This is a genomic window from Pseudoalteromonas sp. SR41-8 (assembly GCF_014163915.1).
Classification (GTDB): Bacteria; Pseudomonadota; Gammaproteobacteria; order Enterobacterales; family Alteromonadaceae; genus Pseudoalteromonas; species Pseudoalteromonas rhizosphaerae.
This window is the reverse complement of the sequence record NZ_JACJEE010000004.1, coordinates 1-115,343: the sequence shown is the minus strand read 5'-3', so window position 1 is coordinate 115,343 and position 115,343 is coordinate 1. Positions and strand designations below refer to the sequence as shown.

General features: G+C 40.9%; 101 protein-coding genes and 1 tRNA gene (1 of these 102 running past the window's edge). 54 read left to right on the top strand and 48 right to left on the bottom strand.

The features are described 5' to 3' along the window. Together H5162_RS04575 and H5162_RS04570 are read left to right on the top strand one after the other, a co-directional pair. A protein-coding gene (locus H5162_RS04575) for a hypothetical protein (RefSeq protein WP_145235315.1) crosses the window boundary here: on the top strand, positions 1-68 show its 3' portion. It extends 1,297 nt beyond the left edge of the window; 68 of the gene's 1,365 nt are visible here — the last part of the coding sequence; its start codon lies off the left edge, out of view; its stop codon occupies positions 66-68. 106 nt (positions 69-174) lie between these two features. Further along, positions 175-2,826: a DUF2339 domain-containing protein gene (locus tag H5162_RS04570; RefSeq protein ID WP_182759690.1), complete on the top strand. Its 2,652-nt coding sequence runs from the start codon at positions 175-177 to the stop codon at positions 2,824-2,826. Positions 2,827-2,951: 125 nt separating this feature from the next. Here H5162_RS04570 and H5162_RS04565 read toward each other — a convergent pair whose 3' ends face one another. Then, positions 2,952-6,392, bottom strand: coding sequence for a PAS-domain containing protein (locus H5162_RS04565; RefSeq protein WP_182758184.1), 3,441 nt, complete (start codon positions 6,390-6,392; stop codon positions 2,952-2,954). Between the two features lie 388 nt (positions 6,393-6,780). On the opposite strand from H5162_RS04565, the gene H5162_RS04560 reads away from it, so the two are divergent. The 5 genes from H5162_RS04560 (at position 6,781) to H5162_RS04540 (ending at position 11,859) form a co-directional block, all read left to right on the top strand. Continuing rightward, the gene (locus H5162_RS04560; RefSeq protein WP_145235321.1) at positions 6,781-7,044 is read left to right on the top strand and encodes a DUF4212 domain-containing protein; all 264 of its coding nucleotides are present in this window, start codon (positions 6,781-6,783) and stop codon (positions 7,042-7,044) included. A 10-nt stretch (positions 7,045-7,054) separates the two neighbouring features. Beyond that, on the top strand, positions 7,055-8,779 hold the full coding sequence (locus tag H5162_RS04555) for a sodium:solute symporter family protein (protein ID WP_145235323.1): 1,725 nt from the start codon (positions 7,055-7,057) through the stop codon (positions 8,777-8,779). A 119-nt stretch (positions 8,780-8,898) separates the two neighbouring features. Then, positions 8,899-10,737, top strand: coding sequence for a DUF294 nucleotidyltransferase-like domain-containing protein (locus tag H5162_RS04550; RefSeq protein WP_145235325.1), 1,839 nt, complete (start codon positions 8,899-8,901; stop codon positions 10,735-10,737). A gap of 35 nt (positions 10,738-10,772) precedes the next feature. Next, positions 10,773-11,396, top strand: coding sequence for a 3'-5' exonuclease (locus H5162_RS04545; protein WP_145235327.1), 624 nt, complete (start codon positions 10,773-10,775; stop codon positions 11,394-11,396). A 202-nt stretch (positions 11,397-11,598) separates the two neighbouring features. Next, the gene (locus tag H5162_RS04540; RefSeq protein ID WP_145235329.1) at positions 11,599-11,859 is read left to right on the top strand and encodes a hypothetical protein; all 261 of its coding nucleotides are present in this window, start codon (positions 11,599-11,601) and stop codon (positions 11,857-11,859) included. Between the two features lie 48 nt (positions 11,860-11,907). On the opposite strand, the gene H5162_RS04535 is transcribed toward H5162_RS04540, so the two are convergent. From H5162_RS04535 to H5162_RS04495, 9 genes are all read right to left on the bottom strand, one after another. Continuing rightward, the gene (locus H5162_RS04535) at positions 11,908-12,399 is read right to left on the bottom strand and encodes a PaaI family thioesterase (RefSeq protein WP_145235331.1); all 492 of its coding nucleotides are present in this window, start codon (positions 12,397-12,399) and stop codon (positions 11,908-11,910) included. A gap of 23 nt (positions 12,400-12,422) precedes the next feature. Then, positions 12,423-13,670, bottom strand: coding sequence for a phenylacetate--CoA ligase family protein (locus H5162_RS04530; protein ID WP_182777800.1), 1,248 nt, complete (start codon positions 13,668-13,670; stop codon positions 12,423-12,425). Between the two features lie 45 nt (positions 13,671-13,715). Then, entirely contained in the window at positions 13,716-14,537 is an 822-nt protein-coding gene (locus H5162_RS04525; RefSeq protein WP_145235336.1) for an ABC transporter ATP-binding protein, read from the bottom strand. An 82-nt stretch (positions 14,538-14,619) separates the two neighbouring features. Further along, on the bottom strand, positions 14,620-15,870 hold the full coding sequence (locus H5162_RS04520; RefSeq protein WP_182735822.1) for an ABC transporter substrate-binding protein: 1,251 nt from the start codon (positions 15,868-15,870) through the stop codon (positions 14,620-14,622). 96 nt (positions 15,871-15,966) lie between these two features. Continuing rightward, positions 15,967-17,040, bottom strand: coding sequence for a branched-chain amino acid ABC transporter permease (locus tag H5162_RS04515; protein ID WP_149982122.1), 1,074 nt, complete (start codon positions 17,038-17,040; stop codon positions 15,967-15,969). Positions 17,041-17,108: 68 nt separating this feature from the next. Beyond that, positions 17,109-18,002, bottom strand: coding sequence for a branched-chain amino acid ABC transporter permease (locus H5162_RS04510; RefSeq protein WP_145235342.1), 894 nt, complete (start codon positions 18,000-18,002; stop codon positions 17,109-17,111). Next, the gene (locus H5162_RS04505) at positions 17,999-19,960 is read right to left on the bottom strand and encodes a long-chain fatty acid--CoA ligase (RefSeq protein WP_145235344.1); all 1,962 of its coding nucleotides are present in this window, start codon (positions 19,958-19,960) and stop codon (positions 17,999-18,001) included. Before H5162_RS04505 ends, H5162_RS04510 begins: the two co-directional genes overlap by 4 nt. Further along, the gene (locus H5162_RS04500) at positions 19,960-20,766 is read right to left on the bottom strand and encodes an ABC transporter ATP-binding protein (protein ID WP_182717177.1); all 807 of its coding nucleotides are present in this window, start codon (positions 20,764-20,766) and stop codon (positions 19,960-19,962) included. The genes H5162_RS04505 and H5162_RS04500 overlap by 1 nt, the downstream gene beginning before the upstream one ends. 140 nt (positions 20,767-20,906) lie before the next feature. Then, positions 20,907-21,947: a DcaP family trimeric outer membrane transporter gene (locus H5162_RS04495; RefSeq protein WP_182777798.1), complete on the bottom strand. Its 1,041-nt coding sequence runs from the start codon at positions 21,945-21,947 to the stop codon at positions 20,907-20,909. A gap of 181 nt (positions 21,948-22,128) precedes the next feature. On the opposite strand from H5162_RS04495, the gene H5162_RS04490 reads away from it, so the two are divergent. Then, complete coding sequence (locus H5162_RS04490; RefSeq protein WP_182735821.1) at positions 22,129-25,668, top strand: PAS-domain containing protein; 3,540 nt, start codon at positions 22,129-22,131, stop codon at positions 25,666-25,668. On the opposite strand, the gene H5162_RS04485 is transcribed toward H5162_RS04490, so the two are convergent. Further along, on the bottom strand, positions 25,665-26,327 hold the full coding sequence (locus H5162_RS04485; protein ID WP_145235355.1) for a response regulator transcription factor: 663 nt from the start codon (positions 26,325-26,327) through the stop codon (positions 25,665-25,667). The two genes, H5162_RS04490 and H5162_RS04485, sit on opposite strands and share 4 nt — an antisense overlap. A 492-nt stretch (positions 26,328-26,819) precedes the next feature. On the opposite strand from H5162_RS04485, the gene epd reads away from it, so the two are divergent. From epd to H5162_RS04455, 6 genes are all read left to right on the top strand, one after another. Continuing rightward, a complete protein-coding gene (gene epd, locus H5162_RS04480) occupies positions 26,820-27,836 on the top strand; it encodes an erythrose-4-phosphate dehydrogenase (protein WP_145235357.1) in 1,017 nt (338 codons plus the stop codon). Between the two features lie 69 nt (positions 27,837-27,905). After that, complete coding sequence (locus tag H5162_RS04475) at positions 27,906-29,081, top strand: phosphoglycerate kinase (RefSeq protein ID WP_145235359.1); 1,176 nt, start codon at positions 27,906-27,908, stop codon at positions 29,079-29,081. Positions 29,082-29,311: 230 nt separating this feature from the next. Continuing rightward, entirely contained in the window at positions 29,312-30,376 is a 1,065-nt protein-coding gene (gene fba / locus H5162_RS04470; protein WP_145235361.1) for a class II fructose-bisphosphate aldolase, read from the top strand. A gap of 625 nt (positions 30,377-31,001) precedes the next feature. After that, entirely contained in the window at positions 31,002-31,691 is a 690-nt protein-coding gene (gene phoB / locus H5162_RS04465) for a phosphate regulon transcriptional regulator PhoB (protein ID WP_145235364.1), read from the top strand. Positions 31,692-31,762: 71 nt separating this feature from the next. Continuing rightward, entirely contained in the window at positions 31,763-33,070 is a 1,308-nt protein-coding gene (phoR, locus tag H5162_RS04460) for a phosphate regulon sensor histidine kinase PhoR (protein ID WP_149982118.1), read from the top strand. A 112-nt stretch (positions 33,071-33,182) separates the two neighbouring features. Beyond that, a complete protein-coding gene (locus H5162_RS04455) occupies positions 33,183-34,151 on the top strand; it encodes a PstS family phosphate ABC transporter substrate-binding protein (RefSeq protein WP_182777796.1) in 969 nt (322 codons plus the stop codon). Between the two features lie 77 nt (positions 34,152-34,228). On the opposite strand, the gene mdoH is transcribed toward H5162_RS04455, so the two are convergent. The 10 genes from mdoH to sfsA form a co-directional block, all read right to left on the bottom strand. Then, positions 34,229-36,190: a glucans biosynthesis glucosyltransferase MdoH gene (gene mdoH, locus H5162_RS04450; RefSeq protein ID WP_182777794.1), complete on the bottom strand. Its 1,962-nt coding sequence runs from the start codon at positions 36,188-36,190 to the stop codon at positions 34,229-34,231. Next, the gene (locus H5162_RS04445) at positions 36,162-37,826 is read right to left on the bottom strand and encodes a glucan biosynthesis protein (protein ID WP_257325401.1); all 1,665 of its coding nucleotides are present in this window, start codon (positions 37,824-37,826) and stop codon (positions 36,162-36,164) included. The genes mdoH and H5162_RS04445 overlap by 29 nt, the downstream gene beginning before the upstream one ends. A gap of 336 nt (positions 37,827-38,162) precedes the next feature. Further along, on the bottom strand, positions 38,163-38,402 hold the full coding sequence (locus H5162_RS04440; RefSeq protein ID WP_145235371.1) for a hypothetical protein: 240 nt from the start codon (positions 38,400-38,402) through the stop codon (positions 38,163-38,165). Between the two features lie 17 nt (positions 38,403-38,419). Then, complete coding sequence (gene panC, locus H5162_RS04435) at positions 38,420-39,271, bottom strand: pantoate--beta-alanine ligase (RefSeq protein ID WP_145235373.1); 852 nt, start codon at positions 39,269-39,271, stop codon at positions 38,420-38,422. Continuing rightward, positions 39,271-40,065: a 3-methyl-2-oxobutanoate hydroxymethyltransferase gene (gene panB / locus H5162_RS04430; protein ID WP_145235375.1), complete on the bottom strand. Its 795-nt coding sequence runs from the start codon at positions 40,063-40,065 to the stop codon at positions 39,271-39,273. The genes panC and panB overlap by 1 nt, the downstream gene beginning before the upstream one ends. Before the next feature lie 31 nt (positions 40,066-40,096). After that, positions 40,097-40,582 (bottom strand): 2-amino-4-hydroxy-6-hydroxymethyldihydropteridine diphosphokinase, encoded by a 486-nt coding sequence (folK, locus tag H5162_RS04425; protein ID WP_145235378.1) that lies wholly within the window; start codon positions 40,580-40,582, stop codon positions 40,097-40,099. A gap of 2 nt (positions 40,583-40,584) precedes the next feature. Then, positions 40,585-41,943 carry a polynucleotide adenylyltransferase PcnB gene (gene pcnB, locus H5162_RS04420; protein ID WP_246175570.1) on the bottom strand — a complete coding sequence of 453 codons (1,359 nt, stop codon included), beginning with the start codon at positions 41,941-41,943 and terminating at the stop codon, positions 40,585-40,587. A gap of 391 nt (positions 41,944-42,334) precedes the next feature. Continuing rightward, positions 42,335-43,279 carry a tRNA glutamyl-Q(34) synthetase GluQRS gene (gluQRS, locus tag H5162_RS04415; RefSeq protein WP_182759697.1) on the bottom strand — a complete coding sequence of 315 codons (945 nt, stop codon included), beginning with the start codon at positions 43,277-43,279 and terminating at the stop codon, positions 42,335-42,337. A gap of 17 nt (positions 43,280-43,296) precedes the next feature. Beyond that, the gene (gene dksA / locus H5162_RS04410) at positions 43,297-43,740 is read right to left on the bottom strand and encodes an RNA polymerase-binding protein DksA (protein WP_145235383.1); all 444 of its coding nucleotides are present in this window, start codon (positions 43,738-43,740) and stop codon (positions 43,297-43,299) included. A 225-nt stretch (positions 43,741-43,965) separates the two neighbouring features. Then, the gene (gene sfsA, locus H5162_RS04405; RefSeq protein ID WP_182717171.1) at positions 43,966-44,682 is read right to left on the bottom strand and encodes a DNA/RNA nuclease SfsA; all 717 of its coding nucleotides are present in this window, start codon (positions 44,680-44,682) and stop codon (positions 43,966-43,968) included. Between the two features lie 90 nt (positions 44,683-44,772). Between sfsA and pepB the strand changes: the two genes are divergently transcribed. Continuing rightward, positions 44,773-46,068: an aminopeptidase PepB gene (gene pepB / locus H5162_RS04400; RefSeq protein WP_145235388.1), complete on the top strand. Its 1,296-nt coding sequence runs from the start codon at positions 44,773-44,775 to the stop codon at positions 46,066-46,068. Between the two features lie 234 nt (positions 46,069-46,302). After that, positions 46,303-46,869, top strand: coding sequence for a phosphoribosyltransferase (locus H5162_RS04395; protein WP_145235390.1), 567 nt, complete (start codon positions 46,303-46,305; stop codon positions 46,867-46,869). A 263-nt stretch (positions 46,870-47,132) separates the two neighbouring features. On the opposite strand, the gene H5162_RS04390 is transcribed toward H5162_RS04395, so the two are convergent. After that, a complete protein-coding gene (locus H5162_RS04390) occupies positions 47,133-47,789 on the bottom strand; it encodes a Crp/Fnr family transcriptional regulator (RefSeq protein ID WP_145235393.1) in 657 nt (218 codons plus the stop codon). Positions 47,790-48,057: 268 nt separating this feature from the next. Here H5162_RS04390 and H5162_RS04385 point away from each other — a divergent pair, with 268 nt between their 5' ends. After that, positions 48,058-48,285, top strand: coding sequence for a YgjV family protein (locus H5162_RS04385; protein ID WP_145235395.1), 228 nt, complete (start codon positions 48,058-48,060; stop codon positions 48,283-48,285). 9 nt (positions 48,286-48,294) lie between these two features. Here H5162_RS04385 and H5162_RS04380 read toward each other — a convergent pair whose 3' ends face one another. From H5162_RS04380 to H5162_RS04360, 5 genes are all read right to left on the bottom strand, one after another. Beyond that, positions 48,295-49,959 carry an amidohydrolase gene (locus H5162_RS04380; protein WP_182731800.1) on the bottom strand — a complete coding sequence of 555 codons (1,665 nt, stop codon included), beginning with the start codon at positions 49,957-49,959 and terminating at the stop codon, positions 48,295-48,297. A 120-nt stretch (positions 49,960-50,079) separates the two neighbouring features. Then, a complete protein-coding gene (locus H5162_RS04375; RefSeq protein WP_182777792.1) occupies positions 50,080-50,316 on the bottom strand; it encodes an EF-hand domain-containing protein in 237 nt (78 codons plus the stop codon). A gap of 12 nt (positions 50,317-50,328) precedes the next feature. Then, positions 50,329-50,565 carry an EF-hand domain-containing protein gene (locus H5162_RS04370; protein ID WP_149982106.1) on the bottom strand — a complete coding sequence of 79 codons (237 nt, stop codon included), beginning with the start codon at positions 50,563-50,565 and terminating at the stop codon, positions 50,329-50,331. A 110-nt stretch (positions 50,566-50,675) separates the two neighbouring features. Further along, on the bottom strand, positions 50,676-50,903 hold the full coding sequence (locus H5162_RS04365; RefSeq protein ID WP_145235404.1) for a hypothetical protein: 228 nt from the start codon (positions 50,901-50,903) through the stop codon (positions 50,676-50,678). Between the two features lie 22 nt (positions 50,904-50,925). Continuing rightward, positions 50,926-51,153, bottom strand: a complete 228-nt coding sequence (locus tag H5162_RS04360; RefSeq protein ID WP_145235406.1) for an EF-hand domain-containing protein — start codon at positions 51,151-51,153, stop codon at positions 50,926-50,928. A 315-nt stretch (positions 51,154-51,468) separates the two neighbouring features. On the opposite strand from H5162_RS04360, the gene H5162_RS04355 reads away from it, so the two are divergent. From H5162_RS04355 to H5162_RS04340, 4 genes are read left to right on the top strand one after another with little or no spacing between them, the layout of a single operon-like run. Then, positions 51,469-52,938 carry a HAMP domain-containing sensor histidine kinase gene (locus H5162_RS04355; protein ID WP_182777835.1) on the top strand — a complete coding sequence of 490 codons (1,470 nt, stop codon included), beginning with the start codon at positions 51,469-51,471 and terminating at the stop codon, positions 52,936-52,938. Between the two features lies 1 nt (position 52,939). After that, a complete protein-coding gene (locus H5162_RS04350) occupies positions 52,940-53,482 on the top strand; it encodes a hypothetical protein (RefSeq protein WP_145235408.1) in 543 nt (180 codons plus the stop codon). A gap of 2 nt (positions 53,483-53,484) precedes the next feature. After that, the gene (locus H5162_RS04345) at positions 53,485-54,834 is read left to right on the top strand and encodes a sigma 54-interacting transcriptional regulator (protein ID WP_145235410.1); all 1,350 of its coding nucleotides are present in this window, start codon (positions 53,485-53,487) and stop codon (positions 54,832-54,834) included. 8 nt (positions 54,835-54,842) lie between these two features. Next, a complete protein-coding gene (locus H5162_RS04340) occupies positions 54,843-55,343 on the top strand; it encodes a DUF1543 domain-containing protein (RefSeq protein WP_145235413.1) in 501 nt (166 codons plus the stop codon). 28 nt (positions 55,344-55,371) lie between these two features. On the opposite strand, the gene H5162_RS04335 is transcribed toward H5162_RS04340, so the two are convergent. The 4 genes from H5162_RS04335 to pdsR form a co-directional block, all read right to left on the bottom strand. Beyond that, positions 55,372-55,605, bottom strand: coding sequence for a hypothetical protein (locus H5162_RS04335; RefSeq protein ID WP_145235415.1), 234 nt, complete (start codon positions 55,603-55,605; stop codon positions 55,372-55,374). A 50-nt stretch (positions 55,606-55,655) separates the two neighbouring features. Next, positions 55,656-55,814, bottom strand: coding sequence for a hypothetical protein (locus H5162_RS04330; RefSeq protein ID WP_179959192.1), 159 nt, complete (start codon positions 55,812-55,814; stop codon positions 55,656-55,658). A 102-nt stretch (positions 55,815-55,916) separates the two neighbouring features. Then, complete coding sequence (gene pdsS / locus H5162_RS04325) at positions 55,917-58,049, bottom strand: proteobacterial dedicated sortase system histidine kinase (protein ID WP_182731796.1); 2,133 nt, start codon at positions 58,047-58,049, stop codon at positions 55,917-55,919. Then, positions 58,049-58,738 (bottom strand): proteobacterial dedicated sortase system response regulator, encoded by a 690-nt coding sequence (gene pdsR, locus H5162_RS04320; RefSeq protein ID WP_145235419.1) that lies wholly within the window; start codon positions 58,736-58,738, stop codon positions 58,049-58,051. Before pdsR ends, pdsS begins: the two co-directional genes overlap by 1 nt. Positions 58,739-58,962: 224 nt before the next feature. Between pdsR and pdsO the strand changes: the two genes are divergently transcribed. Genes pdsO through H5162_RS04305 form a run of 3 tightly spaced genes read left to right on the top strand, consistent with a single transcriptional unit; the run spans position 58,963 to position 62,354 of the window. After that, entirely contained in the window at positions 58,963-59,700 is a 738-nt protein-coding gene (pdsO, locus tag H5162_RS04315) for a sortase-associated OmpA-like protein PdsO (protein ID WP_145235421.1), read from the top strand. Positions 59,701-59,739: 39 nt separating this feature from the next. Beyond that, a complete protein-coding gene (locus tag H5162_RS04310; RefSeq protein ID WP_182777790.1) occupies positions 59,740-61,761 on the top strand; it encodes a marine proteobacterial sortase target protein in 2,022 nt (673 codons plus the stop codon). After that, complete coding sequence (locus H5162_RS04305; protein ID WP_182777788.1) at positions 61,758-62,354, top strand: class GN sortase; 597 nt, start codon at positions 61,758-61,760, stop codon at positions 62,352-62,354. Before H5162_RS04310 ends, H5162_RS04305 begins: the two co-directional genes overlap by 4 nt. On the opposite strand, the gene H5162_RS04300 is transcribed toward H5162_RS04305, so the two are convergent. Next, positions 62,246-63,208, bottom strand: coding sequence for a DMT family transporter (locus tag H5162_RS04300; protein WP_182777786.1), 963 nt, complete (start codon positions 63,206-63,208; stop codon positions 62,246-62,248). The genes H5162_RS04305 and H5162_RS04300 overlap by 109 nt on opposite strands. Before the next feature lie 129 nt (positions 63,209-63,337). Between H5162_RS04300 and proB the strand changes: the two genes are divergently transcribed. The 4 genes from proB (at position 63,338) to gltX (ending at position 67,473) form a co-directional block, all read left to right on the top strand. Next, positions 63,338-64,441, top strand: a complete 1,104-nt coding sequence (gene proB, locus H5162_RS04295) for a glutamate 5-kinase (protein ID WP_145235430.1) — start codon at positions 63,338-63,340, stop codon at positions 64,439-64,441. A gap of 69 nt (positions 64,442-64,510) precedes the next feature. Further along, complete coding sequence (locus H5162_RS04290) at positions 64,511-65,485, top strand: GGDEF domain-containing protein (RefSeq protein ID WP_182777783.1); 975 nt, start codon at positions 64,511-64,513, stop codon at positions 65,483-65,485. Between the two features lie 68 nt (positions 65,486-65,553). After that, positions 65,554-65,913, top strand: coding sequence for a glutathione S-transferase N-terminal domain-containing protein (locus H5162_RS04285; protein WP_145235432.1), 360 nt, complete (start codon positions 65,554-65,556; stop codon positions 65,911-65,913). A gap of 75 nt (positions 65,914-65,988) precedes the next feature. After that, complete coding sequence (gene gltX / locus H5162_RS04280) at positions 65,989-67,473, top strand: glutamate--tRNA ligase (RefSeq protein ID WP_182717159.1); 1,485 nt, start codon at positions 65,989-65,991, stop codon at positions 67,471-67,473. A gap of 253 nt (positions 67,474-67,726) precedes the next feature. Here the strand turns inward: gltX and H5162_RS04275 are convergent, their stop codons facing one another. The 7 genes from H5162_RS04275 to lptD all read right to left on the bottom strand — a co-directional run bounded on the left by H5162_RS04275 (position 67,727) and on the right by lptD (position 76,648). Next, positions 67,727-69,742, bottom strand: a complete 2,016-nt coding sequence (locus tag H5162_RS04275; protein ID WP_182734710.1) for a methyl-accepting chemotaxis protein — start codon at positions 69,740-69,742, stop codon at positions 67,727-67,729. Between the two features lie 133 nt (positions 69,743-69,875). After that, positions 69,876-70,691 carry a symmetrical bis(5'-nucleosyl)-tetraphosphatase gene (locus tag H5162_RS04270; protein ID WP_145235439.1) on the bottom strand — a complete coding sequence of 272 codons (816 nt, stop codon included), beginning with the start codon at positions 70,689-70,691 and terminating at the stop codon, positions 69,876-69,878. A 203-nt stretch (positions 70,692-70,894) separates the two neighbouring features. Continuing rightward, the gene (gene apaG, locus H5162_RS04265; RefSeq protein WP_145235442.1) at positions 70,895-71,284 is read right to left on the bottom strand and encodes a Co2+/Mg2+ efflux protein ApaG; all 390 of its coding nucleotides are present in this window, start codon (positions 71,282-71,284) and stop codon (positions 70,895-70,897) included. Beyond that, positions 71,268-72,077 carry a 16S rRNA (adenine(1518)-N(6)/adenine(1519)-N(6))-dimethyltransferase RsmA gene (gene rsmA, locus H5162_RS04260; RefSeq protein WP_145235444.1) on the bottom strand — a complete coding sequence of 270 codons (810 nt, stop codon included), beginning with the start codon at positions 72,075-72,077 and terminating at the stop codon, positions 71,268-71,270. The genes apaG and rsmA overlap by 17 nt, the downstream gene beginning before the upstream one ends. Continuing rightward, entirely contained in the window at positions 72,074-73,066 is a 993-nt protein-coding gene (gene pdxA / locus H5162_RS04255) for a 4-hydroxythreonine-4-phosphate dehydrogenase PdxA (RefSeq protein ID WP_145235446.1), read from the bottom strand. Before pdxA ends, rsmA begins: the two co-directional genes overlap by 4 nt. Positions 73,067-73,069: 3 nt before the next feature. Continuing rightward, positions 73,070-74,365 (bottom strand): peptidylprolyl isomerase SurA, encoded by a 1,296-nt coding sequence (gene surA / locus H5162_RS04250; RefSeq protein WP_145235448.1) that lies wholly within the window; start codon positions 74,363-74,365, stop codon positions 73,070-73,072. A gap of 36 nt (positions 74,366-74,401) precedes the next feature. Next, a complete protein-coding gene (gene lptD / locus H5162_RS04245; protein ID WP_145235450.1) occupies positions 74,402-76,648 on the bottom strand; it encodes an LPS assembly protein LptD in 2,247 nt (748 codons plus the stop codon). Between the two features lie 103 nt (positions 76,649-76,751). Here lptD and H5162_RS04240 point away from each other — a divergent pair, with 103 nt between their 5' ends. The 3 genes from H5162_RS04240 to djlA are packed head-to-tail and all read left to right on the top strand — an operon-like array spanning position 76,752 to position 79,327. Beyond that, positions 76,752-77,756, top strand: a complete 1,005-nt coding sequence (locus H5162_RS04240; protein WP_145235452.1) for an aminoglycoside phosphotransferase family protein — start codon at positions 76,752-76,754, stop codon at positions 77,754-77,756. Beyond that, positions 77,756-78,427: an N-acetylmuramate alpha-1-phosphate uridylyltransferase MurU gene (gene murU / locus H5162_RS04235; RefSeq protein ID WP_145235454.1), complete on the top strand. Its 672-nt coding sequence runs from the start codon at positions 77,756-77,758 to the stop codon at positions 78,425-78,427. Before H5162_RS04240 ends, murU begins: the two co-directional genes overlap by 1 nt. A gap of 27 nt (positions 78,428-78,454) precedes the next feature. Then, a complete protein-coding gene (djlA, locus tag H5162_RS04230; RefSeq protein ID WP_149982088.1) occupies positions 78,455-79,327 on the top strand; it encodes a co-chaperone DjlA in 873 nt (290 codons plus the stop codon). Here djlA and H5162_RS04225 read toward each other — a convergent pair. Both H5162_RS04225 and rluA read right to left on the bottom strand, forming a co-directional pair. Continuing rightward, entirely contained in the window at positions 79,310-80,239 is a 930-nt protein-coding gene (locus H5162_RS04225; protein ID WP_182777781.1) for a DUF3530 family protein, read from the bottom strand. The two genes, djlA and H5162_RS04225, sit on opposite strands and share 18 nt — an antisense overlap. A gap of 76 nt (positions 80,240-80,315) precedes the next feature. Beyond that, positions 80,316-80,969: a bifunctional tRNA pseudouridine(32) synthase/23S rRNA pseudouridine(746) synthase RluA gene (rluA, locus tag H5162_RS04220; protein ID WP_145235460.1), complete on the bottom strand. Its 654-nt coding sequence runs from the start codon at positions 80,967-80,969 to the stop codon at positions 80,316-80,318. Positions 80,970-81,894: 925 nt separating this feature from the next. Between rluA and H5162_RS04215 the strand changes: the two genes are divergently transcribed. From H5162_RS04215 to H5162_RS04200, 4 genes are all read left to right on the top strand, one after another. After that, positions 81,895-82,899, top strand: a complete 1,005-nt coding sequence (locus H5162_RS04215; protein ID WP_145235462.1) for a Fe(3+) ABC transporter substrate-binding protein — start codon at positions 81,895-81,897, stop codon at positions 82,897-82,899. Then, positions 82,899-84,530, top strand: coding sequence for an iron ABC transporter permease (locus H5162_RS04210; RefSeq protein ID WP_182777779.1), 1,632 nt, complete (start codon positions 82,899-82,901; stop codon positions 84,528-84,530). The genes H5162_RS04215 and H5162_RS04210 overlap by 1 nt, the downstream gene beginning before the upstream one ends. Continuing rightward, positions 84,530-85,579, top strand: a complete 1,050-nt coding sequence (locus H5162_RS04205) for an ABC transporter ATP-binding protein (protein WP_145235466.1) — start codon at positions 84,530-84,532, stop codon at positions 85,577-85,579. The genes H5162_RS04210 and H5162_RS04205 overlap by 1 nt, the downstream gene beginning before the upstream one ends. 64 nt (positions 85,580-85,643) lie before the next feature. Then, positions 85,644-86,543: a Dyp-type peroxidase gene (locus H5162_RS04200; protein WP_182731784.1), complete on the top strand. Its 900-nt coding sequence runs from the start codon at positions 85,644-85,646 to the stop codon at positions 86,541-86,543. 19 nt (positions 86,544-86,562) lie between these two features. On the opposite strand, the gene argR is transcribed toward H5162_RS04200, so the two are convergent. Continuing rightward, a complete protein-coding gene (gene argR / locus H5162_RS04195; protein ID WP_145235470.1) occupies positions 86,563-87,030 on the bottom strand; it encodes a transcriptional regulator ArgR in 468 nt (155 codons plus the stop codon). Between the two features lie 224 nt (positions 87,031-87,254). On the opposite strand from argR, the gene mdh reads away from it, so the two are divergent. Then, positions 87,255-88,190 carry a malate dehydrogenase gene (gene mdh, locus H5162_RS04190; RefSeq protein WP_145235472.1) on the top strand — a complete coding sequence of 312 codons (936 nt, stop codon included), beginning with the start codon at positions 87,255-87,257 and terminating at the stop codon, positions 88,188-88,190. A gap of 80 nt (positions 88,191-88,270) precedes the next feature. Here mdh and ispB read toward each other — a convergent pair whose 3' ends face one another. Beyond that, positions 88,271-89,242 carry an octaprenyl diphosphate synthase gene (gene ispB / locus H5162_RS04185; protein ID WP_182777778.1) on the bottom strand — a complete coding sequence of 324 codons (972 nt, stop codon included), beginning with the start codon at positions 89,240-89,242 and terminating at the stop codon, positions 88,271-88,273. Positions 89,243-89,664: 422 nt separating this feature from the next. Here ispB and rplU point away from each other — a divergent pair, with 422 nt between their 5' ends. The 7 genes from rplU (at position 89,665) to H5162_RS04150 (ending at position 94,752) form a co-directional block, all read left to right on the top strand. Next, complete coding sequence (rplU, locus tag H5162_RS04180; protein WP_006794538.1) at positions 89,665-89,976, top strand: 50S ribosomal protein L21; 312 nt, start codon at positions 89,665-89,667, stop codon at positions 89,974-89,976. Positions 89,977-89,992: 16 nt separating this feature from the next. After that, complete coding sequence (rpmA, locus tag H5162_RS04175) at positions 89,993-90,250, top strand: 50S ribosomal protein L27 (protein WP_064665557.1); 258 nt, start codon at positions 89,993-89,995, stop codon at positions 90,248-90,250. Positions 90,251-90,391: 141 nt separating this feature from the next. Next, the gene (cgtA, locus tag H5162_RS04170; RefSeq protein WP_145235477.1) at positions 90,392-91,546 is read left to right on the top strand and encodes an Obg family GTPase CgtA; all 1,155 of its coding nucleotides are present in this window, start codon (positions 90,392-90,394) and stop codon (positions 91,544-91,546) included. Between the two features lie 85 nt (positions 91,547-91,631). Then, on the top strand, positions 91,632-92,111 hold the full coding sequence (folA, locus tag H5162_RS04165; protein WP_220493515.1) for a type 3 dihydrofolate reductase: 480 nt from the start codon (positions 91,632-91,634) through the stop codon (positions 92,109-92,111). 79 nt (positions 92,112-92,190) lie between these two features. Continuing rightward, positions 92,191-92,568: a DUF3718 domain-containing protein gene (locus tag H5162_RS04160; protein ID WP_145235479.1), complete on the top strand. Its 378-nt coding sequence runs from the start codon at positions 92,191-92,193 to the stop codon at positions 92,566-92,568. Positions 92,569-92,705: 137 nt separating this feature from the next. Beyond that, complete coding sequence (locus H5162_RS04155; RefSeq protein WP_145235481.1) at positions 92,706-93,407, top strand: DUF3581 domain-containing protein; 702 nt, start codon at positions 92,706-92,708, stop codon at positions 93,405-93,407. Between the two features lie 97 nt (positions 93,408-93,504). Further along, positions 93,505-94,752, top strand: coding sequence for a DEAD/DEAH box helicase (locus H5162_RS04150; protein ID WP_182777773.1), 1,248 nt, complete (start codon positions 93,505-93,507; stop codon positions 94,750-94,752). Between the two features lie 112 nt (positions 94,753-94,864). Here the strand turns inward: H5162_RS04150 and H5162_RS04145 are convergent, their stop codons facing one another. Then, positions 94,865-95,821, bottom strand: a complete 957-nt coding sequence (locus tag H5162_RS04145) for a methylenetetrahydrofolate reductase (RefSeq protein ID WP_145235486.1) — start codon at positions 95,819-95,821, stop codon at positions 94,865-94,867. Positions 95,822-96,068: 247 nt separating this feature from the next. Here H5162_RS04145 and H5162_RS04140 point away from each other — a divergent pair, with 247 nt between their 5' ends. Beyond that, positions 96,069-98,954: a pitrilysin family protein gene (locus H5162_RS04140; protein WP_145235488.1), complete on the top strand. Its 2,886-nt coding sequence runs from the start codon at positions 96,069-96,071 to the stop codon at positions 98,952-98,954. A 164-nt stretch (positions 98,955-99,118) separates the two neighbouring features. Here H5162_RS04140 and H5162_RS04135 read toward each other — a convergent pair whose 3' ends face one another. Next, positions 99,119-99,439 carry a helix-turn-helix domain-containing protein gene (locus H5162_RS04135; RefSeq protein ID WP_016708636.1) on the bottom strand — a complete coding sequence of 107 codons (321 nt, stop codon included), beginning with the start codon at positions 99,437-99,439 and terminating at the stop codon, positions 99,119-99,121. Positions 99,440-99,441: 2 nt separating this feature from the next. Beyond that, positions 99,442-99,834, bottom strand: coding sequence for a hypothetical protein (locus tag H5162_RS04130; protein ID WP_182717228.1), 393 nt, complete (start codon positions 99,832-99,834; stop codon positions 99,442-99,444). Between the two features lie 338 nt (positions 99,835-100,172). On the opposite strand from H5162_RS04130, the gene cysE reads away from it, so the two are divergent. Both cysE and H5162_RS04120 read left to right on the top strand, forming a co-directional pair. Continuing rightward, positions 100,173-100,991, top strand: coding sequence for a serine O-acetyltransferase (gene cysE, locus H5162_RS04125; RefSeq protein WP_145235490.1), 819 nt, complete (start codon positions 100,173-100,175; stop codon positions 100,989-100,991). 25 nt (positions 100,992-101,016) lie between these two features. Continuing rightward, the gene (locus tag H5162_RS04120) at positions 101,017-101,688 is read left to right on the top strand and encodes a hypothetical protein (RefSeq protein WP_182734706.1); all 672 of its coding nucleotides are present in this window, start codon (positions 101,017-101,019) and stop codon (positions 101,686-101,688) included. Between the two features lie 6 nt (positions 101,689-101,694). On the opposite strand, the gene xseA is transcribed toward H5162_RS04120, so the two are convergent. Next, positions 101,695-103,029 (bottom strand): exodeoxyribonuclease VII large subunit, encoded by a 1,335-nt coding sequence (xseA, locus tag H5162_RS04115; protein ID WP_182777771.1) that lies wholly within the window; start codon positions 103,027-103,029, stop codon positions 101,695-101,697. 135 nt (positions 103,030-103,164) lie between these two features. Here xseA and guaB point away from each other — a divergent pair, with 135 nt between their 5' ends. The 6 genes from guaB to rimI all read left to right on the top strand — a co-directional run bounded on the left by guaB (position 103,165) and on the right by rimI (position 108,729). Next, entirely contained in the window at positions 103,165-104,634 is a 1,470-nt protein-coding gene (gene guaB / locus H5162_RS04110) for an IMP dehydrogenase (RefSeq protein ID WP_149982073.1), read from the top strand. Positions 104,635-104,737: 103 nt separating this feature from the next. Continuing rightward, on the top strand, positions 104,738-106,315 hold the full coding sequence (guaA, locus tag H5162_RS04105) for a glutamine-hydrolyzing GMP synthase (RefSeq protein ID WP_145235498.1): 1,578 nt from the start codon (positions 104,738-104,740) through the stop codon (positions 106,313-106,315). Between the two features lie 329 nt (positions 106,316-106,644). Next, entirely contained in the window at positions 106,645-107,352 is a 708-nt protein-coding gene (locus H5162_RS04100) for an MATE family efflux transporter (RefSeq protein ID WP_259398173.1), read from the top strand. Between the two features lie 478 nt (positions 107,353-107,830). Continuing rightward, positions 107,831-107,907 (top strand) — tRNA-Trp (locus H5162_RS04095). 65 nt (positions 107,908-107,972) lie between these two features. Next, positions 107,973-108,281, top strand: coding sequence for a hypothetical protein (locus H5162_RS04090; protein WP_182739808.1), 309 nt, complete (start codon positions 107,973-107,975; stop codon positions 108,279-108,281). Beyond that, positions 108,268-108,729, top strand: a complete 462-nt coding sequence (rimI, locus tag H5162_RS04085) for a ribosomal protein S18-alanine N-acetyltransferase (protein ID WP_182777769.1) — start codon at positions 108,268-108,270, stop codon at positions 108,727-108,729. The genes H5162_RS04090 and rimI overlap by 14 nt, the downstream gene beginning before the upstream one ends. On the opposite strand, the gene H5162_RS04080 is transcribed toward rimI, so the two are convergent. Further along, on the bottom strand, positions 108,715-111,396 hold the full coding sequence (locus H5162_RS04080; RefSeq protein WP_182739807.1) for a hybrid sensor histidine kinase/response regulator: 2,682 nt from the start codon (positions 111,394-111,396) through the stop codon (positions 108,715-108,717). The genes rimI and H5162_RS04080 overlap by 15 nt on opposite strands. A 262-nt stretch (positions 111,397-111,658) precedes the next feature. On the opposite strand from H5162_RS04080, the gene prfC reads away from it, so the two are divergent. Both prfC and argS read left to right on the top strand, forming a co-directional pair. After that, positions 111,659-113,242, top strand: a complete 1,584-nt coding sequence (gene prfC, locus H5162_RS04075; RefSeq protein WP_145235504.1) for a peptide chain release factor 3 — start codon at positions 111,659-111,661, stop codon at positions 113,240-113,242. A 55-nt stretch (positions 113,243-113,297) separates the two neighbouring features. Beyond that, on the top strand, positions 113,298-115,040 hold the full coding sequence (gene argS, locus H5162_RS04070; RefSeq protein WP_182731774.1) for an arginine--tRNA ligase: 1,743 nt from the start codon (positions 113,298-113,300) through the stop codon (positions 115,038-115,040). The last annotated feature ends 303 nt before the right edge of the window (positions 115,041-115,343 follow it).

The window sequence follows — 115,343 nt, the reverse complement described above, 5'->3', positions numbered from 1 at the left end:
ATGATGAAACAACCAGCACTGGCTATAAAATGACGCTAGAGCGAACGGTTACTGATTCGGTAGAGTAATCTTACTTTAATTTCAGCCTCGTAATAGCGAGGCTGAGATTTTTGGGTATATTTTCAATACACTTTACGTTATAAGGGAATATTAAAAGCAGTCAAGGATTGAAAAATGGACGATGTTTTAGGGCTCATAGTCATTTTATCGTTAGTTGTAGTCGCAGGCTCTATTGCCGGTTTTATTGCTTTAACGCAAATAAGTACGTTAAAGCAAGATATTGCGATGTTAAAAAAACAACTGCGTGGAGTCATGGTAGACAATACCGGGCAGCATCAAGTGTCGCTAGACATTGCTGCTAATATAACTGAGCCGCAAGTAGATCATCCGTTTACGCTAGAACAATCATCCCAAGCTGAGGCAACTTTACATCAGCAACCATCGGTAAAAAAATACGTAAACACCGCACCGAGTATAATAACAACTTCTCGCCCGAAACAAGCTTCTCCCTCAGTTATTGATATTTTCTTTAGTAAATTAAAAACACAGTTCCAAGAAAATTGGATGACCTGGATTGGCGGCGTCGCGCTGGCCTTTGGTGGTATATTTTTAGCAAAATACAGTCTTGATGCCGGCTTATTATCACCAAGCTTACGACTCACCTTAGGGGGCTTATTTGGTGTCGCATTAATTGCCGGTGCCGAGTATTTACATAGAAAAGGTATTGTCTTCGAAGGCTTTAATAATTACGTGCCTGCAGCACTTGCAGGTGGCGGGTTTATTAGCTGCTTTGCATTAACGTTATTAGCTTATTCAAGCTATGCCATGTTAAGCCCAACCGTGGCGTTTGTGATGCTGGCAGTAATTGCACTGGCCGCAAGCTCTATGGCGCTGAGTTTAGGGCCTTTATTGGCCGTGCTTGGCATAGTTGGCGCTTACAGCGTGCCGATTTGGGTTAATACTGGCAGTGGTAATTTAGCTGCTTTACTGATGTACATTGGCTTTATCACTTTTGCTGCGGTATTAGTGGCGCAAAAGGTAAAACGTAATTGGCTGTGGTATTTACTATGGGCTGGGCATATTGGCTGGTATTGGGTGGCACTGAGTGTAATCAATACGCAGCAATATTGGATTGTTGGTGGTTTTGCACTGCTCTCTATTATTGGTTTAATTGCCATAGCTCGATTAGGTTTAACTTTGCGTTTATTAGAATATCGCCCACATAGTTTACAGCGATTATTAAAATTACAGCCGGATCATCCGTTATTGTTAGCGATAGTAATTCCTTTATTGCTGGCGATAATGACAGAGGCGGTGAGCTTACAATGGCAAATAGTGATGGTGTGTTTAATCGTCATGCTGTTATTTTTAGTGCTGCAAAATAGTCGTTGGGATCTTTGGCAAGGTGTGGCGTTAGTGGTTGCGATGTTATTAGTCTTTAGCCAACAACGTTATAGTGTCGATAGCAATGATCATTTGTTTGTATTTAGGGAAATGTATGGCGTAGGGTTATTACTTGCGGTTGGGCTTTGTCTATACGGGCTTTATTTTGGCGCGCGTTACTATAAACGTTTAACGTTTCATTTAGTGGCTGCGTTTAGTGTGTTTACCTTGATTGCAACGCTCTATACCATAATACCCGAGCAAGGCTTAGGCGTTGCGTATCCGCTATGGACTGTATTTTTGCTAGTTACGAGTGGTGTATTAATTAAACGCGCACAAACAGCTCACACTCAATGGCAGCAGTTTAGTTATTGGGTTGGCGCTAATGCTAATATAACTCTTTGTTTAACTATGTTATTAGCCGATAGCGGGTTAACCCTCGCACTGGCTGCTCAAGTGTTGGTTATTAGCTATCTGGTGAAACGCCATGATGTGCCTATGCCGCATTGGCCTATTAAAGTGCTGGTGGCTGTGGTGCTGGCAAGGCTAACCTTTGCACCGTGGACGGCACATTATTTTGATCTAACCATATTTTCAATGCATTGGAGCGCAATTGTGTATCCATCAGCGGTTGGGTTATTTTGGTTTGCCGCAAAACAGTGGCAACAAACAGATATGAAAATTTGGCTCGAAGGGGCTGCATTACATTGCTTAGCATTATTTATCACCACCGAGACCAGCTATCAACTAGTCGGGCATTATCCACAGCTTACTTCTTTAAGCTTTTATGAGCAGGTATTACTCAGTTGTAATTGGTTAGCACTTGGCTGCGTTTATTTGCATCGGTCACGCAGCGCAGGGCAACTGGGTAAACTTTATCGCATTGCAGGGCTTGCACTTGCGGGACTCGCTGGCTTGTTGTTGATAAGTACAGCATTATATGAAAATCCACTATTTATACGCCTTTACGTTGGTGAAATGCCATTATTTAATTGGCTGTTATTAACCTGGCTCGTACCAAGTATTCTTACACTGTGGTTGGCTAAATTAGTTAAACCACTTAATGCTAAGTTTAGTCAAATAGTTCTGGGTGCATCAGGCTTATTAGCAGTGTTAGCTATCAACACATTGATCCGCCAATATTGGCAAGGCGGGTTCATTTATCTTGATAAAGCGACCAGTGACGCCGAGCTATACAGCTATTCGATCATTTGGTTATTACTTGGCGCGTTGGTGGTCATTACCGGGCATTTAAAACAACAGTTGCTACTACAAAAAGTCGGCTTAGGCATTCTCGGCGCGGTTATCGTGAAGGTATTCTTAATTGATATGGCAAGCCTGACGGGCTTGCTCAAAGCTGTATCATTTATTGGTTTAGGCCTGTCGCTCGTTGGCCTAAGCTGGCTGTTTCAAAAGCTCAGGAGTAAAGCACCAGCGGGGTAATTTAACTCAAGCAGTACACCCAATAAGATTGTTGGGTGTACTTAGTTATGTTGTTTAACGCCAATCTGTTCTAACCTTTTGCCTAGCACCTAGCACCTAGCACCTAGCACCTAGCACCTTTCCCTTCACGTACTATGGTTTAGCAGTGCTTTTAATTTCCCTGGCTTGATTGGTTTAGACAAGTAATGAATATCAGCGGCTTTAGTCGCTTGTTTTAGCTCTACGTCGCGTACTGCGGTGATTAAAATTGCCGGTACGTTGGTTTGCCAAATTTCCCGCAGGGCTTTAATTAATGTAATACCATCGTGTTCATGGCCTAACTGATAATCCATTAATATCACATCCGGTGCGCTGTGTTCATTTGCGTATGCGAGTACGCCTTCAACTTGATCAAACAACTGATAATTAGCTTGCCACTTTTGTAATAAACTGGCCATGGCGTTTAGGTTTTCAGGGTCGTCATCAACGGCAACGATATTCATTGCAGAGCGCTCTTCAAACAAGCTATTGGTAACGTGTTTTTGCTGAACAAATTGGCTTTCGCCATAAGGGACTTCAATACTAAAGCAGCTACCTCTTTGCGGGGTTGAGCGCACATCTAAGCGAATCGACAGTAAATCTACCATACGCTTTACTACGCTAAGGCCAAGGCCAACGCCTTTATTGTCAGAGGCCTCTACGCGGTAGAAGTCGTTAAATATTTTTGCTTGCTCTACCTCGCTAATGCCAGGGCCGGTGTCCCACACTTCAATGCGCAGGTGATGTTTGCGTTTACGACACGCTACTAATACTTTGCCCGTATTGGTGTATTTAACTGCATTTGATACTAAGTTCTGCACAATTCGCCGTAGATAGGTGATATCACTGTGGACAATATGCTGTCCGCTGCGCACTGTGAGCTTGAGGCCTTTTTCGCTTGTTAAAATGGCGTATTCATTACGCAGTGGTGCGAGGATATCATCAATACTAAAGTGGCGAGGGGTGGGGGTCATCGCACCTTGTTCAAGTTTGGCAATTTCTAATAGGGCTGACATTAAATGCACTGTTGAATCGAGGCTGGCACCGAGCTTTTCGAAGTTATTGATATTATTATCAGCGAGGGATTTTTCATCTATCGCAGCAAGGTATAAGCGGGCGGCGTTGAGCGGTTGCAAAATATCGTGACTTGCTAAAGCTAAAAAGCGGGTTTTACTGTCATTGGCTTGCTCTGCTTCTCGTTTTGCTAAAGTGAGTGCTTGCTCTGTTTGTACGCGGCTTTCTATTTGTGCTTCGAGATCTTTATTGATAGTTCGAATTTCTTGGGTACGCGCTTCAATACGATTTTCCAAATCCATATTCACTTCTTCAAGTGCATTTTGTGTGGCAATGTGAGTGGTAATATCTGAAAAGCTAGTAACAAAGCCGCCATCAGGCAGTGGGTTACCGGTCATTTCGTACACTAGGCCGTTACGACGGTGACGGATAAAGTGATGCGAACTACCATTTTTTAAATGTTGTACGCGCTTTTCTACTTGGCGTTCTATTTCACCAGGGCCACATTCGCCGCGCTCCGCATTGTAACGAATAATTTGCTCAATCGGTTGACCTACTTCTAAAAATCCTTCGGGGTAATTAAACATCTCTGCGTAGCGCTTATTCCACGCAACAAGATTAAGCTCTTTATCAACAACTGAAATACCATGACTGAGATTCTCTAAAGAGGTGAACAACAGGTTTTGGTTAAACTGTAGTGCTTGCGTTGTTTCATCAAAAAAGTTAACCACTTCTTCAAATGCCATTCGCTTGCCCGACGCTACAGTGTGGATCAAAGCTTGCGCTGAAGAGGCGCCTAATACACCGGTCAAGGCGCGTTCGCAGTAAGCTATAAACTCAGGATCGGGGTGAGTGTTATTTTCTCCTAGTTGGTGAGTCAGTGAAAAATGCGTCAATACTTGTTGGCTACGCTGGACTCCTAAAAAGGTTTGTAACAGTACTTTAAAATCGTATACCGTGGCTTTCACGTTTTTGTTTAAACGTCTTGCAAGTACTGCTTGCTCCTTGGGATTAACGAATGCTGCTGCTTGAATTTTATCAATTAACCGCTCATCAGCTCCCAGTGAAAAACTAATATAACAGCCAATATTGGCAAATAAAGCGATCAGTGTGCCGCGGGTAATAAGGGTTTGTTGTAGTTCGGTGTCAAGTGTATTACCTGCATCTAAAATAGGTAACATTAGAAATAATATCCAACAAATCAACCCCGCTAATAAACCAGCATAAACACCGTAGGCATGGCCTTTGCGCCAGTATAGGCCGCCCACAATGGCGGGTAATAATTGCGTTACCAAAGAAAATGCAACTAACCCCATGCTGGCTAGTGCTTTGCCATGACCAAACCATTGCTGATAAAAATACGATAAGATCAAAATACCGGCGATGGTAAAACGCCTTACCAGTAATATTTGTGGCTTATAACTGCTGGTGATCAGGTTGCGTTTGAATTTACGTCGCAGCATTAGCGGTAATACCACATCGTTTGAGATCATGGTACTCAGGGTCAAAGTGGCAACCACAATCATCGCAGTCGCTGCGGATATTCCGCCAATAAATACAAAGGTGGTAAGTAATACATTGTCATTCATTAATGGCAGCGCCAATACAAAACTATCAGGGGAGAAGCTATTGCCGATCTGTGGATGAATAGCTGCGGTGGCTATTGGTAAAATCATTGCTGCCGTCAGTAGTAAATAAAGTGGAAATGCCCAACGAGCGGTAAATAGGTGACGTTTGTCTTGGTTATCAACCACTGTAACGTGAAATTGTCTTGGCAAACAGATGATTGCAGCAGCGGCCATCAGTGATTGACCAATAAAGTTAAAGCTTAAAAAGTTAAAGTTATTCCAATGTTGCCATAAAGATTCTTTTATTTGTTCTTCATTAGCACTGGGTAAATTATACAAGGTGTACACTGCCAAAGCCGCTACTGCTACTAATGCCAGTAGTTTGATCATTGATTCAAATGCGACTGCCAACATTAATCCTGAACGGTATTCGGTTACATCAACTTTACGGGTGCCAAAAAATATTGCGAACATAGCCATGATCAGGGTGGCAGAAAGCGCGACCATTGATCCCGATATTTTATTGTCACTTTGCAGTAGTAAGAAGCTATTGCTCAGTGCTTTTAATTGCAAGGCGATATAAGGAATGGTTGCTAGTAGCGCAATCATAGTCACCATAATGGCAGTGGTTTGACGTTTGCCATAACGGGCAGAGATAAAATCGGCAATGGTGGTGATATTTTGTTTTTTACTCACCAGTACCAGTTTGCGCAAAAATCCTTGTCCGAAAAAAAACAATAGTGCAGGGCCAAGTAGAATGGGTAAATAGCTCCAACTACTGGTAGCCGCAGTACCAACAGAGCCGTAATAAGTCCACGAAGTACAGTAAATACCCAGCGAAAAGGAGTAAACAAAAGGGTGATGGCTAATTCGTTTTGCCAGCGGTGTGGTTTTATCGCCCCAGTTTGCTAGCCAAAACAATATGCCAATGTACGCTAAAGCGACAAAAATTAGTGCAGCAGTCATGTTTTTATTCAATTTTTATTATGTTATTGCACACCATACCAGAAGTTTTCACTATTTTGAGCTGTCAATTTTTGTGAGTATTCTTAAAATAAACATATTTATTTGATATATATAAGGAATTTAATGTTTTGTTGATATATTAGACTAATGTCGCAAGTGTGCAATATAGCTTAGGTGAATAGTTAAAATCACCGAGTGGAAATACTTAACATTATGATAAAAAACGCTTTTTACTTTTTTGTAACAAGCGCCGCATTGCAGTTTACGTAAACGTTAATCTGTTGTTACGACTATGGTCTCAATTCAATATTGTTCAGGCATTGCTAAGTTTATAACCGAGAATAAATCGAACACATCACTTTTTACAGATGTTAAAGAGGAAATAAAAATGGCTTTTAAAGATGAAGAACAAGCAAAAGCTTATTGGGCGGAAAACATTTCACTGCTGTTTAAATTATTAGCAGTTTGGTTTGTCGTGTCGTTTGGCTTTGGCATAATACTGGTTGATGTACTTAATGAAGTGCGTTTTTTTGGGTTTAAACTTGGCTTCTGGTTCTCCCAGCAAGGCGCGATTTACACCTTTGTTGCTTTGATTTTTGTGTACGTTTTCAAAATGAATACGTTAGATAAAAAATACGGCGTAGACGAATAGGAGCTAAGCAATGGATGTTCAAACACTCACGTTTATAATTGTCGGGTTGAGCTTCGCGCTTTATATCGGCATTGCAATTTGGGCCCGAGCTGGTTCAACAAAAGAGTTTTATGTAGCAGGTGGTGGGGTTCCGCCTCTGGCTAATGGTATGGCAACAGCCGCAGACTGGATGAGTGCAGCGTCATTTATTTCAATGGCGGGTATCATCTCTTTTGCAGGGTATGATGGCGGCGTTTACTTAATGGGGTGGACAGGTGGCTATGTACTACTTGCTATGTGTTTAGCACCTTACTTACGTAAATTCGGCAAGTTTACTGTGCCAGATTTTATCGGCGACCGTTACTATTCACGCACCGCGCGTTTAGTGGCAATCTTATGTGCCATCTTCATTTGTTTTACATACATTGCAGGGCAAATGCGCGGTGTAGGGGTTGTATTCTCACGTTTCTTAGAAGTTGAAATTGAAACTGGCGTTTACATTGGTATGGTTATCGTATTCTTTTATGCGGTACTCGGTGGTATGAAGGGCATTACTTATACCCAAGTTGCACAGTACTGTGTACTGGTATTTGCTTACCTTGTTCCTGCCATCTTTATCTCTATGATGATGACGGGTCACTTCTTCCCACAAACAGGCTTTGGCGCGACATTAATTGGCAGCGATGGTGTATACGTACTTGATAAACTGGACGGTTTAAGTGCTGAACTTGGCTTTGCACAATACACTGAAGGCTCTAAGAGCATGATTGATGTGTTTGCTATTACTGGTGCCTTAATGGTGGGTACTGCCGGTCTTCCTCATGTAATTGTACGCTTTTTCACTGTACCTCGCGTTAAAGATACGCGTATTTCAGCGGCATGGACTTTAGTATTCATTGCGATAGTTTACACAACCGCGCCAGCCGTTGCGGCATTTGCCCGCGTAAACATGATTGATACCATAAATGGTAAAGACGGAAGTGGTACTGAATACGCTGAAGCACCAGTATGGGTAAAAAATTGGGAAAGAACGGGCTTAATCACTTTTAATGATAAAAATGGTGATGGCAAAATGTTCTACACAGCAGGTAAGATCAGTGATCCAAATAGCGCTAACGAAGTTAACGTTGACCGCGACATCATGGTACTTGCTAACCCTGAAATTGCTAACTTACCAGCATGGGTCGTGGCACTTGTGGCCGCCGGTGGTATTGCTGCTGCATTATCAACAACCGCAGGCTTATTATTAGTTATTTCGACTTCGGTATCGCATGATTTGCTTAAGCGGACCTTAAAACCAGACATTAGCGATAAACAAGAGTTACTCGCAGCGAGGTTGGCAGCCATGGTTGCGATTGTTATCTCCGCTTACTTTGGTATTAATCCGCCTGGATTCGTGGCGTCGGTAGTGGCATTTGCATTCGGCTTGGCCGCAGCAAGTTTCTTCCCGGCGATCATTATGGGTATCTTCTCTAAGAAGATGAATAAAGAAGGTGCGGTTCTAGGTATGGTTACAGGTATTACCTTTACTGCAGCATATATCATCTTCTTCAAGTTTATCAGCCCAGAACTAAATAGCCCTGAGCATTGGTTCTTAGGTATTTCACCGGAAGGTATTGGTTTAGTAGGTATGATTATTAATTTCTCAGTTGCAGCAATCGTACTTAAATTTACTGCCGATACACCGCTTGAAATTCAAGAAATGGTTGAAAGCATTCGTAATCCTAAAGGTTCTAGTGAAGCTCACGCTCACTAATAACGCTGATACTCTATTAATTAATATTGATAGATCCAAAAGCCCGACTTAAGTCGGGCTTTTTATTTACCGTTGATAGCAGTACAGTGATTGTACGATTGTTTTTTGCGAGTAGACAAATGAATAATGAGCAACAGGAAGTAGCCCAGTTTGTGCTAGCACAAACTCCTTTTAGTCACCTTAATAGCAGTGCTACGGATTATTTTGTAAAGCACCTAGATGTTATTTATCTGACTCGTGAAAACCAAACACAATGGCTGCAATCAGAATCACCTAAACTGTTTTTAATTCGTTCTGGTTTGTATGACTTAGTGGATGCTAAAGGTGATGTGATCACACGGTTAGCGCAAGGAGAGTATTTTGGTTTTCCTTCGTTATTAACCGGAGAAGCAATTCAAAATCATTTAGCAGTGCAAAAAGAGGGCATTGTTTATATGCTCAACCAAGATGCTTTCGACTACTTGCGCCGTGAATATAAAACGTTTGAGCAGTATTTTGTGCGCGCGCATGCAAATCGGCTGCTTTCTTCACATTATAAAAGCCAAAACGATAGTTGGTCTGAACGTAAAATATCTGAACTGATGTCACGTAAAGCGGTCACATTATCGCCCGATGCAAGTATTCGTCAAGCAGCTAAAAAAATGAAAGAGCACGGCGTGTCTTCGATTATGGTGACAGAATTTGAACGCTTAGTTGGTGTGGTTACAGATCGCGATTTACGTAACCGAGTATTGGCAGATGAAATCGATCCCAAACAAGCGGTTAGCATTATCATGAGTGTCAAACCCAAGTTTATTTTTGAAAATAACCGTGTTTTTTCAGCTCTGCATTTAATGCTCAAACATAACATTCATCATTTACCAGTGTTGGATGAACACCATAAAGCGTTGGGTATGATCACCAGCACAGACTTATTACGTCAGCAAAAGAGCGACCCCGTACAATTGATTGGCCGTATTTATAAAGCTCGCAGTGTCGCCGATTTAAAGCGTTATGCGGCAGAAGTACCAGAATTACTGCGTAGTTTTTCTCATAATATTGATGATATATCTTTAATAGGTAAATTACTCAGTGGCTTAACTGATGCGTTAACCTCACGACTAATATATTTATTCCAAGAAGATAACGGTGCCGCTCCTACTAGCTTTAGTTTTATTTGTTTTGGCTCTCAAGCGCGTGAAGAGCAAACCTTACATTCTGATCAAGATAACGGCTTATTACTACCTGATGACTTAAGCGAGCAACATCAAGATTACTATCGCCGCATGGGGGAGTTTGTTTGCGAACAGTTGGTTGAGTGCGGTATTAAACGCTGCCCAGGTAATATTATGGCAAGCAGCGAATTATGCAGAATGAGTATATCGGATTGGTGTGAGCGCTTTTTTAACTGGATCAAAAGCCCGACACCTGAAGCAATGCTCAACTGTAAAATATTTTTTGATTTACGTTTTATTGAAGGCTCAACGGCACTTTACACTGCATTTTGTGAGCAACTAACCCGAATTTCTCGCAACGAATTATTTTACGCCGCAATGGCAACGGATATTAAATCGAATTCTGTGCCGATAGGGTTATTTAATCAATTCAAGTTAGAAAAAGATGCTAAGCAACATAGATACATTGATTTGAAAAAGCGTGGTGTGGTTATCATCAATGACATTGTGCGCTTGTATGCGTTAAAAGCAGGGATCCGCAGAGCGAACACCCAAGAGCGCTTAGATGCATTGCTGAAACACTCATTGTTAAGTAATCACGATGTATATAATTTGAAAGACTGCTGGCGATTTTTAACTCAATTACGTTTACGTACACAAATAAATGAAGAAGGACTACCGAGTAACTGTATTAATCCAGATAAGTTAAACTCGCTAGAGCGCCATCAATTAAAAGAAGCGTTTTATTTACTCAAGCTCGCACAACAAGCTGCGGCATTTAAGTTTGCTCGTGGAAGTTTATAAATATGTGTTTTGCTATGAATAAGGTGACAAGCTAAGTGGTTAAACGTTGGTTGAGTCGTTATTTAGCACGTAAGCGATTACTTGCTCAAAACGCACTAGTACAGCGCTATATAGTGATTGATTTAGAGTTGACTGGACTGGATCCAAAACTGCATGAAATCGTCTCGATTGCGTGGGTGTTGATAGAAAAGCAATGCATTAAATTGAGCCAAGCTCAGCACGCCATAAATAAAGAAGTGCTGCGCCTTGAGCAAAGTCCTGTTTATCATGGAATTGCCCAGCAAGATGTCGCTAATGGAAAAAGCTTAGCGGCTATTTTAGCTAAGCTAAGCGCTCATTTTTCGGATGCTATTTTGGTGTTTCATAATGCTACTTTAGATTGGGGATTTTTAAAGCAGGCATTTCAAGCACATAATATTGATGTGCAGCCTTTATTGATTATTGATACTTTTCAGATTGAAAAAAAGCGCCTGCACCAACAAGGCCATGAAATAGGCTTAGACGATTTAACTCTCAGTGCCTGCAGGGCGCGGTATGAGCTACCTCATTATGGTTGCCATCATGCACTTACCGATGCCATGGCTACCGCTGAATTACTGTTAGCACAATGCCATCAAATTAGCCGTGGCAATGAACTAAAGTTGGCTGAGTTGGTTTAAACCTAACGCTGATTAATTACACTCTACCGTTCTCATTATTATTAATATATATCCTAGCTGAACAACTGTTTTAATTGTTAACTATATCGCGCCGTAAGTATTAATTTTTATTCTTAAAAACAGGCTTTTATCGTAATCTTTTTAGGTACTTTATTTGCTATTGTAGAGCACTAACATTTACTTTCTCGTTTGGTTTTTATCTATGAAAAATAATTTACTGCCATCTTTAGCTGGCGTTTTAGTGAGCTTGTTCGCCGTATGGTGGTTACATGGGTTTTTATTGGTTGACCGCTGTTTAGATAGTGGTGGGGCTATTAATCATAAAACAAACTTATGCGTGGGCGCAAACGAGCAAATAATAGAACTTGCTACACCGTCAGGTATGTTAGTTATTTATGGTGTGGTGATTATGGCTTTGTCGCTATCAGTCAGTGTACTGCTGAAAAAGCTAGGTAAGCGCTAAGTTTTGAATTGAAGAGCGAACACGGCAGTTCGCTCTTAACTTTGAATGCTAACTGATAAAGCTCGCTGGCATTTTCACAGCAATTACGCTGCCTTTAACACAGATCACGTTGTTCGCTGATAGCGTGATGTCGACAATCACTTTGTTGGGTTTTACTTCAATGAAGCTACCTATTAGCTGCAGCTCTACCCCCATTGGAGTCGGCGCTAAAAAGTTAACATTTAAAGCCCCTGTAACAAAACGAAATGCAGGTTGAGTCCCCATCTCTCGCTCTGCATATCGATAAGCTATAGCAGCGGCACTGCCTGTACCATGGCAGTCAATCAGGGAAGCAAGCAGCCCACCATAAACAAAGCCAGGGATTGCTGTATGGCAAGGTTGCGGCGTAAAGTGGGCGATAGTTTTATCGATATTGCCTTGATTTTGCTCATCCTGATACCAATAACTTTTTAATTGGTGACCCTGCTCATTGTTTTTGCCACAGCCATAACAATGGCTGAGCTCATCGGGGTAATAATCTTGAAAGGCTATATTGTTCATTAAAACTCCTAGTTCTAATTGGGTTATCCGATGACTCGTTGATCATCAATCACTTTGCCATCATCAGCTAAGCTGCCTAGCTCGACCAACTCAACACTGCCATTTAATTTTGTGTATTGTTTTAAGTTATCTAGCAATACGCCGGTGAGTTCCAGTTTAGTTAGCTCTGATTGGTCTTGATCGTATTCACACAATAGCTGCATTTTGTCTTGATGATCTTGTAGCTTGACCACTAAGCGCATTTTCTTTACCCCCTTAACACTGAGCCTAATTCGCTCTATTTGTTGAGGATGAACAAACATACCTTTTATTTTCGTGGTTTGATCGGCTCTACCTAACCAACCTTGAATGCGCATGTTAGTCCGACCACACGCACTTTGCCCTGGCTTGATAGCCGATAAGTCACCGGTTGCAAAACGGATTAACGGATAATCAGTATTGAAACTTGTAATAACCACTTCACCAATCTCACCATCTGCGACTGGAGTGAGGCTGCCTGGGCGCACAATTTCGACAATTAAATCTTCAGCGATAATTAACCCATCGTCAGCAATGGTTTCATAGCCAATTAAGCCTACATCGGCACTTGCGTAAGCCTGTAAGGTGTTGATACCTTGTTGTTTAAATAACTCGCGCAGTTCATGAGATAATGCTTCTCCAGTCACCAGTGCTTTTTTGAGGCTGCTAACGTCACGTTTAGTTGCCTGCGCTTTATCCAGTAATATTTTTAAAAAAGAGGGAGTGCCACAATAACCTTGCGGGTGTAAATCTTCTATTACGTCAAGTTGTTGATCTGTTTGCCCTGGGCCTGCGGGTATAACCACACAGCCACACGCACGCGCCCCTGAATCAAGAATAAAACCGCCAGGAGTCAAATGGTATGACAAACAATTTTGTACTAACTCACCTGCTCTAAACCCCGCAGCATAAAAGGCTTGGCCCATTCGCCACCAATCTTGCTGGCAATTTTCAGGGTCATAAATAGGCCCCGGTGATTGAAAAATTCGATTTATATGGCCACTTTTAGATGCGAGACCGCCAAGCGGAGGCTGTTGTTTTTGTATGTCTAAAAGGTCTGATTTTCTGGTGATCGGCAAAGTCGCTAGTTGTGAGCGAGTAGTGATATTCGTGGCATCAATGTTCGCTAATATAGCCTGATAATAGGGGCTGTTATTTTTTGCATAGGTAATAAAGTCAGCTAAACGGGACAATAAATTTTGTTCTCTGGTTTCAGAGTGTTGATGTTCATTGGCATGATAAAAATGGCTCATAATAGCTCCAGTAACATAGAAAAAGTAGAGAGATAGATAGGTTGATTACAACCAGCGTTTGCGACGTTTATATGACTTAAGATCTTTAAAGCTTTTACGTTCTTCGTTACCTCCACCGAGGTAAAACTCTTTTACATCTTCGTTGTTTAAAAGCTGCTCTTGTGTGCCATCTAATACAACTTTCCCTGATTCAATGATGTAACCATAATTAGCCGCTCTCAGTGCATAGTTGGCATTTTGTTCTACCAACAGCATAGTAATACCTTGATCTTGGTTAATCTTTTTTATGATTCCGAACACTTCTTTGACCAATAATGGCGATAACCCCATCGATGGCTCATCGAGGCAAATCATCTTTGGACGTGCCATTAATGCACGGCCAATTGCCAGCATTTGTTGTTCGCCACCTGATAAATACCCAGCTAAGCCTGTGCGTTCTTTTAAGCGAGGGAAATAGTGGTACACCATTTCAATGTCTTGATTTATTTGTGCGTCTTTGCGGGTAAAGGCGCCGAGTTTTAAGTTTTCTAGAGAGGTCATATCTTCGATGATACGACGCCCTTCCATAACCTGAAACAATCCACTGCGCACCACATCTTCGGCATTTTTATTGTCTATTCGTTCGCCCATAAAGGTAATGTCGCCTTTAGTGACTTCGCCATTTTCAGTTTTTAATAAGCCAGAAATGGCTTTTAAGGTGGTTGATTTTCCTGCGCCATTTGGCCCAAGTAGGGTGACTATTTCACCCTCTGGCACATCTAAACTAACACCACGTAAAACTTGGATGACTTCATCGTAAACAACTTCAATATTGTTAACGCTTAGAATTGGTGATGCAGGTTGTATTTTTATAGCTGCTTGTGACATAGCTAACTCCGTGAAAAATTAATAATTTATCAGCGGATGAAAATAACGAGATGCTTCATCCGCTGCTATGTTTAACGAGCTATTAAAAACCTAACCACGCATCACGGCGCTCAATGGTTACCAGTGATAACTCTTCAACGACGACATTGCCTTCGTTATAGTTGCCTTTGTAAATGTAAACTTGGTTAGTGCCACGGTGATCTTGTTCACTCCAGTTGCCCGCAAGGCATACGCCTTCAAGTCCTGCTGGTACCCAATCTTTACGGGCATACATGGCTTTTTTAATATTTTCACCGGTTATTCCGCCGTTATCTTTTGCCCATTCCATAGCCTCTTTCATAAAGAATGTTGAGCACACGCCACGAATGTAATGATGAACACGCTCTTCTTGGCCTGAAGGGTCTGATTGTTTTGAAATCTCCCTAACGAGTTTCATGCCAGGTACTTGATCAGTCCAAAACGGCGTCATAGCTGGAAATACATAATCTTTAATGCCTTCGCCCGCAGCTTGGAATATTTTTTTATCGCCCCCCCATATATTCGACATAAACTGAATATCGGTACCAACGGTGTTACATGATTTAACTAAAGACAATACTGAACCACCTAGATTGCCTATATATCCGTAATTTGAGCCTGAGCTTTTTAAGCTTAAACATTGCGCTTTAAAATCACCTGGTTTCATCGAAATAACAACCGCAGGCTGTACATCAAAGCCTAATTCGGTGGCGTACTCTGCACAGGCTTCTTTCGGTGCATTAGGGAAGGGGTGATTTGCACCAATATGAGTAAACTTAGGTTTGCCTTTGCCCCCCTTTTTTTGCCAGTCCTCAGCTGCCCACTGGACTAAACCGCGGCACGCATCTGAATAGGATGCGCCGTAAAAAAAGTTATAAGGAGCTGGTTTCTTTGTATGTGGGTTTTTACCCATAGGATCCGTTAAGTGGCCAGAGTAAGACGCTGAAAATACTGGTAGTTTATCTTTGGCTACAAATGAGATCAGTGCTTCGGTATCAGCGGTGCCCCAGCCTTGCATGGCAACCATGTTTTTACGCGAATGCCACTTTTTATAAGCGGCAATCGCTTGCGGCACTTTGTAAGCGTAATCAATTGTTTCATATTCGAGTTTAGTGCCATTGATGCCACCATTTTCGTTAATGTAAGCTAGGGAATCACGCACGCCGTCAGCGTAATTTTTACCAACAAAAGCTGTCGGGCCACTCATATCAGCTAGATGACCAACAAAGACTGAGTCTTCAGCGAATGTTTGTTTGCTGGTGCACAGCGCGCTTACTATTAATAGAGACGTTAATTTTGCCTTATGATTGTGCATAACTATTTCCTTTTTCTTTTTATGGCTAGATTGCCAATTATTTACGCATTAATGATGCTCATGTGTGTTGTATATGCTTAAGTTAGTGTCTATTGATTAGTACGAGAACGGGTAAAACTTCCAATAGTTTTTAATTTGTGCCCAGCGGTGTGCCATGCCTTGCGGCTCAAAAATAAGGAATAAGATAATCACTAAGCCAATGGCCATTTCTTTGATATAGGCCAGGCCATCAACCACCATAGGAATATTGCCCCAGTCGGTCATCTTCATTAAACCAACGCCGCTTTCGAGCACTTCAGGTAAAAACACCATAAATACCACACCCATTAAGGTGCCTTTAATTGAACCCAAGCCGCCGATGATGATCATGGCTAAAAATTGAATCGACATAAATAAGGTGAAGCCTTCGGCAGAAACATAGCCTAAGTAATGGGCATATAAGGCACCGCCAATACCGGCATAAAAAGACGATATACCAAAAGAGAGTAAGCGATATTTATTGAGCTTGATGCCCATGATCTCAGCTGATAGATAATGGTCACGTACTGCAACAAAGGCGCGACCATCACGACTGCGCATCAGATTACAGCCCCAAATATACATAATAACTAAGGCTGCTAAGGCGATATAAAAGAAGCTTTCATCGCTATTAAAAACAAAGCCAAATATACTAATTGGGTCGGCAGATGAGCCGGCAGAACCACCAGAAAACCAGTCAGCACGGGCAAAGAAGTCTTCTAAAATAAACTGCGCAGCCAGTGTGGCAATAGCTAAGTACAAGCCTTTAATTCTTGAGGCCGGTAAACCAAACATCATGCCTACAGCCATTGTTAAAAAACCAGCCAGTGGAATACACAGCAATACAGGAATACCAAAGGAGATATTGAGCCATGCTGATGCAAAAGCACCAAAGCCAAAAAATGCGCCATGACCTAATGAAATTTGTCCGGTGTAACCGACCAAAATATTGAGCCCTAGTGCGGCTATCCCTAAATATGAAATTTGAATAAATAGGGTTAAGTAATATGCATCGACTAAGTATGGCGCTGCACATAATAGGGCAATTGCGAAAATTGCCACATTTTTGATGGTTGTTGTTTCAAAAATTGTATTATCTTGTTTATAACTGGTGCGGAAATCGCCGCAGGGTCTCATGGTTAAACTGGACATAATAAACTCCTAAAATTTACCTTTATCTGCACTTGTTAGGCGCTATTGATGCACCTAAATCGGCTTGTTTAAATACGTTCAATATCTTTTGTGCCGAACAAACCGTATGGTTTGAACCAAAGGATGACGAGCAACACGTAAAATGGTGCGATGTCATACATATTGCCAACATGCAGATATTGGCTGTCGAAAAACTCAGCGACATTCTCTAATACACCAATGATCAAACCACCGACAATAGCGCCGATGATAGAATCTAAACCGCCAAGAATAACTGCAGGGAAAACTTTGATACCAATTAATGACAGTGAATTTGAAACCCCGTTTACCATGCCAATAACAATTCCAGCTGTGGCTGAAACCGTAGCAGCAATACCCCAGCTCATAGCAAAAACTTGTTTTACCGAAATACCTAAGCTTTGTGCAATCTGTTGATCAAAGGCTGTGGCTCGCATTGCTAAACCGTATTTTGAATGTTTAAAGAATAGATAGAAGGCAACCATAATTATTAAGGCGATTACGGTGCTCATTAAGTAAGCGGCTTCAATGTTCAAGCCAAATATTTGGATGCTATTAGTGGTAAATACTTGCGGGTAACTTTGCGCTGAAACACCAAAAATCCATTTCATCAAGGCTTGAAAAAAGATTGATAAGCCAATGGTGATCATGATCACTGAGATAATAGGTTCACCTATCATCGGGCGTAAAACAATCATTTGCAGCAGCACACCAAAGATTGCCATAAAGGCCATTGTCAGTAAAAAGCCCACTACAAAAGGCAGCTCTAAATAAATCAGTACTGCCCAGCATACCCAGGCACCCACTAATAAAAACTCACCTTGGGCAAAGTTTACAATTTGCGTTGATTTGTACACTAATACAAAGCACATCCCAACGACGCCATAGAGTAAGCCGACAATTAAACCATTGACGATTAGTTGAATTAGCAATTCAAAATTCATGAGACTCTCCGTGTTATGTTGATAGTGTTATCAGCAGCCGTGCAGGCTGTTTCGATCAGCGAAGTGACTTTAAGCTGGGTTTGAATACGGGTTTTAGTACCATCTTGAAATACCACCATGGTATCAATATCAACATTTTCCTTGTTGTCATAAATGGATGAAATAATGTCGCCATATTTATCCGCAATAACACTACGGCGAACTTTACGGGTTCGTGTTAATTCGCCATCATCGGCATCAAGTTCTTTGTAAAGTAATAAAAATTTATGGATTTTTTGTGATTCAGGAAGTGACTCATTGACGCGCATTATTTCTTCGCCAATTTTTTCGTACACTTCAGGCAGGGTTGATAAGTTGGTGTAGTTGGTAAACGACAGCCCTTGTTGCTCAGCCCATTTCGCAACAATACTAAAACGAATACAAATGATGGCTGATAGATAAGGCTTTGCTTTACCTAAAATAACGGCTTCGCCAATAAATGAAGAAAACTTAAGTTTGTTTTCTATATATTGAGGAGAATATTGTGCGCCGTCGCTGGTGCAAGCGAGATCTTTGATCCGATCAATCACCACTAAATGGCCAGACGGTTTAAAGTAACCGGCATCACCTGTTTGCATCCAGCCGTCAATCACGTCTTCATCATAGGCTTGTTGATTATTAAGGTAGCCACTAAACATTCCGACTGTTTTAGCAATAACTTCGCCAATACCGGCTTTATCGGGATTAATGACTTTAATTTGTGCATTATCAAACGCGACGCCAACACTGTCGTAGTCAACATCGGCTTCATGATGGATGGTGTAAGCTCCGCACATTTCTGTTTGGCCGTAGAGTTGGCGTAAAGGCACACCAATGGTTTGGAAAAACTTAAAGGTGTCAGGCCCCATCGCAGCTCCGCCGGTGGCAGCCGATTTTAAGAATGAAAAACCGAGTCGATCACGAAGTGCTTTTAGCAGTAGAATTTCAGCTAGCCATGATTTTTTGCCTGTTACTTGGCTTTGCTCAGCCAGCTTCATGGCAAAATTAAATAGCTTTCTTTTAAAAGGTGTTGAATCCATCATACGGGTTTGTACGTCAGCTAAAATGCCTTCCCATACCCGTGGTGCTAATAGTACAAAGCTGGGGCCAATTTCTCGTAGGTCAGCCATGAGTGTTTCTTGTTCTTCAACAAAATTTACAATTTGACGGGCGATCAGTGCTTGGCCAATTGCATAGACTTGCTCCATGATCCAAGGTAAGGGCAATACAGATACATAGTTGTCGCCAGCTTGACGCGGGTCAGCACGTAAATATGAACTACAGTGCTTAATAAAATTGCCACCATTGAGTAGGGCAATTTTGGGTTTTGATGTGGTACCTGAAGTGGTGCAGTAAATAGCAATGTCGTCAGGGGCTGAGGCATCTATCATGGCTTGATAACGATCAGGGTATGCTTGTTCGAGTTCTTGGCCCAGTGTGTATAGGGTATTGATATCTATAAGTCGCGAGTCGTTGTATTTGCGCATACCTCTTGGGTCGCAATAAACAATGAATTTTACTTGCTCTATGCCATCACCTAAATCAAGTAATTTATCGCATTGCTCTTCGTTTTCAGCAATCACAACGGTTGCGCCACTGCTAGCGAGTAAATAGATTACTTCGTCATGCATTGAATCTTGATAAATACCTAATGAATGGCAACGTAAAGCGTGAGCAGCAATTTCGCCCCATATCCATTCTGGGCGGTTATCACCAAGTAAGGCAATGGTATCATCTGTATTCACGCCTTTGTTACTCAACGCGAGCGACAACCACTTTACTTTATTGTTATATTCGGCCCAGCTGAACTCGTTCCAAATACCAAACTCTTTTTCTCGCATCGCCACCATATCAGGCCAATGCGTGGCATTGTGTTGTAGAATTTTGGGGAAGGTATTCAGTTCACCCATCTCAAAATCTTGATTGATTTGGCTAGTCATTAACTTACCTCCTCTAAGGTGGCTGGCTCTGCGTCGTCTTCAAGACCAAGGTAGGCACGTTTAACATAGGGGTCAGCCATGACTTCGTGTGGTAAACCAGAAATTAATTTTTTACCAAAATCCAGCACCATAACTTCATGAGAAATATCCATTACAACTCCCATATCATGTTCAATCATAACGACCGTAATACCGAATTCTTCATTTAAATCGAGGATGTATCTGGCCATGTCTTCTTTTTCTTCCAGATTCATTCCAGCCATTGGTTCGTCAAGTAAAATCAGTTTTGGGTTTAGAGCCATTGCACGAGCTAATTCAACGCGTTTACGAAGCCCGTAAGACAAGGTGCCAGCGATGGATTTTCTGATATGAGAGATCTCAAGGAAGTCGATCACTTCTTCTACTTTTCTACGGTGAGCGAGTTCTTCTTTTTGCGCCCCAGAAGCCCAATATAACGGCCCTGTTAACCAATTGTTTTTTAATAAGTGATGGCGACCAACCATAATATTATCGAGCACTGACATATGGCCAAATAAGGCTAAGTTTTGAAAAGTACGGCCCATACCTAAGTCTGCGCGGTCATTGGGTTTTAAGTGGGTAACATCTTGATCTGCAAAGGTGATTTTTCCACTGTTAGGTTGATAGCGGCCAGAAATGCAATTGAGCATTGATGTTTTACCAGCCCCATTTGGGCCAATAATTGAAAATACAGAGCCTTTAGTCACCGAAAAACTAACATCTGTTAAGGCTTTAACACCACCAAAGGCTAGCGATATTTGCTCTATATTGAGTATCGATGTTGTCATACTCATACTCCTAAATTTAACTGAGAATAAAAATGAATAACGAATGCGTTGAAAAATAAGAGGGGGTGAACCCTCTTTAAAATGTATTAACGGTTGGGGTCGTTATTACACACAACAAACATTAGAAAGTGTTCTGTCAGCTAGAGGATGTATCTCATTGTGGCTTGTAGGTAATTTGAATCTTTATCTAACTCATCAATTGAAAAGTTACCGACTTCAATACCCACTTCGAGTTCTTTAGTTAAGTTTTGAAAGAGGTTTATACCCCATTGCGTACGCTCACGATTGGATACATCTCCATCAACTTTGCCGTACAGCACGCTTGAACGCAGTGAATCATTCCAAAAATGACGATAGGCAACTAATACAGAGGTAATATCTTCAACTTCTTCACCATAGAGATCTTTAACAGCCGCAGCCCCTACATAGCGGCCTAAATCACCTTTATGAATTTGTAGGCGTAAGTCATCTTTTCCTGTTGTTTTAATTCGTGCCGCAACAGATGCGCCAAAGGCGCTTTCAGTGTTACCTGATAAGGTATGTAATTGCCGTGCTAAGCCAGAAATAGAGACATTGCCCCAATCACCTTTGATGTTATAGCGTGCGATTAAATCAGGAATATTATCGTTTGCGGTATCGCCCCCCCAGCTCTCAGGATTTTCAATGGATACTTGGAAGTTGCCCATGTTATAACGTACTTGTCCTTGACGAATAAATACTAGACCTGTTGTTGCGCCAGCAAAATCGGCAGTTTCAGGAATTGCGCTAGTATTCATAAAGGTTGACCAAGTTTGGCCAACAGTGAGATCTTTGTAGTTTATAAAAGCATGTCGGATGCGCGGGTTAGCTGAGTTAGAGACAATTTCATTACCGCCGCCGCCCCAAAAATCCATTTCGATGAAGCCTGTTATCTCGCCGTGTTGGTATTTAGTATTGAAACGGGTTTCGTTAGCAAAGATACGAAACTGGGATGCGTCTTCTTCTAAAGCAATGCCATCACCAATCCAGTAATCACGATAGGCAATGTTACCGTCAACGTATCGTGCATCAATTTTAATGTAGCCACCGAAGGTTAATTTATCGTTTTCAGTTATGTTGATCTCGTAGCCTGCCAGTGCGGATGTACTGGCAGTAAGAAAAGCAGATGTAAGCAGTAATTTTTTATATTGTGTGTTGAACATCGACCAAATTCCTTTGTTATTATGTGTGATTCATACTAGGTGAGTCGAAAAAATCAACAATTGTAAATAAGGGCTAGTACCTTGCGCTTAGTCCTTTAGTCCAATGTTATATGCTGTGTTTTACGGGCAAAGTAAGCATTGAAAATAATAATAAATACAATTTGATACAAAGAAGAGCGCGATGTTTTCTAATTGGTTGTTGGTTAGTGTAAGTATTGGTTACATTAGTTTGTTATTTCTAATTGCCCACCTTGGGGGCAAGTATCGACATAAGCTAGTTGCCAAACAGCATGCTATTATTTATGCCTTATCATTAGGGGTTTACTGTACGTCTTGGGGGTTTCTAGGTACTTCAGCGCAGGCGGCAAATAGCTCTTTTTCTTATATTTCGGTTTATTTAGCCCCTATTTTATTATTTATATTTGCTTGGCCTTTTATTCAGCGGATCATAAAAACCTGCCTCAAACTCAAAAGTACTTCCATTGCTGATTTACTTTCGGCTCGGTTTGGTAAATCACAAAGCTTAGCCTTGTTGGTAACGTTAGTGGCCATGATTGGCACCTTGCCTTATATTGCTTTGCAGCTTAAAGCGATTGTTTACTCTTATAAAATTTTACAGCAAAGCCAAGATTTTCCGATTTGGCAATTAGGTTTAATCGTTAGCCTGATTTTAGCTGGATTCACCATTATCTTTGGCATTCGAACTATCGATGTAACAGAGCGTCATCCCGGCGTCATGATAGCGATTGCCTTTGAATCGTTAGTTAAACTGATCGCTTTTTTACTTGTTGGCTTATTTGTATCATTTGTTATTTATGATTCCCCCGCTGATATTTGGCAAAAGTCACAAGATTACGTGTCCTTATCGCAGCAGTTTGAAAGCTATAACCTAGTAGGTATGGTGGGTTTATTGATCATCGTTATGTCGGCTTTTTTATGTTTACCAAGGCAATTTCAAGTTATGTTTGTTGAGATTAAAGAACAAAAAACCAGTAATTTAGCGCGCTGGTTATTACCTCTTTATATTTTGGTATTCGCTTTTTTTGCAGGTCCCATAGGCCTTGCTGGCACATTAAATTATGGCCAGTCTTTAGACCCTGATGCTTATGTTTTATTTTTGCCCGCCTACAACGGCCAACAGTGGCTGTCGTTATTTGCGTTTTTAGGGGCGGTTTCTGCGGCAAGTTCAATGGTGATTGTATCGACCATTGCATTGAGTACTATGCTCAGTAACGAAATTGTTTTTCCGTTAATTTTTAAATTAGCGCCTCGTAAGCACCATGACTTTTTACACTTTCAATCCCGATTATTATTGATCCGTAAAATCTTAGTCGTTGTAGTTATTGCGCTTAGTTATTGTATGTTATTAGTTTCTCCACCTGATACGCTGGCATCACTTGGTGAGGTTGCGTTTGGCGCGATTGCGCAAATAGGGCCTGCATTGGTTGCTGCTTTTTTTTGGCGAAGAGCGACTCAAAAGGGCGTTTTTTGGGGCATGTTTTGTGGTTTCTCTATTTGGGCACTGTTTAATTTATTACCACAGCTTGGGTTTTATGCACACCCGTTAAGCAATACAAATTGGCCTGCTACAACGGTGGCTACCTTGTTTGGCTTGGCTATTAACCTTATTGTGCTGTTTATTGTTTCACAGCTTACTCGGCAAAATATTCGCGAAGAAATGCAGAGTAAATATTTCTATGAAACCGATAATAAACAAGATTCACATCTGCCTAAACAACCAAAAATAGATCGTCAGGAACTCGAGCTGTTAATTGCTCGCTTTATTGGTCAAGACAAAGCAGCCGAGTGCTTTGCTGAATTTAATCAATCAAATAAAATTAAAAAGCATAAAACCTATAATGAGGCTTTATTACTGCATGCAGAGCAGACATTAGCGAGTGTAATGGGCTCGGCATCAGCCAAATTGGTGATTTCTTTTGCTTTGGCTGGTCGTGATATCGCATTTGATCAAGTTGCTAAAATTGTTGAGGATAACTCTACTCAACAACTTGAATTTAGTCGTTCAGTATTGCAAGGAGCGATTGAAAATACCAGTGAAGGGATCTCTGTGATAGATGCTAATTTGAATTTAGTAGCATGGAATAAGCAGTATCTAGATATTTTTAATTACCCTAAAAATTTAATCTATATTGGTTGCCCAATTAGCCAGTTGATCCGCTTCAACCTTAGCAATCAAAATCGCTATATACATAATATTGAGGGGCAGGTTAATAAACGTCTTGAGTACTTAAAAGCCGGTAGTAAGCATAAATCAGAGCGAAAGTTAGCCAATGGTAAGGTGCTGTTAATTGAAGGGAACCCAATACCTGGTGGAGGATTTGTGATGATTTTCTCAGATATTACGGAGTTTCGCCGAGCAGAAAATTATTTAAAAGAAGAAAATACCGATCTTGAAAGTCGTGTTCTTGCGCGCACGACAGAATTAGAACTAGCAAACTTAGAGCTTGAAAAAGCCAATCGAGAACTCGCTGATGCAAGGTTAAAAGCAGAGCAGGCTCATTTGAAAAAGAGTCAATATTTAAGAGCCTGTAGTCATGATCTTTTGCAACCATTGTCGGCTGCTAGGTTGTTTTCTTCTGCGGTTTGTTTGAGCCCTAGAGTGTCAATACAAGAGCGTGAGCAAATTAAGAAAATTGATAATTCGTTAGAGATAGCAAATAACCTATTACTTGATTTAAATGAAATTGCGCGGATTGAAAGTGGCAATATCATCCCTGTTTTCAATGACATTGCACTGGAGCGGGTATTTAGTATGTTGCATTCGGAGTTTTCTGCCTTGAGTAAAGATTATCAAATTGATTTTCGCTGTCACTCAAGTCAATTATTTATCCGCACAGATCTAACTTTGCTAACGCGGATTGTGCAAAACTTTTTAAGTAATGCATTTCGCTATGCAAATAAAGGTAAAGTATTGCTGGGTTGTCGTCGTAAGGGCAATTACTTAAGTATTCAAGTGATTGATAACGGACCTGGCATCCCCGAAGATAAGCAGCAAGAAGTATTTGAACAATTTACACAATTATCGACGCAATTGATTGGCCCTAAAGGCTTGGGGTTGGGTTTAAATATTGCACAAAGCCTGGCTAATATTCTTGAGCATAAGGTTGGCTTGGTATCAGAGCCTGAGCATGGCTGCTTGTTTAGCGTTGAAGTACCGATTGTAAACCGTGTACAGCAAACAAAGCCGACACTTGCCCCTAAGAATATGACTTTGCAAGGAGTTGGGGTGCTATGTATTGATAACGAAAAAGATGTTATTGCAGGTATGACCGAGCTTTTAACAGCCTGGAAATGTCGTGTATTTACCGCGACAACCGCAGCCGAGGCGTCTGCACTTTATAAAACACATGAAGATGAAATTGATATTCTCTTAGTTGATTATCAACTTAGTGCTGAACCAATGTTCCCCGCTAACCCTTTGCATATTGTAACAGTAGACTACTCTGAGCGACAGGAGCAAAAGCCTCACTCGGAGCATCTTGATGCCTGTAATGGCATTGAATTAATCAAGCGTATTCGAGCAATCAGCCAGTATCCATTACCTGCGATTTTAATTACCGCAACAACTGATGAGTTAGTGCAAGTACAGGCAAAGCAAGCCGATATTGGCTATTTGCGGAAAATCATCAAGCCCGTCGCATTACGGGCGTTGATGAGTGCTTTATTAACTAAACAGCTAGAAAAAAATTATAATAGTTAATGGCGATGAAAAGGTGAAAGTGATGCTTGTGCCAGTTGCTGCTCGTTTAATAAAATCACGGCTTGAGTACGACTTTTTACCCCAAGTTTTAAGTATATTGTGCTGGCATGGCTTTTGATTGTAGATTCAGACAAGCTAAGTTCGTAGGCGATTTGTTTATTTAACAAACCATCGGCAAACATGTGTAATATTTTATGCTGTTGGGGCGTTAATGTTGCTAACTTTTCTGCTTGCTGTTGCTCTGGCGTATTTTTATTGTGATCATCGGTGGGTGTCCATAGTTTGCCTTGTAGCACATCTTCTATTGCTTTTATCATCTCAGGGACGGGAGTTGATTTAGGTATAAAGCCTGCTGCACCCAGGCTCATCGCTTTGCGTATGGTATCAGGCTCTTCAAAACCTGATACTACAATCACCCCTATTTCAGGATACAGCTCACGTATATTACTCAGCGTATTAAAACCCTGTGCACCCGGAATATCAAGATCGAGTAAGATCAGATCAACATCTGTGGTGTTTGCTAATTTGTGCTCTAATTCGGGAATTGTTTCGGCTTCAAGTAGGCAAGCATTATTAAAGCTTGATTCCAGCATAAGTAATAGTGCTTGTCGAAACAGCGGGTGATCATCTGCAATTAAGATTTTTGTGTGTGTTGTCATTTTATTTCTAACCTAATGTTTAGATTAATGATCTTTTAGTTTCATCAATTGTTTTTTGATTGAATAGTGTTCGTTGTCTTGAATAAAGTAACGCTATTATAAAATAATTCAATAATAATAAACCTAAATAGCATAAATTGACTAAAATTCACTCGTGAAAATGAACCTATAAGCGCTGTTTTATTCTATGTTATGAGTAGATATCAGGAAGAAAGGAGAGGGAGTAAACATTTATTTAATCTTGTCTTTTATATTCAGATTAAAGGTCGATTACCAAAATTGCAGCATCAAAAGCGGGCTTAACACATTTATTTAACTTTCCCTCTTATAATCAAGACAAAGGTCGATTACCAAAATTGCAGCATCAAAAGCGGGCTTAAAACATTTATTTAACTTTCCCTCTTATAATCAAGACAAAGGTCGATTACAATACGCGCATCTAAAAGGCAGGTTGCCTTTATCTGCAAGCAACTAGAGTGGATTTTCTTCTTCATGGCAATCAAACTTGCAATCAATGGTTTTGGTCGAATTGGTCGAAATATTGTTCGCGCTCTTTATGAATCGGGCTTAAGCGACGAGATCAAAATTGTTGCGATTAATGAACTTGCTGATCCTCAAGGGATCGCTCATCTTCTTAAATATGATACGTCTCATGGCCGTTTTGCGTTTCCAGTTACTTTAGGTGAAGACACCTTATCGGTAGCGGGCGATACAATTGCTTTATTTGCAGAACAAAACCCGCGTGAATTACCTTGGCAGTTACTTGATGTTGATGTGGTTTTAGAATGTACTGGTGTGTATCACTCTCGTGAACATGCGCAATTACATCTTGATGCTGGCGCAAAGAAAGTCTTATTTTCTCAGCCCGCAGATGCTGATGTTGATGCCACTATTGTTTATGGTATCAATGATGATGAACTACTCGCTGAGCATACGATTGTCTCTAATGGATCATGTACCACAAACTGTATAGTACCGGTGATTAAAGTACTTGATGATGCCTTTGGTATAGAATCAGGGGCGATTACGACTATTCATGCGTCGATGAATGATCAGCAAGTAATTGATGCTTATCATCATGATTTACGTCGTACCCGCGCTGCGAGTCAGTCGATTATTCCCGTTGATACTAAATTAGCTCGCGGTATTGAGCGTATTTTACCTAAGTTCCATGGCCGCTTTGAAGCTATTTCGGTGCGAGTACCTACTATCAATGTTACTGCGATGGATTTGAGTGTGACTGTCAACGCCGATGTTGATTTAAAAGCGGTAAATAAGGTATTAAAAGCAGCAGCGAGAGACCGCCTAGAAGGTATTTTAAGTTATACCGAAGAGCCATTGGTCTCGGTTGATTTTAATCATGACCCACATTCTTGTATTATAGATGGCACACAGACACGAGTCAGTCATAAACGACTGATAAAGTTGTTAGTGTGGTGTGATAATGAGTGGGGGTTTGCTAATAGAATGCTCGATACAGCACGAGTGATGATGGCAGCAAGTAATTAATATAAAAGTTCAAACCTAAAAATAAAACCTATATATTTCAAGTCAGTATCGTTAACTAAGGAGAAGTCCATGTCGGTCATAAATATGGCGGATTTAGATTTAAACGGCAAACGCGTGTTAATTCGTGAAGATTTAAATGTACCAGTAAAAGCAGGTAAAGTGACCTCAGATGCACGTATTCGTGCTGCATTACCGAGTATTAAATTAGCCCTTGAAAAAGGCGCTAAAGTAATGGTTATGTCACACCTAGGCCGCCCTACGGAAGGGGAATATGATGAAGCGTTTTCTTTAGCGCCAGTTGTTGATTACCTTAATGAAGCACTTGAGCAAAATGTACGTCTTGAAAAAGATTACTTAAATGGCGTTGAAATTGCTGATAATGAAGTGGTCGTTTTTGAAAACGTACGCTTTAATGTTGGCGAAAGCAAAGATGACGAAGCGTTATCTAAAAAGCTTGCTGCATTATGTGATGTGTATGTAATGGATGCATTTGGTACCGCCCATCGTGCTCAAGCGTCTACCCATGGCGTTGGTTTATTTGCAGATGTTGCTTGTGCAGGCCCACTATTGGCGGCTGAATTAGAGGCATTAGGTAAAGCACTTGATAACCCCGCTCGTCCATTAGTGGCGATTGTGGGCGGCTCTAAAGTATCAACTAAACTAACAGTACTTGATTCACTTTCAACGATTGTTGATCAATTAGTCACTGGTGGCGGTATTGCAAATACCTTTATTGCTGCGGCAGGCTACCCGGTTGGTAAGTCATTATACGAAGCTGACCTAATTGATGAAGCAAATAAGCTAAGTGCGGCTGCTAAAAGTAATAATGGTGAAATACCAGTACCTACTGATGTGGTTGTTGGCAATGAGTTTTCAGAATCAGCCGTTGCAACATTAAAAGATGTTAGCGAAGTAACAGACACAGATATGATTTTTGATATTGGCCCAGATACAGCGAGCAAACTTGCAAAAATTATTGCTAATGCAGGTACTGTTGTATGGAATGGTCCAGTAGGTGTATTTGAATTTGACCAGTTTGGTAATGGCACCCGTGCTATTGCTCAAGCAATCGCTAATTCAAATGCGTTCTCAATAGCTGGTGGCGGTGATACGTTAGCAGCGATTGATAAATACGGCATTGCCGATAAAATTTCGTATATTTCAACTGGCGGTGGTGCTTTCCTTGAGTTTTTAGAAGGGAAAAAATTACCAGCAGTTGCTATGCTTGAACAACGCGCTAAGTAATTAGCGTTTACTCAATGTAGTTAGCAATTGTTAGTTTAGGCTGCTAACTACACTGAGAATGATCAGATATTAAATACCTCTCACCCTTATTTAATAGCTGGTTTTGTATGACGGTAAATTTGGCAAGAGCCAATACTATCGAGGTGCAGTGATTGCACCGAACTCAACTATTCCGTTCGAACTAGGTAGTTTTGCGCGTGCGCAGCTATCGACAATTTGGAGAATACCAAATGGCTTTAATCAGTATGCGACAACTTCTTGATCATGCAGCTGAACATGGTTATGGCGTACCAGCATTTAACGTTAATAACCAAGAGCAGATCCGCGCTATTATGATGGCGGCTGACAAAACTAACAGCCCAGTAATTGTACAAGGTTCAGCTGGCGCTCGTGCCTATGCTGGTGCCCCATTTATACGTCATATGATTTTAGCTGCGATTGAAGAGTGGCCACATATTCCAGTGGTAATGCATCAAGATCACGGTACCTCACCTGGCGTTTGCCAACGTTCAATTCAATTAGGTTTTTCATCAGTGATGATGGATGGCTCGTTAATGAGCGATGGTAAAACACCATCATCATATGAGTATAACGTTGATGTAACGCGTAAAACTGTTGAACTTGCACACTCTTGTGGTGTGTCTGTTGAAGGCGAGTTAGGTGTGCTAGGCTCACTTGAAACTGGCGAAGCTGGCGAAGAAGATGGCGTTGGTGCTGAAGGTAAACTAACCACAGACCAAATGCTAACCGATCCAGAAGAAGCGGCCGATTTTGTAAGTAAAACCCATGTTGATGCCTTAGCGATTGCGTGTGGTACTTCACACGGCGCGTATAAATTTACACGTCCGCCAACGGATGATATTTTGGCGATTGATCGTATTAAAGCGATCCACGCACGTATTCCTAACACTCACTTAGTTATGCACGGTTCGTCATCAGTGCCGCAAGAATGGCTTGAGATCATCAACCAATATGGTGGTGAGATCCCAGAAACCTATGGTGTGCCAGTTGAGCAGATCGTTGAGGGAATTAAGTTTGGTGTGCGTAAAGTAAATATCGATACAGACTTACGATTAGCATCTACAGGGGCTATTCGTCGCCATCTTGCGCTTAATCCAGCAAACTTTGATCCACGTAAGTATTTAGCTGAAGCGACAAAAGCAATGACTGAGATCTGTGTTGCACGTTATGAGTCATTTGGTACAGCGGGTCAAGCAGGTAAGATCAAACCAATCTCACTTGATGAGATGCACCTTAAATATTTAACGGGTGAATTAGATCCGAAAATTAAATAATTTAATTTATTAAGTTATAAAACAGCCAGTAGTGTTAAAGCTACTGGCTTTTTTATGCCTGATCGTAAAAGATCATTATTTTACCAAGCAGGGGCTTTGGGATCATTGCTTTACTAACTGTGCTTTGTTGGGATCAGATTTTTACTAAGGATCAGCTTGATTGGCAGAGGTTTTGTTATAAAAATAGCCATTTCAAAGCTTTGTTGTATAAATGATCAACAACTTATGGCTTTGGCTAGGTAAAACACTGATCCCAGATCTAACTCGGTTGGTAAACGAATGATCCCTGAAATGAAACTTGGTAGGATTTTGATCTCTGTTAATGATCGCCGATGTTAATAGGCGTTTTAATTGAGTTAGAGTGTGAAGATGCTTTCGTGGCTTACATCGTGATACTGTATAGTTGATTATTGAAAGGGGAATTTAATACAAAGTAGTAATGTAGCAATTATAAAGTATGATTTTTAAATGTGAAATTTGATAATGTATGCTAATTTTGTACCTTAAACGGGTTTATTTTGCATTTTTTACCCCGCATTTCGATTTACGCGTTACACTTTCATAAAAATGTCATACTTAGTCATAATAATGAAAACTAGTTCGATAACGAAAGAGATAAATTGGAATGTCACGTAAAGTACTTGTCGTCGATGACGAAGCACCGATCAGAGAGATGCTGGTTTTTGTATTAGAGCAAAATGGTTTTCAAGCAATTGAAGCGGAAGATTACGATTCAGCCATTGCAGCGATGGTAGAGCCTTATCCAGATATGGTGTTATTAGATTGGATGCTACCAGGTGGTAGTGGAATTCAAATTGCTAAAAAGTTTAAGCAAAGTGAATATACTCGCCAAATTCCTATTATTATGCTGACTGCTCGCGGCGAAGAAGAAGATAAAGTTCGCGGTCTTGAAGTCGGTGCTGATGATTATGTTACTAAACCATTTTCACCAAAAGAATTAATGGCGCGTATTAAAGCCGTTATTCGTCGTGTGTCGCCTACTTCATTGGAAGAAGCGATTGATGTACATGGTTTACGTCTTGATCCTATTTCACACCGTGTTACCTCTGAAGGTAGCGAGTTGGATATGGGACCGACAGAATTTCGCTTATTGCATTTCTTTATGACTCATCCTGAACGTGTTTATAGCCGTGAACAGCTACTAGATAACGTATGGGGGACTAATGTCTATGTTGAAGATAGAACCGTAGACGTGCATATTCGTCGCTTACGCAAAGCGATTGCACCGCTTGGTCATGACCGTTTAGTACAAACTGTACGTGGTGCAGGCTATCGTTTTTCCAGTAAATTATAAGAGTCATGGAGATGACCAAGCCAATAACTAATTTTGGCTTAAATTTACTTACTCTAAGGTAAAGTGAGTGTATGTATCGAGTTGTTAATAAGCAGGCGTTAGCAAAGCGTCTGTTTATCTATTTCCTACCTTTATTATTAATTGGCGTGCTTATTGGTGCGCCATTTTTGCTTTTATTTTTAGGATCTTTTTCACTGCTTGTTTGGCATTATCATCAACTCTATCGGCTCAGTGATTGGCTATTGAATCAACGTAGTTTTAATCCACCTGAAGGCGAGGGGGCATGGGAGCAAGTATTTGAAGGGATCTACCATTTACAACATCGCAACCGTAAAAAACGTAATGAATTAGCTGATTTGATCCGTCGTTTTCGCGATGGCGCAGAAGCAGTGCCTGATGCGGTTATTGTTCTACAACGTGATTTAAGTATTGTTTGGTGTAATCAACTAGCTTTAAAAGTGCTTGGATTACAGTGGCCAGCGGATCATGGTCAACGGCTTGACAACCTTATTCGCGATCCTAAATTTGCGAAATACATGCAAACGGAATTGTTTGATGAAGCATTAGAACTTGAAAGTGGTCACAGTGTTGAGCAAGTTTTAGAGTTTCGGGTAATGCCATATGCCAGCTCACAATTAATGGTTGTTGTGCGTGATGTCACGCGACTGAAGCAACTTGAGCAAATGCGCAAAGACTTTGTGGCCAATGTATCTCATGAGCTACGTACGCCATTAACCGTTGTTACAGGTTACTTAGAAATGTTTGATGGCGATATGGTGCCACCACCGGCAATGTGGAATAAAGCACAAGGTACTATGCTTGAACAGTGTAAACGCATGGATAGCTTGGTAAATCAGCTATTGTCGTTATCACGTATTGAAGGCGCTCGACGTCAAGATAATGATAAAGCGATCAATGTACCGCAGTTACTTAGCTATATTAGGACTGAAGCACAATCATTGAATCAAGACAAAGGGCATGAGTTGATATTTGATATTGATGCTAACGTCGATATAAAAGGCGCTGAAGAGGAGCTGCGCAGTGCCTTCTCTAATTTAGTGTTTAATGCCATTCATTACACCAAGGCGGGCGGTAAAATAACCGTAAGCTGGCAGCTAAAAGATAATCAAGCGTACTTTTCAGTGGTTGATAATGGCGATGGTATTGCACCAGAGCATATTAATCGTTTAACTGAGCGTTTTTATCGGGTTGATAAAGCGCGTAGTCGTACAACCGGTGGCTCAGGGCTGGGTTTAGCCATCACCAAACATGTATTAACTCGTCACGATAGCCAATTGATAATTAAAAGTAAATTAGGCGAAGGATCATGTTTTTCGTTTGCTTTTAGTCGTGAAAAAACAGTGCTATTAAATAATTGAGCCAAAAAGCCCAAAGTCATAAAAGTGTCATTTTAGAGTAATCTAACTGTCATCTATTCTCTTTAGAGTAGACGACAGTTAAGAAATAGACGAACAAAATCGGAGCAACCTAATGAGATTTAAAAACCTAGTAGCCGCAATGGGTGTGGCAGTAACAACATTTGTATCTGCACAAGCAATGGCAGTAGATACAGCTATTCCTGAGTATCAAAAAACCAGTGGTATTTCAGGTAATTTTTCATCTGTGGGCTCTGATACTTTAGCCAACATGATGACCTTTTGGGCTGAAGAATATAAACGTATTTACCCAAATGTGAACATCCAAATTCAAGCGGCTGGTTCATCTACTGCGCCACCGGCATTGACAGAAGGCACAGCAAACTTTGGCCCGATGAGCCGCAGAATGAAATCAAAAGAAATCGAAGCGTTTGAAAAACGTTACGGTTATAAACCTACTGAAGTACGTGTAGCGATTGATGCATTGGCAGTATTTGTTCATAAAGACAATCCAATTGAAGGTTTACGTATCGACCAAATCGATGCGATTTTCTCTTCAACTCGTAAATGTGGTGCTGATGCAGATGTGACTCGTTGGAGTGATGTAGGTTTAACGGGGAATTGGGCTGCAAAAGACATTCAGCTTTATGGCCGTAATTCTGTATCTGGTACTTACGGATACTTTAAAAACAAAGCGCTATGTAAAGGTGACTTCCGTAACAACGTGAACGAGCAACCAGGTTCAGCATCGGTAGTGCAATCAATTTCTTCATCAGTGAATGCAATTGGTTACTCAGGTATCGGTTATAAAACATCAGGCGTACGTACTGTACCACTGGCGAAAAAAGGCGATAACTTTGTTGATGCAACACTTGAAAATGTAGCAACAGGTAAATACCCACTGTCGCGCTTTTTATATGTTTATGTGAATAAACACCCGAATAAACCGCTTGCACCTATTGAAGCAGAGTTCTTAAAAATGGTGTTATCACAAGATGGCCAAAAAATTGTAGAGAAAGATGGTTATGTACCACTTTCTGGCAAGATGGCAATGGGCGAACTTAAGAAGCTAGGTCTTCTTTAAACTTAACGCCAACTATGAATTAATAAAAAACCGCGCAATGTAAATTGCGCGGTTTTTTTATATCAACTAAGTTCAGGTTAGTTAAATAGTTTCTTTTTGAGCTGTTGATGGGCATTTAAAACGCGTTTACGTTTACTTAAACCTTGGCGCTTAAAGCTCTGAATTGGCATTACGCTAGATTGCTCTTGCGGCAATGTAGGGATTGTAAAGTTAGCAACATCATCATTCGGTAATGCTATTTCTTGCTCATGTACACGTAAGGCTGCAAGGGTGTCGTTATTATCAACTTCACTCGGGCAAATAAATATGCCCATTTTACGTAATTTAACGCCTAAGCCTATGCTACTTGAATATCGTACAATTGGGGCTGCTAAGATCAATCCAACTAAAATCGGCGATAACCACCAAAAGAATACAGGCGTAAAGTAATAAGCAATACCGCCCCAAGCTAAGGCGATAAAGGTTGATAGTAATGTGTAACCTATCGCTTCTTGCCACGGAACCATGCGGCCTGATCGAGGCTGGGCGTCCCACGTTACTTTTTTACCTAAAAATACACACACCACAAAGTAGCTATGAAAAACCATCATCAGCGGGGCGATAATAATGGCAAACACGGTTTCAATGATTGAGCCTAAAATTAATTTAAATGAGCCGCCAAATTGTTTATTACGATGGATCAGTGTGACAATAATCCCCATTAATTTCGGTAATAATAACAACACAATTGTGACAAAAAGCAACGAGTTAATTAATTCTGTTTTTGCTATTTGCCAAGTCGGAAATAATTGATACGCCTGATTAAAATAGACATTACTGTTTAGTGCACGGGTGACCGCATCTATGGTACTTAGCACTAACATTGATAACCAAATTAATGATGAAATATATGCCGTTGCACCTAATAAAAAGTGCAGCTTGCTGATTATTTTTAAACCCGACGCAGGTAACAAACCTAAATGTTGAATGTTGCCTTGCACCCAACGCCTGTCGCGAATAGCGTAATCTAAAATATTACTCGGTACTTCTTCGTAGCTACCTTGTATATCACTGAGTAATAATACATCCCAGCCAGAACGATGCAGTAATGATGCTTCGACAAAGTCATGACTTAAAATTTCGCCGCCGAAAGGGGCATTACCTTTGAGCACCGGTAAACCGCAGCAATCAATAAACGCTTTAACCCGAATGACGGCATTGTGGCCCCAGTAATTAGCGTGATTAGTCTGCCAAAAAGCTGAACCGGTTGCTAGCATTGGACTATAAAGTACTGACGCAAACTGTAGAAAGCGACCAAAGAAGGTATCTTGCCTAACAGGGATCGGAATCGTTTGAATAAGCCCAGCTTGTGGATTGTTGATCATGCTGCTGGTGAGCTCAAGCATACACTGACCCGTCATGATGCTATCTGCATCAAGTACAATCATGTGCTCGTATTTACTGCCCCAACGCTCGCAAAAGTCAGTTAAGTTACCTACTTTACGGTGTTTGTTATCTTCACGGCGGCGGTAAAAAGTTTGTTTGGCAAAATCACCTAGGCGTTCGGTCAAGGCATGCCACGCTTTTAGCTCATTGTTAGCTATTTCTTTATCTTGTGTATCACTTAATAAGTAGAAATCAAAATGCGCAAATTGGCCTGTTTTTATCAGTGAACGTAAGCTCACTTCAAAACCTGCGATAACTCGCTGCGTATCTTCATTGTAGATAGGCATAACGACAGCAGTTCTGGTTTTACTCAATGCTTGCTGATCAATTTCGATTGCTTTTTGGCGCGTCAGTGTCAGCGGGTCAATTCTAAATAATTGTAAAATAAATCCCATACAGCCACTGCAAAATGCGGTCACAATCCAAGTGAAGGTAATTGAAAACAGCGCAAGTAATGCATACTCAAGCGGGGTCATGCCATTTGAATTTAAAATATCAAACATGATCCACATACCATAAGCTGAGATGGCTAACACTAACAGTGAAAAAAGCCATACACGAGTCTTTTTAAAAGGCATTGTACTGTTACTCGACGTCATTTGGATACCAGACATAACTCCATACCTCGCTAACTTCTTTGTCACGTAGTGTTAATGATAAGCGCATGTCTACAGGCTTACCGCCCTCTGGCGCGACTTTAAAAGCAACACGCCATCCTTCATTATTTGGTAATTGTTGAACTGTTTTATCGCTTATTTCACCTGAATTTAGGGTCAAATTAGCAAGCAATTTTAGTTTGGCTGACAAGTTGTTAATATTGTCACCAGTGAAGTCAACCGTAAATTGGCGATGACTTTTTGGTGGTGGATTTTCTTCACCGGGTAATGCAGCACTGCCAATGCGAGTGCGTAAAACTCGGGCTTTATCTTGGCTTGCAAGCGCCGCGTTAAATGTTGACAATTTATAACTAAAACTAAGTGTTTCACCTGCTTTAAGTGGTTGCTCTGGTACCCAATAGCTAACGATATTGTCATTGGTCTCGGTATCAGTCGGTATTTCTACTAACTCAACTCGACCATTTCCCCATTGTCCTTGTGGTTCAATCCACAGGCTTGGGCGGGCATGATAATGTGCCTCAGTATCGAGATAGTTATTAAACTCACGGTCGCGCTGTGCTAGTCCAAAACCTTTTGGATTGTCATAACCAAATGACGTTACACTAAGCTGTTTAGGGTTATTTAGCGGACGCCACACCCATTTATTGTCTTGTGATTGCATTAGTAAACCATCAGAGTCATGTACTTCTGGTCGGTAATCATCAAAGAATTTAGTGCTATTTTCGCCGTGGTAAAACATGCTTGTAAGCGGTGCTATACCTAGTTTTTTGATATCTTTTCGGGCGAATATTTGCATTTTAGTTGTTACTTCAGTTGCTGTTGATGGACTGATCTCAAAACGATATGCGCCAGTAACAGAAGGACTATCAAGTAATGCATATAGCACAATATGTGTGTCTTCAGGTTTTGGCTTAACTAACCAAAACTCTTTAAATACTGGAAACTCTTCACCAGAGCTGAGTGCTGTATCAATCGCTAGGCCACGTGCTGAAATACCATACACTTGATCAGGGCCCACTATGCGAAAATATGAAGCGCCTTGAAATACAGCAACTTCATCTTTGTAGTCGTTATTGTTTAGAGGAAAGTGTAATCTAAAACCGGCATGCCCCAACTGAGTGGTGCCTAAAGCCGCGGTAATTTCCTGCTCAAGTGGTGCTGCGGTGCCATCATAGCGGTAGTAATCAGTTTTAAATGGTAGATTTTTTACCTTTGCATCAGCATCAACTGTGTTAATCGCGATAGGGTTTTTATAGAGAAAACCTGGATGGAATAACTGTACCTCATATAAACTTTCATCTTTCCAGATCGCATGATCTTGACGAAAACGAATCGCTCGATAGTCCTGATAATTAATATTATTTAACGCATCAACAGCAATTACGGGAGCTGCTACGTAGTCTTTGGCAGCCAGTTGTTTGGCTCTAGCTGTTACCACCGCAAATAATTTTTCAGAAGGGATTGTAAGCAAAGTTGGCTGTGTAGTTGGTACAGCATCAGCAGTATCCGCATCAGATTTTGTTATTGGTTGTTCTGCCGCACTGACATTACATGCACACAAGGCTAATAATGCACCTAATAATACCCTCGTTTTAAATGATGGATACAGAGCTGCCCGCGTTATCGTTTCCATGAGGTTTTTTCCTTTAGCCGTTATCTGGTTAATTTTAAAATGCTTTAGTTAGTTGAATTCAAGTTTGCAAAAAACGAACCTAAAATAAACTTATATATTTCAATGACTTTATATTTACTAGTATCGTAGAGGGTGTACTTTCTTTGTATAAACTGAAAATAATTACACGCAATGTATGACTACTTATTACTAATGTCAGTAGATATTACTAGAGTAAACCTTGCTATAAGGTGAATGGCAGAAAAATCACGATGGTTGGATGTAGAAAGTTTGCCTAAAGTAGGCGCTGGGAGGGAGGAAACTTGCCAATCATGATAATTGGCAAGTTAACATTAGTTATTGCACATTACCTAATGCTTGGGCATTTGCTTTGCATTGGTTATAGGCTTCAATACATTTAGTATTACATACTTTATATACCATGCCTTCGCCGGTGCTTTGCTGTTCGCAGTTCACTTCACATTGATAATTCTGTTGTGCGCATTGCTGCATTTCTGGATTTTCTATTTGGTTTTGACACCCAGCTAATATGCCTATACACAGCGAAATGCTTGATAATTTTAATAATGAATTCATACTTATCCCAATTATTGTTATGTAATATCAACGAGCAGATTGTCTATTAGCCTTACTGGCCCTAAGAAGGCTGCCGCCAAAATCACTAGTTGACTATCATTGAGTGTAGCTTTTTTTAAGGTATCGCGCTGAGCTATTTCAAAGTAGTCAATTTTGAGCCCTGCTTGCTCTAGTTGCTGCTTTGCTTGTCGGCATATGTCGTCAAAATCACGCAGCCCCGAGTTTAACTGTTCTGCGCTCCAATTAAGGGTTTTAAATAGCACTGTCGCTGTTTCTTTTTGAGCTTCTGATAAGTAGCCATTGCGAGAGCTCATAGCTAACCCAGACACTTCACGGCTGGTTGCAACGCCAATAATTTCTACTGGAATTGACAGGTCATGAGCCATGGTTTTAATCACTTGCAACTGTTGATAGTCTTTTTCACCAAAGCACGCATAGTCAGGTTGTACTAAGTTAAATAATTTAGTAACCACCGTTGCTACACCGCGAAAATGACCTGGACGTGATCCGCCGCAATAACCCATTGATATATTTGGCACATCGACAAAGCTTTGCGCATCTAAACCGTTAGGGTAAATGGCTTCCACACTTGGGGTAAATACAATATCAGTACCAAGCTCTGCCAGTCCTTGTTTATCCGCAATGAGGGTGCGCGGGTAGTTATCAAGATCTTCGTTGACACCAAATTGCATTGGGTTTACAAAAATACTAACCACGACTTTATCAGCCATGTTTTTGGCTTTCTCAACGAGTGAAAAATGCCCTTGATGTAGATTACCCATAGTTGGCACTAGTGCTACACTAAGCCCTGCTTGGCGCCATGCTTTAATTTGACTACGTAATGATTTTATTTCAGTGATCGACTGCATTATTTAAACTCATGTTCCGTGCTTGGAAAAGCACCACTTTTAACGTCGCTACAATATTTTTTAACCGCATCCGGCATATTGCCTGTTTCGAGTAAAAAGTTTTTAGAAAATTTAGGGATGTAACCTGCTGAAATGCCAACTAAGTCATGCATGACTAGAATTTGGCCATCAGTTTGATTACCTGCACCAATACCAATGGTAGGAATATTAACCGCGTCAGTAATTAATTTGGCAAGTTCAGATGGAATACATTCAAGAACCAGCATTTGTGCGCCTGCCGCGGCAAGCGCCTGAGCATCGCTAATCATTTTTTGTGCTTGTTGTTCACTACGGCCTTGGATTTTAAAACCACCAAACACATGTACTGATTGCGGTGTTAAGCCTAAATGTCCACATACCGGTATACCTTGTTGAGTCAGCGCAACAACTGAGTCATACAGCCATTCGCCCCCCTCAAGTTTGACCATGTTAGCGCCAGCTCGCATTAATTCTGCTGCATTTTTACAGCTCTCGGCTGGGTTTGAGTAGGTCATAAATGGCATATCTGCAATGACGAATAAATCACGGCTCCCGGCGCGTACGCTGCGAGTATGATATGCAATATCTTGATTGGTGACAGCCAGTGTATCGTCGCCACCTTGTAACACCATGCCTAACGAATCACCGACTAAAATAACGTCTACGCCGTTATCATGAAATAACTTTGCAAAGCTGGCATCGTAGGCCGTTAATGCCGTGATTTTTTGTTGGTCTGCTTTCATTTTATTAAGCGTAGAAACGGTTATTTTAGACATAGTATCCTCGTAGGCAACGGCCTGAAATTAATTACAGAGGTAATTGTTGTAATTCGTTTAGTGCCAAATTAGTGCTAATACTGTGAAGTAATATACCATTTGGCAGCGTAATATTTGGGGCTATTTCAAGTAGCGGGTAAACCACAAACTCGCGTTCAGTTAGACCATAATGTGGCACAATTAAACGCTCGCTATTAATGACTTGATCACCAAATAATAAAATATCAATATCTAAGGTGCGCGGCCCCCAGCGCTGTGCTTTTCGTACTCGACCGTGTTCAAGTTCTATCTGTTGTGTTAAATCAAGCAACTGCTCAGGTAATAGCGTGGTTTTTAGCGCCGCAACAGCGTTAACGTAGTCAGGTTGATCTTGCGGGCCCATCGGTTTACTCGCGTAATAATGCGATACACCAATAAACTCGCAATCAGCCAATGCACGCAGTGCTGCAACAGCATGATCTAGCTGAGTACGAGGGGCGTTTAAATTAGCCCCTAAACCAAGGTAGACGGTTTCCATGATCATTCAGCCGCTGGTTTTGGGCTGCGGCGGCGAGTACGACGACGGCCTTTTGTTGCGCCTTGCGTACCTAACGCTTTAACTAGCTCTTTTTGACCATTGATGTCTTGTTTTAAATAGTCAGTCCACCAGTTAACTAATTGCTGATGCTGTTTTTCACCGGCCTGTACGCGCAAAAGTAAAAAGTCATACGCAGCTTTAAAGCGTGGTTGCTGTGTCAGGCGATATGCACGTTGTCCTGAGCGTTTATCTAAGCGGTGTTGAATATGCCAGATATCACGAGCGCCAAGGGTAAAGCGTTTTGGTACGGCGATATGTTGGGCATTATCACTGAGTACTTTGTTCATACCTTGAGCGAAAGCATCGTATTCAGATAGTTGCTCTTGTTCTTGCAGTGCTTTAGTGATCTGCAATAATGGGAACCATAACAATGCAGCAAAAATAAATGCTGGAGTTACTTTTTTCTCCGCATTAATACGCTCATCTGTATTACGGAACATCTGTTGAATTAAAGCGAATTCTAAGCCATCAGGATTACTATCTAAAATACTATCAAGGGCTGGAAATAATGATTTGAAAAGGCCATATTTACGTAGCATTAAAAAGTTTGCTTCGGCCTTGCCATTTAAAAACAGTTTCAGTGTTTCTTCAAATAACCGCGCTGCAGGTATATTATCTAACAGGCTTGCTAATTCATTTAATGGTTGCTCGGTTGCCGGTGCAATCGACATATCGAGTTTGGTTGCAAAGCGAACTGCGCGCAGCATACGTACAGGATCTTCGCGGTAACGGGTTGCTGGATCACCAATCATCTCGATTTGTCGAGCGTTAATAGCTGCTAAGCCATTAGCATAATCATGGATTGAAAAATCATTAATTGAATAATATAACGCATTGATTGAAAAATCGCGGCGTTCAGCATCTTCTTCAATACTACCAAAAACATTATCGCGCAGCAGTTGTCCTTGGTCACTCGATTGGCTAATTTGGTTTTTATCTTCAGGCGCTTCGTGATGACCACGCATGGTGGCCACTTCGATTATTTCACGACCAAAAACAATGTGTGCTAAACGAAAGCGACGGCCAATTAAGCGGCAATTACGAAATAGCTTTTTAACCTGATCAGGAGTGGCATTGGTGACCACATCAAAATCTTTTGGTTGTTGACCTAACAAAATATCACGAATGCAACCACCAACAAGGTAGGCATCAAAGCCTCCGTCTTTCAGGCGATATAATACCTTGATTGCATTTGGGCTAAATTGTTTGCGAGAAATACCATGCTCATTGCGTCCAACTATTAAAGGCTGCGCAGAGACTTGGGTATGTTCGGCTGTTACAGAGGCGGTTGGGCCAATAATTTGCCGACAAAATTGAAAAAGCTTGGAAATAATAATCTGTCTCCTACAGAATTCGGTTATTTGATGGACGCCATCAAAATCAAACCAAGTATAGCTTCACTTTGCTATTAACTGCACATATGTTGCGTTTACTTGGTAATACCTATGGTATTAGAGTCTTGTTCATTCTAGTCAGTTAAACAGTCATTGCTAGGGTTAAAACTTTCTAGCATAACGATGCTGGAAATTATTATCCTGTTATTGAGCTACTTGACTGTTGCTATAATAGTGTACAACCTTAACGCAATTGGTATTAATTAAATGAATTGCACATTTAAGGTGGGCTATCATATACCAGCACAGCTTAAAAATTAAGTTGAAGGCCTTAAAATTAGCCCTTTTTAGTGAATTTTTATTTGTTTAAATGCGTAAAGGCGGTTGTATGACTGTGCGGGTTTTGCGAAATTTGAATTTGTGTCATTTTAGGGACGTTTTGCAAGCTGTAATTGTCGACTCCCCAAGCTAGCATTTGCTCGATATTTAGTTCAAGTAATTCATCTTTGGGCGCCAACCCTAAAAATTCGAATGCACTCAGCAAAGCCGGTTTGGGGTTACTTTTGCTAATAGCTGGGGCATAGTTTTGTTTTGATAATTTAAACCCAGGTTTAGCGACTGCTAATGGTAAATGTGCGTAATGGGGGGCCGTGGCAGCTAATTGTTTAAATAAACTCAATTGGCGTGCGGTTGGTTCAAGCAAGTCTGCGCCGCGTACGACATGAGTGATACCTTGGGCAATATCGTCTGCGACCACCACTAGTTGATAAGCAAATAGCCCATCACTGCGCTTTATTAAGTAATCTTCGTGGGCGAGATCATGAGCTACATTTATCTCACCTTGAATGAGATCATGGTATTGGCATGTAGCATGTTGCTGAATTAACCGCAGTGCGCTGCTGTTCTGACTATGCTTTAAATGACGACAATGGCCTTGATAAATACCGCCAAGCGCTTTAATTTCTTTGCGCGAGCAGTGGCAAGCATAAATTAGGTGCTGGTTATTTAGATTATTAATGGTATGCGCATACAAGTCATGGCGTTGAGTTTGATAGGCTACGTCTTCATCCCAGTACAAACCATAGGCTTCTAAGGTATTGAGAATATCTTTAGCGGCGCCGTCTACAACACGTGTGGTGTCGATATCTTCAATACGGACTAACCAAGTGCCTTGGTTGCTTTTCGCGTCAAGGTAGCTGCCCACAGCCGCCACAAGAGAACCAAAATGAAGTGGTCCAGAAGGTGACGGCGCAAAGCGACCGCGATAGTTGCGCATAGGCGCAGTAACGGCTGTGGTAGACATTGATTAATTACTAGTAATTAACCACGTCCAGATTGTTTTTCTTTGATTTCCGCAAGCGTTTTACAGTCTACACACAAGTCAGCTGTAGGACGTGCTTCTAAACGGCGGATACCAATTTCAATCCCGCACGAATCGCAAAAACCAAAATCATCTTCTTTGATTAATTGGATCGTTTTTTCAATTTTTTTGATCAGTTTACGTTCACGGTCACGAGTACGAAGTTCTAAAGAGAACTCTTCTTCTTGTGCTGCGCGGTCAACTGGATCAGGGAAGTTAGCAGCTTCGTCTTGCATATGCGATTTAGTTCGGTCAACTTCATTGCGTAAATCGTTGCGCCATGCTTCCAAAATAGTTTTGAAATGAGTGCGTTGTGCATCATTCATATACTCTTCGCCCGGCTTTTCCTGGTATGGTTCTAATCCGGCCTGAGCCAATAACCCTAATTTTTTTTGGTCTGGCATAACTTTCTCCTAAATCCTTAATATAATGCCCAGCATGAGCCGGCGGCTATAAATAACAGAATCCTATGGCCTAGGCAAATTTATTTTTCATTAATTAGTCCTACTTAAACCGCATCAATAAAATTAAAAAAGGTACGATAAGTGGTTTTTACACCCATTACTTATAGATAAGTGCTTAAAAACTTGCCTTGTTATATGGGCGAAAACCTTAAAAACAAGTCGCTTTTAATTAAAAGTGAGCTTTTCTATTAGTGTAATTTCAGCGCTCGAAATATCTGCTTTATAAGCAACTACTTCTACACCTTTAGTAATTGCCAAATCAACTAGTTGGGCGTACTTTTCGTCAATATGGCGCGCCGCACTAACTTGCTTAATCCCTTGATGTAATACTGCAAACAGCAGCACTGCACGATGGCCTTGTGCAACCATTTCAATTAATTCACGAATATGCTTTTGACCGCGAAGAGTTTCGGCATCAGGGAAGTAACCTTGGCCACTTTGTGGGGCATTTTGACTGAGTAAAGTGACAGATTTTACTTCTACATAGCAGTCTGGGCGTTGGGGAGCTGTAAGTAAAAAATCGATACGGCTATTTTCATCACCATATTTAACCTCTGGCTGTATTTTAGTGTAGCCGTTAAGCTCGCTGATTAGCGCTGCATGAAGTGCTTCTGCAACGATTTTATTCGCGATTGCCGTATTTACACAGATCAGATGGCCAAACTGGTTTTGCGTCAATTCTAATGAGTGAGGATATTTTCTTTTTTGATTGCTACTGGTGGAATAAAAGGCTGCAAAGTCAGGCTCCGCGCAACCAGTCATTTTACCTGTGTTGGCACAATGGGCGGTAAACTCTGAGCCATCGCTAAGGCGTAAATCGGCTAAAAAACGTTTGTAGCGTTTGATTAAAGTAGCGTGTTGGAGTGGCGTTGTATATTTCATTATTTTAGTTATTTGGTCTCAAGCAGTTGGGAAGTTGTTGTGGCTATAGTAAACTCATTGTCACTATTTTAGCGCAAAGAGTATTCTAACATGTCTGAAAAATTTGTTGTTCAATTAAGCGAGCAGGGTGCTGCATCGCATTGGGGCGAAACCGCCACGTTATCTTTTAATGAGCACGGTGCAACGGTTCATTTATCTGAACAAGAAACATTAGTAAATGTACAAAAAGCCGCGCGCAGTATTGCCAATCAAGGCGTTAAAAATGTCGTGCTAGCTGGTGATTGCTGGTGTACAGAAACACAGTGGGCTTTTTATCAAGGGTTTGTATCGCCTAAGTCATTACACGGTGTTGAATTTGCTGAAAATGCTAAAACAGATAGCCAAGAGCTTGCTTCATTACTTCGTTCTGCTACTTGGGCGCGTGAAATGATCAATGGCACGGCGGATGATATCTTCCCTGAAAGTTTAGCTGGTAAAGCTGCTGAATTTATTCAATCACTAGCTCCTGAACACGTGAGCTATCAAATCATCAAAGGTGATGCGCTACTTGAGCAGCAGTGGATTGGTATCCATGCTGTTGGTCGCGGTAGTGAGCGCCCGCCTGTATTACTTGCACTTGATTACAATCCAACTGGCGATGAAAATGCGCCTGTAGATGCAGCGCTTGTTGGTAAGGGGATTACTTTTGACTCTGGCGGTTATTCAATTAAAGCCAGCGAAGGTATGTTAGGTATGAAGTGCGACATGGGCGGTGCTGCAACGGTTACCGCAGGTTTGGCATTGGCTATTAGTCGCGGTATTAATAAACGAATTAAACTGTTTTTATGCTGTGCTGAGAACCTTATTTCAGGCCATGCATATAAGCTGGGTGATATCCTTACCTATAAAAACGGCACGACAGTTGAGATTGTTAACACTGACGCTGAAGGACGCTTAGTACTTGCTGATGGCTTAATGGCTGCAGCTGAAACCGGTGCACCTTTAATTATTGATGCGGCGACACTAACAGGCGCTGCGCTAGTTGCTGTTGGTCAAGAGTACAATGCCTTATTTGGACTTGATAAAGAGTTTGTACGTGAAGTTGAAGGCTTTGCTGGGCAAGAAATGGAAGGCGCGTGGCCACTTCCACTTGAAAAGTGGCATCAACAAAACTGTCCTTCACCATACGCTGATACAGCTAACAGCCGTGCCCAAAAAGGCGGTGGTTATGGTGGCGCATCAAATGCTGCTGGTTTCTTGTCACGTTTTGTACCAAACGACGGCAAAGGCTGGGTGCATATGGATTTAGCGGCAGCGTTTAATATGGGTAGCACGAGTCAATGGGCTGCGGGCGCGACAACAGTCGGGATGCGCACGGTTGCACGTACTTTACTAGAAAAAGCGTAATCTTAAATATGTTTAAAAAAGCGCCGTTTTAGGCGCTTTTTTGTTGGCTATAAAAATGTAATTACAAACAGAAACAAGCTTTTTTAGTTTATTTGCGCTAAAATCTCGCTCCACTTTTGCATTTCAAGTGATTAAGGTTTGAAGTTATATTTCTTATATTAAAAGCGCTGCTTTTATTTAAGTCGTATTCATAAACTATACTTGAATGATCAACTCACACTGGGAATTCTAATTATGTCAGATAAGTGCTACATCACAGCGCAACAATTGCTTGAAGATTCATTTCGCGTTGCGGCGCAAGTATACCAAGATGGTTTTCGTCCTGATTTTATTATTGGTATTTGGCGTGGGGGTGCCCCAATTGGGATTGCAGTGCAAGAGTATTATGATTATAAGGGCATAGAGACAGATCATATCGCGGTGCGAACTTCATCGTATTACGGTATTAATAAGCAATCTAAAGAAATTAAAGTACATGGCCTACACTACATTATTGAAAATGCTAACGCAGGTGACTCGTTATTGATTGTTGATGATGTATTTGATTCAGGGCGTAGTATTTTTGCACTGAAAGAAAAGCTTTCGGAATTGATGCGTTTAAACTTACCTAAAGATATCCGCATTGCATGCCCGTATTACAAACCAAAAAATTCTAAAGTTGATATGAAACCTGACTACTACATTCATGAATCAGAAGAGTGGTTAGTATTCCCGCATGAACTATCGGGTTTAACACCTGATGAGATCATCGCTGGTAAGACAGATTTAGTAAAAATACACGATATTTTATTAGCAAAATAAATCTATTGAGTAAAAATAAAAAAGGCCTTAATTAGGGTCTGTTGACCTTTGTGGATTGAAATTTGTTCAATCTAGGGGCGATTTAATCGCGGCGCGAGATTTGTAACCTAGTGGGCTAAGTAAAAATCGAGCAAAGCTTCCGCGTCCTGCTCACGCCCCTTACTTACATCCATGTAAGTAACAAAGAGTTAATCGCCCCTAGGCCTTTTTATCTTTTATAATCAGAAGATATTGCAGTAATGCTAAATTACTTAAATTAGCAACTATAGCTGCGAAAAACTATCCACGTAATCGCTAAGTTTATCTAAATCAACCGCTTTGAGTCCATCATTTGAGCGTGCAACTAAACCTCTTTCTACCAGTTCCGATACTACGCGGCGATAGGCTCGCTCTGTGGTGGCAAAACGCTCAGCTTCAGCATTTACCGTTGGGTATGCGCGCAGCAGGGTTGGGTTATTATTTTCGGCACGTAATAAACAGTCTTTGGCGATATTGTAACCCAATGGCAACAATAGTTTATCTAAATTAATTTTTTGGTTTTCTTGAAACTTAGCGGCAATAGTTTGTGCTGTGTATAAACTCAGCTCTGGCTTTTCAAGTAACAGGGCACGCCAGTGCTTTAGTTCTATTAGGTTGTAGCTAACGTCACTGAAGCAGGTAACTGTATAAATGCAGGGGTTATTGTTTAGCGCTTCAATTTCACCAATTAAGGTGTTGTTGCAATCAAGTTGGCCCAGCAGTAAGCGGCGGCCATTACCGACATCATAACTAAACGATACGGTGCCGCTTCTGACTAACACTAATTTTGTAAGAGGTTGATCTTGGTGGATCAGTACTTCTTTTTTAGATTGTTGATAACGGCTGCCAGCAAAGGTTAGTAGCTGGTCGACGAGATAACTAGAAAAATGATATTGAAACATCAACAATGCCCTTCGGACAATTGTCCTATTTATTACATCTTAATGACGTTAGCATTAAGATTCTAAGAATTTACGCTAACTTACTAGCTTAGTTAACTCGGTTAATTAAGCTTAATACCTGATATCCCGTGTAATGATTATTAAAGTGTGCTTTTAGCAGCTTTGGGTTTTTAGTAAGTTAGCTTTTTTATACTATTGCTATATTGTGGAATAACTTTGCCTAAACTACAACATTTGCAATGCTAACCTAAAGTACCGGAGAGAACAAATGAGTTGGGAATATTTGGGGTATTTTGCCTCAGCTTTACTTATTGCCTCTTTAACTATGAGTGATGTGAGCAAACTTCGTTGGTTTAATCTTGCCGGTTGTATTGCTTTCACAGCCTACGGTATTGCGATTGCTGCATGGCCTGTGGCTATCACCAATGGTTTGCTAACCTTCGTAAATATTTATCATTTAATTAAGCTCAAACGTCAACAACAAAAACCGCAATAATAGCGTGGTTTATTGCGCCTTACTCTGGTTATCAATTTGCGCTTTTTGGTAGCGTAATTCACCGCCAATCCATGTTTGATTTACGACAATGGTAAAAATTTCTTGTACTGGCACTTTAAAATAGTCTTTGTCGATTAAAATAAAGTCAGCCCACTTTCCTTGCTCTAAACTACCTAATTTAAATTCTTGATGTGCGGCATACGCAGCACCTAACGTGAATGCTCTGAGTGCATCTTCTCTGCTCAGTGCTTCAGTGACTCGCCAGCCATTAGCGGGTAATTGATTGTGATCTTGGCGAGTAATTGCTGAATACAAACCGTCAAAGGGGTTGGCCAGTTCAACTGGATAATCTGAGCCTGCAGCTACTACTGAGCCTTGCTTTAAAAACGTTTGCCATGCATATGCACCTTGTAATTGTGTATCGCTAAGGCGCTGCTCTGCCATATGCATATCAGAAGTTGCATGCACCGGTTGCATTGATGGAATGATTTTAAGTGCTTTGAAGCGAGGAATATCTGCTGGATCAACTATCTGTGCGTGCTCTATACGGTTACGTAGTAAAATCCCGCCGGTTTTTTTAAATACATTTTGATAGGCATCTAACACAATATGATTTGCTTTATCACCGATGGCATGGGTATTGGCGCTAAAACCATGGTTAAAGCTCAATGTGTACAGCTGCTCTAATTTTTGTTGAGTTTCGAGCATTAAACCTTGGTGATTCTTTCTATCTGCATAATCGGCCAGTAGTGCGGCGCCACGGCTTCCTAACGCACCATCAGCATATATTTTTACACTACGAATAGACATGAAATCGTTAAGATCTTTATAGCGACCGGCTCTGAGCATATCTTCAAGGGACGGATCTGTTGCACTTAGCATTGCAACAATGCGCAGCGGTAAGGTGCCTTGTTCAGCTCTTTGCTTGTAAACTTGCCATGTTTGTTTATCAATCCCAGCATCGTGGGTTGAGGTTATACCTAAGCTGAGCAGATGTTGACCAGCTTGATTTAAGGCATTATTTACGTCTTGATCAGATGGCGTAGGAATATGTGCAGTAATTAAACTTTCGGCCTTATCGACAAAAATACCGCTAGGTTGACCTGCTTGGTTGCGAATAATTTCACCACCTGCTGGTGACTGTACTGTGGGTGTTAATTTGGCTAACTCCATCGCTTTGCTATTAACCCAAATTGCGTGGCTATCGACACGAGAAAGCACCACCGGAACATCTTTGACAACTTTATCTAAGTCAGCAGCAGTAGGAAATTGCTTATTAGGCCACAGTTCTTGATTCCAACCGCGGCCAATAATCCAGCCCCGGTTATTTTTAGCAAATACAGCAAGCTTTTTTTGTATTTCTGCAATCGACGTACTGCCACGTAAATCGAGTTGCGCTAAATTATTACCAAGTCCAATCACATGACCGTGGGCGTCAATTAAACCAGGTAATAAGGTTTGTTGCTCGGCATCAAATACTGCAGCATTAGGGAAACTCGCTTTTAGTTTATCGTCTCCTACTTTTACTACTTTGCCATCTTTAATAACCAGTGTAGAAAATTGCTGTAATTGGCCACTGTAAGTTGGAGTGTAACCATTAGCATTGTAGATCACCGTGGTATCAGCTAGCACAGGTAAAGATAAAGTGATTAAACAGGCGAGTAAGCATTTCATTGTTAGAATTCTTTTTCTGCTTTTGTTAGTTAAACAGTAACAGAGAATACTGAGTCTGCAAATTAAATATAATAAATTATTTATCGTTGTGCATTTCAACTATGCTGATGAATTAGCTATTCATTTATTTGCATATAGAGTAAATTCAGACAGTGATAATCTACCATCTTTATCGCGGTCATAGTTTTTAAAACGAGACCACAGGGCAGGATCTTTTGCTGACTCTGAACGCGTGATAAGACCGTCGTTATCGCGGTCTAAGTTTTTGAATTGTTCTGCTATATTATCAGTTGTTGCAAAACTGCAACAGCTACTGACAAATAACCAACTTAGTCCCAGTTGTGTACAAAATGTCATTGGGGAAACTCGTTAATCTAGATTATTAGTTAAAAAACGCTTAAATTCAGATAGGGAAATTTTATTGTCTTGGTTTTTGTCCCAACGTTTAAAGTTACTCAACAATTGTGGTTGTGGTTCAAGCTCATTATGCGTTAAATAGCCATCTTTATTGCTATCTAAATGATCAAAACGTTGTTTTACATCCAGTGCCATTGCGCTAAAACTAGTGGCTAGCGACACACTTAATATTATTAATATGCTTTTCATTATTTACATCCTACCAACAAAAAGAATAAAGCATTTGCCATAATTTAAATCCCAACATTAAATCCGTTTACACATTCCCTCCGGGATTATGGCAAATACTTTAAAGCCTTTTAAAATTTAAACTTTGCGAACTCTTGCTCAGATAATTGCTCGTCGTTATTATCATCAAGATCAGTAAACTGCTTTAATAGCGTGTTGTTTTGCTTGGCTTCAAGTAATGAAATTTGTCCGTCAGAGTCGGTATCTAATTGCGCAAACTTAACATTTAATTGTGATGCTAAAACAGTGGCGCTAATGACTAAAAACATCAGTGAAAAAGCGGCGATAAGTTGTTTCATAGCAGTGTTTCCTTTGGGAAATTTATTGCAAAAATTGTTTAAACTCAGCAAATGAAATTTGACCATTTTGATCTTTGTCAATTTGCTCAAAACTTTCGTGTAATACCGCATCTTCAGATGCTTCTGCTTCACTCAATGTGCCATTACTGTCTTTATCAAGTTCTGCGAAGGTGGCCTCGACATCAATGGCAAAGCTGTTAAAGCTAAGCAGTAGGCTGATGCATAAGCACAGCGGTGTTAATATTTTCATATTATTTCCTTATAAACAGTCGTTGATACGGATATTACAAGAACGATGCCAATTTTTTTATTGTATAAATATCAGTGGTTTAATTTTTTGGCATGATAATAAGTGGGAAAAAATGACCGAGCAGTGTGTCTTTTTTGCAACAACTTTTAACGGGTATTCATTAAGTTTTTAAAAAACAGTTGGTTAAGTTGTTTCAATTTAGCGTCAGTCGCTTTATATAGCGCTACACAGTTCGCCTTATTCATTATTCTTATTGATTCAGCTAGTGTATAAGTAACACCTTCCATAATCAGACTTTTAACTAAAGGAGTGGCGATAGTGGCCTCATTCGCTAAAAAGTACAGTGCATTACTTAGTTGGCGACCCAATTTAATAGGCCAGTTTTTGTTTAGTACTTTGTTATCGCTGCTGCCATTATCACTGGTAGTGATTGTATTTTTAAATGCGCTGAATAAACAGCTAGCAGTAACTCAGCAAATCGTCAGTGAAAATTATCAAATTACCAAGTCATTTAATAACCTTAAGCAAGACCTCAATAGCTTAGAGCGCGCAACGCGACAAAACTGGGTGCTGAAAAGCGAATCACTCGATGAATTGATTGTTGATAAGTGGCAATCATCACTACAAAGCATTGATGAACTAACTTTTATAAGTTCTACGGGGGAGTATATTAAGCAATGGCAGCAACTCACACAGGTATTGCAATTAGCGCATACTCAACTCGTTACTGAAGGACAACAAGATGCGCAATTGTTTATTCCTGTGAGTGAATTAATTGCGCGTCAAACGGTGTGGCTAAGAGATCAAAATGAGCTGCAAATAACTAAAAATCAGCAACAGTTAAAAGCTTTGCAAAGCTCATTTATCAATTGGTTAATAGCACTTATCCCATTAACTTTACTAGTAGGTGGTGGTTTTTTATGGCGTATAAGTGGTCGCTTAAAAGGATTAACGTCGGTTATTGATAAGCTTGGGCAAGGTCATTGGCAACAAAAAATAGCTGTACAAGGCTCTGCTGAGTTGGTTGAACTAGGAAATAAATTACAATGGGTGCAAGAGCAGTTGCATCAATTAGAGCAACAAAAAGATACTTTTTTACGCCATGTTACCCATGAATTGAAAACTCCATTAGCGTCAATGGTTGAGGGTACTGACTTACTCGCCGATGAAATCGTTGGGCCAATTAACAAAGAGCAGCAAGCGGTGTTGGCGTTAATTACCCAGAGCATGGTGCGTTTGCGCGCTATGATCGATAGTTTACTTAGTTACAATGCGATTCGCAGCAGCAAAGAAGACTTAAGTGAGCTGGAATTCTCGCAATTAATAACCAAGATAAACAGCCATTTTGAACATCGTTTAGTGGCGCGTAAGCAAAGCTTATGTTGGCATTGTGAGTTACCCGAGCAACCACTGGAAATTGCTGCAGAGCTTGTTGAAATGATCTTAATTCAGTTGATCTCTAATGGCTTAAAGTTTTCACCAGCAGGACAGGCGGTCAATATTGCTCTGTCATTAGCTGGTCGTACTTTGACTATGAGCGTTAGCGATCAAGGCACCGGTATTAAAGAGCAAGAGAAATCACATATATTCAGTGCCTTTTATCAAGGTAAGAATGCTAAAGATATAACCGCTCAAGGTAGTGGCTTAGGGCTTACCATTGTAAAAGAGTCTGTTGAGCAATTGATGGGTACTTTACACGTTGAGCATAATGAGCCACAAGGCTGTCGTTTTATAATTCAAATCCCAATCATCCCTCCAACCAATAAAAACCAAGGAGTTAATTAGCATGGGCGTGCGTTTAAATGCCATTTTAGTGGTTTGCATTACAACCTTAGGGCTCGCAGGGTGTGAGTTAACTGAGCAGCCAGTAAATAAAAGCAACCCTGAAGCTGAACAAGCGGGTAAGGTGACTACACCACAAGGGGATAGTTTACCAAATCCGAAACCTAGGCCGAAAACCGATCCTATGTATGCACCTGCCGAAACGGTCATTGGTTGGCATGCAAAGTCGTGCGGTGGTTTTCAAGTGGCAGCGAGTAAAACGGTTTATATTGGTGCTAAAGAGCTTCAGAATTATTTTGATTTTAGTTGCAAAAATAATGTATTAGCACCGGAAAAAGTATTAACGCAGCTGCTAAAACTGGATCAAGCTTATTATTGGCCAGATGATATAAAACAGTATTTATGGCTGCAAAAACAACAAATAAAACAGCAGATCAACGCTAAAAAACAGCAGCAAGCGCTGAATAATAAAATGCAAGAAACCCTGTCATCACTGGCAGCCATCGAGCAGCAACTATTACTACGCGAAGAAACTAAGGAGCAGTAATTATGTCAACAGAGCAAAACCAAGGCGCGCGAATTTTACTGGTCGATGATGATGCAAGTTTATTAAAACTATTGGCTATTCGCATAGAATCTAAAGGCTATCAAGTGACTACCTGCGAAAGTGGTATTGCTGCGCTACAGTTATTAAAAAATAATGTGTTTGATGCTGTGGTTACAGACTTACGCATGGATGAAATGGATGGTATGGCATTACACCGTCAGTTACAAAATCGCTACCCAGCGCTGCCAGTGTTGATGATGACAGCTCATGGGTCTATTCCTGATGCTGTTGAAGCGACGAAGCAAGGTATTTTTGCCTTTATTACTAAACCGGTAGATAAAGATGAGTTATTTGATAGTTTAGCAAAAGCGATTGAAATTCATGGTCTCAGTGCCGATGAAAGCGCATCAAACAGTAATATCGTGACCCGCAGTGGTGCTATGCTGCATTTACTTGAGCAAGTTAAATTACTAGGTCCGACTCAGGTCAATGTGCTGATCTCGGGGGCCAGTGGTACAGGTAAAGAGTTACTAGCTAATGCTATTCATCAACATAGCCATGTTAGTGAAGGTCCGTTTGTCGCAATAAACTGTGGTGCGGTACCGGGGGAATTACTCGAATCAGAACTATTCGGTCACAAAAAAGGGGCTTTTACGGGCGCGATTAAAGACCACCAAGGGTTATTTCAGCAAGCGCAAGGCGGTACTTTATTTTTAGATGAAATCGGTGATATGCCACTTAATTTACAAGTTAAGTTACTGCGCGTATTACAAGAAAAAACTATTCGCCCTGTGGGCTTTGAAGAAGAAATTCCAATTGATGTGCGGATTGTATCAGCAACTCATAAAAACTTGCCTGATGCGATTGCTAATCAGCAATTTCGCGAAGATTTATACTATCGCTTAAATGTTGTGAATCTTAAATTGCCACCACTGTGTGAGCGCAGAGAAGACGTTAGTTTATTAGCGCAGTATTTTAGCGCTACCATTGCTAAACGTATGGATCAAAAAGAAAAGCGTTTCGCCAATGATGCAATGCATGCATTAGTACGTCACGATTGGCCGGGTAATATTCGCCAGTTACAAAATGTAGTAGAGCAGGTTGTCGCACTTACCCCAGGTGAAGTAATATCAGCACAGCTGGTTGAAAGTGCGCTTAATAGTAATACCAACAATGTTGAGCCGCTTTCTCTTAACGATGCTAAAAAAGAATTTGAGCGTGATTATGTGATTAATGCTTTAAAGATGGCTGGCGGTAACGTGGCTGAAGGGGCAAAACTAGCTAAGCGTAATCGCTCAGATTTTTATAAGTTGATCAAAAAACACAACATTGACGTTGATACTATTTGTTAGGAGAGAAAATGCAGTTATTTATGGTGTATTTAGGTGGGCGTATTCAGGGCTGCCATATTGAAATGCATGATGTTCGTTTTGTTGTTGGGGAATCGATTGAACAAACTTACTCAAAATTAAAAGCGCAGTGGGTCGGTGATAAAAGTAGCGTGCACATGGACAGCTATATGGCGGTAAATCACATTGATGGCTTTGCAGTAACCGTGGTTGATGAACCCGTGGCCCAATCGCAGCAGTTATACTTTGTAAATTTAGGAGCGTATCGTGCTGATAGCTTAGCTGAGCAGCATGACTTTGCGTTATATGTAGCAAGTAGTAGCGACGAAGCTAAACAAAGAGCAAAAGAGGATTTACTAGCTGGTTTAAGTCATATTCATAAAGATGACTTACATGATGTAGATGATTGCTTTGCAATTGACTTGCTCGACAGTCAATTACATATCAAGCTAACCCCGAGCGAGCAATCTCAAGCGATTAAGCCCGATTGGTTTGGTTACCATATATTATAAATAATCAAGAGTGTGTGTGGTGCAAGCGTTAGCCGTTATCACTTTGTTCTGCACGCTCTTTGTCTTCACTGTTACTGGCAATTTTAAAAGCGATAATCACTAAGCCAAACATAGCAAAAGGTAACGCAGCAAGCATATACTCGGTAACATTGCTATCTTGGAAGCTGGCTTGTAGTAAAAAATGCCCAGCAATACACAGTAAAATAACAATTAGTAAGATCGGTAATAAAATAAGTTCTTTTTTAGCAGAATGAGTTTTCATTATTAGGCAGTACTTTTACAAGGTGCGCCATTGTAATGAGCAAACCGCTTTTAGGTCAAACAACTAGGCTGATAAATTACTTTTGATTGTGTTATGTCATGTTTTTCAGTATCAGAGTTAGGTTCGCTACTGTTTAACTCATCACTATCTTCATAGCTGTATAAATCAAAAATAAAATCAATTTCTTCACGTTTCAGTATCGCTTGCATATTGCCTCCTATCTTATCAACTTAGTTAAGTAGTAAGCATATGTCTGCGCGACTGAATTGTAAGTGAACATTAACCGTACAAAATGTGTATAAATGTAATCCTTAATTATTATTAATAGGCAGTCGAACGGTAAAAGTCACACCATCAGCTTGTTGATTATTAGCCGCGCTAACTGTGCCTTTATGGTATTCACATACTAAACGTACTATATAAAGCCCTAAACCCAAGTGTGGTTGCTGCTGCAGTTGTTGACTACGTACCGACACCATTGAATCAAAAATATGCTCTGTTAATCCCTCGGGTAAAAGTGGACCTAGATTACTGACACATAACAGGGCTTCATTATCATGTTGATCAAGGCTGACACTTATAGCGCTATCTTCAACACTAAACTCTAAGGCATTATTGATTAGTTTATCTAGCAACTGAGCAATAAACTCAGGCGCGCCGCTAAGTAGTAATGGTTGCGGACAAATATTAAGGCTAAATTGTTGCTTTGCATAGGTTAGCTGGTAGCCTTGCATACAACCATTGATCACATTTCGCAAATCAAATGGTTCAGCTTCAGCGCTTTGAATACTTTGCTCAAGGCGAGTTGCTTCGCTCATGGTGGTGATTATTTTACCTAAACGCTCGACCCCTTCACTGGCACGATCAAGGTATTTTTGGCTCAGCTCACTTTGTGGCTGCATTTGTAAGTTTTCAAGGGAACTACGTACGACCGCAACGGGTGTTCTGAGTTCGTGAGATAATCGCGACGACATGGTTTCTAAATAGTTAGTGTAACCACCTAAGCGACTTACAATATTTGCAAAACTGCGAGATAAATCGCCAATTTCATCGTTTGAATCGCTGTAATTAATAGTGCCAGTTACTCGCCCTTGAGCATCAATGGCTTGCTCTGCGGTATCTCTTAAGCGACGAATACGACTGGATATCCTTGATGCAAAAAAGAATAACGTTACTGTGCCTATTAGCATCACTGCTAAAATCACATTAAATAGTTTCTCTAACGATTTGTTGCGTAATGTGCGAACACCATTGGTAGTCTCTTCGGCCACTACAGCACCAATGACCTTATCTTGGATCCAAATAGGATATGCGGCTGATAAAATAACCGCTTTGTTATCTGGAGTGAGTCGCCAAGACGATGCTGGTGTGCCACTGAGTGCTTTACCTATATGTGTGCCTTGCATCGCTGCGACATCGTGCAATGTATCTAAAAATTCATTTTCAGGGCGGGTAAGTACTTTATAGTAAAGTGGATGTAAGTAGTTTTTCTCAAATCGTTGCCACCAGGTTTTTGCTGGCTGGTCATTAAGTCCATCAGCCCAAACGCCGTCGGCATGATGAATTGATCCCGACTGCGCTAACACGCGGTGATGATTATCAACCACCCAAATTCGGCTGCCGCTGTGACCCATACCTTTTAATATACGATTTATTTCAGGGGAGGGCACCAGCACTGAGCCAATATCATTGGGGTTTTGTAAGTTTGAAGTCGACATAGTCTGTGGCTCAGGCTTGCCTTGATCCCAATCTTCAATTGCAAAGCCGAGCTTATTGCCAAGCATCGTTAGCGGAAACCGCAACTCTATGTTGTAGCCAGTCTCTGTACTGACAAAATAGCCTTGAATTTTTGTTATTGGGGTTTTGCTTTGTGCGTCAAATGCGTTGATCCAGCCATCTTGGCGAGCGGTAACAATATAGTGCTTAAATTCTCCTTGTGGGGTTTTTAACATGATCTGTAAGTGATCATTACGGGTTAAACTTAGGGTGTTTTTAGCGCGATAAACCACCGAGTCATCGGTAACTTTAAATACTGCATATAAAAAGTTTTCATATTTACCAACCATATGCTCAAACGATAAGTCCTCAAGCTGATGGTCTGGTTTATTAGTTTGTAAATAGCGCTCGTCGTAATGCCAAAAAAGACTTTGATAAGGCTGCCAGTCCGACAGTTTGCCATCAAGTTGAATGGGGTTACTAAGGTTATAGGCGTAGAGATCACGGCCTTTTATAACCTGATCTAAAAAATTGGTTTGCGAGTCAAATAATGCTGGGCGCTCATGCAGGGCCGTGGCGAGTGCTCGAGTAGTGCCGACTAAGGTTTTTTCTTGACCTTGGCGCAGAAATTTTTCCATTTCCCACACGTATTCATAGCCAAGCCAAGGCAGTAAAAATAAAAAACACGACAGCAATATAAATTTACTGCGCAAACCAAAACGCAGCATTACACTTGCTCCCAGCGATAACCCATACCGTACACGGTATCTATACAATCAAAGTCAGTATCTAAAGCGATAAATTTTTTGCGAATACGTTTAACATGAGAAGTGATAGTGCTGTCATCAACGTAAATCTTTGCATCACTCATTAGTTCGTTACGGCTTTTTACATGCCCAGGGCGCTGTGCCAGTGAATGCAGCATCCAAAATTCAGTTACGGTTAAATCGACTATTTGCTGCTGCCAAAATACTTGCATGCGTTTAGTATCAAGCGTGAGCGGGCCGCGATTGAGTAAAGCATTTTGATCAGCGGGTTGCTCGAGTGCTTCCATACGTCGAAACAGTGCACCGATACGAGCCGCCAAATGCGCCATGCTGATATCTTTAGTGAGATAGTCATCAGCGCCCATGCGTAGGCCACACACTGTATCTATTTCGCTGTCGCGGGCGGTTAAAAAAATAATCGGCAAGGTTTTAGAAAGCGAACGCAGAGTTTGGCATAGTAAGAAACCGCCATCAATTTCATGACCTAAACCAATATCGACAATCGCTAAGTCTGGTAGTGCGTCATTAAAAGCATGCTCTGCACTTTGACGGTTGCTATAGCCGCTGACCAGATAACCCTGCGCGCTGAGCATTTCCATGTAATTTTCGCGGATCGCGGGTTCGTCTTCAATAATTGCAATCTTCTTCATTTACAGCACCTTCTTATATTCTAGTTGCACTATACCTAATTTTTTTGCTTTCGCACTGGCGAAAAAGCAATTGCCTTTTTTTTGCCACAATTGCTCAGCAGTTTGCCTTTTTTGCTCCCCTTTGTTGCCACTTGAGCTTGCTTTAATGGCGTTATACCAAATCGGGCAGCTACCAACCCATGAGTTGCCAACTATTAAGTAATTAAGCAAAAAAGGATTACACCATGAAAAAAATGATTATCGCTTGCACTGTCGCTACTATTTTTGCAGCACCTAACTTAGCCCACGCTGACACAGTTGCAGTTAAAGCAAAAGAAACTCATAAAGAAACGGTGATAGGTTTAAGTACGGGGGCAATTGTTGGCGGTATTGTTGGCGGCCCAATTGGTGCCTTTGTTGGTGCATTTGCCGGAGGCTTGATTGGCGAGCAAGAAGTGGCAGAAGATAAAATTGCCGAGCAACAACGAGCTTTAGTTGTGCTGCAAGATAAAACCGATGATTACCAGCATGTACTTGCTCAAAATACGCAAATGAGTGAGCAGCTCGATAAGCTTGAGAGTAATAACGAACGCCTTGCATTAGCCAAAATGCATAACCTAATGGCAATGACCATTCAATTTAAAACCGGTTCAAGTGAGATTGCCCCGCACTTTGCCAGCCAACTTGATCAACTAGTGAATTTACTTCAAAGCCAGCCAGACTTGCAGCTGGATTTAAATGGCTTTGCCGATCAACGTGGTGATGAGCTCGCTAACTTAGCGCTTTCAAAACAGCGAGTCGCAAATGTACAAAGCTACTTAATAAAGCAAGGTATTAGCCATACCCGCTTAACGACTACCGCATTTGGTGAGCAACAAACTGTGGCAGATAGCGATAATTATGAAGAAAACATGTTTGACCGCCGTGTAACGTTAACAACTCGTCCAAGCACGCAGCCGTATAACCAAACCGCGAGTAACTAATCGCCATTTTGCCAAGTAGCCGCCAAGGGAGTGATTTTTATGTTGAGTAAACCAAGCAAAGTGCTGACCCGTAGCCATTTATGGTTACGGGGAAGCCTTTTTACCTTCATCGCGTTTGTTAGCTGTGCGAGTAACGCTAGCACATCGCCAGAACTAACTATGTTCGACAGCAATGGTGCAAAGGCAGCGCCTGGCGTTATCTTAAAAAGTGATGCCACCATGACAGTCACCGGATTGATAAACCATGTCGTGGTAACTCAACATTATCGCAATGAAAACCCGTTTGCTGTTAATGCACGCTATGTCTTTCCGCTGCCCGATGAAAGTGCGGTTCATGCTATGACTATGCACATTGGTGAGCGAGTGATCAAAGGTGAAATTGATAAAAAAGCACAAGCCGAGCTGCGTTTTCAACAGGCACAACAAGCGGGTAAACAAGCCGCTTTAGTGCGCCAGCAGCGTGCAAACATGTTTGTCACTAATGTGGCAAACATCGGCCCCGGCGAAGAAGTGCAAATAGAGCTGCAATACCAAGAAGTGATTGATTATCGCAGTGGTACATTTGCACTACGATTTCCAACCACGATAACGCCGCGTTACCATCCGATTAATGGGGTATTAAATGAAACAGCAGAGGATATGATTGACTCGCAGAGTAATGAGTTATCATCAGCGAGTATTGCTGCCACCGGTTGGATAGCACCGATTTACATGGCCACTAAAAATACCGGCTCGGTTCAAGGCGAGTTTAAGCTAACGGTTAATATTGATGTTGGCCTAGAGCTGGTGGATATTCAGTCTAAATATCATCGTATTAATACCGAAAATCTGGCATTTGGTCAGTATCAAGTTACTTTAAATGAACAACGTGCCGTGAATCGTGATTTTTTACTGGAGTTTAAACCGCTGCAAAAAGAGCAAGCGCAAGCCGCATTTTTTACTGAGCAGCTCAGTAATGGTGAACGTTATGGATTATTAATGTTGCTGCCGCCGGATGATCATTTTACGCAGACTCAGCGTCTAGCAAGAGAAATGATTTTTGTAGTCGACACTTCCGGCTCTATGCACGGACAGTCAATGGAGCAAGCCAAAAGTGCACTTCATTATGCGTTATCGTTACTTGATAGTAACGACAGCTTTAATATTGTCGGCTTTGACGATCAAATTATGCCTATGAGCGATAAACCTTTGCCGGCTAATGATTTTAATTTACGCCGTGCTGAGCGCTTTGTATATAATTTACAAGCTGATGGCGGCACAGATATTAAAGGGGCATTAGATGGTGTACTAGATGCTCGTGAGCATCTAGGGTATGTGCGTCAAGTGGTATTTTTAACCGATGGCAGTGTCAGTAATGAAGATGCATTGTTTAAACATATTAGTGCGCAACTAGGTGATAGTCGTTTGTTTACGATTGGTATCGGTAGTGCGCCTAATAGTTACTTTATGCGTCGAGCTGCAGATGTTGGACGCGGAACGTTTACTTATATTGGCAGCAGTAGTGACGTGCAACCAAAAATGCAGCAACTATTTGATAAGTTAGCTCATCCTGCAATTACTCAACTTGCGCTTAGCAGTGATTTGGCAAATCAAGCTCTTGAATATTGGCCATCGCCGTTACCCGACCTGTACTTTTCAGAGCCGGTGATGGTTGCTATAAAGCTTGATAATAATGCCGGCGTTACTTTAGCGGGGCAAACGGCGCAAGGACCGTTGTCGATAAAGTTAAATACACAACAAGGGCGACCGGCTCATGGAATTGCAAGGTTGTGGGCACGGCAAAAAATTAAATCATTATTACTTTATAACGAGCAAGAGCATGTTAAAGCACAGGTTGAGAGTCTAGCGCTTGAACATCAATTACTTAGTCCGTTTACCGCCTTTGTAGCGATTGAACAGACACCATCGAGCACTGTTGCTGAGCAGAATGTGCAAGTGGTTAATCAACGACCTCAGGGTCTAGCAATGAGTTTGCCACAAACTGATGGGCAAAGCAGACTACATATTTTACTCGGTTGCATGCTGTTGGCTGGATTTGCAGTGTTGAGACTGAAAAAATGAAAGCAGTGATTGGCGCTATATTGTTGATTGTTGGCTTGGCGTTGCTTGGTCATGGTAGTTATATGCAAGCTAAAGCGTGGCTGGCACAACGCCTTATAGAGCAGGCTTGGCAAGTGGCACTTACAACGCCAGAGCAACAAGTTAAACCCTGGTTCTATGCTGATAGTTATGTAACTGCACAACTGAATTGGCCAAGCCAAAAGCAAACCTTAACAATATTAGCAGGAGCCAGTGGCCGTAACTTAGCGTTTGCCCCGGGTCACTTTTTAGCTAGTGCAGAGCTAGGCTCTGAGCAAGCAGGCGTGTTAATTGCTGGACATAATGACACTCACTTTGCTTTCTTACAAAAAGTGAATGTGGGTGAGCAATTTAGCTTACAAACGCAAAATGGCCAAATTGATCGCTATCGAGTGCGTGGGATTGCGGTTATTCATCAGTCCCAGTACGATTTTTTAGCGCATAAAGGCTTGTATTTATTAACCTGTTATCCGTTTGATTCTTTAGCCTCCGGGACTGAATTACGATTATTAGTCTCTGCCGATAAATTGCCATCACCTGCATCGGTGTTATCTATGTCTACTACCAATTCTTGATGACGCTGACTTATCATTACACCTACAAATACCACGCCAATGCTGAGCCATTGGCTAAGAGAAAGCACTTCTCCCAAGATAATTGCTGATAATATTAGGGTGAAAATCGGTATTAAATTTGAATAGGCTGCGGCAGTGAGCACCGACACCTTACTAATTGCGTAATTATACAAACCATAGCCGCCTAAGGTGACGCAAGAGCCTAAATATAAAATACTTAATAATGCGCCAAGGTCGTGTTGATTTTCACTGGGGAAATCAATAAACAGTAAAAATGGCGCAAAGAACAGACTACCGCTAAAACCTTGCAGTGCAATTAAGGTTAATGGTGAGTAGCGAGCAACTAAATGTTTAACTGAAATAGTATAAAATGCAGCGCAGACCATTGCCATTAACTCCAAAAAGTTACCCAGCAATGGATTGGGAGCCTGCTCTGAGCTTGGCGACATTAAAGTTAATAAGATACTGCCGCCAATACAAAAAGTGAAACCAATAACAATGGCCTTACTAATGTACTCTTTGAGCATAAAAAACGCTAAAAGTGCTACGATAATCGGTAAGCACGATACAATAACCCCCGCTTGAGAAGCTGAAGTATATTCCATCGCATGGCCTTCAAATAAAAAATACAAACAGGGCTCAGCCAGCGACATCCCCACCAGATATTTCCAGTCACCTTGATGATATTTAAAGCGAATAACGTAACGCCATAAGCACAATGCCATGACTAAGGTGGTTAACATGCGTAAAAAAATCACCAGTGCAGGGTCATAAATGGCGATCGCGTATTTCAGCGTGATAAAAGAACTGCCCCATAAAAAGGTGGCGATTATTAAACATAAACTGGCTGGCATGAAGGTCGCTTTAAAGTGAATTAAAACACGATCCTAGCACGTCAGCACCGTGATTGAATATTTTTAACTTGTTCAAAAATCGATAACTGGTATAAATAAATCCTTCAATATTTTTGTGTAGTAAAAAGCATGCAAAGGGCACAGGTAATAGTGGTTAAGCTGGGAACGAGTGTACTCACTGGTGGAACCGATAAACTCGACAAAGCACACATGGTTGAATTAGTTCGCCAATGTTGTGAATTAAAAAAGCAAGGTCATCAAGTTGTGCTGGTATCAAGTGGCGCGGTGGCTGCTGGCCGAGAGCAACTATTAAAACCCTGCGGTCGTTCATTGATTGATAAACAGATGCTTGCCGCGATTGGTCAAGGTCAGCTTATCCACATTTGGCAAAGCTTATTTGCTTTATATGGCGTGAATGTAGGGCAAATGCTACTGACTCGCGCTGACGTTGATGACCGAGAACGCTACCTCAATGCCCGCGATACTTTAACTGCATTATTAAGTTATGACGTGGTGCCAATCATTAATGAAAATGATGCGGTCGCAACTGCTGAAATTAAAGTAGGTGATAACGACAACCTCTCAGCACTGGTCGCTATATTAGCTAATGCCGACAAATTATTATTACTAACCGACCAAGAAGGTTTATTTACCAGTGATCCACGTACTGATGTTAATGCGCAATTAATTGACGAAGTGGCACATATTGATGATGAGTTACGCCAGCTTGCTGGTGGCAGTGGAACTAGTCTAGGCACGGGTGGTATGGCAACGAAATTGCAAGCCGCTGATATCGCTCGTCGAGCCGGGGTGGAAGTGATTATAGCCAAAGGTGCTGGTAAAAATGTGATCCTTAATTGTATGAGCGAACAGTTACCAGGAACACGCTTTGTAAAGCTAACAGCGCCAAGAGATGGCCGTAAAAAATGGCTGTTAGCTGGACCTAAAAGTAGTGGCCAAATAGTGATTGATGATGGCGCAGTAAATGCTTTACAGCAACAAGGCGCTAGTTTATTAGCCAAAGGCGTACGCGGTGTGCGCGGGCAGTTTGAACGTGGCGATTTGATTGATTTAGTCACCAGTGATCAACAATTAGTGGCCCGTGGGTTAGTACGTTTTAGTAAAGCTGAAACCGACACTATTAAAGGTTGTCATTCAAGTGAAATTACAAAGTTGCTAGCTTTTGATTGCGGTAGTGAAGTGATCCATCGAGATGACTTGGTGTTGTTCTAAACTAATAATTTAGTAAAACTGTAAAGCTAACCTAAACTAAATGTTATGTATTTGTTTAGGTTGGTTTAGATGATAGCAAACCCTTGTGGACATGAATGGATTGTATTCTTAACGCAACAAACCGAAGAGCAGGCTTTAGATGCCGCGCTTATTACAGCTATTTCTGGCCTGTCTAAGCTCAAAGTATTTGCGCTATATATTAATAAACATTTCAATCCGCAACTTCATCCTACCTTATTGAATGTTGATAGCAAAATAGATCCGCTTAGATCCGATGAACTGATGCTTTTATTAGATAAAGTAAGCAAAAATAAAGTGCGTGTAAGCAGTGCATTTGAAAGTGTTACAATGTATGTGCCGATGTCTTATTTAGGCACTGTCATTGGCCTATTAATGGTTAAATCGAAAGACGAATTGCCCGAAGGCATTGGCGTGTTGGCACTACATATTTTAAATGTTTATGCTAATCAATTAGCCTTGATCCATAAATCACGATTAGACCCTTTAACAGAATTACTTAATCGGCAAACGTTTGATAAAAAAGTCATTGAAATACTCTCAGAAGAAGACTTTTTGGCCAAAGATGAGGCATTCGCAGTAAGTAAAAGTTGGTATTTAGCGATTGTCGATATTGATCACTTTAAACGGGTCAATGATAATTTTGGTCATGTAATTGGTGATGAAGTTATTTTATTAGTATCGCGATTACTGAAAAATAATTTTCGCTTGGAAGATTATGTATTTCGCTATGGCGGTGAGGAATTTGCCGTATTATTTCAAAGCTTCGATAAAGCAGCAGCTCGTGGTAGGTTAAATCGATTACGAGCGAATATTGCTGAATATCCTTTTCCACAAATAGGTAATTTAACCGTCAGTGCGGGTTTTTTGGAACTTAGCCATGTTGATATGGTTGCATCTTTAGTACATAAAGCGGATTTAGCATTGTATGAATCGAAAAATAATGGGCGTAACCGAGTTACTGCTTATAGCGATCTAAACTTAGTGGATGATATTGCTAGTGATGATGGTATAGAGCTTTTTTGAATCTTTTGCAGTTGCTTTAACTGTGCTAAAATCTGTGCCCTTAAATTGTTGTAAACAGGGCCCCGTTGATGAAATTAGTTCGTTGGTTATTAGGTAGTTTGATCTTATTTTTTGATTTTGTTTTTACACCACGTAGTAAAAAACGTCCTGCGGGAGAGCAAGCTCAGCTTGATCAACTCACTGCACAATTTAAACTATATCAATTCAAAGCTTGCCCATTCTGCGTAAAAGTGCGCCGTGCAATTAAACGCGAAGGGTTAAAAGTTGAAACGCGCGACGCGAAAAGTAATGAACAGTATCGTCAAGAATTGCTCGAACAAGGCGGAAAAATAAAAGTACCGTGTCTACGTATCGAAAAAGATAACCAAGTCACTTGGTTATATGAATCAAACGATATCATTGCTTACTTAAATAAAGCTGCAGCTTAATATTCATTTTTCAAGCGCATTTGCTGTGTTAGCATTTAGCGCATATTTTATTGCCCATTGAAAGAGAACATAACCATGACAATTCGTACACGTGTTGCGCCGTCACCAACCGGTGACCCGCATCTTGGTACCGCTTATATCGCCTTATTTAATTACTGTTTTGCTAAGCAGCAAGGTGGCGAATTTGTACTTCGTATTGAAGACACAGACCAAGTACGTAGCACTTCAGAATCAGAACAAGCGATTATGGATAGTCTTCGTTGGTTAGGGCTTGAATGGGATCATGGTCCTGATGTCGGTGGTGAGTTTGGTCCTTATCGTCAATCAGAGCGTAGCGATTTATATAAAAAATATGCACATCAGTTAGTTGATGATGGCAAAGCATTTTATTGTTTTGCAACTAGCGAAGAGCTGGACCAAATGCGTGAAGAGCAAATGGCTGAAGGCCTGCGTCCTAAATACGATGGCCGTGGTTTAAACCTTACTGATGACGAAATTAAAGCCAACTTAGCTGCCGGTAAGCCTTACGTTATACGTATGAATATTCCAAGCGAAGGTACCTTTAAATTTAACGATTACTTACGTGGTGAAATTGAGATCCCGTGGGAAAACGTTGATATGCAAGTGTTACTAAAAGCCGATGGTTTCCCAACGTACTTCTTAGCAAATGTGGTTGATGATCACCACATGGAAATTAGCCATATTTTCCGTGGTGAGGAGTGGATCAACTCTGCGCCAAAGCTGCTAAAATTATATGAAGATTTTGGTTGGCAAGCGCCGGTGCTTGGTCACTTACCACTATTACGTAATCCAGATAAGTCAAAGCTATCTAAGCGTAAAAATCCAACTTCTATTAATTACTATAAAGAAATGGGTTACTTACCTGAAGCGGTGCTTAACTACCTTGGACGCATGGGCTGGTCAATGCCGGATGAGCGTGAAAAGTTCACGCTTGCTGAAATGATTGAACATTTTGATATGAAGCGTGTATCACTCGGTGGCCCAGTATTTGACGTTGATAAACTAAGCTGGTTAAACGGCATGTGGATCCGCGAAAACTTCAGCAACGAAGAGCTAATTCAGCGCTTTGTAGATTGGAAGTTTAATGGGGCAATGCTTGCTAAAGTATTACCAGAGGCGAAAGCCCGCATTAATACCCTATCAGATATGGTTGATTTAGCCGGTCATTTTGTCGGTGGTATTCCAACTTACGACCCTGCGTTACTGACCGCTGGTAAAGCCGATGAAGATGTAATTCGCCAAGCTTTACAGTTCTTTATCTGGGAGCTTGAGGGCTTACGAAGCTGGGAGAAATCAGCAATATTTGCTATAGCTAAAGCGGTGTCTACTTTCCATGAGCTGAAGATTAAAGACTTTTTAGAGCCGATATTTGTCGCTATTACTGGCAAAACGTCTTCAACATCAGTACTTGATGCAATGGAAATATTAGGCTCAGATCTATCGCGCGCACGTTTACGTGTAGCACTTGCGCATTTAGGTATCTCTAAAAAGCAAGCGAAGAATATTGAGCGTGCGTATCGCGAGTATCCTGCTGCATAGGTAAAGTAATCTAGCTAAGCTTGATGATCATTAGAAGCCGAACTTTATTAACGTGGAGTTCGGCTTTTTTGTGGAAAAATAATGGAGTATTGCCAACAAGCAAAGCTAGTTTGTGGACGATGAAATAATAATTGGCTGTTCTCACGCAATTTGTTAGCTCAGCAGTGAGAAGTGGGATATCGGTGGTTTATTTTTTTCAAAAAAAAGCCGTGTTTTAAATCAACACGGCTTTGTTGTTTTAATTTGCTTTGCCCTAGACTTTGAACTCATCTACAGATAAGCGTAACTCTTCGGCAAGTTTAGCGACCTCAGAGCTTGATATATTAGTCTGATTAGCTCCCTCTGCGGTTTGTTCTGCAATGGCTACAATAGACTCAAGGCGCTCGCTAATCTCTTGTGAGACTTGTTGTTGCTCTTGTGCTGCTGTCGATATTTCTTCACTCACATCATGTGCTAAAGCAACCGCTGAGGTGATTGAATCCAGTGCTGCGTTGGCTAGGTCTGATTGTTCAACACAAGAATCAGCTTGTTGCTTGCCTTTAGACATTGCAGTCACGGCTGCTTCCGCGCCTGTTTGCAATGATTCTATCATGGCTTGAATTTCTTGAGTCGAGGCTTGTGTTTTACTAGCCAATGAACGAACCTCATCAGCAACAACGGCAAAACCACGACCTTGTTCACCAGCACGTGCTGCTTCAATAGCTGCATTAAGTGCTAGTAAGTTAGTTTGATCCGCGATACCACGAATAACATCAAGAATACTACCAATTGAGGCGCTATCTTGATGAAGCTTATTAATGACTAGTGAGGCTGATTCAACTTCACGAGCTAGCTGCTCAATGGTCGATTTATTTTGGCTAGAAATACCCTTAACACGCTCAGCTTCTTTATCGGCATTTTTGATTTCTTTAAGTGCCTGTTGTGCGCTATTGCTTACTGTTTGTGAGGTACTGCTCATTTCCGTTGTCGCTGTTGCAGCTTGTTCTACCTGTGCTTGTTGATTACGAATTGCTTGACTTGATTCACCGGTGATAGCAGACGTTTCTTCTGAGGCCGCAGCAAGTTGTGTGGAACGAGATATAATACCTTGGATCAAGCTGCGTAAGCTGGCTATAAGTGTATTACAGCTACGCGATAGTTCACCAAATTCATCTTTAGCTGTATCGTCTAGACGTTGTGTCATGTCGCCACTAGCAACAATATCAAGAATGCGGTTTACTTCTGCAAGCGGTTTAGTAATGCGGTTAACCGTTATATAAGCTACGATTATGGCTAACAAAGTTGCGCTGATCATACCAACCCAGGTCCATAAATTAGCTGAATCTACGTCGGTCCTAACTTCTTTTTGCAATTCAAAAGCAACATTACTAGCTTGAGAAACTAATTCATTAAGTTGTTTTATTGCAGTTGCCGTAGCTTGCTCTGCCTCAGTAAGTTCCTTTTCAGTCATTGCGATTACATCAATTAAACGCTTTTTGTTAGCTGAGATACTATTGTTGCCGAGAATGTTATCGCGAAGAGAGACGAAGTAATTGTTTAGATCGTTATATAAACCAGGCTCTGCTGCTTCAACAACCGGTTTTAGTAGCTTTAAGCTACGCTCAATCTCCTCTAAATAATAAAGCTGCTCATTTTTGACGATATCTAAGGTATTTTGGGTTTTAACTGTCAGCATGTCAGTGCTGTTGGTGACTAAAGACAAAAAGTTATTTTCTAATTTATTAGCCGCTTGATAGGCTCTGCTATCACTGCTTTCTAAACCATCAATATCGATAATATCCAAAACCACAGAATTAGCATCTTCCGCTGCAAGCTCTATCGTTTCTAATTGTGCTCGTAATGATTTATTGAGTTCTAATTGGGTTTTTTTATCTTTTAATAAATCTTCTACTAATTTAATAAAGCTTTTGTAAGTTCGCTCAACGTTTTGACTATTTTGATTTAGTTGATCGTTGTCACGTACAACGAGTTTTAACTGTGAATAAGCTTTATCAAAGCGTTGTTTTTGTTCGAACACCAACTTTTCAATTGGCGCAAGCTCTGCTGCTGAAGAGGTATAAAAACTAGCTTGGGCGGCTTTACTCATCAGGATAAACTCAACCTGTAGTTCTGAGCTTTGTTCTAATGCCGGCAATGATAATTGATTTACTTGCTGTGCTGAATTATTAATATTTGCGATTCTGAACAGTGAATTACCCCCAATTAAAAGAAGTAATAAGGTGATACAAATAAAACCACCCCAAATACGTTGGCTGACAGTTAAGTTCATATAAAAATTCCATAAAGAGAGTAGCAATTAGACTTTATCGGCTTTATTGCGGATAAGTTAAGTAATTAAATTCAATTACTTTTAACATTCGTTACTATAAATCTAACAGAAGATGATTAATTTTTCAGTTAAATTAGATGAAATCAGTAGAATTAGCGCTAAAGTATTGCTTATTTTTTAACTCCATCAAGCTCAGCTTCCCACCCCATACACAGCCTGTATCCAAAGCATGGATATTTGCATGATTAGTTACGCCCTCAAGAGCAGCCCAATGTCCAAATACAATGTGCTGTTTAAAAGTTGTAAATTTTGGGTGCTCAAACCAAGGCATCATTGCAGTAGCGTTAGTAATACTACCTTTATAGCTTAACTCTAATTGTTCATCAAGGGTTAAAAATCGCATTCTGGTAAAGTAGTTAACAATATAACGAAATCGCTCAAACTCATTGAGTTGCTCACTCCAAAGGCCTGGGTGCTGCTCATACATATGTTTGAAAAAATCGCGCGCATTCTCACCTTGATAGCAGGATTCAGCAAATTGAGCATGTTGCAGAGCCTGCTCAATGGACCATGCGGGGTTGAGGCCGGCGTGGCTAATAAATACCTGTTCTGTTTCAAGCCATAGAGCCAATGGTTGCTGCTTTAGCATGGCTATATAAGCAGGTAGCTTTGCTGAACCAAGCAGGGCGGTGAGCTTGTCTTTTGGATTAGCGGGTTTATCTAACATATAATTGGCAATCAGGTGTAAGTCATGATTACCTAAGGTAACGGTGATACTATCTTGATGTGTATATAAATAATCTAGGCAGGCAAGAGAGTCGGGGCCGCGGGCGACAATGTCGCCCACTAAATAAAGGTGATCTTTACTTGGGTTGAAGTCAACTTGCAGCAACAAAGCTTGAAATTCTTTATAACAACCTTGTAGATCACCTATCGCATAATTTGCCATTATTTAACCTAAATTCGGGGTAATAAATCTATCTCCTGTGGCTATTTTCAACGCTAACTGCGTTGAATCTACTTGCAATAAGCCAGCTATTGACGCGTAAATTCGCCTTGTTATCTCTGAAAATCTCCGACAGGACAGCTTAAAGGCTAGTTATATCATTAAATCAATGCGTTAATAAATATCTTAACCCGATTTCAGGTTATTTAATGTAAAATATTAGGCAGTGATAAACGAAAAACATTAATAGGTGCATCAAACTCTGTACCGAACTCATTCTTCAAGGTGTAATAACCTTGCATCGTTCCTACGGGAGTATCTAGCACTGCACCACTGGTATATTTATAGCTTTCACCAGGACCAATAGTTGGTTTTTCACCGACGACGCCTTCACCTTGTACTTCGATTTCTTTACCATTTGCATCAGTGATCAACCAATAGCGGCTAATTAACTTTGCGCTGCATAGACTGTGATTTTTAATGGTAACGGAATAAGCAAATACATATTTATCAAGTTCAGGTTGTGATTGACCCTCAACATAAAATGTTTCTACCGATACTTTGATGGGTGAGCCCAAATTACTGCTTGTTGTCATAAATCCAATTAGCTATATCAATAAATTGTTGTAACGAAAGGCTTTCAGCACGCAACGTGATATCTATACCAATGCTAGTTAATTCATCTGCGGTGAGTAAATTAGCTAAGCTGTTGCGCAATGTTTTGCGGCGCTGATTAAAGGCCTCTAAACACACAGTGTTAAGAATTTTAGTACTTTTTGCTGTACGTTGCTCTGGCTTTTTCGGTATTAAACGAATAACGGCAGAATCAACTTTCGGTGCTGGTTTAAAACACTCTGGTGGTACTTCGATGACAGGCATTGCATTACAGTAATACTGTGTCATTACGCTCAAGCGACCAAATGTTTTACTACCAGGTCCTGCTACCATGCGTTTCACCACTTCTTTTTGTAGCATAAAGTGCATATGCTCAATGTTGTCGGCAAACTCAAATAAATGGAACAGCAATGGTGTTGAAATATTGTATGGTAAATTACCAAACACTTTTAGTTTGTTGCGGTCAGCTTTGATCAAACTTGAAAAATCAAATTTCATCGCATCACCTTGATGCACAGTAAGCTTAGGCCCTAAAAATGGGTGCTCAGTTAAGCGCTGGGCTAAATCTTTATCTAGTTCAACAACCGTTAAGTGGCCACTTAGCTCACTTACCGGTTCAGTGATAGCACCTAGACCAGGACCGATTTCAACTAAATTATCTTCAGGTTTAGGATCAATCGCGGTGACGATTTTATCGATGATCATCTCATCACATAAAAAGTTTTGCCCAAAACGTTTGCGGGCGCGGTGTCCTAAATGTACTTTATCTGTCATTGATTTTGTGCTTTTTCATGGGCGAGCTTAATTGCTTCGCGGATCGCTAATTCAAAACTACCTACATCAGCATCACCAGTACCTGCTAAATCGAGCGCCGTACCGTGATCAACTGAGGTGCGTATAAACGGCAAACCAAGGGTGATATTAACTGATTTGCCAAAACCTTTGTATTTTAGCACAGGTAAACCTTGATCGTGATACATTGCCAGCACTGCATCAGCTTGTGATAGATATTTGTCTTGGAACAAGGTGTCAGCAGGCAATGGCCCGATTAAATTCATACCTTCACTATTTAGCTGTTCAATGGTTGGGGTGATGGTGTCAATCTCTTCACGCCCTAAATGGCCATCTTCACCCGCATGAGGGTTAAGCCCACAGACTAAAATACGTGGTTTTTCGATACCAAATTTAGTTTGTAAATCATGGTTTAAAATACCTGCAACTTTACTTAAACGCTCACTTGTAATAGCACGTGATACATAAGCCAGTGGGATGTGCGTGGTCACTAGTGCAACTCTTAAGCCTTCAGTAGCTAATAACATCACCACATCAGGGGTGTTTGATTGTTGGGCAAAGTATTCGGTATGGCCACTAAATGAAATGCCAGCTTTATTGATAATACCTTTATTAACAGGACCAGTTACAACGGCTGCAAACGTACCATTCATATTCTTTTCGCACGCGATACGCAAGGTATCGAGTACGTATTGACCGTTGGCATCATTTAACACACCCATCTCAACGTCGGCACCTAAATCAACTTGGTGCAGATAGACACTCCCTGCAGGGGCGATTACAGCTGGTGCATTTTCATCAAATGGAATTAAATTGATTGTTAAACCAAGCTGTTTGGCTCGCTGTTGTAATAATTGCTTATCAGCAATCACAACCAGCTGCGCAGGCCAATCATGCTGTGCAAGTTGCAACAGTAAATCTGGGCCGATCCCGGCAGGTTCGCCGGGAGTAATTGCAATACGTAGGATCATTGGTTATTCATCAATTGGGAAAATTTCAACATGGGCTTGCTCACGCATTTCTTGCTGCCAGTTAAAGCTTTCTTCTTTAAATTTACGATTAAAGAGCATGCCGTGAGCACGGTTACGTTTAGCTAGTTCGGTTTTATCAGCTATACGTTTGTCTAATAGCTGCACTATATGCCAACCAAATGTGGTTCTAAACGGGTCACTGATCTCATTTTTATCAAGTGATAGTAGGGCATCTCTAAACTGTGGCGCATAGGTCGTAGGATCTGTCCAATCGTACTCTCCACCTTTAAGTGCAGAGCCTGGATCTTCTGAATACTCTTTAGCAAGTTCACCAAAGTCAGCAGTCCCAGCACGTAAATCTTTAGCAAAGCCATTAAGCATATTGCGGGCTTTTTCTTCGCTTAAGATGATTGACGGCTTGATTAAGATATGGCGAGAGCGCACTTCGGTTGTTTCAACAACCTGGCGACCACGAATGTCTTGAACTTTAATAATATGAAAACCAGCGCCTGAACGAAGCGGGCCTATAATGGCATCTTTTTTGGTGCCCTTAACTGCTTCAGCAAAGAGTGATGGCATTTCATTAATGCTCATCCAGCCTAATTGACCACCTTCAAGTGCTTTTGAACCACTTGATGATGAAATGGCGATACGTTTAAATTCTTTCCCGTCTTGTAAAAACTCAATAACTTTATCTGCGCGAGTTTTTGCGCTAGCAATTTCATCCGCAGTGGCATTATTTGGAATATCAACGAGGATATGGCCAATGTCATACTCTTCCGTATTTTGACCTTGGCTTTCCATTATTTTTAAGAGATTATCAACTTCTTGTGGGCTAATATAAATACGACGGTCTACGTTTGCGCGCATTACTTGTTGAGTGGTGATCTCTTTACGAATTTCTTCACGATAAGATTGGAAACTCTCGCCTGATGATTCAATAGTACGGCGTAGGTCTGCGATTGTTCCGCCTTGCTCTTTCGCCATACCAACCAAAGTTTGGTCCAGTTGGCTATCAGAGATTTCTAACCCCATACGCTCAGCTAATTGCATCATCAACGCTTGATTTACTAAACGCTCCATTGCTTGAATACGTAGCGTATCATCCGAAGGTAATTCTTGTCCTTGCTCTTTGGCTTGGGTTTTTACGCGGTTAACAATAGTGTTTACTTCACTTTGTAAAATAACCCCTTGGTTTACAATACCAACCACCTTGTCTATTTCAACAGGGGCTGCGAAAGCGCTTTGGCATAAACCAAGCGTCAAAAATGCTGATGCTAATAATTTTTTTAAATTCATACTTTTTCTAATACTCTTGCTAATAGTACGGTGATACTAGTTATTAAGAAAATACGGTCTACGATAGCCAAAAATACCTTGTTGTAATAATTTTTGTGCATCATAACGGCTTTTACTACCTAACCCTTTTAAGACAATATTAAATCCAATACTTGAATCAAAAGTGGCTTGTTCTTGGCCTATCGCTTGATTTAAATCAGTTGCGATTTGGCGACGGGCGGTAACTTGAAAGGCCCAACAGCATGATTCATATTGCAATCCGCTGAACACCTCGACACTACGACCGTTTTCTAAATCACGGTGATAGCTACTTACAAACTGCCATTGATCACTGAGCGGAATGCTAGTAAAAAAGCCAACTTGTTCGATTGTATTGCCTGAGACATCATTTGCATAGCGATGGTTCAATTGAACGAGTTGATTATCGTCACCTTTATAATCTAAGGTCACATTTGACTGGATAATCTGTTTACCATCGGTGTCATATTGAATTCCGCCTGATAAATACCAGCGGCGGTGCCAATGTAACATGGTTTGTGCGGCAAACAAGGCATTATAGTTGGTATCTGAGTTTAACCCTTGCGATGTTGGCTTGGCTGAGTCACTTAAATAAAATATTTGACCAGCACTAAAATTAAACAACTCTTCACTTTTATTATTAAATAAACGCGTGGTTGCACCTAATGTAAATTGATTTGCTGCGGCTATACGATCCACACTTGAAAAACGACTATCACGGAATAAACCAAAAAAATCATCTTGTAATTTTGTTGTATCGTATAAACCTATATTGGATTGATCTTTATTCGGTGTATACAAATACTGCAGTTGTGGCTCTAAGGTTTGAATACCATCATCAGCGAAGATAGTGGTTTCACGCTCAAAGTTTAATTGGCTGTATAAACGCACTTTAGGCAAAGTACGCGATACTGATTTAGCATAATCAGTATTTGCCAAATCACCTTCTTGCTTATAGTTAGTGTGCAATACGCTAAATTCAGATAAAAACGACCATGCATGCTCTTGGTAGCCGTAGCTTGCTTTTGGTTCGATGTGTAAACGAGTTGCCTTTTCAATAACTTGAGTGTCATTTGTAAAGTGGCTCAGTTCACCGTCTAGGGTAAGTTCAATATCCTGAAAACTAAATGGTGCTGTTTGCGAAAAGCTAATTTGTGGCCACGCCGCATACGATTCAACATGATCACCGAGCACTTCAAAGTTTTGTACTTTTATATCTGTACGCCAAGTATCACCTAAGTGTGATAACGAGCCAGTACGGTACAGTTGGGTGTCAGTACGTGTTGCGTAATTAGAACCCAAATCAGTGAGATAGTTATCATCGCTGACGTTGGTTATATCAACATTAGCACGCCAATTTTCGGCAAAATAACTTTGTTGTTGCCAGTGAAATAGAAAGCGCTCTTTGAGTTCTGGTTCGGAGTCGTCTTTGTCAAGGTATTCAAGTGCTACGAGACCTTCATTGCTATCACTCAAATAACGAAATTCGGTTTGCAGCTGCAAGCCTTTTTTAGACATATAGCGTGGTGTAATCGTGGCATCAAAGTTTGGTGCAATATTCCAATAATATGGAGTAACTGTTTCTACGCCGTAGCGATCTGAACTGGAAATATTGGGTGTTAATAAGCCCGACTTTCTGCGATTATCAATTGGGAAAGTGAAATAGGGTAAATAAAGTACAGGCGTATCCATAATACGCAATACCATATCATGGGTTTCGCCCCAGCCTTCATCACTGGATAATAAAATTTGTTCAGCTTGAATTGCCCACACGGGCGTATCGCTTGGACAGGTAGTAAAGCTTGCGTTCAGCAGATCTAAGCCAGACTTATTAATAGTGAGCTTTTCTGCTCCGCCGTGTGCTTGTTGATCCGTCAGCTTATAATCGGCACCAAGTAGGCTGATTTCAGAACTATTTAAATCAGCATTAAGACCTGAGCTATTTACTTCACTGATAGTGTCACGGTAAGTAATAGGGCCAGTTGCATTAAGTAACCCACGCTGTTTGTCAATTAGCGCACTTTGTGCGGACAAACTCATAGTAAGGGTGTTAATATCAACATTACCGGTAAATTCTGCGCTTTGGGTGCCAAGCAGTTCAATATCATCTGAACGGATATCGATCATGCCTAAGTCAAGGCCAGCAAGCGGTTGCCAAGCTCTGGTTTGCATTGAATTGCCACAAAAGTTGTGTGTCAGTTCAGTTTCGGCGAACGATGGTGCGCTGATCACACTTAGCATCATCATGCCCCAGGTTTTGCTCATTTATTAACCTTAATATGCTGTCGTTGGATGTAAGAATGACATAATAAAGGAAAACAATGGCAAATACAGTAATTGACTTAGTGAAAAATAGATATCTTGTAAAATGAATCGTTATAAAAGTTTACAGCAGTTTTTAAATCCGCACTTCGAAGATGAAGTATACCAGCTAGCTGCGATCACCGGAGACGCCAGCTTTCGTCGTTATTTCCGTCTAAATCGCGGTCAAGATAGCTATATAGTTATGGACTCAGATCCAGCTAAGCTCGATAACACTCCTTATATAGAACTCAACAAAGTTTTTTCTGAGCATGGTTTCAAACTACCAAAAATATTACATGCTGATGAAAAGCAAGGGTTCTTCTTATTAAGCGATTTAGGCAACACACATCTTGCTGATATGCTAGATGATAAAGAACGTATTAATCACTATAAACACCTTATAAAACTTAGTGCACAATGGGCAAAAATGCCGCCTGTTGAGCACATGAAAGATTTTGATCGGGCATTTTTAGAATTAGAACTAAGTATTTTTTTAGAATGGTTGGTAGAGGGATTTTTAGAGCTAGAAGTTACTGCTGCAGAACGTACTTTATGGCAAACGAGCTGTGAGTTATTAATTGAAAATATACTCGCGCAACCTAGCGTCACCGTACACCGTGATTTTCATAGCCGTAATATTATGCACAGTGAACAGCAATGGGCAATTATTGACTATCAAGATGCCGTGCAAGGCCCGGTATGCTATGACCTGGTATCGTTACTGCGTGATTGTTATTTTAAACTTCCTCACGATGAACTTGAATACTTACTTGAGCATGCATTTGCTGAGTTTGAGCAACAGGGCTTGCTCAGTAACATCAGCTTTGCAACCTTTAAACAATGGTTTGATTTAACCGGTATTCAACGCCATTTAAAAGCGGCGGGTATTTTTTGCCGGTTAAATTTACGCGATGGTAAACTCGGTTATATGGATAATGTATTACCGACACTGCGCTACATTAGTGATGTGGCGCAAGATCATTCATCGTTGGTGGAGCTGGGTAAATGGATCAACAGTAAGATTATTCCTGCTACCTTAGTCGCACTTAATAAAGTGCCAACTAAATAATGAAAGCGATGATTTTAGCCGCGGGTCGCGGTCAGCGAATGATGCCACTTACCGCAGAATTACCTAAACCTATGTTAAAGGTGCAAGGAAAACCATTAATCGAGCATCATATTGAGCGACTAAAAACAGCAGGGATCACTGATTTTATTATTAACCTTGCTTGGCAAGGAGATAAGATCCGTGCTTACTTTGGCGATGGTAGCCGGCTTGGTGTACATATTGAGTATAGCCAAGAGCCTGAGCAGGGATTAGAAACTGCAGGTGGTATTATTCAAGCATTACCTTTGCTTGGTGAGCAATTTATTGTTATTAATGGCGATATATTTACCGACTATGATGTTAGTTCATTACTGCATATTCACTTAGATGCGGGCGAGGCACATATTGTGTTGGTTGAAAATCCAGCCCACAACCCAAATGGTGACTTTACGTTGCGTCATCTAAGCGCAGATAGCCCCAAGTATACATTTTCTGGTATTAGTCGCTTTCATCAGCAATTTTTTGCAGGAATTACAGCGGGTACTCATCGCTTAGGGCCATTATTAAAAAGTAAATTGGCTGAGCATGTTGTCTCTACGGAGCTGTACATAGGTAACTGGGACGATATCGGAACTCCAGAACGATTAGCTCAATTGAATGAGTTGTTGATAGAGCAACAAAAAACTCATTAAGTAATTCACATATAATAGGAGCGCCTCATGTGGGGTAAAATTTTAGGTGCCTGCTTTGGCTTTATGTTTGGGCGTATTATAGGCTTATTTATAGGCTTATACCTGGGCCATATGTTTGACAAGAGTTTAAAGCAGAACTTTGATAAAGCCGGCGGCTTTTCAAGCTTATTTAAAGGCGATGATGATATTAATCAGCGCCAAGCGTTATTTTTTACCAGCTGTTTTGGAGTAATGGGGCACATTGCTAAGTCAAATGGCCGCGTAAGCGAAACCCACATCCGTGCTGCCAGTTTATTTATGGATGAAATGGGACTCACTGGTGATGATCGCAAAGAGGCACAAGATGCATTTAAAGCGGGAAAAGACGCTGATTTTTCATTAAAAGAAACTGTTTTCGATTTTAAAGAGCGTTTTGCTCGTCGCCATGATTTATTACAACTGTTTTTAGAAATTCAAATCCAAATGGCGTTTTCTGATGGGGTGTTAGCTGCGCAAGAAAAGGAGCTACTCCAAGAGGTAAGTAAGTTATTAGGGATCTCTAAAACTCACTTTGCATTTGTACTTAAACGTTACCAAGCTGAATTTTCATTTCGTCAGCAACAACAACGCTATCAACAGCAGCAACAACGTCAACAAGGGCAAAGCAGTAGTTATCGTGAAGGCTCAGGGCATCATGTACCGCCAAATAGTGGCATGAGCCGTACTCAAGCTCTGGCTTTGCTGGGGCTAAATAATGAGGCGAGTGAACGAGAAGTAAAAGTAGCGTACCGTAAATTAATGGCGCAGCACCATCCTGATAAATTAGTTTCTCAAGGTTTACCTAAACATATGATGGAACTGGCAGTCAAGAAAAGCCAAGATATTCAAGCCGCTTACGAATATTTAAAAAAGGCGGCGTAAAAACCCGTCTACTTCTTTGGTCAAGCGCTCATGTTGCTCAGGCTCAGAGCGCAAACCAAACAGCTCACGTTGGCGGTAATCATATTTACTGTGACGTTTAACCCAGCGTTTTCTATCCGCCACACTCAGCAGTAAGTCTGGGTTATCTATGTTGTAGTAAATATCCAATAACGGCGGGCTAATAGTCGATATAATCGCGTTAAGTTGTTGGTTACGTTTACTGTTTGGTAAATAACTGCTAAGGCTGACAAATGCATCTATGTTGGTATTTGGATATTCGCCATAGTGTTCGAGCAATACTCCAGCAGAGGCACCTTGTGCAATAACAACAATTTTTCCATCTTCATCCAATGCACTTTGATACAACGCATTAAAGCGTGCAATTAAGTTGAGTTTATAATTATCTATTATCGCATTGCTTATATGAGCGATAGCATCAACATGTACAACAGGAGTGGCTGTGTCAGCTGATGGTTCGCCATTGTCTAAACTTGTAGTTTGCTTAGCCGCTGCAGGTTCAGTTGTTTCACTTGCATCCGCAGGTGGCACTGCTTGCCAATCAATATCGGGTACCGTCATAGCAATTGTGGCATAGCCTAAATCGTTAAGTTGCGTGCGTAAAAAGTTGAGCCCGTTGTTATTGGTAGGTAAGTGTTGCCAATCAGGGATAATCAACACCACACCGCGCTGCTGGGCACTCATGTGTTGGCGATATAAACTTAAAAACTCAGTATCACCGGCAAGTAGCGGTTTTAGTTCATCTTGCGGCATTAAGCGTGATAAATCATTACTGCTGATTGTTGACCATGGTGTGGGTGCAATAAAGTCGGCTGCTTGGGCTGGCATGGCCAAGACAGTCGCGTAAACCAAACTAATTAATTGCCATACTTTAAACTGTTTGCCGATAGCCATATAAACCACCACGATGAATCAATAAGTTGTTATCGGCGTGTACAGCAAAAAGTTTAGTGTGATTTTAAGCTCGTAATTAAAACTCTGGCTCAGCTTCAAAAGTCATAATTTGTGCTGTTCCCGGGTGAGTGAGCTGTAGCATTTGTGCGTGCAATTGCAAGCGCGGGGCAGCAGCCAGGGCATCAGGGTGAGCATAGAGCCTATCGCCTAAAATAGGGTGCCCCAATGACAACATATGCACACGTAATTGATGTGAACGTCCGGTAATAGGGGTAAGTTCCACACGAGTGGCGTGCAACTCATGCTCCAGTACAGTGTAATGAGTTAAAGAGGGCTTCCCCTTGTCATGATCAACCATTTGCTTAGGGCGGTTTGGCCAATCACAGATCAGTGGCAAATTGACTGATCCCGTTAATGGCTCTAATTTACCGTACACTCGTGCAATATAGCGCTTTGCAGTTTGGCGTTCTTGAAACTGCATACTTAAATGACGATGAGCCGATTTATGCATTGCTAAACAAATAATTCCAGAGGTTGCCATATCTAAGCGGTGAACTATTTTTGCCGTAGGAAAAACACGGTTAACGCGAGCTATCAAACAATCGGCGTGTTTAGGATCTTTTCCCGGCACAGTCAAAAGTTCACTGGGCTTGTTGACGATCAGTAAATCATCATCTTGAAATAAAATGGTTAAATACGGATCTAATGGAGGATTGTAGTTAATTAACACGGCCGACCTCAATGATTTGTGAGCGCGCTATTTTAGAGAAGTCATCGCTTATACACAATCAATAACGTATTAGATTAGACGCGAGAGTATTAATGAGCGAGTTAATTGGCAAGTAGTCGTTAAGCAGAGGGTATTTTTGGGCAAAAGAAAAGCGCGAACTATTGCTAGTCGCGCTTGCGGAATCTTCTAATTTTCTGCATCCTGCAATTGAACTTAATCAACTCCTAAACTTTACTAATCCATGTGATCACACTGTTACTTATTCGTTCTGCGTGATATAGGCTATCCGTGCCTCTGTCCTATGTGCTTCCTTTTGATCCTTTTTGGTAATCTCTATTACCGGTCCTTTACGCATCGTCCTGATGCTATCCCTTAGTTAACAGTTCCATTGTGATACCCTTTAGGGCCTGTCCATCTGTCCGCTTTTATAACATCCTGTCTAACAACTCTCTTGCGAGCCCTGTTGTTATTCCTTTTCGCATCATCTTGACGCTGTCCGTGTATTTACTATCCTTAGTGCTACTCATCCTGAGCCTGTCCGTGAATCCATTTTTTCCTAACGTAACCTTTAATTCGAGGTTTATGAGTAATCATTCCTTGTCCGTTTACTCATTTAAGCGTCACTGCTTAACCGATGAAGTAAGTATAGAGAGTATCTGCAAACAAAATAGGCTAAAAACAGTAACGAAAATACAGTCATTATTTTGAAATTTTATAATAGTTATTATATTTCATGTGGTTAGTTTGTTTTTAGACTTTTTTTATGATGTTTTATACTCAATAGCTGTCATAACCGTGAGATATATCGCACAAGTGATTTCCATTATGGGCATGGTCATCATTGATTAAGATTTAATAAGTGCACTTTTTCAAGGAGCAAGTTATCATTACATGATAATAGTTATTATTTAGTTGGAAGCGATTTATGAAAAAGACATTAGCAGCTTTAGTTGGCTTAGTGTTAACAACCCCTGTGTTTGCAGATGAAGCAGTAAATATTTACTCTTTTCGACAACCGTTTTTAATTCAGCCAATATTAGATGATTTTACTAAGCAAACAGGCATTAAAACAAATGTGGTGTTTGCTAAAAAAGGATTAATAGAGCGTGTTAAGCGTGAAGGAAAGCATAGCCAAGCTGATTTAGTCTTAACCTCTAATTTTAGTGATTTAGTGCAGCTAGATGAATTAGATTTAACCCAAACAATTAATAGTGAAACCGTTAATAGTAATGTACCGGCTAAGTTTCGTGATGTTGAAGGACAATGGGTTGCATTAACTAAGCGGGTGCGTAACGTTTATTCATCAAAAGAGCGCATAGGTGCATTAGCGCATTTAAGCTATGAAGAATTAGCCGATCCTAAATACAAAGGCAAAATTTGCACCCGTTCGGGTAAGCACCCATATAATTTAGGCTTGGTCGCTTCAATGATTGCACACCATGGTGAAGCAGAAACTAAAAAATGGCTTGAAGGTGTGAAAGCAAATTTAGTTCGTAAACCTCAAGGTAATGACCGCGGGCAAGTAAAGGCAGTAAAAGAAGGCTTATGTGATTTAGCGATCGGTAATAGTTATTACTTTGGTAAGATGATGGAAGATCCCGAGCAAAAACCATGGGCTGATGCCGTACATATTAACTTTCCGAATCAAGATAACAGAGGCTCACATATTAACGTATCTGGTGTAGTTATGACCAAGTACGCTAAAAATCCTGAAAATGCCTTGAAACTAATCGAGTTTATGACCGACAATAAGGCGCAAAATATGTACGCTTCGGTCAATATGGAATATCCAGTAAGACTGGGCGTTGAATTATCAAGCTTAGTAGCATCATGGGGTAGCTTTAAGGAAGATAGCTTAGCGCTTGATGAAATTAGCAAATATCGTCCTTTAGCACTTAAGCTAATTGATGAGGTGAAGTTCGACCTTTAATGAGTTTAAAATTTTCACTGTCGCGATGGCAGTTATTCGCGTGGGTTATTGGCATAGTGTTGATAACCCCATTGTGTTTTTTATTGTTCGAATCACTACAAGGCGATTCTGACGTATTTAGCCACCTCTGGGATACCGTGCTGTGGGATTATACCCGCAATACACTGTTACTTATTTTGGGTGTTGGCGTTGTCAGTTGTATTATTGCCCTTCCGCTTGGCTGGTTAACCGCTTATTGTGATTTTCCCGGCCGTAAACAGTTTGAGTGGGCGCTTATGCTGCCCCTTGCGATGCCGACCTATATTATTGCTTACGTTTACACTGATCTGTTTGATTATGCCGGTCCGGTGCAAATAGGGTTACGCGAATGGTTTGGTTGGCAATCACCTAATGATTATTGGTTTTTTGATATTCGTACTTTATCTGGTGCGATTATTATGATTGCCTTAGTGCTTTATCCTTATTTGTATTTGATTTTTAAAACTGCATTACGCGAACAGTCATTTAAATTGGTGCAGGCGAGTCAGTTGATGGGATTATCACCTAAGCAGAGCTTTTTCAAAGTTAGTTTACCACTTGCTCGAGGGGCGATTGTGGCTGGACTGACGCTGATCAGTATGGAAGCAATGGCTGACTTTGCAACCGTTAATTATTTTGCGGTAAGTACTTTAACTACAGCGGTTTATGATACTTGGTTAGGGTATTATTCGTTAACAGCTGCGGCTAAAATTTCAGGTATTATGTTACTTATATTGTTTTTAGCGTTAACGATGGAGCGTTTTAGTCGTCGTAATCAAGCTGTATTTGAGCGCCAACCAAGCGTCAACAGTGATGCGCTATATAACTTAACGGGCAAAAGTGCATGGCTGGCAACTATCTTTTGTATTGCAGTGTTATTTTTTGCCTTTATATTACCTGTCGCTGTGTTAATGGGTTATGCCATTTTATATTTCGGACAAGCATGGAATAGCGTATTTTTTCTCTATGCATGGCAAAGCTTTAAAGTCGCGGCCATCGTGAGCATTATCACCATTATTTTGAGTCTGTTAGTGGTATTTTATCAGCGCATTGCTAAGCAGCAATATCCACTTGTACCTGGGCGATTAGCCAGTACAGGTTATGCGTTACCTGGAACAGTACTCGCTATTGCAGTGTTGTTACCATTGACCTTGTTAGACGATAAATTAAATACTTGGTTAGAGCCAATAGGTATTACACCGGGGCTATTATTGAGCGGTACTTTGTTTGCAATTATATTTGCATATGTGGTGCGCTTTTACGCTATAGCTCATGGTGCAATTGAAGCTAGTTTTATGCGGATAAGCCCATCGCTTGATATGGCGAGTCAATCAATGGGGAAAAGCCAAGGCCAAACTCTACGCAAAGTACATATCCCGTTATTACGTCGTGGTATTTTAACCGCAGGATTGTTGGTATTCATTGAATGCATGAAAGAATTACCTACCGCATTGTTATTAAGGCCATTTAATTTTGAAACCTTAGCGACTCATGTGTTTCAGTATGTCAGTGATGAGCAGTTAGAGCTGGCGTCTATTTCAGCGTTAGCAATTGTTTTGGTGGGGTTAATTCCTTTATACTTTATTAATCGCTCGATGGAGCAACGCAGTTAATGAGCAGTTTAGTATTAGAAAATTTATCGTATCAATACAACGGCACATCCGTGATTGAGCACTTAGATTTAACTGTCGCACAAGATGAAATAGTGTGTTTACTCGGTGCTAGTGGCTGTGGAAAAACCACCACATTAAAAGCTATTGCTGGGCTGATTGAAGCAAAGCAAGGAAAAGTATTTATTGATGGTAAGTTAGTCAGTGATGAGCATACTTTTTTAGCGCCAGAGTATCGAAATATTGGCATGATGTTTCAAGATTATGCGCTATTTCCACATTTAACTGTGGCTGATAATATTGCCTTTGGCTTAACCAATATGACAAAAGCGGATAAGTTAAAGCGCGTTGCTGAAATGCTTGAATTAGTGCATTTAATTAATTGTGCAGAACGTTTCCCGCATCAGTTATCTGGGGGTCAGCAGCAGCGAGTGGCAATTGCTAGGGCACTGGCTTATAAACCTAGTTTATTGTTATTAGATGAACCGTTTTCCAATATTGATACGCAAGTACGGTTTGAGTTAATTGCAGATATTCGTCGTATTATTAAAACCCAGCAAGTATCAGCTGTATTTGTTACTCATTCAAAAGAAGAGGCATTTGCGTTTGCTGATACATTAGCAGTAATGCACTGTGGGAAAATTGCTCAACAAGGTACGTCTGAGCAGCTATTTAGTGCTCCAAGCTCAAAGGTAGTTGCAGAATTTCTTGGTCAGGGCATATACTTAGATGCAGAAGTATTAACAGCAACTGAATATCATACTGCTTTCGGATGTGTTGAGTCATTAGTTACGCATCGTCATGTTAAGCAAGTTGGGAAACTTTATGTTCGCCCACACCATCTTGAGTTAATACCTTTTCAATCACAAGGCTGTAGTGCAAATACGGTGACTATTTTAAACAGTCGTTTTGTTGGTTCGCATTTTGTGTATAAGGTTATGGTTGATGGACAAGAAATTGAAGTTGCTGCTCAGTTGGGCCACTCATTTTTAGCAAATGAACAGGTGACAATAAAAATAACACCACACACGGTTAACTTTTTCGCAGATTAAGTGCTTTAGTATTTTTAATTTCATTAAAAACGCCGTGTATGAGATTTTGAGTTAAGGAAATACCATGGCGCAAGCGCAATCTGGAATTTGTGCTGAGGCAAACTTGCACGGTTTACATTTGTTTTTTAATGTATTTGATGGCCACGATGAGTCATTACGCAAAAAGTTAAAATACGTGAGCGCTATCCAAGATGAGTTTTCAGATCAGTTTTCTGAATCGATGCTCTCCAGCCTAGTTGCAGTGGGGGCACAGTACTGGCCGCACATTCTGCCTGAATTTCTGCCTAGTGAATTACAGAGCTTTCCTAATATTACTCATAATGATCATATTATGGGTGCTCAGCCTTTTGATTTATTTGTCCAAATTCGTTCCGATAGGGAAGATGTAAACCATTTATTTGCTTTGCAAATTCTTAAGTTATTTGCCCCCGATGTTGAATTGGTTGAGCAAGTGCGAAACTTTCGATTTTTAGATGGTCGCGATTTTAATGGTTTTATACTCGGTGGTGACACTCCTCATGGTCGCCAAAAGCGCATCACAGCGTTAATCAATAAACCCAACCATTTTGAAGATCAAGGCAGTTACGTACATATACAGCGCTATAAGCATGACTTAAGTGTGTGGCAAAACCTACCTCTGAGTGAGCAAGAGCAAATAATGGGACGCACTCGCTTAGATAATACCTTGATTATGCCTGCGACTGAGAATAGTCATGCTGTACGCACTGAGTTAAAAGATGAGCAAGGGCAACCACTGCAATTAAATCAAAACATGCCTTATGGTGACGTTTACGAACAGGGTATATTAGCGATTAGTTATGCAGCACAGGGAAATGCATTTGAGCAAGTATTACGAAGTCGATTAGGTGATGCCGATTGCTACGATCATTGGCTTGATTTTACTCAAGCCGATATGGGTTCTGCGTTTTTTGCCCCATCAATTAACTTTTTAAAGCAGCTGTAAAAAGTTTGAATCGGTAGATTTATACCGTATCAAATAAAATACGCACACGTTCAAGAGTTACATCAATTTCAGATACTTTAGCTGGAGCGATAAAAATAGTATCGTCACCAGCAATGGTACCTAGTACGCCATCTGCTTTACCTAATGAATCTAATAGTCGAGCAATTAATTGTGCAGCTCCTGGGCTGGTTCGAATAATGATCATCATTTCGTTATGCATTATATCAATCACTAACTGACGTAATGGACTTTTCGCTGTAGGTACGCCCATTTCAGCAGGCAAACAATAGACCATTTCTTGTTTGGCATTACGAGTGCGTACCGCGCCAAACTTGCTTAACATCCGCGACACCTTACTTTGACTAATATTATCAAAGCCTTGCTCTTTTAGGGCGTCAACAATCTCACCTTGTGAACCAAAGTTTTCTTCTTTTAAAAGTGCCTTAAAGGCCTTTACTAATGCTTCTTGTTTATCTTGTGGTTGCATATTATAGGTTCTTATTCATAAGTGATGCGCTAATTGTACACAATGTTGCATACTTATGCAGTAGTTGTTTGCTTTTGCGATGGATTTTAGTGCTGTAAACCAGCAAGTTTACAACTATGGTCTAAATTATATGTGAAATAAGCAGGATAAATTTGTCTTTAGTCGTTAATTTCATTATCTTTAGAGCCACAAATATTTCCTACCTCAAATTACGGAGAATTCCAATGAAAGTTGCTGTATTAGGTGCTGCTGGCGGTATCGGCCAAGCGTTGTCTTTATTATTAAAAACAGGCTTACCAGCTGGTTCTGAATTATCACTTTATGATGTTGCTCCAGTTGTTCCTGGTGTTGCTGTTGATCTTTCTCATATCCCAACTGACGTTAAAGTTGCAGGCTTTGGTGTTGATGCACTAGATCAAGCGTTAACTGGTTGTGATATCGTTCTTATCCCTGCTGGTATGCCACGTAAGCCTGGTATGGACCGCGCTGATTTATTTAATGTTAATGCTGGTATTATCAAAACATTAGCAGAAGGTATTGTTGCTAACTGTCCAAAAGCATTAGTGGGTATTATCACTAACCCAGTAAATGGCACTGTGCCAATTGTTGCGGAAGTATTCAAAAAAGCAGGTACTTACGACGCGAAACGTGTTTTCGGTATTACCACTCTTGATGTGATCCGTTCAGAAGCATTTGTAGCTGAGCTTAAAGGTGTTGACGTTGCAACTGTGAAAGTACCAGTAATTGGTGGTCACTCAGGCACAACAATCCTTCCGTTACTATCTCAAGTTGAAGGCGTTACTTTCACTGATGAAGAAGTTGCTGCACTTACTCCACGTATCCAAAATGCAGGTACTGAAGTAGTAAATGCAAAAGCGGGCGGTGGTTCTGCAACATTATCAATGGGCGCTGCTGCTGCACGTTTTTGTATGTCTTTAGTTAAAGGCTTACAAGGTGAAGACGTTGTAGATTACGCTTACGTTGCTGTTGAAAATGGCGATGCTGCATACTTTGCACACCCAGTACGTTTAGGTAAAAACGGCGTAGAAGAAATTCTTTCTTACGGTGAACTAAGCGCATTTGAAGAGCAAGCTAAAAACGACATGCTTGATACGCTGAAAAAAGACATCCAAGAAGGTGTTGATTTCATCAACGCTTAATTGCTAAGTCGATTGATACAAAAAAGCCTGCATTTGCAGGCTTTTTTATGCTCGAAGGATTTTTATACATTAGGTGTTTATTAGTGATTACGATCAACGGCAATACGAGCCAAGCTAACGAGTGCTTCTTTATACGGTGATTCATCTAATACAGATAAACATGCAATCGCTTTATTGGCTTCTTCGTTGGCTTTATTCATCGTAAACTCAAGTGCTTTGGTTTCATTGAGGGCACTTAGAATAGCTTCTAAGTGGTCCATACCATTACTGTGCTCAATGGCATCACGGATCAACTGTACTTGCTCAGCATTACCGTGGCGCATAGCATAAAGTAGTGGCAGGGTAGGTTTGCCTTCGGCCAGATCATCACCGATGTTTTTACCTAACTGCTCAGCATCAGCATTGTAATCAAGTACGTCATCCACCAATTGAAAAGCGGTTCCTAAATGCATACCATAAAGATTAAGCGCTTGCAGCGTAGAGTCGTCTTTTTCGGTAATAATCGCAGCAAGGCCTGTTGCAGCTTCAAATAATTTAGCTGTTTTAGAATAAATTACCTGCATGTAGCTATCTTCGGTGGTATCAGGGTCGTTACAGTTCATTAATTGCAGCACTTCACCTTCGGCAATCACGTTGGTTGCATCAGCGAGTATTTGCATAACTTGCATTTTACCAATACCAACCATCAGCTGAAATGAGCGGGTGTAGATAAAGTCACCAACAAGTACGCTGGCTGCATTACCAAACTCAGCATTTGCTGTCGGTGTTCCTCTGCGTAAATTTGATTCATCAACGACATCATCATGCAGTAATGTAGCTGTGTGAATAAATTCAACAATAGTTGCTAAAGTAACATGATCTTTGCCTTCATAGCCAAGTGCTTTAGCCGCTAAAATAGCCAACATAGGGCGAACACGCTTGCCGCCGCTGTTTACTATATATAAGCCTAGTTGATTGACTAATGCTACATCAGAGCGCATTTGCGCGTAAATTAGTTGATTGACGTCATTCATATCGTTTTCGATTAACGCCTGGATAGCTTTTATATCCATTGATCTCCGAGCCAATTTTAATGGGTATACGGGGCTGATTGTACAACAAAAAACAGCTTTGCTCGACAGTTTGTGACGATTCGCTGAAAAAACACGGTTAAGCAGCTTAATTTAGCCTTAATTTGGAAAGATAACTTTTTTATTTGAGAAAATTTACGTTAATTCAACATGGTTGTTTTTTATTCTTAGTGCGTGTTTGTTCGTGGTGTAATTTATTTGTCATGAAACGCTAAAAAGGCTTGGCATAATGCCAATTTAATATAAAATAGGTGAAAATATTGAATCGCCTTCAATGCAGCTATTTTTTATTCATTTAATTAATAAAACAGGCTTGCTAGTTTTTGCACATTAGCGTAAACTTCGCGCCCTATTGAATAATATTTTAGTTGCGTCGATTTGAGGGCGCACAGACGGAGTTAATTATGTACGCGGTTTTCCAAAGTGGTGGTAAACAGCACCGTGTGACTGAAGGTCAAACAATTCGTCTTGAGAAATTAGACGTTGAGACTGGTGCAGCAGTTGAATTTGATTCAGTACTTTTAGTTGCTGATGGTGAGAAAATCGAGATCGGTGTACCGTTCGTAAACGGTGGTAAAATAACAGCTGAGGTTGTTTCACATGGTCGCGGTGAGAAGATTAAGGTTGTTAAATTTAGACGCCGTAAGCATTCTCGTAAGCAAATGGGCCATCGTCAATGGTTCACAGAAGTTAAAATCACTGGCATTAGCGCTTAATTAGAGGTACTTAGAAATGGCACATAAAAAAGCAGCTGGTAGTACTCGTAACGGTCGCGATTCAGAAAGCAAACGCCTTGGTGTTAAGCGTTTTGGTGGCGAATCAGTTCTAGCGGGTAGCATCATTGTTCGTCAACGTGGAACTAAATTCCATGCTGGCACAAACGTAGGTATCGGTAAAGACCACACTATCTTCGCAAAAGCAGATGGTAAAGTTCAGTTTGAACAAAAAGGTCCTTTAAACCGTAAATACGTAAGCATCGTATCTGAGTAATCAGAATCGGTTCTTAAAAAACCCCGCCTTTGCGGGGTTTTTTGTTTTGAAAATAAATATATACCTAAGCCAAGCCTGCAATCAGCTTGGCTTAGGTATATAATAGTGAAATTAACAAGCCAATCCCTAAAGTGAGTAATCATGAAGTTTGTAGATGAAGTAGAAATTCGCGCAGAAGCTGGAGACGGTGGCAGCGGCATCGTATCTTTCCGTCGTGAAAAATATGTCCCAGATGGTGGACCAGACGGCGGTGACGGTGGAGATGGTGGTAGTGTTTATCTACAAGCTGATGAAAACTTAAATACCCTAATCGATTATCAGTTTGAGCGTTTTCATAGAGCTGAACGTGGTACTAATGGCCGCAGTCGTAACTGTACCGGTAAAAAGGCTGATGACTTATATGTGATGGTGCCTGTAGGTACTCGGATCATGGATGTTGATACCCAAGAAGGTCTTGGTGATTTGACTCAACATGGTCAAAGAATTTTGGTTGCAAAAGGCGGTTTCCACGGCTTGGGGAATGCGCGTTTTAAATCAAGTACTAATCGAGCGCCTCGTCAAAAAACATTAGGCACACCGGGTGAAGTACGTAACCTTAAACTAGAGCTATTATTATTAGCTGATGTTGGTTTATTAGGTTTGCCAAATGCAGGTAAGTCTACTTTTATTCGTAGTGTATCGGCAGCGAAACCAAAAGTAGCTGATTACCCATTTACTACGCTGATTCCAAATTTAGGTGTGGTACGTCCAGAAGCAAATAAATCATTTGTTATTGCAGATATCCCAGGGTTAATTGAAGGTGCCTCTGATGGCGCTGGCTTGGGTATTCGCTTCTTGAAACATTTAGAGCGTTGCCGTGTATTACTGCATATTATCGATGTTATGCCTGCCGATGGTTCAAACCCAGTAGATAATGCATTTGCGATCATCAATGAGTTGCATCAGTACAGCCCGAAGCTGGCTGAAAAACCACGTTGGTTAGTCTTTAATAAAATAGACTTATTGCCTGAAGATGAAGCTCAGGAGCTATGTGAGCAAATCGCTGAAGAGTTAGGCGAGACTGAAAATATTTATCATATTTCTGCAATTAATAAGCTAAATACTCAGCCATTAATTCATAACATCATGACGCTACTTGATAGCATGCCAAAAGAAAAGTTTGTACCAGTTGAAGATGAAGAAGTTGAATTCAAATGGGATACTTATCATAAAGATGCCACTAAGAAGAATGATGACGACGACTGGGATAGTTGGGATGATGACGATTATGACGTTGAAGTTGTCTATGAGCGTTAGACTAAAGTAAAATATTTTAAAAGGAGCTGGTGCTCCTTTTTCTTTTTATAATAAAAAAGTATTGGGTTTTAATGTGAAAATTTCAATGATTGCAGCTATGGCTAAAAATAGAGTGATTGGCCAAGATAATGATATGCCATGGCATTTACCTGCTGATTTACAGCATTTTAAAGCGGTTACAATGAATAAGCCCGTGATCATGGGACGTAAAACATTTGAGTCAATTGGTCGCCCTTTACCTGGTCGACGCAACATCGTTATTAGCCGAAATACAGACTATACTGCAGTTGGGGTTGATGTAGTAACATCTCCTGAAGCCGCAATTTCATTGCTGTGTGAGTCTGATGAGGTAATGGTGATTGGTGGCGGGAATATATATCAACAATTTTTAAAAAGTGCCGATACACTTTATTTAACGTTTATTGACCTTGATGTTGCAGGGGATACTCAGTTCCCTGATTATGAACAATCAGCAAACTGGCAAGTTGTAGAAGAGCTGTATAATCAACCTGACGATAAAAACATTTATGGTTATAGATTCGTCACATTGGATAAAGTTAAGTAACATTATTGCGGTTAAGCTTATAGGTTGATACAATATTAAACAACTAAGGTAGTTATAAAGTATTACACAAGGGTATAAAATGATTAAATTATCAACACTCGTTATTGCTGCAGCTGTTATTTCTGGTTCTGTTGCTTTTAGCGCGCCAGTTAAAGCGGATGATCAGTTAGCTGTTTCAATCTGTGAATACATAGCTGCGGATGATAAAAACCGTCTACGTGATAAATTAAAAAGCTCACGTGTGAAAATTCGTAATATTTATGATGCAGTACAATGTAATGGTCTTAACTTGCTACGCCATGCGGTTGCCAGTAATGCAGTTGATACTGGTGAATACATTGTGAAAAACTTATCTAAAAGCTCTTTAGAAGATGGAGCTGACATAGCATGGGCCGAAGCAAATGGTCATGGCGGTTCTGCATTAATACCAGCTATTAAAGAACGTGCTGGTTTATAAGTTATAATGAATTATTAAAAAAGCCGCGATATCGCGGCTTTTTTGTATCTGAAACAAAAGTTTAACAGATTCGACCTCTATTGTAATTTTATCTGGTAGAATAGGTAGGTTATAAGCAGTTTAAGCAGTGAACAACTATGTTAAGTCCTTTTTATCAGCAACATGCTGACTATGTCTCTATTTCTCGTGAACAAGGGTGTCGTTTCGCAAAGTGCGTTGCTGATGATTACAATCCACTTCATGATAAAGATGCAAAACGTTTTTGTGTGCCTGGAGATTTATTATTTTCATTGGTATTAAGTCGTTATGGCATCAGTGAAAAAATGGAATTTACCTTTGCCGGCATGGTTGATGAGAATACCAAACTCAACTTCCCTGAGGGGGCAGATGAGTTTGATATTACCAGTGGCGATAAAGTCATGCTGAAGGTTAAGCGCGAAGGTAAAACTAGCCAGTGCCAAACACTCACAGATAGTCTAATAAAAAATTATGTTGAGTTTTCAGGTACAACTTTTCCGCATGTTATTATTCCACTTATGGGCAAGCAAGATGTCATGATCAATCCAGCTCGCCCTATGGTTATCTATGAGTCAATGTTGATTAATCTCGATACATTAGAGATCCATGCACCTACGTTAGAATACGCAGAGCCGAGTTTTGAATATACAGGCAAGCGTGGAAAAATCACATTGCGTTTTAACTTGTTAGAAAATGGCGTAAAAGTCGGCTGTGGTGAAAAGCACATGTTGGTATCAGGTATTCAACAATATTGCCAAGATACGGTGGATGATCTAATTACGTTCTATAACCAACGAAAAGAAACCCTCAAACCAGCTTGAACATTTAGCAAGCTTAGAAAGGCGCTGCAAAGCGCCTTTTTTGTTATTCGCTTTGGGCGTACAATAGCGCCATTATTTGTTACACAAAGCTAAACTTATGTCTGCGACTACTTTCTCTGAGTTAAAACTCGATCCTGTACTGCTTAATGCACTTGAACAAAATGAATATCATACCCCTACGGCGATACAGCTAAAAACTATTCCGCTGATTTTAGCTGGTCATGATGTTATGGGGAGTGCACAAACAGGAACAGGTAAAACAGCTGCTTTTGTATTACCTCTGTTACATAAATTATTTAATACACCAAGTAAAGATGAGCCGGGTACTGCTAGAGTACTTATTTTGACACCAACTCGAGAGCTTGCTCAGCAAGTCTTCGCTAGCTTTGAGAAATACGCGCAAGGTACTGATATTAAAGGTGCACTCGCTTATGGTGGTGCCAGTATTGGCCCGCAAATTAAAGCCATGAAAGATGCACAAGTTGTAGTGGCAACGCCAGGGCGATTACTTGATCATATAATCAAAGGCAGCATTAAACTATCAAGTGTTGATTCACTGGTGTTTGATGAAGCCGATCGCATGCTTGATATGGGCTTTATTGACGAAATTAAACGTATATTGCGCCATGTTCCCAGTGATCGTCAGACCTTACTATTTTCAGCTACCTTTGACGATAGTGTATTTGAGCTCAGTAAAAAGTTATTAAAAGATCCAAAACTTGTTGAAGTCAATAAACGTAATTCTGCGGCTGTAGAAGTTGAGCAAATCATTTACGCGGTTGATGAAGACCGTAAACGTGAGCTTGTCTCGCACATGATTGGCATGAAAAACTGGCGCCAAGTACTGATCTTTACTCGCACAAAGCAAATGGCCGATCAACTCGCCAAAGAAATGTGTAAAGATGGCTTAAAAACACAGTCAATTCATGGTGATAAATCTCAAGGTGCACGTGATAGAGCACTGCAAGATTTTAAAGAAGGTACCACTCGTGTGCTAGTGGCAACCGATGTTGCAGCTCGAGGTCTAGACATAGTCTCGTTAAAGTATGTGATTAATTTTGAATTACCTTATATAGCTGAAGATTATGTCCACCGTATTGGCCGCACAGGGCGCGCTGGCGAGCAAGGCTTAGCGATGTCATTAGTCAGCCTTGACGAGCAGTGGTTACTTGAAGAAATTGAAGTGTTGCTTGATACTCGTCTAACGCCGCAGTGGTTAGCTGGCTATGAACCTGATCCAAATAAAAAGCCAAAAGACAACCGTAAAAACACCAATAAATCACGTAAAGAGCGCGACAAAAAACGTATTACAGGGCAAAAAACACCAAACAGAAGACGCAAATAATCGTTCTCAGTCGTGACTTATTAATTCATTGCATAGTATAGTATTTATTATCAAGCTCAAAATAAGCAAACGGATATGCTTACTTTGAGTGATAAATTATAAAAACGGATACTTACGCAATTTGTTTTTCAGCTAAGTTTAATTCCATCGTCGCTTTTAATAAGCGGTAAAGATTAATAGATGCATCAATTTCTTCTTTACGGTTGGTTAAACTTTCAATATTTAACCCCAGTGGCACGTCTAAATGCGCGCAACTTCTTAGTATTAAATCTAAGTTTTCACGGCAAATACGTACAGATTCACTCAGTGGGTTTTGCGAATCAAGCATCCGCCATTTAGTTGCATCAGGTACGGAAATTCCTAACCATTGCATAAACTCTAAGGTTTTTTCACTGCCGCAGGGTGTAAAGGTTAGAATAATACGTTTAGGTTCGATACCTTGAGCTTTACAGCTGCGCGCATAACTGGTGATCAAATCCACGGTTGCTTGCGCGTTATACACAGCTTGTGAGATAAAAAATTTACAGCCTTGCGTGGTTTTTTCAAGTAAGCGTTCATGTTCATTACGTTTACTTGCGTGGCGCTCGGCAATGGTAACGCCTCCTAAAAAGAAGTCTTGAGGCTGTTCGCTTAAGACTTTATAAGCATCAGGCAGGCTTAATTTAATATCCCCGTCAGATGATGGACTACCGACTAATACTAGGTTTTTTAAATTAAACTGGTTTTTAGTTTCGCTTAACCACTGTTTAAATTCGGCCACACCGCGCTGTGCAACACTTTTATAAGTGATCACTTCTTGATGCGATAAATTACGTAGTAAGTTACTGTATTCTCGAGGATCTACTGTTTGCTTGAACGGAAAAGGGCGAGGCATCTCAGTGCGACTACTTTCATCTTGAATGTCATAAATAATCACGCCATCGTATTCAATTTCATGCAAACGAGCTAAGAGCTTTTGGGCGATAATTTCAAGCTGCGCTTTATCAGTACCAATACGTGGTGGGGTGGTACCAATTAAGTACACACCCTGATTGGTGTCTTCAATTTTCTCTTGTAGTGATAAAGCCATAATCCTCATTCCAGCTAAGTTAGTGTCTATGGCAAATAATATAGCAGCCATTTAGACGTCTAGATAGATTTTTTTAGTGAAACTTTTTCAACGAAGGTGAGTTTTATTCATGTTGCTCTGAATGAAGAGTTCTCTGATACACAACTGTTTACATAATTTATTACCTCAGGGGTCTTATATTGACTTGCTTTGTTGCATAATCGGATGACTAAAAACAAGAAATTTATTCAACTAACAAGGGATAGCAATGAAATTTAAATTATTAGCAACGAGCCTTGCGGTAACGCTTGCACTGAGCGGCTGTGCAAATAACAGCGGCTCAAACATGGTCAAAGAGGTTGAGATTGAACAGTCAACGGTTGCCAGTAGTAATGATCGGGTGTTCTCACAAGATTATTTATTAGAAGAGCTTGATAACGGTTTACGCGTTATGGTGGTGAAAACTGATTACCCTGATGTGGTATCACTACAAATTCCAGTGTCTGTCGGTTCTCGTAATGAAGTCGAAGCAGGTAAAACCGGTTTTGCACACTTTTTTGAACACATGATGTTTAAAGGCTCTGAAAAATATCCGCAAGATGTGTATTCTGATATTCTAAAAAATTCTGGGGTTGATAATCGCGCTTATACAACCAATGATTACACTAACTATCACTTAAACTTTTCAAAGCAACATCTTGATAAAGTACTTGAAATTGAAGCGGATATTTTTCAAAACCTGACTTATTCAGAAGAGCAATTTCGTACCGAAGCATTAACAGTTAAAGGCGAATACCTTAAAAATAATGCCAGCCCGGTTCGTAAGTTACTTTCTGCAGTACGTAATGAAGCATTCGAAAAACATACTTATAAACATACCACCATGGGCTTTTTTGAAGATATTGAAGCCATGCCGGATCAAATGGCATACGGTAAAGAGTTTTTTGCTAAGTTTTATAAACCTGAATATGTGTCATTAGTGATTGTAGGCGATGTTGATCCAGCTGAAACTATGGCTATGGTTAAAAAACACTGGGGCCAATGGCAAAAAGGCGATTTCGTTGCTGATATTCCAACCGAACCAAAACAGCAAGCGGCGAAATATATACATGAGCAAAACGAAGGCTTACCAGGGCATTGGTTATTAGTATCTTATAAAGGCACAGCCTGGCAGCCAAAACAAAAAGACAGAGCCGCGCTTGATTTACTGTCACAGCTTTATTTTTCAACCAACTCAGAGCTTTACCAAGAGTTAGTGGTTGATAAACAAATTGCTAGCCAAATGTTTAGCTATAATCCTGATACCAAAGATCCCGGCTTATTACATGTTTTTGTGAAAGTTGAAAATGAGGCTGATTTAGCGGTTGCTCGTGATGCAATTAATAGCACCTACGCAAAAGCTCGCACTGAGTTGGTTGATAGCCAAAAGCTAGCTGATTTAAAATCCAATCTTAAATACAGCTTTATTAACGGCCTAGACTCATCACAAGCTATAGGTTCAACCCTTGCCAGTTATATGCATTTTGAGCGCGATCCAGAAGTCGTCAATCAGTTATATGCAACGGCAGATAGCATCACCGCGCAAGATATTAAAGACATTGCTAATAAGTATTTTGTAGACAGTGGTCGTACTACTGTGACTATGTCTGCACTGGATAAAGTGGCTGGCTTTGAACAAGAAGTGGACTTAAACACTCTCGTTGCTAGCAAGCAAACTGTGCAACAGCGTCATTTTAAAGTGCTAGATAAAACCAATAGTTCGCCATTGATTGATATTAACTGGTTATTCCATACCGGTGCTGCGGCTGATCCTAAAGGTCAAAAAGGCGTAGCTGCACTCACTGCGGCCATGCTTGCTCAAGGTGGTTCACAGGCGAAGAGCTACAACGACATTAAACAGGCACTTTATCCATTGGCAGGTAGCTTTGGTTATCAGATAGATAAAGAAATGATTTCGCTACAAGGGCGTGTCCATAAAGATAACGCTGCACAATGGTATGCACTGGTTAGTGAGCAGTTACTAAATCCTGGCTTTAGAGAAGATGACTTTAAACGCCTTAAGAAAGAGCTCATCGACGGTATAAAATCTGGCCTAAAAGCCTCAAATGACGAAGAGCTAGGTAAAGAAGTACTTTATCATAAGCTGTATCAAGGTCACCCATATGAGAGCTATAACTACGGTGATCTATCTGATTTAGAAGCATTAACACTTGATGACGTGAAAGCGTTTTATGCGAAAGAATTTACTCAAGCTAAACTGACTGTCGGTTTAATTGGCGCAGTACCTGAATCACTTAAAGCAACCATGTTTAGCGATTTAAGTGCTTTGCCTAAAGGTCAGCAAAGTCGTTTATCGATTCCTGATGCACCAGCGCTAAAAGGTCATCACGCTACAATTGTAGAAAAATCAGCGCAATCGACTGCGGTATCGTTTGGCTTCCCAATTGATACCATTCGTAGTAGTGAAGACTGGACGGCACTGTGGTTAGTTCGCTCATACTTTGGCGAGCACCGCAGTTCAAACTCATATCTTTATGAGCGCATTCGTCAAACCCGCGGTATGAACTACGGCGATTACGCGTATATTGAGTATTTCCCACGAGGTATGTTCCAGACTAAGCCTGATGCAAACTTAGGCCGCTCTGAGCAAATATTTCAAGTATGGCTTCGCCCGCTGCGCTCGAACAATGACGCTCATTTTGCAACGCGTACCGCTTTATTTGAACTTGATAAGCTAATCAAAAATGGCATGACAGAAAAAGACTTTGACGCAACGCGTAACTTCTTAATTAACTTTGTGCCGCAAATGGTAGCAAGCCAAAACCGTCAATTAGGGTATGCGCTAGATAGTGAGTTTTACAACACCGATACTTTCGTAAAATATGTAACGAGCAAGCTTGAAAAACTGACAGTAGCTGATGTAAATCGTGTCATAAAAGAGAACTTACAAACGGATGATATTCAGTATGTGTTTATCACCGGCGACGGAAAAGATATGCAAAAGCGCCTAGCGTCAGAGCAAACATCCCCTATGGTATATAATGCAGAGAAACCAGCTGAATTAGTTGCTGAGGATAAAGTAATCGCTAATTACAAACTGGCAATACCAGCGAAAAATATTGAAGTACTTGCTGTAGATAAGGTGTTTGAATAACGAGCATTTAAATAACTAAGAAGCTTAATTTAGATGCCCCAAATTTGGGGCATTTTTATAACATTGCGCCAATTTTTACACCTAATCCAAAAAGTATAATTGCACTGACGATAAGCAGTAAGGTGATGTGTCCTCGCGATTCCTTTGACATAGTTTAAATCTCCTTATTTCATAATTAAAAACACGGTGATCATGCCAAGCGCAAAGCTGGCAATGGACGACAGCGCTAAAATTGTTGTGATACTTTGCGTATTTAAAGTATGTGTCTGAGCAACTGAAACTGTATTTTCCTCAAGTTTTATTAACTCACCTTGACGTACTTCTAACACTGCACACAAGGCCATGGTGGTTTCTTTAGACGCTGCACCTTCTTTTTCTACCCGTTGAATAGTTCGTAAACTTACGTCACAGGCATCTGCAAGCTGTTGTTGAGTCCAATCAAGCTTTTGCCTTAATGCTTTTATAGTTTTGGGGTTTAATTGCATGATTATTTCCCCAAAGCTAATGTTGAAATAATATACCCAACAGTAAAACCAACAACAAAACATCCAGCAATAAAAAGAGCTGATTTTTTAGGGTTACTAAATAAAGTTGTTTGCTCTAAGCTTTTAACTAACTTTTTATTTTTAAACAGTGAGCACTCAAGCCTACCAGTTAAAATATTGTGCATTTCAAACTTAACATTAAAAGTATTACCTGATAGTTCAAATTGGTGTTTACTTGTGACATTAATACTTCGCTTTTCACTAACTAGCTCATCATTAATATAGACTTCTTCCTTACCGGTGAAGTAACTGCCAAAGCAGGCTATTTGATCGTCGCCATCTTGAAAGTAAAATTTATAGCCTAGTTTCTTTGTATTGAGTATGTCATTGTTCATCATCGTATTCCTTATTAAGTTGATGATGCTAATTTAGCGTTTATTATTATTTTTTACGCCGTCAGCTTTACGCCAGTTGTTATTTTGTCATATGACAGTATAACTGTCATTGATGTTTAGTTATTGAATTTTAAAGTTTTATATTTTTTATGGCTACACGTTAATTTTATCTACTGTCGTAACTCATTATGTAAAACTATAATGAGATTATTAAAGAATGATTTTGAAATTTAGTTATATCTAATAACTAGAACAAATAACCGCAGCGTTAACACATCTGACTTGAAATCCGTTAAACTGCATAAAAGCTTATCTTCGTATTAATCTAAGGCCGTCCTATGCGTCATGAAATTTGGCAACAGCTCCGCACCGAAGCAAAAGAAGTCGTTACCCGTGAACCTCTATTAGCAAGTCATGTGTATTCATGTATTTTAAATCATGAGTGTTTAGGGTCTGCGTTGAGTTTTATCGTTGCCAATAAGTTATCTGATGCTGTGGTATCTGCATTTACTATCCGGGAGTTATTTGATCAGGCTTTTGTTGAATGTGATCGAATGCTTACTCATGTCGCCCATGATATAAAAGCCGTTAAAGATCGTGATCCCGCTGCCGATACATATTTAACTGTGATATTAAATTTAAAAGGTTTCCATGCAATTCAAGCACATCGACTCGCCCATTGCTTATGGTTACAAAACCGTAAAGAGCTCGCTCGCTTTATTCAAAGCCGTACCTCAGAAGTATTTGGCGTTGATATCCATCCTGCTTGTAAAGTCGGCCATGGTATTATGTTTGACCATGCAACTGGTATAGTGATTGGTGAAACAGCTGTTATTGAAGATAACGTCTCTATTTTACAATCAGTTACTCTAGGTGGTACTGGTAATGAAAAAGGCGATCGTCATCCGAAAATTCGCGCCGGTGTTTTAATTGGTGCTGGGGCTAAAGTGCTCGGCAATATTGAGGTCGGCGAGGGCGCCCGAATTGGCGCAGGCTCAGTGGTACTGAGCGCCGTACCACCACACACCACGGTTGTAGGCGTACCAGCTAAAATTGTTGGTAAACCAAATTGCCCCTGTCCAGCGAAAAGTATGAATCAGAATTTTTTAGAGGTTGATGAGCCGCAAAACGAATCACACACCAGTGCAATGCTCTAAGTAAAAAACTTAAAAGGAATTAAGTATGAGTAAAAATGATCCATTTTCGCTGTTGTTAGCATTTATCACAGGTGTTGTTCTAACGTGGAGTTATTTTGCGTTGAGCTCTGACGAAGCAGCTCCTGTGACTACAACACAAACACAGGTACTTGAACAAGAAGTCAAAATAATGCCTGCCAGTACCGTAGCTGCAGAGCTAGATACAGTATCCCAGTCCCAACAAGTGACTGATATTACCTCGTCTGCCCAAGATACATCAGCGCAAACAACGGATGAACAAACGCTTGAGCAACAAGTGCAACAGCTCAAGCGTGAGTTACTGCAACAGCAAAAATTAGTAAAAGCTTACGAACAACAATTACAAGCACCGTCCGATTTTGAACAAGCTTTGCTAGACAAGTTTACTGAGCAAAGTCGCAATGAAGAGTGGGCTTATCGTACCGAGACTGCTATGAAAGACTTTTTACAGATTGCTGATCTTGGTATCACCCCTGAATTAGTTAGTGCGCAGTGTAAAAGTTCGGTATGTAAATTTGAACTTGCAGCGCCAAAGGATGTAGATGATTTTGATCATACCCAATGGCGCGAACTCAACGATAAGTTGGTACAACAAGACTTTTGGCAGCAATTTAAAGTCAGTACTTCAAAATCAAGCGATCGCGATTTTTCATTATTATTAAGTACTGAGTCAGAATAACGAGCCTCAGCTGACACGAGCTTGAATCACGCCATCAGCAAGCTCGGTTACAATTAAATCACCTTGAGTTACTTGCTTAATAGACTTAATCACTTGCCCTTGCTCATTTTTAGTGATGCTATAACCACGAGCGAGTACATTGAGCGGACTTACAGATTCTAATCGGCTAGCCTGCATTGCGAGGGTATTTTGGGCACTGTGTAATTGTTGCTGCATGGTTTGTGTTAAACGCCCTTGCAGTTGCTGTAATTGATGACTTGCCTGAGTAATTTTGCGATCTGGTGAGCGCTGCATTAGTCGCGGCGTTAGATTATTTAAGCGGCGCTCATATTGATAGAGCCGATTTTGTATCGCCTGCTGTAATGCTACTGTCAATTCATCTAAACGTTGCGCTTGTTGATTTAACTGATTACGCGGATGACATAATGTTAAACGGTGCTCAAGTGCTGTTGCAACGCTTTGCTTTGCAGATAACTGATGTTTAAACGCATTGGCTAAGCGATTTAATTGTTGTTGGATTTGATTATAAAGTTCGCTGCTATTGGGGCTAACAAGCTCTGCAGCCGCGCTTGGCGTTGCGGCGCGCACATCGGCAACATAATCGCTAATGGTGGTATCAATTTCATGACCGACAGCACTGATAATTGGTAGGTTACTGGCAAAAATAGCGCGTGCCAGTAGCTCATGGTTAAAGCACCATAAATCTTCTAGTGATCCACCACCGCGGCCTAAAATAATTACATCAACTTCATTGCGGGCATTAGCAATATTGATTTTATCAATTAATTGTAGGTGCGCGTCTTTACCTTGCACCATAACAGGGTAGATCACGACTTCAAGTTGTGGCGCTCGACGCTTAAGTACCGTTAAAATATCTTTGATAGCCGCCCCTGTGGCTGATGTAATAACACCAACACGATGCACAACCCCAGGCAATGGTTGTTTATGGGCGGAGCTAAATAAACCTTCGGCGGCTAAGCGCATTTTTAATTCATCAAACTGTTGCTTTAGTTGCCCTTCGCCAGCAGCTTCCATGTGTTCAACAATCAGCTGATAGTCACCACGCGGTTCATACAGCGATACTCGGGCTCGAACTGTCACTTGTGCGCCATTTTCAGGGCGATAGCGTTGGCCTCGATTGTTGCCTCGCCACATCGCCGCTTTTACTTGAGCCCGATCATCTTTGAGCGTGAAATACCAATGACCAGAGGCTGGTGTAATGAAATTTGATATTTCGCCGGTTAAATTTAACGATGCGAATCCTTGTTCGAGTACGGTTCTTATTTCTCTATTTAACCTAGAAACGGTATAAATCGTTTGCTGCTGGGATGTTACGGCCATAAAGCGACTCTAAAAAGCGATGATGGGGGTATTTTATCATAAATAATTGTGAAATCTTATTTACTCGTGCCCACAACGCTGATAAAATTTGGCCGCAATTCCTTAAACAAGATCCACATGTGAGAAGTTGCCAAAATGCTTAGAATTGCTAAAGAAGCTCTTACCTTTGATGACGTACTTTTAGTACCCGGTCATTCTACTGTTTTGCCACACACGGCAAACATTTCAACTCGCTTAACGCGTGGTATCAAACTTAACTTGCCGCTAGTTTCAGCATCTATGGATACTGTTACCGAAGCACGCTTAGCGATTGCGCTAGCGCAAGAGGGCGGTTTAGGTTTTATCCACAAAAACATGACAATTGAAGAACAAGCCAAAAACGTACGTAAAGTTAAAACGTATGAAGCGGGTATTGTTTCTTTCCCTGTTACTGTGACAGCGGATTTAACCATTGCAGATGCAATTGTACTTGCTGAAGAAAAAGGCTTTTCAGGTTTTCCGGTAACGGACGCTGAAAATGGCCTTGTTGGTATTGTTACCAGCCGCGATATGCGTTTCGAAACCAAGCTTGAGCAACCGGTTTCAACAGTGATGACTAAAAAAGAAAAGTTAGTCACTGTAAAAGAAGGTGCTGCGCGTGATGAAATCTTAGGATTAATGCACGAACACCGTATCGAAAAAATCCTTGTTGTTGATGATGCGTTTAAATTAAAGGGCATGATCACAGTAAAAGATTATCAAAAAGCACAAGACAAACCACATGCATGTAAAGATGAACAAGGTCGTTTACGTGTAGGTGCTGCCGTTGGTGTAGGTCCAGGTACTGATGAGCGTATTGCTGCATTAGTCGAAGCGGGCGTTGATGTATTACTAATTGATACCTCACATGGTCATTCTCAAGGTGTTATCGACCGTGTTGCACAAACTCGTCAAACTTACCCTGAACTACAAATTGTAGCTGGCAATGTGGCAACAGCTGAAGGTGCGATTGCGCTTGCCGACGCCGGTGTTGATGCAGTTAAAGTAGGAATTGGCCCAGGTTCAATCTGTACTACGCGTATTGTTACTGGTTGTGGTGTACCACAAATCACAGCTATCTCTGATGCTGTTGATGGCCTAAAAGGTCGTGACATTCCAGTGATTGCTGATGGTGGTATTCGTTTCTCAGGTGATATTGTAAAAGCACTTGTTGCTGGTGCATCATGTGTGATGGTTGGCTCAATGCTAGCGGGTACTGAAGAAGCGCCTGGTGAAGTCGAGCTTTACCAAGGCCGTTACTACAAGTCATACCGTGGTATGGGCTCGCTTGGTGCGATGAACCAAAAAGAAGGTTCATCAGATCGCTATTTCCAAAAATCAAATCAAGCAGACAAGCTTGTGCCAGAAGGGATTGAAGGTCGTGTGGCTTATAAAGGTCCAATCGCGACAATCATTCACCAACAAGTTGGCGGCCTGCGCAGCGCAATGGGTTTAACCGGTTGTGCCACGATTGAAGAATTAAACACTAAACCTCAGTTTGTACGTGTTACTTCAGCAGGTATGGGTGAGTCACATGTTCATGATGTGCAAATCACCAAAGAAGCACCTAACTACCGCTTAGGTTAATAGCTTCAAATCTATTAAAATTACTGGGCTAGCTTCGCTAGCCCTTATTTATTATAGTCATTCAGGTAACCTGAGTGCTAGTTCTTGACTAACGAGACCCTCAATGAGCAAAGACATTCACGATTCACGAATTCTTATTTTAGACTTTGGTTCGCAATACACGCAATTGATCGCCCGCCGTGTGCGAGAAATTGGTGTTTACTGTGAACTGTGGGCATGGGACGTAACGGAAGAGCAGATCCGTGAGTTCAATCCACAAGGTATCATTCTATCTGGTGGCCCTGAGTCAACAACCTTAGAAAACAGCCCGCGTGCCCCTGAGTATGTATTCAATGCAGGCGTACCTGTACTTGGTATTTGTTACGGCATGCAAACAATGGCTACTCAGCTTGGCGGTAGCGTTCATAGCTCTGATAAGAAAGAGTTTGGTTACGCGCAAGTTGAAAAAGTCGGTAACTGTGCATTATTTGATGCCATTGAAGACAGCATTACCGATGGCGGTGAAGGCATTTTAGACGTGTGGATGAGCCATGGTGATAAAGTAATGGAAATTCCAGATACTTTCAAAACTACTGCTAAAACATCTACTTGCCCACATGCGGCAATGTCTAACGAAGAAAAGCGTTTTTACGGCGTACAATTCCACCCAGAAGTAACCCACACCCATCAAGGCCAACGTTTACTAGAACGCTTTGCGATTGATATTTGTGGTTGTGAAAAACTGTGGACTGCAGCAAAAATCATTGATGACGCCATAGAGCGCATTAAAGATACTGTGGGTGATGACGAAGTAATCTTAGGTTTATCTGGTGGTGTTGATTCATCAGTGGTGGCTATGCTTATTCACCGCGCGATTGGCGACCGTTTAACCTGTGTATTTGTTGATAACGGTTTACTGCGTTTAAACGAAGGTCAGCAAGTAATGGATATGTTTGGCAATAAGTTTGGCCTAAACATTATCAAAGTGGATGCCGAAGAATTATTCTTAGCGGATCTTGCTGGTAAATCAGACCCAGAAGACAAGCGTAAAGCGATTGGCCATACATTTATTAAGGTATTTGATAGCGAATCTAAAAAGCTTAAAAATGCAAAATGGTTAGGTCAAGGTACTATCTATCCAGATGTTATCGAGTCAGCAGCGTCTGCAACTGGTAAAGCGCATGTGATCAAGTCTCACCATAATGTGGGCGGCTTACCAGATGACATGGAAATGGGCTTAGTTGAGCCACTGCGTGAATTATTTAAAGATGAAGTACGTAAAATTGGTTTAGAGCTAGGTTTACCGTATGACATGCTTTACCGTCACCCGTTCCCTGGGCCTGGTCTAGGTGTGCGTGTACTTGGCGAAATCAAAAAAGAGTACTGTGACTTATTACGCCGTGCTGACGCTATCTTCATCGAAGAACTACACAAAGCCGAGCTTTACCATAAAGTAAGCCAAGCATTCACGGTATTCTTACCGGTGAAGTCTGTAGGCGTTATGGGTGATGCACGTAAGTATGATTGGGTTGTAAGTCTTCGTTGTGTAGAAACTATCGACTTTATGACTGCACGTTGGTCACATTTACCGTATGAGTTCTTAGGTCTGGTTTCAAACCGCATCATTAATGAAATCGACGGTATCTCACGCGTTGTTTACGATATTTCAGGAAAACCACCTGCGACAATCGAGTGGGAATAATTTTTAGGCCTGAAACGTCTGGCACTAACAGGCATTAAATCTTAATTAAGTCCGCGTAATTGCGGACTTTTTTGTTCGGAACATCACTGAAAAAATGCTCTGACACTTTGTTCTATAAGTCAAAATATGGCCCAGCCTTGATTCTGCGTTACCAATTCACAAATCAAATAATAACTGTCTAAATCCCAATGATCTGGGCTTAGGGCATTTTCGCGGTTCTCTCCTGAGCGGTTACAGAGTTCGAACTGACGACATTGTTGTAGTTGCGAAAGAGTCAATATATCTTCTTTAGCGAGAGGGTACTTTTTACCGATATACGTTACTTTACGTTGTCAAAAGCTAAAACCAAGCTATCGGTCAAACAACTTGATAAGACCATCGCCACTCGTATCGTGCAATTAGGGTCGTCAAACTTAGTGATGTTTATCTACTTCAGCTTCGTCATGGCGTTCCATAACATGCAATTTATGGCCTACGGAGACACCACGCAGTTAGCCGCATTTGCGATTGTTGGCTACTTAGCGAGCTGTTACTACTTCTTCGCTGAAGGCTTAGTCAGCGGCTTGCAGCCACCAGTGAGTCACTACTTAGGCGCCAAGCAATACAAACGCATTAGCGAAACCGTAAAACTGGCTTTTTCTGTTACCGTTGGGTCCGGTATAGCTTTGGTAATACTGTTTAACATTTTTCCAGAAATCTTTATCGGCATCTTTACTACAGGCAATGATGCATTACTTGAAGCAAGCAAAAACGGTATTCGTTTACACTTAATGGCATTGTTTTTAGATGGCTTCTTATTCATGGCGTCCATCTACTTCGTCGCCGTTGGTAAAAGCGGACAAGCCCTGTTTGTTTCCGTCGGCAATATGTTGATACAGTTTCCTTTCCTATTCATCTTGCCGAAATATCTAGGTATCGATGATGTTTGGTTAGCCGTCCCTTTATCTAACATTGCCTTCGCATTGATCGTACTGCCGATGCTATTAAGCAACCTGAAAGGTTTTATGTACATGCACAAACAACAAAGTTTCGCTTAAAAAACAATAAGAAAAAAATAGTAAGGATATTTTTATATCGACGAGCGTTAAATAACTTTGGGGCAAAAGCGAGTTATGAGTTTTAACAACAGAGTCTGCATCACTTAGTATGACTTGATATGCAGCTGGTCGCTCATGTTTTGATACGCTTTAAAAATGGACAACAAGTTGCGTATAAAAAGTGAATAGAATTGAACTTAACCGCGCTTACTACTGAAAAGAAGCACGGGCTTCGTTGTGATATGGCCGAATCATCAGTCTGGGCCAAAGCTGAACTAAAACGTCTGCGAGTAGCAAAAAGTAAAAAATGCTGAGCATGGATATATATGAAGGCTTATCCTAGTTTAGGTAAGTAATTATAAAAACGGCGAATTAGTTGGCTAATTCGCCGTTTTGTTTATTTAAAAAGCAGTTAAACTAAAAGAGTGATTTTTTTCTTTACCTTTAGCGAAACTTCTCTATAATTCGTCGTCATTGCAGGGGCGTAGTTCCAATTGGTAGAACAGCGGTCTCCAAAACCGATGGTTGGGAGTTCGAGTCTCTCCGCCCCTGCCACTTCTTCTTTACATAGCCTTGATTACTTCTTATATTGTTCCAGTGTTTAAATCTACTGAGTTTTTATGCATCCACGATACGCAGCTATTTTTGGTATAGAAAACCTCGAACTAAATCAGCATTTCCGATTACAGTCAGTCGCTGAACAACGTTCTGATGCACCAAGTGCAGCGCCGCAGGTAAATATAGAGCTAAGTACAACGCTATTGGCTGATTTAAATCGCGCTATTGCGCCATTAAAAATTAGCCAAGTAGTGCAAAGCGATAAGCTTGCATGGCATGATGGTCAATTGAGCTTACCAACCCAGCAGCTTAATGCTGATAATAAACGCGCGCTATGGGCGCTGATGAGCACACACCTTGATAACCTTTGAATCTGTTAATGAATTATCCATTGATGCGCTGATGCGTGTTGAGAACGCGTGTCACACTCATCCGTGGACAGTAAACACTATGCAATCATGTCTCGCTGGGCGTTACTTTAATCTAGCTGCGTTTAATGAGCAGCAACTTATTGGTTTTTATATCGGTGAAAAAGCAGGGCCTGATTTTACTTTAATGGATATCTGCGTGGCACCTGATTTTCAGGGGCAGGGGATTGCCAAACAATTGCTTGCAGCGTTTATTGAATACGGCGAAAAGCATCACGCTGAAAACTTATTTTTAGAAGTACGTGAAACCAATACTCGTGCCATCGCCTTATATGAGCAGGCAGGCTTTAGTGAAATGTCGGTACGTAAAAATTACTACCCAAGTAGTGACCCATCAAAAAATGGCCATGAAGATGCTATCTTAATGGGAATGACATTACTTTTTGGTTAATGACTGTTCTTGTTGCAAGGTATATTTTATCGCTTCAATTAAGCTCAGTGCCAAATAATCACGGCGGTTGTGATCACGGCCACGTAAATTATCTTCAAGTGTGGCCGCCGCATGGTGAATATTACTAAAACCAAAACAACCAGCACTGCCTTTTAAACTATGGGCCAGTGCTCTGAGCTGCTCCCACTCACCATTATTGTATAGCTGCGTAACGTCGGTTAAATAACCTGGCAGTTTTAAGCGATAGTTGTCGTTGATCTGTTGAAATTTATCGCTGTTTAGCAAGCTATCCCATTTATTTTGGCTGTCTTTTTCAATATTTAAATAGCTAACAAGCACACTTTCTAAGGCATCTTTATCGATAGGCTTAGCCAGTGCTTCGTCGCAACCGGCTTGCAAATAGGTGTTTACGTCATCTTTCATTACATTCGCGGTAAGTGCAATGATCGGCCCATCGTAGGCTGCATGGCGGAGCATTTGTGTGGCTTCTAAGCCGCCCATTACCGGCATTTGCATGTCCATAATGATTAATTGATAGTCATTCACCAGCGCCATTTCAACAGCTTCTGCACCATTGTTGGCTATATCAGGCTCAAGCCCCCATGTTTGCAGTAATAACTTGATTAGTACTTGGTTGTCAGGGTTATCCTCGGCGACTAATATATTGGCATCAAAGCTATTTTCTGCGAATGAAAGCTGTAAGTCCTTAGCGGGAGTTAATTGGCTTAACTCAGTCAGCATTGGCACTGTTTGTTGTTTATCAGCAGGTAAGTTACAGGCAATTTGCACGCAGAAACAGCTTCCTTGGCCTGGCGTGCTTGTTACATAAACATCACCACCGAGCAATTGTGCTAAATTTTTAGAAATACATAAGCCTAAGCCAGTGCCGCCAAAGCGTCGTGTTGTTGTTGTATCAGCTTGTTCAAAAGGCTTGAATACCCGCTCAACTTCTCGCTCTGACATGCCAATACCGCTATCTTTAATGGCAAATTCTATGAGTTGTAAATCACTGTTATAGGTAATATCTAATTCAATTAAACCTTGCTCGGTAAACTTCACTGCATTGCTGGCAATATTAATGAGAATTTGCTTTAAACGAGTGCTATCACTATTAATTATGCGCGGTAATGGTAAGTGAAAATTGATATTGCAGTTAAGTTTTTTCTCTTGTGATAAAGGACGAATAATCGAATCAATATCATGAACTAACTGCACAATATCTAGCGGTTCTTTTTCAACTGCTAATTTTTCGGCTTCGATTTTCGACAAGTCTAAAATATTATTGATGAGTTCAAGTAAGTGTTTAGAGTTACGTAATATAGTATTTAGGTGCCAAGCGTCGCCGGTTGTATTTTGGCTGTGTAATAGCTGCTCAGTAAAGCCCATGATAGCGGTTAGTGGTGTACGTATCTCATGACTCATATTGGCTAAAAAGCGGCTTTTTAATTGGTTCGCTTGTTCCGCTTGGGCAATGGCCACCTCGAGTTGACTATTCATGGTTTCAAGTGCTTTGGTACGGCTTTCGACTTTATCTTCTAAGTGATGTTTATATTCTTCAAGTTCGTCTTGATAATGACGAATTTGGTTCACCATGTGATTAAAATCATTAAATAATACCCCCACCTCATCATTATTATGGGCAGGCAAATATACCGACAAATCGCCGTCTCCTACTCGATGGCTGGCTGCCCCAAGTAACTCAATTGGGTTAAGTAGTAAATTACGTACCACAATAAAAATCAGCATCGGCAGGGTGATCACTGAAATAATCACAATCAAGGCGGTGATCAAACTGATCGCTTTGCCCGATTGATAAAGCAAGGCTTTGGGGATGGTCGAGACATAATAATAACCGCCGCTCATTTGGATGGCGTAAATCATCCGTTCAACCTTATCAATACTCGATAACTCTATGGTTGAGAGCTTACCTAGATCGGCTAAGTCGTGAATTTGTTGCAGCTCATATTCGCTAATATATTGACCGCGCTTATTGTAGTCTGAGCTAAATAATATTTTGCCATTGCTGGTCAGTAATAAATTTAAGGTATTGTTATAGGGCGCTTCTAAAATGCTGGTATTTAAAATCGATGGCTCAACATGCAACACAATAAACCCTAGTTGTTGCGGGCGTTTAAGGTAGTAATCAGCACTGTAAATACGTTGAATAAAATACAAGCTGGTAGTGCCATCTTGTTTTTGCACCATAAACTGTTGTTGGCGTAAGTTACTTTGTAAAACTTGTGAGAAAAATGGATAGCTGGTTGGTGCGGTATTTAAATTACTGGAGTAATAGGCGTCGCTTTGACCATCCGGAGAGACTAAATTTACGCTAACAATATCGGGGTAAGCTTCTGAATAGCTTGCAAATACATCCATTAGTGCGCCTAGACGACGGGTGTAATTGCCGTTATCGCGTAAGTCATCTGCTAAAAAGTCACTTAGTACAGGGGAGGCCGAGAGTAACTTTGTAGTAGAGTGGAATGAATCGATGTAATTGAACATTTTTTGTTGTTGCTGTTCAACAAAACGGCTAACAATGAGCTCGGCTTGTTTTTGTGTGGAGCTGGTAACGTTGGTGAGAGTAAAGCCACCTAAAAACAATAACGGTAAAATCACCAAAGGCGTGATATACCATAATAATCTTATACTTAACTTACTTGTTCTCATACCCAAACAAAATATCCTCCATGTAATCTATCAATAGTATGCGTTAGCGTAAAATTACACAAGTTTAGTGCGTTCGCTGCAGCAAACGGGTTGAGCTGATTTTAAACCAAGTTATCGGCTAATTACTTGCAATCGTTGCTTTTTTGGCTAAGACAAACAAGGTATAATGTGACTAATTCTATTTTATATTTACAGTGCGTAGCGAAGACCTGTGCTTAGGTTTGTTTTTGGTTGCGCCTTGTTATGACTTAAAGCGGCTTACATGTCTAATTTATTAAACGAAATCAATACGCGACGCACGTTCGCGATCATCTCGCATCCGGATGCTGGTAAAACTACCATCACCGAAAAAGTACTGTTGTTCGGACAAGCTATTCAAAAAGCGGGTACCGTTAAAGGCCGTGGCTCTAATCAACATGCCAAGTCTGACTGGATGGAAATGGAAAAAGAGCGTGGTATCTCGGTCACGACCTCTGTTATGCAATTCCCATACAATAAAGCGCTAGTAAACTTACTTGATACCCCAGGACATGAAGATTTCTCTGAAGATACTTATCGTACCTTAACTGCGGTCGATTCATGTTTGATGGTGATCGATGCGGCTAAAGGTGTTGAAGATCGTACTCGTAAATTAATGGAAGTAACGCGCTTACGTACCACGCCAATTGTCACATTTATGAATAAATGTGACCGCGATATTCGTGATCCGATGGAGTTGTTAGACGAAGTTGAAACAGAGCTAAATATAGCTTGTGCACCGATCACATGGCCAATTGGCTGCGGTAAAGAGTTTAAAGGTGTTTATCATATTCACCGCGGGGAGACCTTGTTATACAAAACCGGCCAAGGTCATACTATTCAAGAAGTACGCAGCATTAAAGGGCTTGATAATCCTGAGCTTGATGCAGCGATCGGCGATGAGCTTGCTGGGCAACTGCGTGAAGAGTTAGAACTTGTTATTGGTGCATCGCACGAATTTGATTTAGAGCTATTTTTAGCGGGTGAGTTATCACCAGTGTACTTTGGTACTGCGCTTGGTAACTTTGGTGTTGATCATGTGCTTGATGGCCTAACTGAGTGGGCACCAACGCCATTACCGCGTGAAACAGAAGACCGTACTGTTGTTGCAACAGAAGAGAACTTCACTGGCTTCGTATTTAAAATTCAAGCGAATATGGACCCTAAGCACCGTGACCGTATTGCGTTTATGCGTATTGTGTCGGGTAAATACAGCCAAGGCATGAAAATGAACCATGTGCGTATAGGTAAACAAGTCAGTATTTCTGATGCGGTAACCTTTATGGCGGGTGATCGTGAGCGTGCAGGTGATGCTTTTGCAGGTGATATTATTGGTTTACATAACCACGGTACGATCCAGATAGGTGATACCTTCACACAAGGTGAAAAGCTTAAATTTACTGGTATTCCAAACTTTGCGCCGGAATTATTCCGCCGCATTCGTCTGCGTGATCCACTTAAGCAAAAGCAATTATTAAAAGGCTTGGTGCAGCTCTCTGAAGAAGGTGCTGTACAAGTATTTAGACCGCTTATTAATAACGACTTAATTGTAGGCGCGGTTGGTATATTGCAGTTTGATGTGGTTGTAGCGCGTTTGAAAGCAGAATATAACGTAGATGCTTTATACGAAAGCGTAAATGTAAATACCGCACGTTGGGTAAGTTCGACTGACGTTAAAAAGTTTGAAGATTTTAAACGTAAGTGCGAAAGCAACTTAGCGCTTGATGGTGGCGATAACTTAACTTACATAGCGCCGAGTCGTGTAAATCTTAACCTATCAATTGAGCGCTATCCAGAAGTGACATTTAACCACACGCGTGAAAATTAGACTCAAATTTTAATTTAAAGCCCGCTAACGCGGGCTGGTAAAGGTAATAAATTACATGAATATTCGTACCCTACTAATTGAAAGAGCCATCGCAGCCATGACTGGCGCTGGCTTACCAGCAGATACTAACCCTGCGGTAACACAGAGTACCCGCCCACAATTTGGTGACTACCAAATTAATGGTGCAATGGGCGCTGCTAAAAAAATGAAAAGCAACCCGCGAGAGCTTGCACAACAAATTATTGATCACTTAGATGTAAGTGATATCGCAGATAAAACAGAAATTGCCGGCCCTGGTTTTATCAATATTCACCTAAAACCTGAGTTTTTAGCGCAAAGCTTAAAAGCGGCAAACCAAGATGCAAAGCTGGCTGTTGCTGAGCATGCACAACCGCAAAAAGTAGTGGTTGATTACTCATCACCTAATCTTGCTAAAGAAATGCACGTTGGGCATTTACGTTCAACGATCATTGGCGATGCAGTAGTACGCGCACTGGAGTTTCGTGGCGACACGGTTATTCGTCAAAACCATATGGGCGATTGGGGCACGCAATTTGGTATGCTGATTGCGCATCTGGAAGATCAAATCAGCCAAGGTGTTGATTTAGATTCTGTGGCACTTGCTGATCTAGAAACCTTCTACCGCGACGCTAAAAAGCGTTTTGATGATGAAGAAGGTTTTGCAGATAAAGCGCGTGATTACGTAGTAAAACTACAAGGTGGCGACGCGCATTGTGAAAAACTATGGAAGTTGTTTATCGCAACCTCGGTAAAGCATTCTGAAGAAGTATACAAACGCTTAAATGTAACGCTTACACCAGACGACATCATGGCTGAAAGTGCTTATAACAGTGAACTGAACAATATCATTAAGTTATTACAAGATAAGAATATTGCCGTTGAGTCACAAGGCGCACAGGTAGTGTTTTTAGATGAGCTGGCAAATAAAGATGGTGAGCCATCAGTGTTTATCGTGCAAAAGTCAGGTGGCGGTTTCTTATACGCAACCACCGATTTAGCCGCCTGTGATTACCGTTCAAACAAGTTAGGCGCAGCCCGCATTTTAATTTTTGTTGATGCGCGTCAAAGCCTACACTTCAATCAAGTAGAGCTTACTGCACGTAAAGCCGGTTTACTACGCGATGAAACTAGCTACGAATTTTGCCCATTTGGCACCATGATGGGTGAAGACGGCAAACCATTTAAAACGCGTACAGGTGGCACGGTAAAACTTGCTGATTTACTTGAAGAGTCAATCACTCGAGCTGCTGCTAAGCTTGCTGAGCGTGAGTCTGACTTAACTGATGAAGAGCGCAGTGAAATTGCCCGTAAAGTAGGTATTGGCGCAGTTAAATATGCAGACCTTTCTAAGCACCGAACCAGTGATTACATTTTCAACTGGGACAGTATGCTTAGCTTTGAGGGGGCAACAGCACCTTACTTACAATATGCTTATACTCGTGTACGCAGTATTTTCCGTAAATCAGGCGTAGACGCAGCAAGTTTAAACGCAGATGTCGCTATTGTTGAGCCGCAAGAAAAAACCCTTGCGCTTAAACTACTGCAATTAGAAGAAGTACTTGATCAAATGATCAGTGAGGCAACACCGCACGTATTATGTAGTTACCTATACGAGCTTGCCAGCCTATACATGACCTTCTACGAAGCTTGCCCAGTACTTAAAGAAGGCGTAGAGCCAAGTGTACGCGATAGCCGTTTAGTGCTGTGTAATTTGGTAGCGGATACACTGAAAACGGGCCTAGATCTTTTAGGCATTGAAGTCATGGAGCAAATGTAATCACCGTCGTATTTTAATCTAATACTGCGTTGTCCACTCGACTGACCCTAATCACATACAACTACGTATGCTCATAGGGATAAGTCGAGTGTCCGCCTTATCTTAGACTAAACTACTTAGGTGAACGTCTGCTGTGTGTAGTTCGCTTTAGCTGCGTTAATGAGTTTATTTAGCCTAAGTCACATACAAAATACGCATGCTCCTTGGCGGCATAAATAAACTCACTGCCTTGCTAGCGCTCCTACACTTGCAGATAATTTTAGGTGCTAGGTGCTAGGTGCTAGGTGCTAGGTGCTAGGTGTA

Excerpts from the sequence above, each read along its gene's own strand:
- gluQRS (WP_182759697.1), bottom strand. The coding sequence starts at position 43,279 with ATGTCTACCACAGCCGTTACTGCGCCTATGCGCAACTATCGCGGTCGC.
- murU (WP_145235454.1), top strand. The coding sequence starts at position 77,756 with ATGAAAGCGATGATTTTAGCCGCGGGTCGCGGTCAGCGAATGATGCCA.
- panB (WP_145235375.1), bottom strand. The coding sequence starts at position 40,065 with ATGTCTAAAATAACCGTTTCTACGCTTAATAAAATGAAAGCAGACCAA.
- H5162_RS04475 (WP_145235359.1), top strand. The coding sequence starts at position 27,906 with ATGTCGGTCATAAATATGGCGGATTTAGATTTAAACGGCAAACGCGTG.
- pdxA (WP_145235446.1), bottom strand. The coding sequence starts at position 73,066 with ATGATCCTACGTATTGCAATTACTCCCGGCGAACCTGCCGGGATCGGC.
- mdoH (WP_182777794.1), bottom strand. The coding sequence starts at position 36,190 with ATGTCTGGTATCCAAATGACGTCGAGTAACAGTACAATGCCTTTTAAA.
- xseA (WP_182777771.1), bottom strand. The coding sequence starts at position 103,029 with ATGGCCGTAACATCCCAGCAGCAAACGATTTATACCGTTTCTAGGTTA.
- phoR (WP_149982118.1), top strand. The coding sequence starts at position 31,763 with ATGTATCGAGTTGTTAATAAGCAGGCGTTAGCAAAGCGTCTGTTTATC.
- pdsO (WP_145235421.1), top strand. The coding sequence starts at position 58,963 with ATGAAAAAAATGATTATCGCTTGCACTGTCGCTACTATTTTTGCAGCA.
- H5162_RS04500 (WP_182717177.1), bottom strand. The coding sequence starts at position 20,766 with ATGACAACATCGATACTCAATATAGAGCAAATATCGCTAGCCTTTGGT.
- sfsA (WP_182717171.1), bottom strand. The coding sequence starts at position 44,682 with ATGAAATATACAACGCCACTCCAACACGCTACTTTAATCAAACGCTAC.
- H5162_RS04140 (WP_145235488.1), top strand. The coding sequence starts at position 96,069 with ATGAAATTTAAATTATTAGCAACGAGCCTTGCGGTAACGCTTGCACTG.
- cgtA (WP_145235477.1), top strand. The coding sequence starts at position 90,392 with ATGAAGTTTGTAGATGAAGTAGAAATTCGCGCAGAAGCTGGAGACGGT.
- H5162_RS04520 (WP_182735822.1), bottom strand. The coding sequence starts at position 15,870 with ATGCACAATCATAAGGCAAAATTAACGTCTCTATTAATAGTAAGCGCG.
- H5162_RS04485 (WP_145235355.1), bottom strand. The coding sequence starts at position 26,327 with ATGACAACACACACAAAAATCTTAATTGCAGATGATCACCCGCTGTTT.
- H5162_RS04510 (WP_145235342.1), bottom strand. The coding sequence starts at position 18,002 with ATGAATTTTGAATTGCTAATTCAACTAATCGTCAATGGTTTAATTGTC.
- H5162_RS04160 (WP_145235479.1), top strand. The coding sequence starts at position 92,191 with ATGATTAAATTATCAACACTCGTTATTGCTGCAGCTGTTATTTCTGGT.
- cysE (WP_145235490.1), top strand. The coding sequence starts at position 100,173 with ATGCGTCATGAAATTTGGCAACAGCTCCGCACCGAAGCAAAAGAAGTC.
- apaG (WP_145235442.1), bottom strand. The coding sequence starts at position 71,284 with ATGACAACAAGCAGTAATTTGGGCTCACCCATCAAAGTATCGGTAGAA.
- H5162_RS04275 (WP_182734710.1), bottom strand. The coding sequence starts at position 69,742 with ATGAACTTAACTGTCAGCCAACGTATTTGGGGTGGTTTTATTTGTATC.
- guaB (WP_149982073.1), top strand. The coding sequence starts at position 103,165 with ATGCTTAGAATTGCTAAAGAAGCTCTTACCTTTGATGACGTACTTTTA.
- H5162_RS04240 (WP_145235452.1), top strand. The coding sequence starts at position 76,752 with ATGAATCGTTATAAAAGTTTACAGCAGTTTTTAAATCCGCACTTCGAA.
- H5162_RS04540 (WP_145235329.1), top strand. The coding sequence starts at position 11,599 with ATGAAAAATAATTTACTGCCATCTTTAGCTGGCGTTTTAGTGAGCTTG.
- H5162_RS04290 (WP_182777783.1), top strand. The coding sequence starts at position 64,511 with ATGATAGCAAACCCTTGTGGACATGAATGGATTGTATTCTTAACGCAA.
- pepB (WP_145235388.1), top strand. The coding sequence starts at position 44,773 with ATGTCTGAAAAATTTGTTGTTCAATTAAGCGAGCAGGGTGCTGCATCG.
- H5162_RS04145 (WP_145235486.1), bottom strand. The coding sequence starts at position 95,821 with ATGGCTTTATCACTACAAGAGAAAATTGAAGACACCAATCAGGGTGTG.
- H5162_RS04150 (WP_182777773.1), top strand. The coding sequence starts at position 93,505 with ATGTCTGCGACTACTTTCTCTGAGTTAAAACTCGATCCTGTACTGCTT.
- guaA (WP_145235498.1), top strand. The coding sequence starts at position 104,738 with ATGAGCAAAGACATTCACGATTCACGAATTCTTATTTTAGACTTTGGT.
- H5162_RS04330 (WP_179959192.1), bottom strand. The coding sequence starts at position 55,814 with ATGCAAGCGATACTGAAACGTGAAGAAATTGATTTTATTTTTGATTTA.
- lptD (WP_145235450.1), bottom strand. The coding sequence starts at position 76,648 with ATGAGCAAAACCTGGGGCATGATGATGCTAAGTGTGATCAGCGCACCA.
- argR (WP_145235470.1), bottom strand. The coding sequence starts at position 87,030 with ATGCAACCACAAGATAAACAAGAAGCATTAGTAAAGGCCTTTAAGGCA.
- H5162_RS04205 (WP_145235466.1), top strand. The coding sequence starts at position 84,530 with ATGAGCAGTTTAGTATTAGAAAATTTATCGTATCAATACAACGGCACA.
- H5162_RS04490 (WP_182735821.1), top strand. The coding sequence starts at position 22,129 with ATGTTTTCTAATTGGTTGTTGGTTAGTGTAAGTATTGGTTACATTAGT.
- H5162_RS04385 (WP_145235395.1), top strand. The coding sequence starts at position 48,058 with ATGAGTTGGGAATATTTGGGGTATTTTGCCTCAGCTTTACTTATTGCC.
- H5162_RS04340 (WP_145235413.1), top strand. The coding sequence starts at position 54,843 with ATGCAGTTATTTATGGTGTATTTAGGTGGGCGTATTCAGGGCTGCCAT.
- H5162_RS04565 (WP_182758184.1), bottom strand. The coding sequence starts at position 6,392 with ATGACTGCTGCACTAATTTTTGTCGCTTTAGCGTACATTGGCATATTG.
- rplU (WP_006794538.1), top strand. The coding sequence starts at position 89,665 with ATGTACGCGGTTTTCCAAAGTGGTGGTAAACAGCACCGTGTGACTGAA.
- rsmA (WP_145235444.1), bottom strand. The coding sequence starts at position 72,077 with ATGACAGATAAAGTACATTTAGGACACCGCGCCCGCAAACGTTTTGGG.
- H5162_RS04210 (WP_182777779.1), top strand. The coding sequence starts at position 82,899 with ATGAGTTTAAAATTTTCACTGTCGCGATGGCAGTTATTCGCGTGGGTT.
- H5162_RS04530 (WP_182777800.1), bottom strand. The coding sequence starts at position 13,670 with ATGAGCCATTTTTATCATGCCAATGAACATCAACACTCTGAAACCAGA.
- H5162_RS04440 (WP_145235371.1), bottom strand. The coding sequence starts at position 38,402 with ATGAATTCATTATTAAAATTATCAAGCATTTCGCTGTGTATAGGCATA.
- folA (WP_220493515.1), top strand. The coding sequence starts at position 91,632 with ATGATTGCAGCTATGGCTAAAAATAGAGTGATTGGCCAAGATAATGAT.
- H5162_RS04200 (WP_182731784.1), top strand. The coding sequence starts at position 85,644 with ATGGCGCAAGCGCAATCTGGAATTTGTGCTGAGGCAAACTTGCACGGT.
- H5162_RS04360 (WP_145235406.1), bottom strand. The coding sequence starts at position 51,153 with ATGAAAATATTAACACCGCTGTGCTTATGCATCAGCCTACTGCTTAGC.
- surA (WP_145235448.1), bottom strand. The coding sequence starts at position 74,365 with ATGAATTTAAAAAAATTATTAGCATCAGCATTTTTGACGCTTGGTTTA.
- proB (WP_145235430.1), top strand. The coding sequence starts at position 63,338 with ATGCAAAGGGCACAGGTAATAGTGGTTAAGCTGGGAACGAGTGTACTC.
- fba (WP_145235361.1), top strand. The coding sequence starts at position 29,312 with ATGGCTTTAATCAGTATGCGACAACTTCTTGATCATGCAGCTGAACAT.
- H5162_RS04560 (WP_145235321.1), top strand. The coding sequence starts at position 6,781 with ATGGCTTTTAAAGATGAAGAACAAGCAAAAGCTTATTGGGCGGAAAAC.
- phoB (WP_145235364.1), top strand. The coding sequence starts at position 31,002 with ATGTCACGTAAAGTACTTGTCGTCGATGACGAAGCACCGATCAGAGAG.
- H5162_RS04155 (WP_145235481.1), top strand. The coding sequence starts at position 92,706 with ATGTTAAGTCCTTTTTATCAGCAACATGCTGACTATGTCTCTATTTCT.
- H5162_RS04455 (WP_182777796.1), top strand. The coding sequence starts at position 33,183 with ATGAGATTTAAAAACCTAGTAGCCGCAATGGGTGTGGCAGTAACAACA.
- H5162_RS04570 (WP_182759690.1), top strand. The coding sequence starts at position 175 with ATGGACGATGTTTTAGGGCTCATAGTCATTTTATCGTTAGTTGTAGTC.
- pdsR (WP_145235419.1), bottom strand. The coding sequence starts at position 58,738 with ATGAAGAAGATTGCAATTATTGAAGACGAACCCGCGATCCGCGAAAAT.
- H5162_RS04550 (WP_145235325.1), top strand. The coding sequence starts at position 8,899 with ATGAATAATGAGCAACAGGAAGTAGCCCAGTTTGTGCTAGCACAAACT.
- H5162_RS04505 (WP_145235344.1), bottom strand. The coding sequence starts at position 19,960 with ATGACTAGCCAAATCAATCAAGATTTTGAGATGGGTGAACTGAATACC.
- H5162_RS04080 (WP_182739807.1), bottom strand. The coding sequence starts at position 111,396 with ATGAGAACAAGTAAGTTAAGTATAAGATTATTATGGTATATCACGCCT.
- H5162_RS04335 (WP_145235415.1), bottom strand. The coding sequence starts at position 55,605 with ATGAAAACTCATTCTGCTAAAAAAGAACTTATTTTATTACCGATCTTA.
- H5162_RS04390 (WP_145235393.1), bottom strand. The coding sequence starts at position 47,789 with ATGTTTCAATATCATTTTTCTAGTTATCTCGTCGACCAGCTACTAACC.
- pdsS (WP_182731796.1), bottom strand. The coding sequence starts at position 58,049 with ATGCTGCGTTTTGGTTTGCGCAGTAAATTTATATTGCTGTCGTGTTTT.
- H5162_RS04375 (WP_182777792.1), bottom strand. The coding sequence starts at position 50,316 with ATGACATTTTGTACACAACTGGGACTAAGTTGGTTATTTGTCAGTAGC.
- djlA (WP_149982088.1), top strand. The coding sequence starts at position 78,455 with ATGTGGGGTAAAATTTTAGGTGCCTGCTTTGGCTTTATGTTTGGGCGT.
- gltX (WP_182717159.1), top strand. The coding sequence starts at position 65,989 with ATGACAATTCGTACACGTGTTGCGCCGTCACCAACCGGTGACCCGCAT.
- H5162_RS04285 (WP_145235432.1), top strand. The coding sequence starts at position 65,554 with ATGAAATTAGTTCGTTGGTTATTAGGTAGTTTGATCTTATTTTTTGAT.
- panC (WP_145235373.1), bottom strand. The coding sequence starts at position 39,271 with ATGCAGTCGATCACTGAAATAAAATCATTACGTAGTCAAATTAAAGCA.
- epd (WP_145235357.1), top strand. The coding sequence starts at position 26,820 with ATGGCAATCAAACTTGCAATCAATGGTTTTGGTCGAATTGGTCGAAAT.
- H5162_RS04555 (WP_145235323.1), top strand. The coding sequence starts at position 7,055 with ATGGATGTTCAAACACTCACGTTTATAATTGTCGGGTTGAGCTTCGCG.
- ispB (WP_182777778.1), bottom strand. The coding sequence starts at position 89,242 with ATGGATATAAAAGCTATCCAGGCGTTAATCGAAAACGATATGAATGAC.
- H5162_RS04395 (WP_145235390.1), top strand. The coding sequence starts at position 46,303 with ATGTCAGATAAGTGCTACATCACAGCGCAACAATTGCTTGAAGATTCA.
- H5162_RS04495 (WP_182777798.1), bottom strand. The coding sequence starts at position 21,947 with ATGTTCAACACACAATATAAAAAATTACTGCTTACATCTGCTTTTCTT.
- H5162_RS04090 (WP_182739808.1), top strand. The coding sequence starts at position 107,973 with ATGCATCCACGATACGCAGCTATTTTTGGTATAGAAAACCTCGAACTA.
- H5162_RS04310 (WP_182777790.1), top strand. The coding sequence starts at position 59,740 with ATGTTGAGTAAACCAAGCAAAGTGCTGACCCGTAGCCATTTATGGTTA.
- H5162_RS04225 (WP_182777781.1), bottom strand. The coding sequence starts at position 80,239 with ATGGCTATCGGCAAACAGTTTAAAGTATGGCAATTAATTAGTTTGGTT.
- H5162_RS04345 (WP_145235410.1), top strand. The coding sequence starts at position 53,485 with ATGTCAACAGAGCAAAACCAAGGCGCGCGAATTTTACTGGTCGATGAT.
- H5162_RS04215 (WP_145235462.1), top strand. The coding sequence starts at position 81,895 with ATGAAAAAGACATTAGCAGCTTTAGTTGGCTTAGTGTTAACAACCCCT.
- H5162_RS04130 (WP_182717228.1), bottom strand. The coding sequence starts at position 99,834 with ATGAACAATGACATACTCAATACAAAGAAACTAGGCTATAAATTTTAC.
- H5162_RS04525 (WP_145235336.1), bottom strand. The coding sequence starts at position 14,537 with ATGTCACAAGCAGCTATAAAAATACAACCTGCATCACCAATTCTAAGC.
- H5162_RS04365 (WP_145235404.1), bottom strand. The coding sequence starts at position 50,903 with ATGAAACAACTTATCGCCGCTTTTTCACTGATGTTTTTAGTCATTAGC.
- H5162_RS04120 (WP_182734706.1), top strand. The coding sequence starts at position 101,017 with ATGAGTAAAAATGATCCATTTTCGCTGTTGTTAGCATTTATCACAGGT.
- H5162_RS04350 (WP_145235408.1), top strand. The coding sequence starts at position 52,940 with ATGGGCGTGCGTTTAAATGCCATTTTAGTGGTTTGCATTACAACCTTA.
- H5162_RS04135 (WP_016708636.1), bottom strand. The coding sequence starts at position 99,439 with ATGCAATTAAACCCCAAAACTATAAAAGCATTAAGGCAAAAGCTTGAT.
- H5162_RS04535 (WP_145235331.1), bottom strand. The coding sequence starts at position 12,399 with ATGAACAATATAGCCTTTCAAGATTATTACCCCGATGAGCTCAGCCAT.
- H5162_RS04305 (WP_182777788.1), top strand. The coding sequence starts at position 61,758 with ATGAAAGCAGTGATTGGCGCTATATTGTTGATTGTTGGCTTGGCGTTG.
- H5162_RS04300 (WP_182777786.1), bottom strand. The coding sequence starts at position 63,208 with ATGCCAGCCAGTTTATGTTTAATAATCGCCACCTTTTTATGGGGCAGT.
- H5162_RS04445 (WP_257325401.1), bottom strand. The coding sequence starts at position 37,826 with ATGGAAACGATAACGCGGGCAGCTCTGTATCCATCATTTAAAACGAGG.
- H5162_RS04380 (WP_182731800.1), bottom strand. The coding sequence starts at position 49,959 with ATGAAATGCTTACTCGCCTGTTTAATCACTTTATCTTTACCTGTGCTA.
- mdh (WP_145235472.1), top strand. The coding sequence starts at position 87,255 with ATGAAAGTTGCTGTATTAGGTGCTGCTGGCGGTATCGGCCAAGCGTTG.
- H5162_RS04515 (WP_149982122.1), bottom strand. The coding sequence starts at position 17,040 with ATGTCCAGTTTAACCATGAGACCCTGCGGCGATTTCCGCACCAGTTAT.
- prfC (WP_145235504.1), top strand. The coding sequence starts at position 111,659 with ATGTCTAATTTATTAAACGAAATCAATACGCGACGCACGTTCGCGATC.
- argS (WP_182731774.1), top strand. The coding sequence starts at position 113,298 with ATGAATATTCGTACCCTACTAATTGAAAGAGCCATCGCAGCCATGACT.
- dksA (WP_145235383.1), bottom strand. The coding sequence starts at position 43,740 with ATGCCAGACCAAAAAAAATTAGGGTTATTGGCTCAGGCCGGATTAGAA.
- H5162_RS04370 (WP_149982106.1), bottom strand. The coding sequence starts at position 50,565 with ATGAAAAGCATATTAATAATATTAAGTGTGTCGCTAGCCACTAGTTTT.
- rpmA (WP_064665557.1), top strand. The coding sequence starts at position 89,993 with ATGGCACATAAAAAAGCAGCTGGTAGTACTCGTAACGGTCGCGATTCA.
- H5162_RS04270 (WP_145235439.1), bottom strand. The coding sequence starts at position 70,691 with ATGGCAAATTATGCGATAGGTGATCTACAAGGTTGTTATAAAGAATTT.
- folK (WP_145235378.1), bottom strand. The coding sequence starts at position 40,582 with ATGGAAACCGTCTACCTTGGTTTAGGGGCTAATTTAAACGCCCCTCGT.